General features: G+C 49.6%; 98 protein-coding genes (2 of these 98 running past the window's edge). 50 read left to right on the top strand and 48 right to left on the bottom strand.

The genetic code is table 11. The features are described 5' to 3' along the window. A protein-coding gene (locus ACYQ1O_RS02470) for a hypothetical protein (RefSeq protein ID WP_459990046.1) crosses the window boundary here: on the bottom strand, positions 1–733 show its 5' portion. The gene continues 506 nt to the left of window position 1, outside the view; the window shows 733 of its 1239 coding nt (coding positions 1–733); its start codon is at positions 731–733; its stop codon lies off the left edge, out of view. Between the two features lie 5 nt (positions 734–738). Continuing rightward, positions 739–2238: an exopolyphosphatase gene (ppx, locus tag ACYQ1O_RS02465; protein ID WP_459990045.1), complete on the bottom strand. Its 1500-nt coding sequence runs from the start codon at positions 2236–2238 to the stop codon at positions 739–741. 141 nt (positions 2239–2379) lie between these two features. Between ppx and ACYQ1O_RS02460 the strand changes: the two genes are divergently transcribed. The 4 genes from ACYQ1O_RS02460 to ACYQ1O_RS02445 are packed head-to-tail and all read left to right on the top strand — an operon-like array spanning position 2380 to position 5576. Continuing rightward, positions 2380–3309, top strand: a complete 930-nt coding sequence (locus tag ACYQ1O_RS02460; RefSeq protein WP_459990044.1) for an ABC transporter ATP-binding protein — start codon at positions 2380–2382, stop codon at positions 3307–3309. Beyond that, a complete protein-coding gene (locus tag ACYQ1O_RS02455; protein WP_459990043.1) occupies positions 3306–4070 on the top strand; it encodes an ABC transporter permease in 765 nt (254 codons plus the stop codon). The genes ACYQ1O_RS02460 and ACYQ1O_RS02455 overlap by 4 nt, the downstream gene beginning before the upstream one ends. 47 nt (positions 4071–4117) lie before the next feature. Beyond that, positions 4118–4714 carry a GNAT family N-acetyltransferase gene (locus ACYQ1O_RS02450; protein WP_459990042.1) on the top strand — a complete coding sequence of 199 codons (597 nt, stop codon included), beginning with the start codon at positions 4118–4120 and terminating at the stop codon, positions 4712–4714. Continuing rightward, on the top strand, positions 4704–5576 hold the full coding sequence (locus tag ACYQ1O_RS02445) for a carbon-nitrogen hydrolase family protein (RefSeq protein ID WP_459990041.1): 873 nt from the start codon (positions 4704–4706) through the stop codon (positions 5574–5576). Before ACYQ1O_RS02450 ends, ACYQ1O_RS02445 begins: the two co-directional genes overlap by 11 nt. Here the strand turns inward: ACYQ1O_RS02445 and rpoS are convergent. Then, positions 5569–6537, bottom strand: coding sequence for an RNA polymerase sigma factor RpoS (gene rpoS / locus ACYQ1O_RS02440; RefSeq protein ID WP_459990040.1), 969 nt, complete (start codon positions 6535–6537; stop codon positions 5569–5571). The genes ACYQ1O_RS02445 and rpoS overlap by 8 nt on opposite strands. 290 nt (positions 6538–6827) lie before the next feature. Then, entirely contained in the window at positions 6828–7334 is a 507-nt protein-coding gene (locus ACYQ1O_RS02435; protein ID WP_459990039.1) for a DnaJ domain-containing protein, read from the bottom strand. Between the two features lie 79 nt (positions 7335–7413). Between ACYQ1O_RS02435 and mobB the strand changes: the two genes are divergently transcribed. Together mobB and moeA are read left to right on the top strand one after the other, a co-directional pair. Then, positions 7414–7938, top strand: coding sequence for a molybdopterin-guanine dinucleotide biosynthesis protein B (gene mobB, locus ACYQ1O_RS02430; RefSeq protein ID WP_459990038.1), 525 nt, complete (start codon positions 7414–7416; stop codon positions 7936–7938). After that, complete coding sequence (gene moeA, locus ACYQ1O_RS02425; RefSeq protein ID WP_459990037.1) at positions 7935–9176, top strand: molybdopterin molybdotransferase MoeA; 1242 nt, start codon at positions 7935–7937, stop codon at positions 9174–9176. The genes mobB and moeA overlap by 4 nt, the downstream gene beginning before the upstream one ends. Here the strand turns inward: moeA and yacG are convergent. The 7 genes from yacG to ACYQ1O_RS02390 form a co-directional block, all read right to left on the bottom strand. Beyond that, the gene (gene yacG / locus ACYQ1O_RS02420) at positions 9173–9361 is read right to left on the bottom strand and encodes a DNA gyrase inhibitor YacG (protein WP_459990036.1); all 189 of its coding nucleotides are present in this window, start codon (positions 9359–9361) and stop codon (positions 9173–9175) included. The two genes, moeA and yacG, sit on opposite strands and share 4 nt — an antisense overlap. Next, on the bottom strand, positions 9361–10131 hold the full coding sequence (gene zapD / locus ACYQ1O_RS02415; protein WP_459990035.1) for a cell division protein ZapD: 771 nt from the start codon (positions 10129–10131) through the stop codon (positions 9361–9363). The genes yacG and zapD overlap by 1 nt, the downstream gene beginning before the upstream one ends. 16 nt (positions 10132–10147) lie before the next feature. Next, positions 10148–10741, bottom strand: coding sequence for a dephospho-CoA kinase (gene coaE / locus ACYQ1O_RS02410; RefSeq protein ID WP_459990034.1), 594 nt, complete (start codon positions 10739–10741; stop codon positions 10148–10150). Between the two features lie 4 nt (positions 10742–10745). Then, on the bottom strand, positions 10746–11621 hold the full coding sequence (locus ACYQ1O_RS02405; RefSeq protein ID WP_459990033.1) for a prepilin peptidase: 876 nt from the start codon (positions 11619–11621) through the stop codon (positions 10746–10748). A 19-nt stretch (positions 11622–11640) separates the two neighbouring features. Next, positions 11641–12858, bottom strand: a complete 1218-nt coding sequence (locus ACYQ1O_RS02400; RefSeq protein WP_459990032.1) for a type II secretion system F family protein — start codon at positions 12856–12858, stop codon at positions 11641–11643. A 2-nt stretch (positions 12859–12860) separates the two neighbouring features. Continuing rightward, entirely contained in the window at positions 12861–14576 is a 1716-nt protein-coding gene (pilB, locus tag ACYQ1O_RS02395; protein WP_459990031.1) for a type IV-A pilus assembly ATPase PilB, read from the bottom strand. A 166-nt stretch (positions 14577–14742) separates the two neighbouring features. Next, the gene (locus ACYQ1O_RS02390; protein WP_459990030.1) at positions 14743–17592 is read right to left on the bottom strand and encodes a valine--tRNA ligase; all 2850 of its coding nucleotides are present in this window, start codon (positions 17590–17592) and stop codon (positions 14743–14745) included. A 307-nt stretch (positions 17593–17899) separates the two neighbouring features. Here ACYQ1O_RS02390 and ACYQ1O_RS02385 point away from each other — a divergent pair, with 307 nt between their 5' ends. Next, positions 17900–18157, top strand: coding sequence for a helix-turn-helix domain-containing protein (locus ACYQ1O_RS02385; RefSeq protein ID WP_459990029.1), 258 nt, complete (start codon positions 17900–17902; stop codon positions 18155–18157). Further along, entirely contained in the window at positions 18158–19099 is a 942-nt protein-coding gene (locus tag ACYQ1O_RS02380) for a hypothetical protein (RefSeq protein WP_459990028.1), read from the top strand. On the opposite strand, the gene ACYQ1O_RS02375 is transcribed toward ACYQ1O_RS02380, so the two are convergent. From ACYQ1O_RS02375 to ACYQ1O_RS02360, 4 genes are all read right to left on the bottom strand, one after another. After that, a complete protein-coding gene (locus ACYQ1O_RS02375; RefSeq protein WP_459990027.1) occupies positions 19045–19998 on the bottom strand; it encodes a DNA cytosine methyltransferase in 954 nt (317 codons plus the stop codon). The two genes, ACYQ1O_RS02380 and ACYQ1O_RS02375, sit on opposite strands and share 55 nt — an antisense overlap. 167 nt (positions 19999–20165) lie before the next feature. Beyond that, positions 20166–23414 carry a DEAD/DEAH box helicase gene (locus tag ACYQ1O_RS02370; RefSeq protein WP_459990026.1) on the bottom strand — a complete coding sequence of 1083 codons (3249 nt, stop codon included), beginning with the start codon at positions 23412–23414 and terminating at the stop codon, positions 20166–20168. A gap of 139 nt (positions 23415–23553) precedes the next feature. After that, on the bottom strand, positions 23554–24060 hold the full coding sequence (locus ACYQ1O_RS02365) for a DUF4124 domain-containing protein (protein ID WP_459990025.1): 507 nt from the start codon (positions 24058–24060) through the stop codon (positions 23554–23556). Between the two features lie 29 nt (positions 24061–24089). Further along, the gene (locus tag ACYQ1O_RS02360; RefSeq protein WP_459990024.1) at positions 24090–25193 is read right to left on the bottom strand and encodes a hypothetical protein; all 1104 of its coding nucleotides are present in this window, start codon (positions 25191–25193) and stop codon (positions 24090–24092) included. 222 nt (positions 25194–25415) lie between these two features. On the opposite strand from ACYQ1O_RS02360, the gene fae reads away from it, so the two are divergent. The 5 genes from fae to ACYQ1O_RS02335 all read left to right on the top strand — a co-directional run bounded on the left by fae (position 25416) and on the right by ACYQ1O_RS02335 (position 29586). Continuing rightward, on the top strand, positions 25416–25967 hold the full coding sequence (gene fae, locus ACYQ1O_RS02355) for a formaldehyde-activating enzyme (RefSeq protein ID WP_459990023.1): 552 nt from the start codon (positions 25416–25418) through the stop codon (positions 25965–25967). Between the two features lie 34 nt (positions 25968–26001). Further along, positions 26002–26670 (top strand): response regulator, encoded by a 669-nt coding sequence (locus ACYQ1O_RS02350; RefSeq protein WP_459990022.1) that lies wholly within the window; start codon positions 26002–26004, stop codon positions 26668–26670. Next, positions 26667–28277 (top strand): ATP-binding protein, encoded by a 1611-nt coding sequence (locus ACYQ1O_RS02345; protein ID WP_459990021.1) that lies wholly within the window; start codon positions 26667–26669, stop codon positions 28275–28277. The genes ACYQ1O_RS02350 and ACYQ1O_RS02345 overlap by 4 nt, the downstream gene beginning before the upstream one ends. Before the next feature lie 72 nt (positions 28278–28349). Next, the gene (locus ACYQ1O_RS02340; RefSeq protein ID WP_459990020.1) at positions 28350–28862 is read left to right on the top strand and encodes a DUF2380 domain-containing protein; all 513 of its coding nucleotides are present in this window, start codon (positions 28350–28352) and stop codon (positions 28860–28862) included. A gap of 277 nt (positions 28863–29139) precedes the next feature. Beyond that, positions 29140–29586 (top strand): hypothetical protein, encoded by a 447-nt coding sequence (locus ACYQ1O_RS02335; protein WP_459990019.1) that lies wholly within the window; start codon positions 29140–29142, stop codon positions 29584–29586. 95 nt (positions 29587–29681) lie between these two features. Here the strand turns inward: ACYQ1O_RS02335 and uvrB are convergent, their stop codons facing one another. Then, the gene (uvrB, locus tag ACYQ1O_RS02330) at positions 29682–31697 is read right to left on the bottom strand and encodes an excinuclease ABC subunit UvrB (protein ID WP_459990018.1); all 2016 of its coding nucleotides are present in this window, start codon (positions 31695–31697) and stop codon (positions 29682–29684) included. An 86-nt stretch (positions 31698–31783) separates the two neighbouring features. Between uvrB and ACYQ1O_RS02325 the strand changes: the two genes are divergently transcribed. Beyond that, positions 31784–32968, top strand: a complete 1185-nt coding sequence (locus tag ACYQ1O_RS02325; RefSeq protein ID WP_459990017.1) for a pyridoxal phosphate-dependent aminotransferase — start codon at positions 31784–31786, stop codon at positions 32966–32968. A 138-nt stretch (positions 32969–33106) separates the two neighbouring features. Here ACYQ1O_RS02325 and ACYQ1O_RS02320 read toward each other — a convergent pair whose 3' ends face one another. The 3 genes from ACYQ1O_RS02320 to ACYQ1O_RS02310 all read right to left on the bottom strand — a co-directional run bounded on the left by ACYQ1O_RS02320 (position 33107) and on the right by ACYQ1O_RS02310 (position 35455). Beyond that, positions 33107–33832 carry a hypothetical protein gene (locus tag ACYQ1O_RS02320; RefSeq protein WP_459990016.1) on the bottom strand — a complete coding sequence of 242 codons (726 nt, stop codon included), beginning with the start codon at positions 33830–33832 and terminating at the stop codon, positions 33107–33109. Between the two features lie 2 nt (positions 33833–33834). Continuing rightward, complete coding sequence (locus ACYQ1O_RS02315; protein WP_459990015.1) at positions 33835–34848, bottom strand: tryptophan--tRNA ligase; 1014 nt, start codon at positions 34846–34848, stop codon at positions 33835–33837. A 133-nt stretch (positions 34849–34981) separates the two neighbouring features. Next, a complete protein-coding gene (locus ACYQ1O_RS02310) occupies positions 34982–35455 on the bottom strand; it encodes a hypothetical protein (protein WP_459990014.1) in 474 nt (157 codons plus the stop codon). A 284-nt stretch (positions 35456–35739) separates the two neighbouring features. Between ACYQ1O_RS02310 and ACYQ1O_RS02305 the strand changes: the two genes are divergently transcribed. Genes ACYQ1O_RS02305 through ACYQ1O_RS02295 form a run of 3 tightly spaced genes read left to right on the top strand, consistent with a single transcriptional unit; the run spans position 35740 to position 39978 of the window. After that, positions 35740–36981, top strand: a complete 1242-nt coding sequence (locus ACYQ1O_RS02305) for a hypothetical protein (protein ID WP_459990013.1) — start codon at positions 35740–35742, stop codon at positions 36979–36981. Next, positions 36951–37646 (top strand): methylamine utilization protein, encoded by a 696-nt coding sequence (locus ACYQ1O_RS02300; protein WP_459990012.1) that lies wholly within the window; start codon positions 36951–36953, stop codon positions 37644–37646. Before ACYQ1O_RS02305 ends, ACYQ1O_RS02300 begins: the two co-directional genes overlap by 31 nt. Beyond that, positions 37636–39978, top strand: a complete 2343-nt coding sequence (locus tag ACYQ1O_RS02295) for a putative bifunctional diguanylate cyclase/phosphodiesterase (protein ID WP_459990011.1) — start codon at positions 37636–37638, stop codon at positions 39976–39978. The genes ACYQ1O_RS02300 and ACYQ1O_RS02295 overlap by 11 nt, the downstream gene beginning before the upstream one ends. Positions 39979–40184: 206 nt before the next feature. On the opposite strand, the gene ACYQ1O_RS02290 is transcribed toward ACYQ1O_RS02295, so the two are convergent. The 3 genes from ACYQ1O_RS02290 to ACYQ1O_RS02280 all read right to left on the bottom strand — a co-directional run bounded on the left by ACYQ1O_RS02290 (position 40185) and on the right by ACYQ1O_RS02280 (position 45864). Further along, positions 40185–40727 (bottom strand): hypothetical protein, encoded by a 543-nt coding sequence (locus ACYQ1O_RS02290; protein ID WP_459990010.1) that lies wholly within the window; start codon positions 40725–40727, stop codon positions 40185–40187. Between the two features lie 72 nt (positions 40728–40799). Further along, a complete protein-coding gene (locus tag ACYQ1O_RS02285; RefSeq protein ID WP_459990009.1) occupies positions 40800–44117 on the bottom strand; it encodes an ExeM/NucH family extracellular endonuclease in 3318 nt (1105 codons plus the stop codon). A gap of 571 nt (positions 44118–44688) precedes the next feature. Then, positions 44689–45864, bottom strand: a complete 1176-nt coding sequence (locus tag ACYQ1O_RS02280; protein WP_459990008.1) for a hypothetical protein — start codon at positions 45862–45864, stop codon at positions 44689–44691. A 374-nt stretch (positions 45865–46238) separates the two neighbouring features. Between ACYQ1O_RS02280 and ACYQ1O_RS02275 the strand changes: the two genes are divergently transcribed. Beyond that, positions 46239–47636, top strand: coding sequence for an ammonium transporter (locus tag ACYQ1O_RS02275; RefSeq protein WP_459990007.1), 1398 nt, complete (start codon positions 46239–46241; stop codon positions 47634–47636). A 173-nt stretch (positions 47637–47809) separates the two neighbouring features. Here ACYQ1O_RS02275 and ACYQ1O_RS02270 read toward each other — a convergent pair whose 3' ends face one another. Continuing rightward, entirely contained in the window at positions 47810–48652 is an 843-nt protein-coding gene (locus ACYQ1O_RS02270) for a PA4780 family RIO1-like protein kinase (RefSeq protein ID WP_459990006.1), read from the bottom strand. Further along, positions 48649–49944: a BaiN/RdsA family NAD(P)/FAD-dependent oxidoreductase gene (locus ACYQ1O_RS02265; RefSeq protein ID WP_459990005.1), complete on the bottom strand. Its 1296-nt coding sequence runs from the start codon at positions 49942–49944 to the stop codon at positions 48649–48651. The genes ACYQ1O_RS02270 and ACYQ1O_RS02265 overlap by 4 nt, the downstream gene beginning before the upstream one ends. An 86-nt stretch (positions 49945–50030) precedes the next feature. Here ACYQ1O_RS02265 and ACYQ1O_RS02260 point away from each other — a divergent pair, with 86 nt between their 5' ends. Together ACYQ1O_RS02260 and ACYQ1O_RS02255 are read left to right on the top strand one after the other, a co-directional pair. Beyond that, on the top strand, positions 50031–50603 hold the full coding sequence (locus ACYQ1O_RS02260) for a DNA-3-methyladenine glycosylase I (RefSeq protein ID WP_459990003.1): 573 nt from the start codon (positions 50031–50033) through the stop codon (positions 50601–50603). A 9-nt stretch (positions 50604–50612) separates the two neighbouring features. Then, positions 50613–51038, top strand: coding sequence for an acyl carrier protein (locus ACYQ1O_RS02255; protein ID WP_459990001.1), 426 nt, complete (start codon positions 50613–50615; stop codon positions 51036–51038). Positions 51039–51217: 179 nt separating this feature from the next. On the opposite strand, the gene gpmI is transcribed toward ACYQ1O_RS02255, so the two are convergent. Continuing rightward, a complete protein-coding gene (gpmI, locus tag ACYQ1O_RS02250; protein WP_459990000.1) occupies positions 51218–52870 on the bottom strand; it encodes a 2,3-bisphosphoglycerate-independent phosphoglycerate mutase in 1653 nt (550 codons plus the stop codon). A gap of 194 nt (positions 52871–53064) precedes the next feature. Here gpmI and ACYQ1O_RS02245 point away from each other — a divergent pair, with 194 nt between their 5' ends. The 5 genes from ACYQ1O_RS02245 (at position 53065) to ACYQ1O_RS02225 (ending at position 60226) form a co-directional block, all read left to right on the top strand. After that, positions 53065–53511, top strand: a complete 447-nt coding sequence (locus tag ACYQ1O_RS02245) for a VOC family protein (protein WP_459989998.1) — start codon at positions 53065–53067, stop codon at positions 53509–53511. Positions 53512–53570: 59 nt separating this feature from the next. Next, entirely contained in the window at positions 53571–55766 is a 2196-nt protein-coding gene (locus tag ACYQ1O_RS02240; RefSeq protein ID WP_459989996.1) for a glycoside hydrolase family 3 N-terminal domain-containing protein, read from the top strand. Positions 55767–55877: 111 nt separating this feature from the next. After that, the gene (locus ACYQ1O_RS02235) at positions 55878–56246 is read left to right on the top strand and encodes a hypothetical protein (RefSeq protein ID WP_459989995.1); all 369 of its coding nucleotides are present in this window, start codon (positions 55878–55880) and stop codon (positions 56244–56246) included. Positions 56247–56512: 266 nt separating this feature from the next. Then, the gene (locus ACYQ1O_RS02230; RefSeq protein ID WP_459989993.1) at positions 56513–57568 is read left to right on the top strand and encodes an ATP-binding protein; all 1056 of its coding nucleotides are present in this window, start codon (positions 56513–56515) and stop codon (positions 57566–57568) included. A 132-nt stretch (positions 57569–57700) separates the two neighbouring features. After that, entirely contained in the window at positions 57701–60226 is a 2526-nt protein-coding gene (locus tag ACYQ1O_RS02225; protein ID WP_459989990.1) for an AAA family ATPase, read from the top strand. 178 nt (positions 60227–60404) lie between these two features. Here ACYQ1O_RS02225 and ACYQ1O_RS02220 read toward each other — a convergent pair whose 3' ends face one another. Together ACYQ1O_RS02220 and ACYQ1O_RS02215 are read right to left on the bottom strand one after the other, a co-directional pair. Next, entirely contained in the window at positions 60405–60728 is a 324-nt protein-coding gene (locus ACYQ1O_RS02220) for a hypothetical protein (protein ID WP_459989988.1), read from the bottom strand. A gap of 6 nt (positions 60729–60734) precedes the next feature. Then, positions 60735–61394: a hypothetical protein gene (locus ACYQ1O_RS02215; RefSeq protein WP_459989986.1), complete on the bottom strand. Its 660-nt coding sequence runs from the start codon at positions 61392–61394 to the stop codon at positions 60735–60737. 173 nt (positions 61395–61567) lie between these two features. Between ACYQ1O_RS02215 and fucP the strand changes: the two genes are divergently transcribed. Beyond that, positions 61568–62821 carry an L-fucose:H+ symporter permease gene (gene fucP / locus ACYQ1O_RS02210; protein ID WP_459989985.1) on the top strand — a complete coding sequence of 418 codons (1254 nt, stop codon included), beginning with the start codon at positions 61568–61570 and terminating at the stop codon, positions 62819–62821. Here the strand turns inward: fucP and ACYQ1O_RS02205 are convergent. Beyond that, positions 62810–63385: a YigZ family protein gene (locus ACYQ1O_RS02205; protein WP_459989983.1), complete on the bottom strand. Its 576-nt coding sequence runs from the start codon at positions 63383–63385 to the stop codon at positions 62810–62812. The genes fucP and ACYQ1O_RS02205 overlap by 12 nt on opposite strands. A gap of 170 nt (positions 63386–63555) precedes the next feature. After that, entirely contained in the window at positions 63556–65220 is a 1665-nt protein-coding gene (locus ACYQ1O_RS02200) for a glutamine--tRNA ligase/YqeY domain fusion protein (protein WP_459989981.1), read from the bottom strand. 421 nt (positions 65221–65641) lie between these two features. Between ACYQ1O_RS02200 and ACYQ1O_RS02195 the strand changes: the two genes are divergently transcribed. Further along, positions 65642–67009, top strand: coding sequence for a PKD domain-containing protein (locus ACYQ1O_RS02195; protein WP_459989979.1), 1368 nt, complete (start codon positions 65642–65644; stop codon positions 67007–67009). Positions 67010–67041: 32 nt separating this feature from the next. Here the strand turns inward: ACYQ1O_RS02195 and ACYQ1O_RS02190 are convergent, their stop codons facing one another. Next, on the bottom strand, positions 67042–67278 hold the full coding sequence (locus ACYQ1O_RS02190) for a TIGR02450 family Trp-rich protein (RefSeq protein ID WP_459989977.1): 237 nt from the start codon (positions 67276–67278) through the stop codon (positions 67042–67044). A 4-nt stretch (positions 67279–67282) separates the two neighbouring features. Then, a complete protein-coding gene (locus ACYQ1O_RS02185; protein WP_459989975.1) occupies positions 67283–68182 on the bottom strand; it encodes a TIGR01777 family oxidoreductase in 900 nt (299 codons plus the stop codon). A gap of 378 nt (positions 68183–68560) precedes the next feature. On the opposite strand from ACYQ1O_RS02185, the gene ACYQ1O_RS02180 reads away from it, so the two are divergent. Continuing rightward, positions 68561–69004 (top strand): hypothetical protein, encoded by a 444-nt coding sequence (locus ACYQ1O_RS02180; protein ID WP_459989974.1) that lies wholly within the window; start codon positions 68561–68563, stop codon positions 69002–69004. Further along, on the top strand, positions 68997–69551 hold the full coding sequence (locus tag ACYQ1O_RS02175; RefSeq protein WP_459989972.1) for a lipocalin family protein: 555 nt from the start codon (positions 68997–68999) through the stop codon (positions 69549–69551). Before ACYQ1O_RS02180 ends, ACYQ1O_RS02175 begins: the two co-directional genes overlap by 8 nt. A gap of 67 nt (positions 69552–69618) precedes the next feature. Here ACYQ1O_RS02175 and ACYQ1O_RS02170 read toward each other — a convergent pair whose 3' ends face one another. Beyond that, the gene (locus tag ACYQ1O_RS02170; RefSeq protein ID WP_459989970.1) at positions 69619–69891 is read right to left on the bottom strand and encodes an oxidative damage protection protein; all 273 of its coding nucleotides are present in this window, start codon (positions 69889–69891) and stop codon (positions 69619–69621) included. Further along, a complete protein-coding gene (mutY, locus tag ACYQ1O_RS02165; protein WP_459989967.1) occupies positions 69884–70939 on the bottom strand; it encodes an A/G-specific adenine glycosylase in 1056 nt (351 codons plus the stop codon). The genes ACYQ1O_RS02170 and mutY overlap by 8 nt, the downstream gene beginning before the upstream one ends. 226 nt (positions 70940–71165) lie before the next feature. Here mutY and ACYQ1O_RS02160 point away from each other — a divergent pair, with 226 nt between their 5' ends. The 3 genes from ACYQ1O_RS02160 to ACYQ1O_RS02150 all read left to right on the top strand — a co-directional run bounded on the left by ACYQ1O_RS02160 (position 71166) and on the right by ACYQ1O_RS02150 (position 74647). After that, entirely contained in the window at positions 71166–72185 is a 1020-nt protein-coding gene (locus ACYQ1O_RS02160) for a M14 family zinc carboxypeptidase (protein WP_459989966.1), read from the top strand. Then, entirely contained in the window at positions 72175–72951 is a 777-nt protein-coding gene (locus ACYQ1O_RS02155) for an alpha/beta fold hydrolase (RefSeq protein ID WP_459989964.1), read from the top strand. Before ACYQ1O_RS02160 ends, ACYQ1O_RS02155 begins: the two co-directional genes overlap by 11 nt. A gap of 103 nt (positions 72952–73054) precedes the next feature. After that, the gene (locus ACYQ1O_RS02150) at positions 73055–74647 is read left to right on the top strand and encodes a peptide chain release factor 3 (protein WP_459989962.1); all 1593 of its coding nucleotides are present in this window, start codon (positions 73055–73057) and stop codon (positions 74645–74647) included. A 91-nt stretch (positions 74648–74738) separates the two neighbouring features. On the opposite strand, the gene ACYQ1O_RS02145 is transcribed toward ACYQ1O_RS02150, so the two are convergent. After that, positions 74739–75602 carry a fumarylacetoacetate hydrolase family protein gene (locus tag ACYQ1O_RS02145; RefSeq protein ID WP_459989960.1) on the bottom strand — a complete coding sequence of 288 codons (864 nt, stop codon included), beginning with the start codon at positions 75600–75602 and terminating at the stop codon, positions 74739–74741. A 100-nt stretch (positions 75603–75702) separates the two neighbouring features. Here ACYQ1O_RS02145 and rpe point away from each other — a divergent pair, with 100 nt between their 5' ends. From rpe to ACYQ1O_RS02130, 3 genes are all read left to right on the top strand, one after another. Next, positions 75703–76374 (top strand): ribulose-phosphate 3-epimerase, encoded by a 672-nt coding sequence (gene rpe / locus ACYQ1O_RS02140; RefSeq protein WP_459989959.1) that lies wholly within the window; start codon positions 75703–75705, stop codon positions 76372–76374. A gap of 124 nt (positions 76375–76498) precedes the next feature. Beyond that, complete coding sequence (gene trpE / locus ACYQ1O_RS02135) at positions 76499–77989, top strand: anthranilate synthase component I (protein ID WP_459989958.1); 1491 nt, start codon at positions 76499–76501, stop codon at positions 77987–77989. Next, positions 77982–78566 carry an anthranilate synthase component II gene (locus ACYQ1O_RS02130; protein ID WP_459989957.1) on the top strand — a complete coding sequence of 195 codons (585 nt, stop codon included), beginning with the start codon at positions 77982–77984 and terminating at the stop codon, positions 78564–78566. Before trpE ends, ACYQ1O_RS02130 begins: the two co-directional genes overlap by 8 nt. On the opposite strand, the gene ACYQ1O_RS02125 is transcribed toward ACYQ1O_RS02130, so the two are convergent. Beyond that, entirely contained in the window at positions 78555–83501 is a 4947-nt protein-coding gene (locus ACYQ1O_RS02125; protein ID WP_459989956.1) for an EAL domain-containing protein, read from the bottom strand. The two genes, ACYQ1O_RS02130 and ACYQ1O_RS02125, sit on opposite strands and share 12 nt — an antisense overlap. A gap of 267 nt (positions 83502–83768) precedes the next feature. Between ACYQ1O_RS02125 and ACYQ1O_RS02120 the strand changes: the two genes are divergently transcribed. The 6 genes from ACYQ1O_RS02120 (at position 83769) to ACYQ1O_RS02095 (ending at position 88624) form a co-directional block, all read left to right on the top strand. Beyond that, the gene (locus ACYQ1O_RS02120) at positions 83769–84671 is read left to right on the top strand and encodes a DUF3014 domain-containing protein (RefSeq protein WP_459989955.1); all 903 of its coding nucleotides are present in this window, start codon (positions 83769–83771) and stop codon (positions 84669–84671) included. 189 nt (positions 84672–84860) lie between these two features. Further along, a complete protein-coding gene (locus ACYQ1O_RS02115) occupies positions 84861–85436 on the top strand; it encodes a TerD family protein (RefSeq protein ID WP_459989954.1) in 576 nt (191 codons plus the stop codon). Positions 85437–85509: 73 nt separating this feature from the next. Continuing rightward, a complete protein-coding gene (locus ACYQ1O_RS02110) occupies positions 85510–86085 on the top strand; it encodes a TerD family protein (protein WP_459989953.1) in 576 nt (191 codons plus the stop codon). Positions 86086–86113: 28 nt separating this feature from the next. Continuing rightward, the gene (locus tag ACYQ1O_RS02105; protein WP_459989952.1) at positions 86114–86719 is read left to right on the top strand and encodes a TerD family protein; all 606 of its coding nucleotides are present in this window, start codon (positions 86114–86116) and stop codon (positions 86717–86719) included. Between the two features lie 6 nt (positions 86720–86725). Then, positions 86726–87745: an ATP-grasp domain-containing protein gene (locus ACYQ1O_RS02100; protein WP_459989951.1), complete on the top strand. Its 1020-nt coding sequence runs from the start codon at positions 86726–86728 to the stop codon at positions 87743–87745. 366 nt (positions 87746–88111) lie between these two features. After that, positions 88112–88624, top strand: coding sequence for a general stress protein (locus ACYQ1O_RS02095; RefSeq protein ID WP_459989950.1), 513 nt, complete (start codon positions 88112–88114; stop codon positions 88622–88624). A 69-nt stretch (positions 88625–88693) separates the two neighbouring features. Here the strand turns inward: ACYQ1O_RS02095 and htpG are convergent, their stop codons facing one another. From htpG to ACYQ1O_RS02080, 3 genes are all read right to left on the bottom strand, one after another. Further along, complete coding sequence (gene htpG, locus ACYQ1O_RS02090; protein ID WP_459989949.1) at positions 88694–90655, bottom strand: molecular chaperone HtpG; 1962 nt, start codon at positions 90653–90655, stop codon at positions 88694–88696. Positions 90656–90802: 147 nt separating this feature from the next. Beyond that, positions 90803–91774, bottom strand: a complete 972-nt coding sequence (locus ACYQ1O_RS02085) for an L-threonylcarbamoyladenylate synthase (protein WP_459989948.1) — start codon at positions 91772–91774, stop codon at positions 90803–90805. A 5-nt stretch (positions 91775–91779) separates the two neighbouring features. Then, complete coding sequence (locus ACYQ1O_RS02080) at positions 91780–92130, bottom strand: FUN14 domain-containing protein (protein WP_459989947.1); 351 nt, start codon at positions 92128–92130, stop codon at positions 91780–91782. 256 nt (positions 92131–92386) lie between these two features. Between ACYQ1O_RS02080 and ACYQ1O_RS02075 the strand changes: the two genes are divergently transcribed. From ACYQ1O_RS02075 to ACYQ1O_RS02055, 5 genes are read left to right on the top strand one after another with little or no spacing between them, the layout of a single operon-like run. Next, entirely contained in the window at positions 92387–95224 is a 2838-nt protein-coding gene (locus ACYQ1O_RS02075; protein ID WP_459989945.1) for an SNF2-related protein, read from the top strand. Positions 95225–95229: 5 nt separating this feature from the next. Then, on the top strand, positions 95230–96501 hold the full coding sequence (locus ACYQ1O_RS02070; protein ID WP_459989944.1) for an RNA-binding domain-containing protein: 1272 nt from the start codon (positions 95230–95232) through the stop codon (positions 96499–96501). A gap of 8 nt (positions 96502–96509) precedes the next feature. Further along, positions 96510–97601, top strand: a complete 1092-nt coding sequence (locus ACYQ1O_RS02065) for a PDDEXK nuclease domain-containing protein (RefSeq protein ID WP_459989943.1) — start codon at positions 96510–96512, stop codon at positions 97599–97601. Then, positions 97598–99289: a site-specific DNA-methyltransferase gene (locus ACYQ1O_RS02060; protein WP_459989941.1), complete on the top strand. Its 1692-nt coding sequence runs from the start codon at positions 97598–97600 to the stop codon at positions 99287–99289. The genes ACYQ1O_RS02065 and ACYQ1O_RS02060 overlap by 4 nt, the downstream gene beginning before the upstream one ends. An 18-nt stretch (positions 99290–99307) precedes the next feature. Beyond that, entirely contained in the window at positions 99308–102112 is a 2805-nt protein-coding gene (locus ACYQ1O_RS02055) for a DEAD/DEAH box helicase (RefSeq protein WP_459989940.1), read from the top strand. A gap of 535 nt (positions 102113–102647) precedes the next feature. On the opposite strand, the gene ACYQ1O_RS02050 is transcribed toward ACYQ1O_RS02055, so the two are convergent. From ACYQ1O_RS02050 to ACYQ1O_RS02035, 4 genes are all read right to left on the bottom strand, one after another. Continuing rightward, positions 102648–103010, bottom strand: coding sequence for a hypothetical protein (locus ACYQ1O_RS02050; RefSeq protein WP_459989938.1), 363 nt, complete (start codon positions 103008–103010; stop codon positions 102648–102650). Between the two features lie 29 nt (positions 103011–103039). After that, the gene (locus ACYQ1O_RS02045; protein WP_459989937.1) at positions 103040–103210 is read right to left on the bottom strand and encodes a hypothetical protein; all 171 of its coding nucleotides are present in this window, start codon (positions 103208–103210) and stop codon (positions 103040–103042) included. Positions 103211–103220: 10 nt separating this feature from the next. Then, entirely contained in the window at positions 103221–103454 is a 234-nt protein-coding gene (locus ACYQ1O_RS02040; RefSeq protein WP_459989936.1) for a glutaredoxin family protein, read from the bottom strand. A gap of 103 nt (positions 103455–103557) precedes the next feature. Further along, positions 103558–103701 carry a hypothetical protein gene (locus tag ACYQ1O_RS02035; RefSeq protein ID WP_459989934.1) on the bottom strand — a complete coding sequence of 48 codons (144 nt, stop codon included), beginning with the start codon at positions 103699–103701 and terminating at the stop codon, positions 103558–103560. Positions 103702–103753: 52 nt separating this feature from the next. On the opposite strand from ACYQ1O_RS02035, the gene zwf reads away from it, so the two are divergent. From zwf to gltA, 4 genes are all read left to right on the top strand, one after another. Further along, complete coding sequence (zwf, locus tag ACYQ1O_RS02030) at positions 103754–105226, top strand: glucose-6-phosphate dehydrogenase (RefSeq protein WP_459989933.1); 1473 nt, start codon at positions 103754–103756, stop codon at positions 105224–105226. A 108-nt stretch (positions 105227–105334) separates the two neighbouring features. Next, a complete protein-coding gene (gene edd / locus ACYQ1O_RS02025; protein WP_459989932.1) occupies positions 105335–107155 on the top strand; it encodes a phosphogluconate dehydratase in 1821 nt (606 codons plus the stop codon). 110 nt (positions 107156–107265) lie between these two features. After that, complete coding sequence (locus tag ACYQ1O_RS02020; protein ID WP_459989930.1) at positions 107266–107916, top strand: bifunctional 4-hydroxy-2-oxoglutarate aldolase/2-dehydro-3-deoxy-phosphogluconate aldolase; 651 nt, start codon at positions 107266–107268, stop codon at positions 107914–107916. A 52-nt stretch (positions 107917–107968) separates the two neighbouring features. Then, positions 107969–109273, top strand: coding sequence for a citrate synthase (gene gltA, locus ACYQ1O_RS02015; protein ID WP_459989929.1), 1305 nt, complete (start codon positions 107969–107971; stop codon positions 109271–109273). Positions 109274–109355: 82 nt separating this feature from the next. Here the strand turns inward: gltA and ACYQ1O_RS02010 are convergent, their stop codons facing one another. From ACYQ1O_RS02010 to ACYQ1O_RS01985, 6 genes are all read right to left on the bottom strand, one after another. After that, entirely contained in the window at positions 109356–109886 is a 531-nt protein-coding gene (locus ACYQ1O_RS02010) for an REP-associated tyrosine transposase (protein ID WP_459989928.1), read from the bottom strand. Positions 109887–110133: 247 nt separating this feature from the next. After that, positions 110134–110688: a hypothetical protein gene (locus ACYQ1O_RS02005; protein WP_459989926.1), complete on the bottom strand. Its 555-nt coding sequence runs from the start codon at positions 110686–110688 to the stop codon at positions 110134–110136. Next, positions 110688–111269 (bottom strand): phosphoribosyltransferase, encoded by a 582-nt coding sequence (locus ACYQ1O_RS02000; protein ID WP_459989923.1) that lies wholly within the window; start codon positions 111267–111269, stop codon positions 110688–110690. The genes ACYQ1O_RS02005 and ACYQ1O_RS02000 overlap by 1 nt, the downstream gene beginning before the upstream one ends. A gap of 318 nt (positions 111270–111587) precedes the next feature. Next, the gene (locus ACYQ1O_RS01995; protein ID WP_459989921.1) at positions 111588–112337 is read right to left on the bottom strand and encodes an HAD family hydrolase; all 750 of its coding nucleotides are present in this window, start codon (positions 112335–112337) and stop codon (positions 111588–111590) included. Next, the gene (locus ACYQ1O_RS01990; protein WP_459989919.1) at positions 112309–113505 is read right to left on the bottom strand and encodes a phosphoribosyltransferase domain-containing protein; all 1197 of its coding nucleotides are present in this window, start codon (positions 113503–113505) and stop codon (positions 112309–112311) included. The genes ACYQ1O_RS01995 and ACYQ1O_RS01990 overlap by 29 nt, the downstream gene beginning before the upstream one ends. A 284-nt stretch (positions 113506–113789) precedes the next feature. Then, positions 113790–115343, bottom strand: the 3' portion of a protein-coding gene (locus ACYQ1O_RS01985; RefSeq protein ID WP_459989917.1) for a S8 family peptidase. The gene runs 1026 nt beyond the window's last position; 1554 of the gene's 2580 nt are visible here — the last part of the coding sequence; its start codon lies off the right edge, out of view — the gene reads right to left on this strand; the stop codon is at positions 113790–113792.

Genomic DNA, 115343 nt, shown 5'->3' with positions numbered 1-115343 from the left:
TCGAGCGTTGCAAAGCCAAGGCAAACAAGGGTTGCAGCAGTTCCGCTAAGGACAGACGCCACTTGGGGTCATGCTTGGCGATGGCTTCGGCAAGTTTTTCCCGATAAATGTCGGGCGGCGGGTTTTCGCCGTTGTAAGTCAAAAAGTTGCGTGCTTGGATGAGCGATTCGCGGCTGGAAAAGTAGGTAATGACAATTTTTTCGGCGCTAATGTCCACCGCCTTAATGGGGCGGGTGGCGAGAATAAAGTAGTTGTTCAGTTGCGAATGGCTGATGCCCCAATCAATGGCAAGCGCCGCCAGATAAGATGGCAGCAGCAAGCTGCCGGCCTTAAATTTGGTGATGGTGGGCAATTGGTGTCCTTCCACATTGCCTAGGCGCAAGGTGATGTTCAGGTATTTGCCCAGCTTATTTTTGGGCAAGGTGGTGGTGACAATAAATTTCAGCTTATTTTCTTTAAGTGAAATGTCCACCGCGCTTTTGCTGTAGCGGTTAAGTAAATAATTGGCAGCCAGGATGAGGTCGTCGCCGCTTAGCTCGATAGTGCCGATTTCATCCGGTTTGGTTTTGGAGCCTTCGTGGAGGATTTTCTTGGCGCGGGCTATTTTATCGGGGCTTAGCGTCCAGCCCAATTGCACATCCGGTTCATCGCTAACGGCAAACAGCACGATGCTGGCGCAAAAAAGCGTGAGCGCAATCAGGCTGTAGGCCAAAATGCGTAGCAGTAACTTCATAAGCCTTAAGAGAAGGTCAAGCTATAGCCGGCGGCTTTCAGGTATTCGGATTCCAAGTTCAAATCGGCGAGCGTCAGCGGTGATTGTGCCAACCAGCCTTTAGGGAAAGCCAAAGTCAGTTTGTTTTTTGCCAAAGTAATTTTAACATCTGGCAAATCTTCTTCATGGCGGTTGCGGTGCAGCAAGACGGATAAACGCAACAGCAAGGTCAGCAAGGCGGCATGGCTGTTCCAAGGTGCCGGCAGTTCGCTAAAGCGCGCTGAGGCAAATTTACGCCGATGTGAACGGATGATGGCGGACAGCAGCAGTTGGTCTTGTTTGGAAAAACCCGCTAAGTCGGCGTTTTCAATGATATAAGCGCTGTGTTTGTGGTAGCCGCTGTGGGCAATGTCGCGGCCTATTTCATGCAAATCAGCCGCCCATGCCAAAAATTGCCAAGCGGTTTCGTTGTTGAACGGGTAAGCCTCTTCATCAAATTGCGTCAGGAAGGCTTGCGCCGTGTGCTTGACGCGCAGGGCTTGGGCTTGGTCGATATGGTAACGCTCCGCGACCGTTTGTACGGTGGCGGCACGGATGTCGTGGTCGTAAATACGCCCCAACAAATCTTGGATCAGACCTTCCCGCAACGCGCCGTCGGAGATGGTCATTTGCTCGATGCCCAGCGTTTTGAAGCTGGCGTAGGCGATGGCGACACCGCCTGGGAAAACCGGCAGGCGTTCGGTATCCAGCCCTGGCAAATTCATCTCGCTGACGTGGCTGCAATTGCTGATGTGGTTCACCAGCCGCTCCAAGGCTTCGCGGGTGATGCCGTTGTTGCACCAGCCCGCCGCTGCCAATACGCGCGCGATGGCCCGCAGGCTGCCGGATGCGCCAATGGCCTGTTCCCAGTGTTCGCAGTGGAAGCGCAGTTCGACGGGTTCCAGTTCTTGTTCTGCGAACAACACGGCTTTTTTCATGGCCTCTTTTGAAAGCTTGCCGTCTTTGAAGAACAACTTGCTGACGGTGACACAGCCCATGTGCAGGCTTTCTTTGTCGTGCGGCGTGCTGTCCGAGCCGATAATGTATTCGGTGCTACCGCCGCCAATGTCAATCACTAAGCGCAAGCCGGGGATATTGCCCAAACTGCCCGCCACGCCCATGTAAATCATGCGCGCTTCTTCAATGCCGGAAATGATGTCGATAGGATGGTTTAAGGCTTTTTCGGCGGACTGCAAAAAGCCTTGGATGTTTTTTGCCGTTCTGAGTGTGTTTGTTCCCACCACGCGCACGCTGCCCGGCGGAAAGTTGCGGATACGCTGCCCGAAGCGTTCCAAGCAGGCGAGCGCGCGTTGTTGGGCGGCTTCGTCGAGTAGGTTGTCTTTGTCGAGACCAGAAGCGAGGCGCACCATTTCTTTAAGGCTGTCTAGTGTTTGTAATTGCCCGTTGTGCAGGCTGCAAACAATCATGTGGAAGCTGTTCGAACCTAAGTCTAAGGCGGCAACAATTTCGGGCGGATTCTTGGGCATGTGCGGTCCAGTTTTGTCTACGGAAAGGCGATTTTCTGATAAGATTGCTAGCTTTTAGCCAGCCATGTCCAGCATTTTACAATGGATGGGCAGTCCACTTAACCTTAAATTTGACGGCTGCCGTTAATTGATTGTTTTAGCATGAATGCACTTTCGATAAAAAATCTTAAAAAAACCTACCAAAACGGCTTTGAAGCCTTAAAAGGCATTGATTTGGATGTGCAGGCGGGCGATTTTTTTGCTTTGCTGGGCCCTAATGGTGCTGGCAAATCGACCGCGATTGGCATTATCAGCTCTTTGGTGACCGCCAGCAGCGGCTCGGTCAGCATTTTTGGTCATGATCTACAAAAACAGCGTGACCAAGCCAAAACCTGCATCGGCCTGGTGCCGCAAGAAGTCAATTTTAACCAATTCGACACTGCTAAAAGTATTGTCCTCAACATGGCGGGCTATTACGGCATGCCCCGCAAACTGGCCTTGCAGCGTACTGAGCATTGCCTAAAGCAAATGGATTTGTGGGATAAGCGCGATACTGTGTCGCGGCGTTTGTCAGGCGGTATGAAGCGTCGGGTGATGATTGCCCGCGCCATGGTTCATGCACCTAAGTTGCTGATTTTGGACGAACCCACTGCCGGTGTTGACATTGAAATCCGCCGCTCCATGTGGCAAATGATGGAGCAAGTCAACCAAGAAGGCACGACCATTATCTTAACGACGCACTACCTGGAAGAGGCCGAAAGCCTGTGCCGCAATATTGCCATTATTGACCAAGGCCGCATTGTCGAACATTCCGATATGAAAAGCTTGTTGGCGCGTTTGCATGTTGACCATTTTATTTTGGACTTGGCAAAGCCGTTGGCGGTCGCGCCGGTGATTGACGGCTACTTTATTGAACGGGTTGAAGACCATATCCTCAATGTTTCGGTCCCTAAAGAATTGGGCTTAAACCGCTTGTTTGCCGAGCTTTCCCTGCAAAATATCGAAGTTATCAGCTTAAAAAACAAAAGCAACCGCTTGGAGCAGCTGTTTATGGATTTGGTCGACAGCAAAAGCGCAGGAGTGCAATCATGAATACCGGCATTGCCTTCCGCACCATTGTTTATAAAGAAACCAAACGCTTTATCCGCATTTGGCCGCAAACCTTGTTGCCGCCCGCGATCACGACGGCCTTGTATTTTTTGATCTTCGGCAAACTGATTGGCGGTCGTTTGGGCGACATCCACGGCGTCAGCTATATGGATTACATCGTGCCGGGCATTATTTTGATGTCGGTCATCAGTCATGCTTACTCCAACGTGGTGTCATCGTTTTATTCGACAAAATTCCAGCGCAATATCGAGGAGTTATTGGTGGCGCCTGTGCCGAATTGGGTGATTTTGGCAGGTTATGTCAGCGGCGGCATTGTCCGGGGGGTGTTGGTGGGAGGCGTTGTGGCGTTGATCTCCATGCTCTTTGATCCGCTGGAGTTCCAGCATCCTGCCATCGCCATCAGCATTGCTTTGCTGACGGCAATCTTGTTCTCCTTGGCAGGTTTCATCAACGCCATTTTGGCCGAAAGTTTTGACGACATTTCCATCATCCCTAATTTTGTGCTGACACCGCTCAGCTATTTGGGCGGGGTTTTTTACACGGTGGAAATGCTGTCTGAAACGTGGCAAACCATCTCTATGGGCAACCCGATTTTGTACATGGTCAATGCCTTCCGTTATGGCCTGATTGGCGTGTCCGATGTCGATGTCACGCTGGCATTTGTCATCACCGGCGGTTTTATTACCGTGTTGGTTTTGTTTAGCCTGTTCTTGTTGCACCGCGGTACAGGCATTAAAAATTGATGTGGTTCCGTTAAAATGATCGTTTTGTTTATTTTCCTTTTTCAGCTATGACCCAAATCCGTATTGAACGATGCAGCGGCAAAGCACTGGAACGTTATATCCCAGAATTGGCGCGCCTTAGAATTGAAGTATTCCGCGAGTTTCCGTATTTGTATGACGGTACTTACGAGTATGAAGAAAAATATCTGCAAACCTACTTAAATTGCGAACAAAGCGTCATCGTTTTGGCTTTGGATGGCGACAGCGTCGTGGGCGCATCGACAGCTATTCCCATGCAATTTGAAACGGAAGAAATGCAAAAGCCGTTTCTTGACCACGGTTATGTTTTGGAAGAAGTGTTTTATTGCAGCGAATCGGTATTGAATAAAAATTATCGCGGTCTAGGAATTGGCGTGCGTTTTTTTGAAGAACGCGAAGCCCATGCCGCTGAACTGGGCGGCTTTAGGCATATTACCTTCTGTTGTGTCGAGCGGCCTGTTGACCATCCGCGCCGACCTGCCGATTATGTGCCGCTGGATAAATTCTGGAACAAACGCGGCTATTTTAAGCACGCTGAATTGCACACCAGCTATCTATGGAAAGATTTGGATGACGATGAGGAAACCGCTAAACCCATGACTTTTTGGTTAAAAGATGAACGTTAAAATTGCCGCCGCCCAATATGATGTGGGCTTTTTAGCCAATTGGCACGAATACCGCCGCAAAGTCGAGCGTTGGGTGGTGGATGCCGCCGGACAACAGGCGAAAATTTTGCTGTTCCCCGAATACTTCAGTATGGAGTTGGCATCGCTGTTTGGCGTGGACGTGTATTCGTCGTTAAGCAAACAGCTGGAAGCCTTGCAAACTGTCCACCAAGATTTTTTGGACTTGTTCCAAGGTTTGGCAAGCGAACAGGGTTGCATTATTCAAGCTGGCACCTTCCCCGTGCAGATGGATAGCGGCGCGTACCGCAACCGCGCTTATTTGTTGATGCCGGATGGTCGCATTGAATTTCAAGATAAGCTGATGATGACCCGTTTTGAAAACGAGCATTGGTTTATCCAAGCAGGCGATGAATTAAAAACCTTTGCGACCGAATACGGCACTATCGCGATCAACATTTGTTATGACAGCGAGTTTCCGCTACTGGCGCGGCAACAAGTGGCTGCCGGTGCAAACCTGATTTTAGTGCCAAGTTGTACGGATACTGTGGCGGGTTATCATCGGGTAAAAATCGGTTGCCAGGCGCGGGCGTTGGAAAATCAATGCTATGTGGTGCAATCTCCGCTGGTTGGTTTGGCGCCGTGGTCGGAAGCGGTGGATGTCAATGTGGGGGCTGCGGGCGTTTACACGCCAGTGGATCGTGGTTTTCCTGATAACGGCGTGTTGGCAATGGGCGGGTTCAACCAAACCCAATGGCTATATTCCGAGGTGGATTTGGACAATTGCGCGACGGTGCGCGAACAAGGCCAAGTGTTCAATTACCGCGACTGGCCTTTGCAGGCAGAAAAACATCTGCTCAGTTAAAAATGGATTCAAAAGAATAGCCTTGCGTGTGCAAGATTTCTTTTAGGCGTTTGAGTCCGTCCATTTGGATTTGCCGGATACGTTCACGGGTGACGCCCAGTTCTTGGGCCACTTCTTCAAGGGTTTCTTCGTCGTAGCCGCAAAGGCCGTAACGTCGGCAAATCACTTCCCGTTGTTTTTCAGGCAGTTCAAAAACCCAGCCGGTGATGTTTTTGCGGATGCCGTCTTCTTGCAGGCGTTCGTCATGCGGCAGATCGGCCTCGTTGGTGATGGTTTCTACTAGCGGTTTGTCGATGTCTTTGCTGGTGGGAACGTCAACGGACGTGACGCGCTCGTTCAGCTTGAGCATTTTTTCGACTTTATCGATGGGTTTGTTGAGATGTTTGGCGATGTCTTCGGAGCTAGGCGTGCGATCCAGCTGTTGAGCTAGCTGCCGTTGCGCCTTTAAGTAGACATTCATTTCCTTGACGATGTGGATGGGCAGGCGGATGGTGCGGGTCTGGTTCATGATGGCGCGTTCAATCGCCTGTCGTATCCACCAGGTTGCGTAGGTAGAAAAGCGGAAGCCACGTTCCGGCTCAAACTTTTCGACGGCGCGAATTAAGCCCAGATTGCCTTCGTTAATCATGTCCAGCAATGGCAAGCCCCTGTTTAAGTAACGGCGCGATATTTTCACCACCAAGCGCAAATTACTTTCAATCATAATGCGGCGGGCTTCTTTGTCGCCTTGCTGTATTTTGGTGCCGTAGTATTTTTCTTGATCGGCGGTCAGTAGTTTTGAGCGTCCTAATTCGTTAAGGTAAACACGGGTGGCGTCAAAGTCGCCACTTCTGGTCTTTTCGGCAATGATCTCGGTTTCTGCGCTTTCAGATATTGAAATGTCATCATCTTCATCAAAAGCAAGGTCTTCTTCAAGAATTACAATGTCGTCGTCCGTCGGTTCTAATAATTCTTCATTCATAAATAACTCGCGGGGTTATTATTTGGGTTGCTCTGGTGGTGATAATGCCGTATTGGCGTTTTTTTCGATAGGAATGCCAGTTAGGCAAAAATAATGCCTGCGGGTGTTTGCCGGGATTTAAGTGTTGTTGGAATCACAAATGTTTCACTGAGACAAATCTAAGAATAACTTTAACATTATTCTAGTTTTTATTGAAATAATTGATTTTTCAGCTAGCGGATTTTTGTCTTTGGGTTTTCAATTGAAGTGCGGCACAGTGGTCATAAAAATGAATGGGATGCTCTTCTGCATCAGCTTGAAGCGCTTAATTTTTCAAGTAAAAATGCTTTGGCTTGGTTGACTTTGGTGGCTAAGTAATCGCTGCCTCCTCTATCCGGGTGAATTTTTTGCATGAGCTTTCGGTGTGCGGCGATGACGCTTTCTTTTGACGCGCCTGGCTTTAAGCCCAGTATTTCGTAAGCTTCTTGCTCAGACATGCGAGCGTTGTGTTGGCGGGTTTGGCGACGTTGATCTGAGTGTTGTTGCCCATGTTTTGTCTGGTATTGCATCCACAAACGGTGCAGCTGAGGAGCATGGTGCAGCACGGCAGGCAATACTCTAAGGGTAAATGCCAAGCCAATGCCGATTACCGCAAATAGGCCATTTAAGTGACCTAAAATGGCCAAAACGGTCAGTGTTGCCCCAATGGTAATGATGCCCGCATAACGAAGCTGCTTGTTTGTAATTCGACGGCCTAGGAGGCGAGTTATGAAAAATAAGCCGGCAAGCATTAGCAACACGAACACAATACGGATCAAAATGGCCTCCAGTTAATGAGAGTCCGATCATAATACCTTAGAATACCCTGATGCGATAACACTGGGAGTTTACTTGAACATGCGCCATGCCCGCGTCCCCCTTTTAGGTTTTGCTGCATTTAGCGGAACCGGTAAAACCACTTTGCTCACCCAACTGATCCCTTTGTTAAAGCAACAAGGCCTCAATATTGGCATTATTAAGCATGGGCATCATGATTTTGACATCGATATTCCCGGTAAAGACAGTTTTCGCTTGCGCGAAGCGGGAGCAACACCGGTCATGATTGTCTCCAGTCGCCGACGGGCAATGATTACTGAAATCACCCCCGCGCAAGACCCTTGCCTGGACGATCAATTGGCGTTGTTTGACCAAACCGGTTTGGATCTGTTGCTGGTCGAAGGCTTTAAGTCCGAACCTTTCCCTAAGATTGAATTGCATCGGGCATCGTTGGGCTTGCCGTTGCTTTATCCTGATGATCCCGCGATTGTCGCCATTGCTTGCGACGCCCCTTTACCATCCCCAATGCATTTACCGCAATTGGATTTGAACCAGCCCGCGGACATAGCGGCTTTTATCACTGTTCGTTTTTTGGATAAACCATGATTGATACTTGTAGCCTTGATAGCCAGCCTTTGCTGACACTAGATCAGGCGTTAGAAAAAATTCTTGCCGCTATCGAACCATTAAGGGCGACAGAAACCTTGCCTTTAGCCGATGTTTTGGGCAGGGTGCTGGCTGCCGCCATTTATTCACCCATCAACATGCCGTTTGAGCGCAATGCTGCGATGGATGGCTATGCCTTTGCCCGTGCCGATGCTTGCGCCAGCGGCTTCAGTCTGGAGTTGGTCGGCGTCAGTTGGGCAGGGCGGCCTTTTTTAGGGATGTTAAAAAAAGGTCAATGTGTACGGATTTTTACCGGGGCGGTCGTGCCTGAAGGCGCGGATTCGGTCGTCATGCAAGAACACGTGACGGTTCAGGGGGCGCAAATCCATTTCCCTGAAAATGAGGCTTTGCTGCAAAACGTCCGTTCGCCTGGTGAGGATGTCCGGCAAGGTGCGTGTTTGATGGCTGCCGGTAAAAAATTGGGTGCCTATGATTTGGCTTTGTTGGCTTCAGTTGGTGTGGCGAACGTTGATGTGGTCCGGAGTGTGCGTATCCGCTTTTTCTCTACAGGCGACGAGTTGATGGGCTTGGGGCAAGCGTTAAGTTCTGGCAAAATTTATGATAGCAACCGCTATTTATTGGCGGGATTGCTGGTTGATCCGGCTCATGCCTCTGATGATGGCGGAGTGGTTGCTGATGATGAGGCGGTTTTGGAGCAGATGTTGGTGGATGCGGCTCAATATGCCGACGTTATTATCACAACGGGCGGCGCATCGGTGGGTGATGCTGATTACGTGAATGCGGTGCTGGCGCGTTGTGGGCAGGTCAAATTTTGGAAAATGGCGGTTAAACCTGGTAAACCTGTCGCATTTGGCCGCTTAGGGGGCGCTTATTTTTTCGGTTTGCCAGGCAATCCGGTAGCCGTTGCCGCTACGTTTAGCCAATTATTGCTTCCGGCGTTGGCGAAGCTATCGGGTTCGATGCCCGTGCAGGCGTTAAGGCTGCAAGCCGTTTGTGGGAGTCCGCTTAAAAAAGCTAAGGGCCGCTTGGAGTTTCAGCGCGGCATTTTAAGCCAATCGGAGGCGGGTATCTGGCAGGTGGTGTCGGCAGGCGGGCAAGGCTCTAATATGCTGGGATCATTAAGCCGTAGCAATTGTTTTATTGTTTTGCCTGCCGATTGCGGCGGAGTGGCGGCGGGCGATTGGGTGACGGTGGAGCCGTTTGCCGCTAGGCTTTAGCTTTCTTCAAACGGGATGTCATCAAAGCCGATGGGGTCGCCAGGAATTTTCTTTTCTTCCATGACCCATTCGCCCAAGTCGATCAGCTTGCATTGCTGGCAACAAAAAGGCTTGAAGGTTTGTTCGGCAAGCCAAGGTACAGGCCGTTTGCAAGTGGGGCATTTGACAATAAGCGGATTGCCCATTAGAAGACACAGCAGGTGAGGGCGAAGGGGATGTCGTCAGGTGACTGTGTGGGGCGTTTATCTTCTTCTGAGGGGGTCATAAAACGGATCGAACAGCGGTGTTTGCCGCCGCTGATTTCGGCAAAGCAGGCCAACGAACGGTCAATGTCCACTTTTAGCAGTTGGTATGCTTGGTTGCGGTCCAAAGAAAACTGGAAAAACCCGGCGCAGGCAATTTCTTTGGTGGGGGCGTTGCTGTTGCGGATAAAGTTTAAGATCAGGTCGATAGCAAGCTGGATTTCGTTGAACGGGCTGATCCAGTTGGCTAAATCTTCCTGTCTGGAGGCTTCGTCTTTTTCCAGCCAATAATGGTATTCGGGCAAGTCAAATGAGCAAGTGCCGCCGGGAATCGAGCTGCGCTGGACGATGCTTTGGAACAAATCGCTTTCCATGACATGCAGGCCAATTTTGCCGTTGATGGCGTAGAGTTTTTGGCTGATTTGCGAGAGTTCTTCCAAAATGGCTTCAAGCTTGTCTGCGTCGACACCTTCGTTATCGGCAATTTTATTGAGGGCTTTGGCGTTGCGGTCCAGTTCTTTCAATATTTCCGATTTTAAGTCGTTGCGTCGGATGATGGACATGACATCCAATAAGCTGGCAATGGCCGCGCGTTTGTCGGCAACGGTGGTTCCTTGGGAGAAATGGTTGAATTGGTTGAAAAGCTGTTCAAGCCTTATGAAAACCCGGATGCGTTCGTTGAGTGGAAATTCATAAGTTATGGAGGTGTTCACAGACAAGTTAGCCCTGCTATTTGCTAAGAGAAATATACAAATTGTGCAGTTTTTTAATTTGTTCTGCAAGCTTGTCTTGATTGTCTGAGTTGTCAACAATATCGTCCGCATGGGCAAGCCTAAATTCACGGCTTACCTGGCTGGCAATAATCGCATGGATAAGTCCGTCGCTGAGCGAATCCCGTGCTTTGATGCGGCTGATTTGTTCCTGTTCAGGGCAGTCGATCACAGCGATGCGGTCAATAAAATCGGTAACACCGGTTTCGAACAATAGCGGGATGGCAATGATGCAATAGGGCGCGTTCAAGGCGTCAGCATCACTTCTTAGCCGCTGGTAGACCAATGGGTGCAAAAGGGCTTCCAGTTTGGCTTTTTGTGATTGATCGGAAAAGATTTTTTCCCTAAGGTGGGCTCGGTTTAGCGAGCCATCGGCATTTAAAATGCCTGCGCCAAAGTGTTGGGCGATTTGCTGCAATGCGGGTTGGCCTGTGGCAACCAATTGGTGGGCAATGATGTCGGCATCTAAAATAGGGGTACCCAGCGCGGCGAAAAACTGGGTAGCCGTGCTTTTGCCACAACCGATGCCGCCGGTGAGGCCGACCTTTAGCATGCCCTTATAGACCTGCGTAGTTTAAATACCAGCGGTTGATGTCCGTCCCCCAAAGCATGGCAATCCAGCCTGCCGCCGCCAAGTATGGGCCAAATGGAATCGGGATGTTGTGGTCGCGCTTAACAAAAATCATCATAGAAATACCAATGACCGCGCCAACCAATGATGATAAGAGAATTATCAATGGCAAATACTGCCAACCTAACCAGGCGCCGAACAGCGCCAGCAATTTAAAGTCACCAAAGCCCATGCCTTCTTTGCCGGTGGCAAATTTAAATAGGTGGTAAACCATCCGTAAGCCCATATACCCGGCTACTGCGCCAATAATACTGGTATGAGCATCGGTAAATACGTTAAACAGGCTTAAAATCAGACCCAGCCAAATAAGGGGGAGATTGATCGAGTCCGGCAGCAAATGGTGGTCTATGTCAATGAAGCTGAGTGCAACCAGCGACCAGGTCAACAAAAGGGCAAAGCCACATTGTGCGGAGTAACCAAAATGCCAAGCGACAAAAACGGACAGCAGGGCGGTGAAGGCTTCAATCAACGGATAACGCGATGAAATCGGCTGGCTGCAGGCAGCACACCGGCCTTTTAACAACAGGTAACTGACAACCGGTAGGTTTTGGTAAGGCTTAATGGGGGTTTGGCAATTTGGACAGCGTGATAACGGCACCATAAGATTGAACGGTTCGTCATCGTCGGTTGGATTAGGCTCAAGCTGCAAATATTCAGTGCATTCCTTACGCCAATTCCGCTGCATCATGATCGGCAGCCTGTAGATGACGACGTTAAGAAAGCTGCCGACCATCAGGCCGAATAGACCTGCCAGTGCGGCAACAAGATACGAGTTATAGGCCAGTAATTCTAACAATAGCATGAGGAATCGGTCTGTGGTTTTAAATGGCGGAGCCAAGCTTGAAGATTGGCAAGTACATGGCAACAATCAAGCCGCCAACCAAGATACCTAATACCACCATAATCATCGGTTCCATTAAGCTGCTTAAGTTATCGACCATGTTGTCGACTTCTTCTTCGTAAAAATCTGCCACTTTACCGAGCAGGTCATCAATTGATCCAGATTCTTCGCCGATGGCAACCATTTGTTGAACCATATGCGGCCAAATGCCGGTTTGCTGCATGGCAAATTGCAAGCGTTGACCGGTGGCGACATCTTCGCGCATTTTTAGTACCGCCTCAGCATAGATGATGTTGCCGCAAGCGCCGGATACGGATTGCAATGCATCGACCAAAGGCACGCCGGCTGCGGACATTGTGGATAGTGTCCTTGAAAAACGGGCAATTGCGGATTTGTTGATGATATCCCCGACTATGGGTACGCTCAATAACATCCTATCCAGAAAATGGTTAAATTTTCTGGAGCGTTTTTTAAAGTAATCAAATACATAAAAACCGCCAACAAGAATTAAAATAATAACCCACCACCATTCTTGAATCCATTTGGACATATCAATGACCATACGGGTAAAGGCAGGCAGATCAGCACCAAAGCTTTTGAACAGGTCTTCGAAAATGGGTACAACAAATATCAACAAAATGGCGGTGACGATAACGGCAACCGCAATAACAGCTATCGGGTAGGTCAGAGCCTTCTTGATTTTTTTCTTCATAGATTCTGTTTTTTCCTTGTAAGTGGCGATTTTGTCCAATAAGGTTTCTAAAACCCCTGCTTGCTCGCCTGCTTCTACCAAATTACAAAACAGTTCGTCGAAATAAACCGGTTTTTTATTAAGCGCCTCCGCTAAAGTGTCACCACCTTCAATATCGGCCTTGATGCTCAGCAGCATTTCTTGCATGCTAGGATTTTCATGTCCTCTGCCAACAATATCAAAGGATTGTACTAATGGTACGCCAGCCGCTAACATGGTAGCCAATTGCCTCGAAAAAATAGCAATGTCGCCTGTCGTAATGGCTTTTTTTCTGGCTGCGAACAGTGGTTGGGGCTTTTTTCGTATTTTGGTGACACGGATACCTTGACGGTTCAGCTGGATTTTGGCTGACAATTCATTGGCAGCACTGACTTCGCCTTTGGTTTTTTTTCTGGCTTTATCCAAGCCTTCCCAAACAAAATCTACTAAATCAGTTTTTTGAGCCATTGTTATTCCTTAGTTACCCTGTCGAGTTCTTCCAGACTGGTGATGCCTTGGCGAACTTTGTTTAACCCCGATGCACGCAAATCGTTAATACCTTCAGAAGCAGCTAGCAGCGTTAGCTGTAAGGCATTTCCTCCCTCCAGAATCAATTTCCGCATATTTTCACTGAGCGTCATTACCTGATAAATACCCACACGGCCTTTGTAACCGTTCATACAGCTATCGCAGCCAACCGGACGGAAAATAGTCAGGCCGGCTAGCTCCTCTTTTTTTAAGCCAGCGTCCAGCAAAACCTTTTCAGGAAAATCGGCAGGTGCTTTGCATTTTTCGCACAAACGTCTGGCAAGACGTTGTGCCATGATTAGGTTGACCGCCGAAACAATGTTAAATGGCGCCACGCCCATTTGCATTAACCGGTTTAGCGTTTGCGGTGCGTCGTTAGTGTGTAGTGTCGACAATACCAAATGGCCTGTTTGCGCCGCCTTTACGGCAATATCGGCGGTTTCCAAGTCTCGTATCTCACCGACCATGATAATGTCAGGGTCTTGTCGTAAGAAGGCTCTAAGTGCACTGGCAAATGTCAACCCCGCCTTGGCATTGACGTTAACCTGGTTGATGCCTTCTACGGTGATCTCCACAGGGTCTTCGGCAGTAGAAATGTTGCGGTCAATACTGTTAAGTATATTTAATCCGGTATAGAGCGATACCGTTTTCCCGCTACCCGTAGGTCCTGTTACTAACACTAGGCCATAAGGTTTATGGATGGCGTCTAAAAACAGTTTTTGTTGTTCGGGTTCAAAGCCTAGTTTTTCGATACCCAGTTGTGCGGCTGTTGGATCCAATATCCGTAAAACCACTTTTTCACCAAACAATGTCGGACATGTGTTGACACGAAAGTCGATGGCGCGGGTTTTCGACAAAATCATTTTGATACGGCCGTCTTGCGGTATGCGGCGTTCGGCAATATCCATTTTCGACATGACCTTAACGCGGGAAATGATTCGTGTGGCAATATTGGCGGGCGGGCTGGCGACTTGGTAGAGCATGCCATCGCCCCGAAAACGGATACGGAAGTTTTTTTCGTAAGGCTCCATATGGATGTCGGATGCGCCTTTTTTGATGGCGTCCAACAGGATTTTATTGACGAAGCGGACGATAGGGGCATCATCAATATCGGCATTGGCATCGATAATATTGCCATCATCTTCGCCACCCGTGGAAATGTTTAAGCCATCCAGGTCATCATCAATGAGGTCTTTCATGGAAGTGTCAAGAGCTTCCAGAGCAACTTCTATCGCTGCGGACAGCTTGCTTTCTTCAACCAGAATCGTTTCTGGCTGCATTAAGGTTTGGAATTTGATGTCATCCAATGCTTGCACATTGGTTGGGTCAGACATAGCCAAAAACACCGTTTTGCCGCGCGACATCAAGGGCAAGGTGTGGTATTTGCGGATAAGTTTTTCGCTCACCAATTTTATGGGCAAGCTGCGGATATCAATCGCGTCCAAATCCAGCAAGGGCGTGCCAAATTCAATCGAGGCTTTGGCGGCAATGGATTTGCTGTCGAGAATTTTATTGCTGACCAAATAAGTGATTAAAGAGGTCTTATTTTGCCTGGCCTCTTTTATAAAGGCTCTGGCGTTGCTTTCCGAGATCAAGCCAGACTCGACTAAGCATTTTGAAAGACCAGTAAATTTAATTTCCGATGGTGCAGCGGCCATAGTTGTATTGATTATTTATATTAATAACAAAAATATAGTTTAAATAAGGGCTTTGTCTAGGATGCAGGGTTGATGGAAACAAATCCCCGTTTGAATTGCAAGCTTAGCAGCTATTCAAACCCGTTTTAGTTATCCATCAGCATTAACAGTTTTTATTGGCGCTTTATTATAAAGCGCGAATCTTTTCTTGCTGTTGCAGCAGTTTTTCCAGCATCGATAACATTTCCGCCAATTTGCCTTTTTCTTTCTCAATGACTTCCGCTGGGGCTTTATCCACAAACGCTGGATTGTTCAATTTACCTTCCACGCGCGGCAAATCGTTTTTGATACGTTGGATTTCTTTATCCAAACGCGCTAACTCCGCAGTTTTGTCAATCAAGCCCGCCATTGGGATCAAGATTTGCATCTCGCCGACCATGGCAATGGCAGATTCAGGCGCGGCTTCATCCGCAGCCAACCAAGTTACAGCTTCTAAACGTGCCAGTTTTTGTAGATAAACCAAGTTGTTGCTGACGTAGGTTTTATCTGCTGCTGTACCATTTTGCAATAACACAGGTAAAGGTTTGCCCGGGGCGATGTTCATTTCGCCGCGAATCCTTCTGACGCCTAAGATGACCGCCATCAACCAATCGGTTTCGGCAACAGCGGCGTTGTCGATTTGCGTAGCATCGGCAGTAGGATAAGCTTGCAACATTACCGTTTCACCAGAAATCCCCAGCAAAGGCGCAACCCGTTGCCAGATTTCTTCGGTGATGAAGGGCATAATCGGATGCGCTAAGCGTAAAACCGTTTCCAATACTGTCAGCAAAGTACGGCGTGTACCGCGTTGCGAAGCCTCATCTTCTGATTGCAAGGAAATTTTCGCCAATTCCAAATACCAATCGCAGTATTCGTTCCAAGTGAATTCGTAAATGGCTTGCGCCGCCAAATCGAAACGGTAATGGTCGATGGCGTGGGTGGTGGTTTCGATGGTTTGGTTCAAGCGGGAGATAATCCAGCGGTCAACCGTTTGGAGTGAAAAATCATGATTTTTCACTCCGCAATCGAATTCTTCGGTATTCATTAGCGCATAACGCGCCGCATTCCATAATTTGTTACAGAAGTTACGGTAGCCTTCGGTGCGTTGTAAATCAAAGCGGATGTCGCGGCCTGTTGATGCCAGCGAAGCAAAGGTGAAGCGTAACGCATCTGTACCGTAAGATTGGATGCCATCAGGGAATTCCTTACGGGTGCGGGCTTCAATTTTTGGCGCATCTTGCGGTTGCATTAAGCCCCTAGTACGTTTGGCGACCAAGGCTTCCAAATCAATGCCGTCGATAATGTCGATAGGATCTAAGACATTACCCTTGGACTTGGACATTTTTTGGCCTTCGGCATCGCGCACCAAGCCATGAATGTACACTTCCTTGAACGGCACTTGGCCTTGGAACTTCAAGCCCATCATAATCATCCGTGCGACCCAGAAGAAAATGATGTCAAAACCCGTCACCAACACGCTGGTTGGATAAAATTTCGCCAATTCCGGTGTTTGCTCAGGCCAGCCTAATGTTGAGAAAGGCCATAAAGCGGATGAAAACCAAGTGTCCAAAACGTCTTCGTCTTGCTTCAAGGCATAATCTGCTGCCAAACCATGTTTTTCACGGATGGCTTGTTCAGACTCGCCCACATAAACATTGCCCAAGTCGTCATACCACGCGGGAATCCGGTGTCCCCACCAAATTTGCCGCGAAATGCACCAATCTTGGATATTACGCATCCATTCAAAATAGGTGTTTTTCCAGTTGTCTGGCACGAATTTAATATCGCCATTTTCTACGGCGGCAATCGCAGGCTCTGCCAGCGGCGCAATTTTGACATACCATTGGTCAGTCAACAGCGGTTCGATGACGGCGTTGGTGCGGTCGCCACGTGGCACCATTAATTTATGGTCGGCGATTTTTTCCAATAAACCTTGTGCTTCCAAATCGGCAACGATTTGCTTGCGCGCTGCGAAACGGTCTAAGCCGTGGTATTGCGTGGGAATCAGTTCATCAGCGCGGATGCTGGCATCAACGGTGAGGATGTTGAACAAACCACCGTGTGGTGCGTCCATCAACACCGAGGTGTGGCGGTGGCGTGTCCAGACTTCGTAGTCGTTGAAATCGTGGGCGGGAGTGATTTTTACGCAGCCAGTGCCGAATTCAGGATCAACATAGTCATCGGCGATAATCGGGATGCGGCGGCCTGTCAGCGGCAATTCCAAAAACTCGCCTAGCAAATGCTTGTAGCGTTCGTCTTCTGGATGGATAGCGACAGCGGTATCGCCCAGCAAAGTTTCAGGACGGGTGGTGGCAACAATCAAATGGCCTTTGCCGTTCGATAACGGATAGCGGATATGCCACATCGAGCCGTTTTCTTCTTCGGATAAGACTTCCAAATCCGACACAGCGGTGTGCAAAACCGGATCCCAGTTCACCAAACGTTTGCCGCGATAAATCAAACCTTCTTCGTACAAACGGATGAACACTTCTTGTACGGCATCGGACATGCCTTCGTCCATGGTAAAGCGTTCACGCGACCAATCCAAAGACGCGCCCATGCGCCGCAATTGGCGGGTAATCGTGCCGCCGGATTCTTCTTTCCACTGCCAGACTTTTTTGATGAACTCATCGCGTCCGTAATCGTGGCGGGTCTTGCCTTCGGCGTTGCAGAGGCGCTCAACCACCATTTGCGTGGCGATACCGGCGTGGTCAGTACCCGCTTGCCACAAGGTGCTGTGGCCTTTCATGCGGTGGTAACGGGTCAGTGCGTCCATGATAGTGTCTTGGAAAGCGTGGCCCATGTGCAAACTGCCCGTGACATTGGGCGGCGGGATCATGATGCAATAGGATTCTTCGGCTTCAGCATTAGCCGATGCCGAATCCGCTCCCGGCGGATTTCCGGCATACACACCATCCGTGGCGATAAAATATCCTTGTTCTTCCCAAATTTGATACCAGCGTTGTTCGATTGCGTGCGGGGCGTAAGTTTTGTCCATGTGGTGATGCGTTATTCTTAAAATATAAAATGAATTTATTCTAACAGGGTTAAATCAGGTCGGTGTCTAGTTTTTTGCGGGCGGAATTCTAATACCGGAAAGTTACGGCAACTCTTCTTCCTGATTGGCTCAAACGGGACGGTGAACAGCGTGGCTTTTACGGTGCAATAACGAACAATGACAGGGCTCTTGGAGGAGGTGTGTTGCCCCATTATTCTCTAACCGATTATCAAATTGGTGAAATGGTATTTATATCCCGTGGATTTATATCCATCATAAAAAGTACCATCACAACCCGGTCTAACGCATGGGTTTATTTATGGGCGAGAATGATAAAAACGCACAATTGGTTTTGTTTGGCAGTGGCTTAAGAAATCTGCGTATTAGCATTGGCCTATCACAAGAAGAGCTGGCGGAACGGGCTGGTATTGATAGAAGCTATCTGGGCGGTATAGAGCGTGGCGAACACAATCTAGCCCTTATCAACATGATTAAAATTGCCAAGGCACTGAATGTTTACCCGCATCAGCTGTTGGAAGTGTTTGCCAATTCAGAGGGTAAGTAAATGGCTGTCATCGTCGCTGAATATTTGGGTGTTAGAACGGACAAAGGCCACGCGGTTCAGCCCATTTCCGTTTCCAAAAACTCCGCCAATTTGCAAAAACCTGTTTTGCAATGCCCATTTAAAAACTCCCATTGCGACAAAGCCAAGCGTGGCGACAAGCCTGTTTGTTCTGTTCGTGATTCAGCCACGGGAGAATTGTGGATTGTCTGTTCCCATCGGTTGTGTGCGACCCATAAAGGCAGCGCAAAATCACCTATCGCGCTTAACGAACACCAGAAACTCATGCTGCACAAAGTGGCGAAAGAAATCTTTGAGCCAGAAATTCCCAGAGCAGACGTATTGGTAAAAAGGGAGGTGGCAATTCCTGTCACCCAAGATAGCGACTATTCCGCCGATTATGTGATGTGGCGGCGCAATCCCAAGCTGAAATCAGGTTTTAACCCTGATTGCCCTGTGGTGTTGGAAATGCAAGGCGGTGGCGAAACCACTAGCACGGGCGATTTAACCAAACATATTTCCAATTGGGAAAATGGCGAGGCAGACTTGACCACTCCCGTGGCAAAAACAGCACCATTAGTGACTAACGCGTGGCGGCGTCAGCAAGAACAATTTTTGGTGAAAGGCAACGCCGCCATGTTGACGGGCGGGCGTATCGTGTTTTGCATTGGCGCAATGATTTATAGGTATTTGATGCCAAGACTGACAACAACGACTATTTTTCCTGACTTGAAAAAAGCCAATTGGACGCTGGCTTTACTGACATTTGTAGAAGACACATCCGAAGATGCTGTACTGCCGGATTGTGCGCCTCAGTCAATTCCGTTGAAAATTGATACAGAACAGTCGCTGTTTACCAATTACGGTTTTTTCGTGCAAGCGATTACCAATCAAGGCACTGCTTGCAATTCTATGTTTGAAGGTGAATTTGAAGATTTGCTTTGATCGGTTAGCCATTCAGCATCCACCGCAACAATCCGTTCACCCAGCCATCTCGCCACATGCACACAAACCGCGTTGCCTACGGCGCGGTATCTATTTCCGTCCAACCTTTCGGAAAGCCCTGTAGCGTCTCGCACTCGGAAGGCATCAAGCGTCTTACAGACAGCATCGGCACTGCCTCGACTGTCGAGGGTGTAGCTTTCGCCGTCGTTGCGCCAGCCTTTTGCTTGAGGGCCAGCTGAGGGCTTGCGCCCGATGCCTGCATGTTGGAAAACAAATTGATTTGGGTCTGCAAGGTTTTTTGCAGATTCTCCGGTAAGGGTTTCTGCCGCAATTCCGCCCTGTCCAGCAGTGATTGCAAATGGTTCGGACTCAAAAAGTACTTGAGCGGAGCGGAGGCTTCCAAGACTGCCGACAAGGTAGACTCGACGACGGCGTTGGGGTGTTCCGAAATATTTTGCATCAAATACTCGCCACGAAAGGCCATACCCGAATTCATCCAGCTTTTCGAGAAGAATTCTGAAATCTTCCCCTCGGTGGCTATTAAGCAAGCCTGGTACATTTTCGATGACGATCCATTTGGGCTTGTGATAAGCGACAAGCTCAGCATATCTGTAAAAAAGTCCGCTTCTTTCTCCATCTAAACCTTTCCTTTTTCCTTGATTTGCAAGAGATAAATCCTGACACGGAAAACCACCGCACCAAACTTGTGCTGATTTTGGGATGTTGTCAGGGGATATTTTTTTGATGTCGCCGAATAACTCGACAGTAGGCCAATGTTTTTTTAGGACTTTCTGGCAAAACGGGTTGATTTCGCATTGAAATACAACTTCCATGCCCGCCTGTTCAAAACCAAGATCAAAGCCACCAATGCCAGCAAAAAATGAAGCGACTTTAAGCATTTAAATTCTCTATAAAATAATGGGTATTATATGCCCCAAAAATTGGGCGAGCAATTCATTATGTTCAAAAATAAAGTTTTTAGCTACTGGATAGGGTTTGAAAACTATTGGCTTAATTTTAAGAATCGAAACCGCGGCGCAAGCCGTGCTACCCAAAACAACTTGCCTTACAGCGGCTCAAACAAGGCGGTCAAATCTTCGGCGGTCAGTTTGATTGAGTCTTCGTTGTCGCCGTCTTGGTAGATGCTTTCTGCCAATTCGCGTTTGCGGTCTTGCATGGCGAGGATTTTTTCTTCAACGGTGTTTTCGGTGATGAGTTTGTAGACAAACACGGGTTTGTCTTGACCGATGCGGTGGCTGCGGTCGGTGGCTTGGTTTTCGGTGGCGGGGTTCCACCACGGGTCGTAGATGATGACGGTGTCGGCTTCGGTCAGGTTAAGGCCGACGCCGCCCGCTTTTAGGCTGATTAAAAACACGTCGACCGCGCCGCTTTTGAACAGGTCGATGGCTTCGTCGCGTTTGCGGGTTTGTCCGGTGAGTTTGCTGTAGCCGATGTTGCGGGCGTTCAGTTCGTTTTCGATCAGGCCAATCATGCGCGTGAATTGCGAGAACAATAAGATGCGGCGGCCTTCTTCCAGTTGTTCGGGCAAGATTTCCATCAGCAAATCGAGTTTGGCGGATTCGTTGATTTTTTGCGCTTCTTTTAAAGCTAAGGTGCGCGGGTCGCAACAGGTTTGCCGTAGTTTGAGCAAGGCATCCAAAATGGTGATGTGGCTGCGCGCCAAGCCTTTTTGGGCAATGGCTTGGCGGATTTTTTGTTCCATGGTCAGGCGGATGCTTTCGTACAGCGCCGCTTGGTTGGGGTGTAGCGGTACGGAGCGGATAATTTCGGTTTTCGGCGGCAGCTCGGTGGCAACGTCTTGCTTGCGGCGGCGCAGCATAAACGGGTTGATGCGGCTGGAGAGGCGTTGCCGTTGTTGGGCGTCGCCATGCACTTCAATGGGTGTGCGGTAGCGTTTTTTGAAGTTCGCGCTGTTGCCCAAAAAGCCGGGCATCAAAAAGTCGAACTGCGCCCATAATTCGCCCAAATGGTTTTCCATCGGTGTGCCGGTCAGGCATAAACGGTGTTGGGTTTTGATTTGGCGGACGATTTGCGAGGCTTTGCACAAGGGATTTTTGATGGTTTGTGCTTCATCTAAGATCAGGTAGTAATACTCGTGTTCAAGCAGGATGTCTTCGTCGCGCGGCAACAGCGGGTAGGTGGTCAGCACCAGATGGTAGTCTTTGATTTTGTCGAATTGTTGTTTGCGTTCGCTGCCTTGCAGGATCAGCACTTTGAGGTCGGGGGTGAAGCGGTGCGCTTCGCGTCGCCAATTGCTCATCAGGCTGGTGGGGGCAATAATCAGGCAGGGTGCGGTCAGGCGGCCTTGTTGGTGTTCAAGCAGTAAATGCGCGAGGGTTTGCAGGGTTTTGCCCAAGCCCATGTCGTCGGCAAGCACGCCGCCAAATTGGTATTCGCGCAAAAATTGCAGCCAGTTGAGGCCTTGTTGTTGGTAAAGGCGCAGTTCGGCATGGAGGTTGGCAGGCGGTTCTACGCTGTCGATGCCGTCGAAGTTCTTCAGTTTGCGCCCCAGTTCGCGCAGGGCTTGTCCGCCATTCAGCGAAAACAGGCCGTAGTTGTGCATTTCCAAGTCGGCAAGGCTGACGGCGTTGAAGCGCGATAGGCGCAATGTGCCGCCTTTGAAGTCGGCGTGGCTGTCGAACAGTTCGTAGAGGATGTCCAAAAACGGTTTGAGCTTCAGGCTGGGCAGGTTGACGTATTGGTGGTTGCCAAGGGCGATGTTCAGGCGTTCGGGCAGGTTGTCGGCATCGTAGCGTTCCAGCACCGGCATGATGAGCGGCAGCAGCGGGTAGGCTTTGCCTTCGATGGTGATGTTGAAGCGCATTTCAAACCAGTTGTTGTGGCTTTCGCTGATGTCTGCGTCCCAGTGCTGGACGTTTTGGAAGCTGAGCAAAAAGTTGCTGTCGCGTTCAATCAGCCAGCCATCGGCTTCCAATTCGGGCAGTTGGTCTTGCAGAAAACCGGCCCAATGGTTGATGTCGTCGCTGCCAGGGGTGTCGCCTGGGCTGTACAGCAGCAGGGTGTTGTGTCCGGTGTGTAGGTTGTTCAGTTCGGTAAAGCCCAGTTCTTGCAGGCGGGCAATGCAGCGTTGTTCCATGTCGCTGTCGCGTTGCAGGCGGATCAGGCCGCTGGCAGTTTGCAGCACGCGGTGGCTTTCGGTGGCGGCAACGGGGCAAAGCCAATCGCCATAGCGGAAATGCACGGCAATGTAGTGTTGGTAATGTTTGCCATCGACCATAAAGCCCGACAAATGCAGCGCCGGGGTGGCAGCCAGGTCGGCAATGTCGGTCATGGCGACCGGTTTGGGCGTGGGCAGGTGCAGTTCGGGTGCAGTTAAGGCCAGGCGTTGGCTGAATTCTTCGGCGTATTGCTTGGGAACGGTGGGCGCTGCCAGTAGTTTTTGCAGTTGTTCGGTGCTGATGTTACCGGTGTCCAGCAAGCCGACCAAGCCTTGTTGGCTGTCCAGATAATAAGGTGGTTCGGTGAGCAGCAGTTTGGCGCGCGGTTCGGCGCTGATGTCGAGGTGGTAACCACCTTCCGGCGTTTCTTGCCAAGCAAATTGCAGCTTGCGTTTGCCGCTTGCCCGCAAGGCTTGGCTTTCGCAATCTTTCCAGTATAAGCGTCCGGTTTGCAGCAGTTTGTTGACGGTGATCGCGCCGGTGGTGCCGGAAATGTTGACGTTGCCGGCGTTGTTGTTGAAGGCGGTCAGCAGTTTGGCGATTTCTTCGTCTTGCGGTTGGATGTAGCTGATGTAGGAATAGCTGTAGCGCAAACTGGTCAGGTTGGTTTTACGGCCTTTGCTTAAGCCTCCGGTTTTTTTGGCTTTGGTAATCAGAAAATCGACGGTGAATTCTTGCGGAAAACGCCCGGGCTTAAGGATGTAAGCGATAAATTCCTGATACGCATCAAGCGGTTCGGCTGGTTTGCTGTGCAGGGCTTCCAGCCATTGCATGCATTGCGCGCTTTCGTCGCCCCACGGTTCGCTCAGGCTGGCTTGGTATTTACAGCAGACAGCGGCAATGTGTTTGCAGTTGTAGCTCAATGGGCACGAGCAGCTGCCTTCGATTTCGGCGGAGCTAAAATCGGGTCGCCAAACCACGCGGATGTTTTGTTTGTAGGGGTTGCTGGCGGTGCCTTTGACGGTGGCATTGATTTGCACAAACAACGCGCCTTCGCTTTTGATGGCCATGTTCAGGACAAGGCCTTTGGCGAAGTAACTTTTACCGCGTTCTAAGGCATGGTCGCCGCATTCGTGGCGAATATCGGAATCGTGCAGTTTTTTCGGGTTGGTCATGCGGGCAGGTTTGTTTAGGCTAATCGATTATTGTATATCAATTGTCTGTTATGCGAGTTGTTAACAAAAAGGGTTAAGCCAAGTGCTTGCCAGAATAATCTGGCAAGTTAAGAAGATTAAGGCTTCGTGGGCGAGGTTTTTATCGGGCCGATAACGGTGGGTAATGGCGTTGCGGTGCGGGCGGCGGGTTGTGGGGTACAGGGCGTGGCGGATAGTAAGGCCGATAAGGCCGATAGCCATAGGGCTGATAATTGTGGTTGATGATATTGGGGCGGTTGCCGGCATCTTTGACCGCATCCGCCAGCTCTTGGTTGGCGATGGCGTTGCGGTTAAGGGCTTCAATCCTTTCTAGCCGCTCCACTTCTGCCTGGCGTTCTTGCGCGGCTTTCCGTTCTTCGGCTTCGCGGGTTTCGTAGCCTTTTTTCCATTCGTTAAATTGCCGTTCGCGTTCCGCCTCTTTGGCGGGATCGGGTTTTTCCAGCTCGACAACGGCTTGCTTGACCACGGCTTTGTCGGTGTTTAGCGTGCAAGGCTGTTCCTGATAAACCGTTTTTCCAGATGCCAATTGGCATTTGAACACTTCCGCAGACGCGGTTGGGCTGATGCTGACGACCAACAAAAAAGCGATAAGCGTGGCGGTTTTCATGGTTGACCTCGGCAGCTTGGAAAAACAGTTTATGGGTGCGCGCTTTGGGCGGGCTGTTCCGCAATCAGTGTGCGCGCCATTCTGCGCAAGCCATCGGAAGAAATGGCTAAGCCGAAGGGAGCCAGGCGGTTTTCCACTTCGTAAAGCACGTCGGTTGCGGCGATAAAGCTAAGATACCGCAGGCCGTCAATTTCTGGCAAGTCTTTGGAAACTTTGCTTAATAAGGGCGATAAACGCTCCCAAGACTCGGTAAAAAACACCCGTACCGGATCGTCGCCTTGGCGGTCATGGTCTTGCAGCCCTGCTTGTAAGGCAACGCGGGCGTTTTGCAAGATGTCGGTCAGTGTGGTCTGCAATTCGGGATTTTGTTGGCCCGATGCCGAACGCTGGATGGCGCTGTTCATTGAGGCATCCCATTTCTCCCAAACTTGCTGCCATTGCAATTGCTCGCTGGCGTTGAACGGCGGCTCGGCCTTCAGCGGTGCGCCGGCTTTGGGCGCGGTAAAGTTAACGCCTAAAGCAATGCCGTCGTCATTGGCTTGGGCTTTGCTGAACGCGAGGGTTTTCAGCGCCGATTGCAGTGCGGGGAGGCGTTCTGGCGGCAAATAAGGCGCGATGCTTTTTTCAATGTCGCCGCGCGATTTTTTTAGGTCGATTTTTAATTCCGCCAACCACGGTTGCGCGTGGCGGGTCAGCAATTCTTGCAGTTTGTCGATTTTCAGTTCTTGGCCTTGTTGGTCGTAGGCGGTGGCTTTGGTGACCGGTGCGCTGAGTACCGTACCATCTTTGCTGAGCGTGGGCTGTTGCAAGGTTTCCAGCATGCCGTTCCATTTCATTAAGGTGACGCATTGCCCGCCAAATGCCGTGCCAAATTGGGTGTTAACTTTGTTCAAAAAGCGCAGCTGCCCGTTTTGTCCGCTGATTTGCGGATCGGAAAGCTTTAAAAAACTGCATTGTTGCTTGTCATGCCAAAGGTCGGCGCTGTGGCTTTCGCCGGTATAGAGCTGGCTGAGCAAGGCTTTGGTGATGAGCGGGTAATCCAGTTTGACAGGCAGTTCAACAGCGTGCGCATCGCGGTAAGGGGCCATGCAGAGGCTGAAGGCGGTTATTGCGGTAAGCAGTGTTTTTTTCATCAAAATCTCCGTTGCAATCCAGTGGGCGGGCCTAGGCCGAAGCCTGTTATCGGCGAACACGGCTTAACCCAAAGTGAATGGCGCGCATCTTAGCATAAGCCTTGGGCGACGCCGTTTGCCCAAGACTACGCTGCTGTCCGGGGCTGTTGAAATTGTATTGCCGATTATTCTTTATCCGGCATAGAATGCCAGACTTTTCATAGACAACTTAAGAGGATTGCCATGTCAGACACTATTTGGTTCAGAACCGGCGAAGCGACTGTTTTTTCCAGTGCCGATCAAGGCACCGATGCCATGTTGGAAATTCTTATCGGCAGCGTCAAAGGCCCGGCAGGCAACGCTTTCGCCAATCTGATGGGGCAAACCGAAGGCCATACGCGCATGTTTGCCATGCGTGCCTGTAACCAACAAGTGCGTCCGGCCACGATTATGGTGCCGAAAGTGACCATCAAATCGACCGCCTACGTCAATCTGCTCGGCGGCCCAGTACAATCCGCGATTGCCGATGGCGTGTTGGACAGCGTGATTGCCGGTGTGATTCCCGCCAATCTTGCCAATGATTTGTGCATTATCGTCATGGTTTGGATTGCCCCCGATTGCGCCGCCGACCCCGAAGTGGACCGCAAAGACTTATACCGCACTAATTACGAAGCCATGAAGCTGGCTATCAGCCGCGCCATGAACAATTCCCCCAGCATTGAAGAGTTGACCGCCAACCGCCACAAAATCTTCCACGAAATGTACGATCCTGAGACAGGCGAGTCACAGTGGTAAGCTTTTGTTTCATCAAGTGAACTGTTAAAAGCTTATGCGCTTGTTATTAGTGGAAGACGATGAAATCTTAGGCGACGGCTTGGTTGCGGGCTTAACTATGGAAGGTTATGCCGTCGATTGGCTGACTAACGGGAGGCTTGCCGACGAGGCCTTAAAAGTGAACAGCTACGATTTGATCGTGCTGGACTGGAATCTGCCCGATATGGACGGCATCAGCATTTTAAAAGCCCTGCGTAGCCGCAAAAACGAAACGCCGGTGATGGTGCTGACCGCCCGCGACACCATCCCCGACCGCGTCATGGGTTTGGACAGCGGTGCCGATGATTTTGTCATCAAGCCTTTCGAACTCGATGAAGTGTGCGCCAGGCTGCGGGCTTTGGCGCGCCGCAACGAAGGCCGCAGCGCCCCCACCATTGAACATCGCGGCATTGTCCTGGACCCCGCTGCCCATCAAATTACCTGGCATGGCGAAAAAATCGAGCTTTCGCAAAAGGAGTTTGAAATCCTAAGCTTCTTGATGAGCAACATCGGCAAAGTCGTGTCGCGCGCGCGTTTGGAAGAAACCTTGTATTCGTGGAATTCCGACATCGAAAGCAACACCGTAGAAGTGCATATCCATTACCTGCGCAAAAAGCTCGATGCCGGGCTGATCCGCACCGTGCGTGGCGTGGGCTACATTATTGACGGCGACGACGAAGCATGAATTATTCGTTAAGGCAGTTGTTGCTGGTCAGTTTGCTGTCCGCGTCGATGGTGATTTGGGGCGTGTCGGCTTATGTCAGCTACAAAGGCATACGTGATGAAACCGCCAATTTGTTTGATGCCGAATTGGCGCAATCGGCTAAGGTTTTGTTGTCGTTTGTCGAAAACCTGCTGCACGAAGGCGCGTTTTCCACACACTGGAGTTTGGAACAGGCCGACAAAAACTTGCACACTTACGGCTTAAGCAACCGTTTTAAACGCCAAAGTGCTTTCCAATTATGGAAAGAAGCCGACGGCCTGCTGATGCGTTCGGAAAAATCGCCGCAATTTGCCGTGCACGGTTTCGACAAAGCCAGCATCGGTAACCGCTTGTGGGCGGTGTTTGATGAGCTGTTGCAAGCCAACACATTAGGCCATAAGTACGAGCGCAAAATTGCCTTCCAACTGTGGTCGAAAAAAGACGGCTTGTTGTTGCGCTCGGAAAGCGCACCCAAGTTTGCTTTTTCGGAAACCGACAATGGCTTTAGCAAAACCACACTCGATAACCAAATTTGGCATGTTTTCAGCATTGCCAATTCCAGCGGTGAAATCGTCGTGCATGTCGGGCAAAAAGAGGAAATCCGCGCCGAACTGACCGATGAAATCTCTTCGCAATTGGTCTTCCAATTTTTGATTGGCTTGCCGATTTTGGGCGTGGTGATTTGGGTGATTGTCGGTTTTTCGCTAAAACCGCTGAACCGTTTGGAAAAATCCTTGGCGCGTCGCGAAGCCAGTTACCTTAAGCCTTTGTCATTGCGGCATTTGCCCAATGAAATTGTGCCGATGGTGAACGAGGTCAACAACCTGTTCGCCCAATTGGAAGAAGCGTTTGAACACGAACGCCGTTTCACCGCCGATGCCGCCCACGAGTTGCGCACCCCGTTGGCGGGTTTGTTGACGCAAGCGCAAGTCGCGCTGCGTACCCACGATGATGACACCCGCAAACAAGCCTTAAAGCGTATTGAACAGGCTGTCAACCGCATGACTTATTTGGTGCAGCAATTGCTGACTTTCTCGCGCATTGATTCCAGCACCGAATTTTTAGCCAAAGAAAGCGCTGAACTTGCCCCCGAAGTGGTGCGGGTGATTGCCGAGCTGGAACCCGAAGCGCACAAAAAGCGCATCAACATGGAATTTGTTGAAGAGAAAGTGGGCGCGATTGTCATCAATGCGCCGCTGATTACCATTTTGATTCGTAACATCGTCGATAACGCCATCAAGTACACGCCGGCACGTGGCAATATCCTTATCAGCATTACCGGCAAGCCCAACCATCTGCAATTAAGTGTGGAAGATTCTGGCCCGGGCATCTCGCCCGACCAGTACGAAAACTCGCTGAAACGTTTTCACCGTTGCGTGGAAACCGCCAACAAAGCCCAAGGCACGGGCTTGGGCTTTTCCATTGTTGAGCGCATTGCGTCCATCCATGCCGCCGATTTGGTGTTGGGCGTATCGCAATTTGGCGGTTTGAAAGTGTGCATCTTATTTCCTTTGCCGATTAAGCCCGCCGATCGGGTTTGGCAGAAAAAGTTAAGTTTTTTCAATAACCGGCAAGATATTGGCAATTGACGGTGGTGCGGTTATGCTGCTTCTTTGGTATCAAGCCAATAGCGCCAATTGCCCCATAAAGGAGCCGCCATCATGTTTACGCCGCACCCTGTTATTCGCCCTTTTTTGTTCGGGCTTATCCTGTGTTTTTGCCAAGCCAATGCTTTCGCTGTGCCGCGTATTGCGGTTCTGGATTTTGAACTGCGCGATCTGACGCTGTTGCCGGAAACGCCCGCCGAGTTGGCGCGTACGGCATCAGTCCAACCGTTGTTGGAAGCCGAATTGAAAAAAGCTGGATTTGAGATGGTTGCCGTTGATAAGGCGTTGCAACAGCAATCAACATCGGGTTTTGGCTATTTGCTGGACCACAACGATGCGGCGGCTGAGTTGGGCAAACGCTTAGGTGCCGATTACGTGTTGGTTGGGCGTTTGCACAAGCCCAGTTTTTTGTTTGTGTATTTGATGGCGCATTTGGTGGATGTACATAATGCCCGTTTGGTGGGGGATTATTTGTCAGAAATAAAAGGCGGCGAGAAAAAGCTAACCCAGAAAGGGGTTGAAAGCTTAAGTGTAAAAATAGTCTCCACGCTAAGGCCAGTCCGTTAAGCCCATCTTTTATAAGGCGGTTTAGATCGCCAGCTTTGCGGCTTCTGCTAACCGTAACCGCGTCCGTTATTTGTCTTGATTTGCGGCATTTTTCGCCATTTTTACCTTTGAGCGATGCAAAAATAACCGTGCTTAAGCCAATAGTTTTTCCCTTAACAGTAAGCTTTCTGTAAACTTTGTGGATCTGATGGCTGATTCTTGCGTTTTTTGACGGTGATATAAACGCCCGCATCAGATAAACCGGTTCATATCACATAATAAAATAGAGGGGAAAAGTATGGAGTTTTTAATCTTATTGGTTGTTTTAGTGGCGGCATTGTTCTGGGTGAAAAAACAATTTCCAGAAAGTCAAGTTGCTGTATTAATTAATAATTTGTTAAGCAAGTCATCAGCCCCATCGGCGCCGTCCGCACCTGCCAGCGCTGAGCCTGTTGCCGCCGCTGAACCTGTCACAGAAGAAGCTCCAATCGCCGTTGAAGCATCTGCCGTTGTCGAAGCGCCTGTTGTTGAACCCGTTGTTGAAGTTGAAGTGGCGGCGGTTGCTAGTCCAGTGGCGGAAGTTGTTGTTGAAGCCGTATGCGAACAAATTCCTGAAGATTCCATTCTGAAAAGACATTACTTGGCAAAGTTGGCGGCTGACCGTTTGGCGATCACCAATCCTTACCCAACCGATTCTGTCTTGCGCCGCCATTACGAAAGTTTGCAGGCGTCTTATCTTCAATAACAAGGTCAGTGACAAAAACGGTTCCGTTACCGTTTCTCCTGCGTTATCAGTATGCGACGGCGTAAAAAAGCTATTTTTACGCCGTCGCATACCGGCTAAGCCAAGGCCAATTCCCGCAATTTTTTAATTTCATCACGCAAAAATGCCGCTTGTTCAAACTCCAAGTTTTTGGCGTGTTGGTACATGGCATCTTCCATTTGCTTCAGTTTTTTACCCAGTTGTTTGGGGTTCAAAGCCTGATAATCCGCTGCCGCTTCGGCAATTTTATTGGCGCTTGCCGCCGCTTTGCTAGGTTTGCCGCCCGAACCTGGAATCGACACTTGCAAAATATCGCCCACTGACCGCGATACGCTGGCAGGTTCAATGCCGTGCTTTACGTTGAATTCGCTTTGTTTTTCGCGCCGCCGTTCGGTTTCTTCGATGGCTTGCTGCATGGATTTGGTGATGCGGTCGCCGTATAAAATTGCTTTGCCGTTCAGGTTGCGCGCCGCCCTGCCGATGGTTTGCACCAACGACACCACCGAACGTAAAAAGCCTTCCTTATCGGCATCTAAAATCGCCACTAGCGACACTTCAGGAATATCCAAACCTTCGCGCAGTAAGTTGATGCCGACCAAAACATCGAATTTCCCCAAGCGCAAATCGCGGATGATTTCCACGCGCTCGACGGTGTCGACATCGGAATGCAGATAGCGCACTTTCACATCGTGTTCGTTTAAATATTCGGTCAAGTCTTCCGCCATGCGCTTGGTTAGCGTGGTCACTAACACGCGCTCTTTTACGGCGATGCGTTTGTTGATTTCCGATAACAAATCATCCACTTGCGTCGTTGCGGGGCGCACTTCCACCACCGGGTCGAGCAAACCAGTCGGCCTGACCACCTGTTCGGCAAACACGCCCGACAAGCCGCGTTCATAAGGTCCGGGCGTTGCCGATACGTAAATGCGCTGCGGCGATTTAAGCTCAAACTCTTCAAATTTCAACGGCCGGTTGTCCAAGGCTGACGGCAATCGGAAACCGTATTCCACCAAGGTTTCTTTACGCGAACGGTCGCCTTTGAACATGGCACCAATTTGCGGCACGGTGACATGGCTTTCGTCGATAATCAGCAGGGCATTGGCGGGCAGGTAATCGAACATCGTGGCGGGCGGTTCGCCGGCGGCGGTGCCTGCCAAATGCCGTGAATAATTTTCGATGCCAGAGCAGTAGCCGACTTCCAAAATCATTTCAATATCGAACAGCGTGCGTTGTTCCAGCCGTTGCGCTTCCACCAGTTTGTTGTGCGCATAGAGGTAGTCCAAGCGTTCTTTCAACTCGATTTTAATGGCATCGACGGCGGACAACAGTTGCTCACGTGGTGTCACGTAATGGTTTTTCGGGTAGACGGTGTAGCGGGCAATGCGTTGCAGGATTTCGCCGGTGAGCGGGTCGAACAGCGACAAACGCTCGACTTCGTTATCGAACAGTTCGACGCGCAAGGCTTCGCTGTCCGATTCTGCCGGGAAAATATCGATCACCTCGCCGCGCACCCGATAAGTGGCGCGGCGCAAATCCATGTCGTTGCGGGTGTATTGCATTTCTGCCAAACGGCGCAGAATGGCGCGCTGGTCAATCAAGTCGCCTTGCACCAAATGCAAGACCATTTGGAAGTAGGAAGCCGGTTCGCCCAAGCCATAAATGGCGGAAACTGTTGCTACCACAATGGTGTCGCTGCGTTCGATCAGCGCTTTGGTGGCAGATAGGCGCATTTGCTCGATGTGTTCGTTGAGCGAAGCGTCTTTGTCGATAAACGTATCCGACGCCGGAACATAGGCTTCCGGTTGGTAATAGTCGTAGTAGGAGACGAAATACTCCACGCTGTTGTCAGGAAAAAACTCCTTCATCTCGCCATACAATTGCGCGGCAAGGGTTTTGTTGGGGGCCATAATCATCGCCGGACGCTGCACTTGCTGGATGACATTGGCAATGGTGAAGGTTTTGCCAGAACCGGTCACACCCAATAAGGTCTGGTGGACTTCGCCATCGTCCAGGCCTTCCACGAGGGCTTGGATGGCGGTGGGCTGGTCGCCCGCAGGCTGGAAACGGCTGTGGAGATTAAATTGTTTTTTCACTATTTTTTAATATTTGATTGTTAGCAAGGCCAGACACATAGCGTATAATCGCCACCATTTCAAACTTTGATTTTACACAGCAAAACATGAGCATCCAACTTTCTGAGCGCGTCCAATCCGTAAAGCCATCACCCACCTTAGCCATTACCGCCCGTGCCGCACAAATGCGCGCCGCCGGCAAAGACATCATCGGTCTGGGCGCAGGCGAGCCTGATTTTGATACCCCCGCGCACATCAAAGCGGCTGCCGTTGAAGCATTGGATAAAGGTTTGACCAAATACACCGCCGTGGACGGCACGGCTGGTTTGAAAAAAGCCATTATCGACAAATTTAAACGCGACAACGGCTTGGATTACACCGCTAAGCAAGTTTTGGTTTCGTGTGGAGGCAAACAAAGCTCGTTCAACCTGACCCAAGCGTTGTTGAACAAAGGTGACGAAGTCATCATCCCTGCGCCATTTTGGGTGTCTTATCCAGATATGGTTTTGCTGGCAGACGGCGTGCCGGTGATTATTGAAACCACCCAAGCGCAAAACTTTAAAATCACGCCTGAGCAATTGCGCGCAGCGATCACCGATAAAACCCGCTTGGTCTTCATCAACAGCCCGTCCAATCCATCGGGCGTGGCGTACAACTTCGACGAACTAAAAGCGTTGGGCGATGTGTTGGCGGATTTCCCGAACATCATCATCGCTACCGATGACATGTACGAACACGTGTTGTGGCAAGCCGGCACCTTCGTCAACATCCTCAATGCCCATCCTGAATTTTACGACCGCACGGTGGTGATGAACGGCGTATCCAAAGCCTATTCCATGACTGGCTGGCGCATCGGCTACGCGGCAGGCCCTGCTGATTTGATCGAAGCCATGTGTACCATCCAATCGCAAAGCACGTCCAACCCGACATCCATTTCGCAATACGCCGCCGAAGCGGCATTAAATGGCGACCAAAGCTTCATCGGCGAAATGTGCGTGGAGTTTAAAAAACGCCATGATTATGTGGTTGCCGAATTGAACAGCATCGACGGCGTGGAATGTTTGCCGACTGACGGAACGTTTTATGTGTTCCCAAGCGTTGCCGGTCTGATCGAGAAAATGGACGGCATCAACAATGACTTGGAATTTTCGGATTATTTGATAGAAACAGCCGGTGTGGCTTTGGTGCCGGGTTCGGCGTTTGGCTGCGAAGGCCATGTGCGTATTTCCATTGCCACCAGCATGGCTAATTTGGAAAAGGCTTTGGCAAGGATTAAACAAGCGGTTACTTAAACCGGCTTGGCGAAAGGTACGCATCGGCTTACCTTTCGCAGAATGTCTGATGTCCCCATTCTTTTGCCGCCTTCGCTACAAGCGTGAAGGCGGCAATCCCCCGAATCCAAAGCAGCCGGTTCAATTCCAAATAGAGCTTCAGTCTTTGCGTTTCTTTACTTCAAACAAGCTTTTGTAAGACACATAAATCAGCGTCGATGTCACCATGTAGAGCGCAGGTGTCAAAAGCGGCGTGATTTCCGAACAGAGCAGTGCTTCAACAAACACAAAGCCCATGAGCTTGTAAATGGCACCGGCGTTTTTGGGCATGACTTCGTCATTTTGGGCTTTGGCTTCACTAAAATTTAAGCCTTGGAAGAGCATGAGCGGATGGGTAAACCAGCCGACAAAAGTGCTGACCATCAACAAGGCAAAAATCAGCGCGATATTGGCGTAAGCATACATCCACGCGGCGGTTTCGGTGAAAAAGAAGCTTTGCAGGTGGGCGCTGGTCAGTTCAATGTTAAAGAAGAATTGTAAGATCCGGTAGTATTCGCCTTTTAACAGGTTGGCGATTGCCATAAAAGCAAACCAGCACAACACAATTAAAGCGCCTGCCAGCACTGCCAAGGGCAGGCTTTTCTTGATCGCCCACATCAGGCCGACGGGGTTTTCGTCGTTGCGCTTCATGTCGATGTATTTGGCGATACCCACGCCGACAAACAGGCTGGTCACGGCGCTAAACACGCCTAAGGCCAAAGAAATATGCCCGACAATCAACAGCGCGCCGACCACGGCGCAATAGCCCAGCCAGACGCCCGGGCTGTACTTGACGTAGTTTAAGGCTTGTTTTAAGCAATCACCGAATCTTACTTTTCTGAACATGGCTAAAGGGAAATTTTGGCAATGCCGACGGCTTTACGCAGTTCGGCGAGGAAAGGCACGCTGATTTCCCGCGCTTTTTTCGCCCCCGCCTGCAATTCGGCTTCAATGTGTTCAGGGGCTTGCATCAGCGCGTCATAACGATCGCGTGCGGGGGCAATCTGCTCGTTGATGTGTTCGAACAGGGTTTGTTTCATCTCGCCCCAGCCAATGCCTTCGGCATAACGTTGGCGGATGAGAGCAACTTCGTTAGGTGTCGCGAAGGCTTGGTAAATGCTGAACAGCGTACAGCCGTTCGGGTCTTTCGGCTCGCCTGGTTCCAGTGAGTTGGTTTTGATTTTATTGATGAGCTTGCGCAGTTTTTTCTCTGGCTCAAACAACGGGATGGTGTTGTTGTAGCTTTTGCTCATCTTGCGTCCGTCCAAACCCGATAAGGTCGCGCCGTGTTCATCAACAACCGCTTCCGGCAAGGCAAAATGTTCGCCGTAGATATGGTTGAAACGTCCGGCAATATCGCGTGCCATTTCAATGTGTTGGATTTGGTCTTTGCCGACCGGCACTTTATTGGCGTTGAACATTAAAATATCGGCTGCCATCAAAATCGGGTAGCTGAACAAGCCCATCGTAATGCCTTTGTCGGGATCGTTCTCGCCGCTTTCTTCGTTTTCGGCGACCGAAGCTTTATAAGCATGGGCGCGGTTCATCAAGCCTTTTGAGGTGACGCAGGTCAGCATCCACGCCAATTCCATAATTTCAGGCACATCCGATTGGCGGTAAAAAACGGCATTGGAGGTATCCAAACCTAAGGCTAGCCAAGTGGCGGCGATTTCCAAGCTGGATTGGCGGACTTTTTCAGGTTCGTGGCATTTAATCAGCGCGTGGTAATCCGCCAAAAAGTAAAACGGTGCAAATTGCGGGTCTTTGCTGGCGGCAATCGCAGGGCGGATAGCGCCAACGTAGTTGCCTAAATGCGGGGTGCCGGTGGTGGTGATGCCGGTTAATACAATAGCTTTTGTCATGGTTGCTCGGTGGTTCTGTGGGTATCGAAAGGAGGCCATATTACCTAAACCGCTACGAATAGCCAGTTTTGCGCCTGCACCCGATAGAGAGATTTATATACGCGCCATTTTAAATAAAGCAATGGCGCAACATTTAGATGTCCATAAACATCATGGGGATGCCATAGGTCAAGACGAAATAGCAAAATGCCATCATCAGGCTGACATTCACTTTGTAAGCAAACACTTGCCGCAAAAGATAGGCGATGATGGAGAGATACCAGATGACCAGTACGACAGCCAATGAAATGGAAACATACTCGCGGAATTCGTAATGTATCACCACCATGAACTCGTCCAAGGCTTCGGAAAATATCGCCAATGTCATGATGAAGTTTTCGCAAACGAAAATGGCGGTGAACAATTGGTTGAACAAGCGCCAGCTTTTAATCGACAGCAAAAAGATGCTGATCGATGAAAAAGCCATAATGGTACGCAGCAAAACTTCCAGTGTGCCGTCGGCAAAATCAGCAATCAGGCCTTCGACAATAATGCCGGACACCAAATAAAAAGCCACGGTGTTCCACATGAAGGTTTTTGACGGGGTGTAATCGGTGGGGTTGTTCATAAACCAACACATCGACAGGTATTTTAATAATAAGCGCATGATAATAAAGATAAGGTTGAGATTTTGTCCGCCTTATTATAACGGCTCGCCAGCATGATTTTGACTTTTACGGCAAGCAAATTGCTAAGCCTAGCCGCTGTGCTGGGCATCCCTGCGTATAACAAGACGGCTTGGTGATATTATTCTATAATCTGGGAACTTTTTATGGATGTCGTGCCAAGATGATAAGGTATTGTTTTTTAATTCCTATTTTTTTGCTTTTGGGTTTTTCCACAAAGCGGGTTGTGGCAGATGAAAGCGTTTATCCCGCATTTTCTGCGCACGGCTTGTTGGATTTGCGTTATCAAAATACCGATGCTTCACGCGGCTGGCTGGATAACGGCTTGGGCAAATTCCGTAGCGGCGGCGATACTGACCGTGTCCGAATGAATGAAGCGGCGCTAAGCGTGCAAGGCCAGTGGTGGGATTGGTCGGGAACGGTGACGGCTAAATATGCCGACGAACAAGACAACCCCGTAGACTTGCAAGAAGCTTTTTTGCATTACCGCCCCGTCAGCACCACGCCTTGGCGGTTTGGCGCGCGTTTGGGCATGTTCTTTCCGCCTGTCTCTTTTGAAAACAACGGTGTAGCCTGGAGCAGCCCCTACACGTTGACGTCATCGGCGATCAACTCATGGGTGGGTGAAGAGTTACGCACCTTTGGCGGCGAAGCCAATGCCAGCTACCAATTTGGCTACAGCGTCCGCTTTGGCGTGTTTGGCGCTTTGCTGGCGAATAACGACACTGCCGGAACGCTCTTGGCATGGCGCGGCTGGAATTTGCACGATTATGAAGCCACTTTAAGTGACCGTTTAAATTTGCCGCAAGGCACCGGCATCCAAACGGTATTCCCCAACCAAGCGGCTTATACAAGCCCTTTTGTTGAGTTGGATGGCAGCCCCGGTTATTACGCGGGCATTTCTGGCGAACACCCGGGTATTGGCAAATTCCGCATCCTGCACTATGACAACCAGACCAACCCCGAAGCTTTACGTGGCGGGCAATACGGTTGGCACACACAGTTTTGGAGTTTCGGCTTTAAAAATGAACTGCCGCAACAACTGACGCTGATTGGTCAGGGCATGACGGGCAGCACGCTGATGGGCAATTGGGTAGGTGGTAGGCGAGAGGTGCAGGTTGATTTTTGGGCGACCTCGTTGCTGCTGAGCAAAGCGTTCGATATTCATCGCATCAGCATCCGTTACGACCACTTTGCCACCCGTGGCGCCCATTTGCAGTCCACTAGCCAACGGCTTGTGTTGGACAGTACCGGCAATTATGTTTGGCAGAATAGCTACTTTTGGGGCAATAACAACGAAAATGGCGATGCTTGGACGGTCAACTACAACATCATGTTGGAAAAGCACCAACAAATTAATATCGAAATGACTTATCTGGACAGCTATAACGCCAACCGTTTGGCAATCCGAAAATCACCTAATCAGGAGGAAATCTTATGGCAGCTCGGCTACCGCGTATTTTTTTAAGGGTCGGTGGGGTTGCTCTGGGATTGTGGGTGCTTAATGCCTTCATTACCGCCGCTACTGCCGATACGTTGCAAGGCAGGGTGACGGATGCCGAGGGAAATGCGCTGGCGGATGCGGTCATTACCGCCATGCCCGCTAGTGCTTCCCCCCAAGCCTTGCCAGTTGCCAAAAAAGAACTCGTCAGCCTCGACCAACAAGGGCGCGAATTCGTCCCGCATGTGTTGGTGGTCAATGTGGGAACGGCGGTGACTTTTCCGAATAGCGATGACATCCAGCACCACGTCTACTCATTTTCCGACCCCAAACGTTTTGAAATAAAGCTTTATAAAACCCCGCCGAAAAATCCGATTGTTTTTGACCAACCGGGTATTGTGGCGTTGGGCTGCAATATCCATGATTGGATGCTGGGTTATGTTTACATTACCGACGCGCCTTATTTTACGAAAAGCGATGCCCAAGGCTTTTGGTCGTTAGCGTTGCCCGAAGGTGAATACCGTCTGGGCGTGTGGCATCCCGACGCCAGCCAGGCCAGCGCCTTGCCTAATGAAAAGGTCAGTTTGCCTGCCTCTGCCCCTTTACAGCACCAGATTGCCCTGAAAGGTAGGCGGCAAACCGGCAAACCGCCCAGCAGCCTGCAAGAAGGGGTTTACGGCAATGATTTTTAGCTTTCAGACGCGCATCGTTTTATTTTTTTCGTTGCTGTTTGTCGGCGTACAGGCGGCAACCTTGGTGACGGTTTACAGCTTGTCGCGCCACAACGTCATCAGCCAAGTCGAGCAAAACTTAAGCTATGCCGGGCGCGTCTTTAACCGCTTGTTGACCAGTCGGGGCGAACGCATGGCGGCGGAAGTGAGCATTCTGTCGGCAGACTACGGCTTCCGATCCACTGTCAATAACGGCGATGTCGATACCTTGCGCTCGGCCTTGCAAAACTTGATGCTGAGAATCCACGCCCAGCGCGTGTTTTATATCGATTCGACCAGCAAAATCATTGCCGATAGCGGGCAAAGCCTTGAACAACAAGCCTTCCCGTTTCCTATCGCTCTGAGCCTTGCCGAAAGCAGCGGACGTTCGGTTTGTTTTGCGCTCATCGACGGCTTGCCGCATATCTTGGCGGCGGTGCCGGTCTTGGCACCAATTCCGATTGGCTGGGTTGCCGTTGCCATTCGTGTCGATAACAGCTTTGTCGAGCATTTTAAAAACCTTTCACCTGCCGCCATGCAAATCACTTTGGCAGAGCAAACGCCCACCCATTGGCGCGTACTAGCCAGCACCTTAAGCGAACCGCAGCAACAGCAGTTATCGGCTTTAGACCAGCAAGTGACAGGTAATGCCGAGCAGCCCAGCTTGCTGGCATTTGCCGATAGCCAATGGATCAACCTGCGTTTCCCATTGCCCAGCGGCGATCATGAGCAGAAGATTTTTGCCTTTTTGCAGGTGGAGCTGGATAGCGTATTAAGCACTTACCAACCTTTTTGGTGGTCGGCGGGCGGTTTGTTTGGTTTGGGCTTGTTCGCCACTTTACTGGGCGGCCTGTTTTTGGCGCGGCAAGTCAGCAAGCCGGTGCGGCAATTGTCGCAAGCGGTGCGGCGTGTCGATGCGGGCGACTTTTCGCAACCGGTCAAATTGTACCGGAAGGACGAACTGGGGCGTTTGGCGCAGGCGTTTAACGGCATGATGCAAGGTATTGCCGAACGCGAAACCCGCATTGCCTACCAATTGCGCCATGACTCCCTGACGCACCTGCCCAACCGTCTGTTCTTTGAAGAAAACCTGACAACCGCCTTGATGTTTAGCGACCAATACGCGGTGTTGCTGGTCGGTCTTAACCGCTATGCAGAAATCAACAGCACCTTGGGGCATGAGCTGGGCGATTTGTTGGTGCGCAATGTCTCGGCGGCTTTGCAGGCGCATATGCCCCAGGAAGCCACATGGGCGCATTTGTCGGGTGACGAATTTGCATTGATTATGCCGTCCGGTTGCGGTCAGGCCGATTTGCAGCAACTGGCCCAACAAGTGCTGGGTACGTTTAACCAGCCCTTTAGCTTGGGCGTGGCAGCCGTCGATGTCAGCGTCAATATTGGCATTGTCCATGCCGCCAAAGACGGTTTCGATGCGCAAACTTTGCTGCGTAAAGCCGATGCCGCGTTATTTGTCGCCCGGCAATCACAGCATGTATTCCATATTTACGACGAAGCTAGCGACCCTTGCCAGCCCGAAGCCTTGTCGTTGATGGGCGAACTGCGTGCCGGATTGGATGCCGGTCAGTTCAGTTTGTATGTGCAGCCGCAGCTGGATATAAAGCGCAAGCAAATCACCCATGTTGAATGCCTGATCCGTTGGCGGCATCCCGAACGCGGTTTTATGCCGCCCGATCGTTTTATCCCGCTTGCCGAACAAACCGGGAATATCAGCAAGCTGACGGCTTGGGTCGTACAAGAGGCGTTTAGGTTACGCCAACAATGGCAACAACAAGGGCTGGCGGTGAAATTGGCGATCAACCTGTCCGCACACGATCTTCAAGATCAGCATTTGCCGGTGTTGCTCGACCAGTTGCTGGCTAATGATCCATTAGCCGCCGACGGCTTTGTGCTGGAAATTACCGAAAGCGCCGTCATGCAAGACGCGCAGCAAGCCTTGAATGTGTTAAAAATGCTCAATGCCCGTGGCTTTTTGCTAAGCATTGATGATTTTGGCACTGGCTATTCATCAATGGCTTATTTGCAAAAACTGCCGCTGCACGAATTGAAAATCGACAAAGCTTTTGTGCTGTCACTGGCAACCAGCGCCGAAGATGCGGTGATTGTGCATTCCATTATTGAATTGGCGCACAACTTAGGTCTAAAAGTGGTGGCGGAAGGCTTGGAAAATGCCGAAAGTTTTGCGGTACTGGAACGCCTAGGCTGCGATTTGGCGCAAGGCTACTGGTTAAGCCGACCAATTCCCGCCGATGATTTTGCCGAATGGCTTAAGAAATCGCCTTGGTGGGCGCATTGAGTCCGTTCGTACCCCAGGGCATAAATGCAGCGCTTCCTCAAAACAAAAAAGCCGTCATCAAGACGGCTTTTTATTTTTCAGCTACTTCTTTGGGTGATGCTAAACATTAACGTGATGCCTCTTTTTCAAAGAGGCCATCAAAAAACATGTTTTTTGACTCCTCTTCCATGTCATCACTTAATCTTTTACCTTTTATACAACAGCTCTTAAGCGGCTTTTCTGCGTGCCGACAACAGCAAGCCAGAAAGCGCCGGGGCGAACAGCCAGAGTGCCGCCGGTACAGGAACGGCGTTGACGGTATTGACGGAATCGATGGTAAACGAGCCAAAGCCCGCATCGCCAAAAGCCGGTGCATAAGCCAAGTAAGCGACATCATCCGGCAAGCCCGTGCCCGCGCTGCTGATGAACGCCAAGGCGGGGTCTGTAAAGCTGGAAGTGAAGTTGATGCCTAAAAACAAACCGTCCAAAAATTCGGCACTGGGTTTGAAATCCGCTGCGTTTAAGTCGTAAGTGTTGGCTAAAAAGCTGAAAGAAAAGGCACTTAACTGGCGGCTTTCCAAACCGCTGTTGTTTAAGTTGCCGTCAAAGTAAGAAAAGCTGCCGGTGTAGCTGGTGCCATTAAGTTCACCACTATCCAGTGCGCCGCTGAAGGTGTAGTCAACTCTGGCGGCTTGTGCGCCAGGAGCCAGCAAAATGAGTACGCCACCCAAAAGCAGGGCGGTGTAGAGTTTGTGTAGTGCGTTCAACATAAAATCATCCTTTGTTTTTTTCGCTGCGCACCGCCGCCGCTGGGTGGCGGTGCGCAGACTGTACGGTTGGGTTTAGAATTTAAAATTGCTGGGGTTGTTCAGGCTGGCGACACTGACATTGTTGACGATCAACAAGGCGCGTTGTGCCGTTGCGCCTGCGCCGTCAACATCGATGTAAACCACGCTGTTGCTGCCCGAGGCGGCAAACTTGACGATGCCGTCACCGATAGGGTTGTCGCCTTGATAGCCGATGTTTAACAACAGCGCCGTTAAGTCGATGACATCTTCACCAGGGACAAAATCGGTGACGGTGTCGATGCCGTCGGTGGTTAAGGCATAAACAAACGCGTCAGCACCCGTGCTGCCGGTCAGCTTGTCTGCGCCTGCCAAGCCGCTGATGCGGTCATTGCCGGTGGTGCCGGTCAGCGTGTCTTTGGCAGGGCTGCCGTTGATGGTGTTGATGACCGAAGCCAGTTGCAGGCCGATCATGACGGGGTCATGGTCGGATGTGCGGTAGGCGTTGGCGGCGTACAACGGCGTTGCCGACGGTTTGGCTTCAAAGCTGGCTTCGCCGGTGGTGGCAACGGCGTCGTTGTAATCGAACGCGGGCGGCTCGTCGGCATTGATATGCCAGTCGCCAGCGCCGGTCACTTGCGCCACTAAGCTGCTGCTGGCGAGGGCGTGGTCGAGATAGCCCAATTGACCGTCGAACACATAAGAATAAGCCGATGCGCCGCTGAATTTTTTCACCAGGTTGGTGTAGCCGCCATTTTCAATGGCTTTGACAGGATCTTCTTTGGCGTAGCTGTTCAAGTCGCCGATAATCAGGTTGTCGTTGTCGATAATGCCGGTGGGGTAGGTGGCAAGCCAACTGACCAACACTTCGGCGGCTTTTTTGCGGGTGATGTTGCAATTGCCTTGACCGTCTTGGGCATCCACATCAAAACTGACGTTGCCGTCAAAAGAGATGTCGTTACAGTCCGAGCCTTTGGATTTCAAATGATTGACCGCCACTGTCAAACGCTCGCCGGTCGTCAGTTGCTCAAAACTTTGCGCCAAGCTTGGGCGGTTTTTGGTGTCGATAAAGTTGCTGCTGACACTTGAATTCAATAACGCAAAGCTATTGATAGGCGCAACCGTGGCGGTTTTGTACAACAAGCCGACCTTAATCGCGTCGGTACCGATAACGCCAGTCGGGATGTAGTCATAAGTGCCTGCTCCGCAAACGCTGTTGGCGGCATCCGCCAAATCTTGCAAAGATGCGGAGGCGTTATTTTCAACTTCCATCAGGCCGATAATGTCGGCGTTCAATCCGCACAAGGCCGCACCGGCTTTGGCTTTTTGTTGGCTCAATTCGATTGCCGAATCGGCACCACGGCAATCTTGCAAACCATCGGCACCACAAGGGCCTGAAGATGAGCCAGCCGTGGTGTCGATGGTGGTGAAGTAGTTCAAGACGTTAAAGCTGGCCACTTTTAATGTGCCACCAACACTAGGAGGCGTTGCTTTACGTTTGTTGGCAGCAGTGAAGACGTAATCATACACCTCATCAACTGGGCGGATACGCCACGCATCAGTGCCGGATCGTCCTGCCCATGACCAATGTAAAACACCAGTCAGATTGCTGATGGTGTCACCGCCACGGAAACGGTTGGCGGTGCTTAAACCATCGGTAATGCCGCCTGCGCCATCGGTTGGGTAGAACAAGGCTTGGCTGTTGCTTAAGGCCGCGTTTTCAGTGTCGTTTTTGTCATCCAAAAGAATTTGGCGCTTAGCTACGTTGATTTGATGGTTAACATAGCCGCTTACGCTAGGGTTGCTGGCGTTGGTAAAGGTTTGAATACGACCACCTTGGCCTAATAACAATTGACCGTAACGTTCCAATTCGAAGTATTCAGACACTTTTAAGGTGGTTGGGAAAGACACCAACATGCCTTCAAAGGCTTCGTAATAATTGTTGATGGCTGCCGTTGCTGCGGCTAAATCGCCAGTGGGTACGTTAGGTACGGGCAATGTCAAGCTGGCGGCTGTTGGCAAGGTTTGGTTGCTGGCACAGATTTGCACGTCGGTTAAGGTACCGAGTTGCGTCATGTTGAAGTATTCGGAACGAGTGCCGGTCACGCGCACTTTATCGCCCACTTTTACGCTAGGCTTGCCGTTGATGCCGTCAAAAATAAAGATACCTTCTGAGGTGGCCGCGTTGCCGTCAACATCGGCATTTTCTTCTTGTACAAAGAAACCGCGCAAGGAGGTTGCGCTGACACCTTGGTAATCACCGACTACGATGCCTTCAATCGTTGTACCCGCTACGCCGTTAAGCGCGTGGGCGCTACCGTTGTCGGTGCCTTGTACGGTGGATATTTTGGTGGCCGCGGTTCCGCAGGCATCGTTGTCAACCAACGTAATGTTTTGGCTAGCAGGTGAACCCGATGTTAATCCGCTGGAAACGCCACTGATGCTAATAGCTGCGGTTTCTAGGCTTTCAATGTCATTATCATTAAGGACAGTAAAGCTAACAGAACCGCTTGTTGTTCCCGACAAAATTGTGATGCTAGGGTTGTTTAGCGAGTAATCACCTGCGTTAACATTAGTGCCGCTTACGGTCAGGTTGACTGTTTGATTGCTGGTTACGGCTTCTGATGCGGTTGCTGTTACTGTAATAACCGTTGTATCAGTTTCGGTGCCTTCTTTTGCACTCACTGCAAGACTTACGCTAGGGTTGACACTACCTGTTATGGTTGTGAATGTCTGTCCATTATTAGCAGCACCAAACGTGTTTGGTGCTGGGGTTGTCCAGGTAAAGTCGCTATAAACATTACCGCTACCGGTAAGCTGTAGGGAATGGCCTGCGGGCGATGAACTGGTTTCTGACACGCCTATGTCAGTCGATGTTTTGCCTGAAGCTGCACCAGTACTTGTGGTTGTTACACCTTCGTAACTTAAAAATTGTACGACATTACCGCCGCCATCAACCAAGGCTATGCCGTCGTTACCACCGTTTTGCAAGCCATCAGCAGCGAAAGTTACGGTGACGACGCCCATTGATCCTAGAGTACCCGGTATAGATGCAGGGAGTGCAGAGGTTTGTGCCGATAATGTATAAACCACCGCTGCAGTTGGAACGTTTCCGTTGTAACGGACGAGCTGCCAGCCGGTTAAATCGGTACCCGCTGGGCCAGCAATTTCAACTGCTTCGCCAATATCATTACCTGAATTGTCGTAGTGAATTTCATTAATAAAAACACTAGCGGGGTTAACAGTAAAAGCAGTAGCTTCGCCTGACAAGCCTAATAGCGCTAAGCCGCCCAATAAAACCGGCTGAAGTGGTTGCAAAGTGGCAAACATGGCTAATGCCAATGGATGCCGTTTGAAATGGTTTTTCTCGGTCATAGTTATTCCTAAGTGATGAATATCGTTTTTATAATGAGGGGTAAGGTGCTGGTACACAACTTCAGCAAGGTGCGTTAAGGTTATTCAGAATGGATTGCAATTTAGCGGCACACGCCCTAACAACAAAACAAATACTCAAGCGACATCATGGATGACGGCACTTTAATTCATGTGTTTTTTCAAGGCGTTTGCCAATCTAAAATGTTAATCAATTCACATAATAGGTAAGCAATAGGGCATGATTGTGAGTGTTTAATTAAGTTTTTGTGAATTGTATTACTTTGCTTTCGGGTAAAAATATGCAGGTGACTGCCGGTAAAGGTCTTCCGCTGCAAAAAGGGGGCAAGTGTTTTGGTGGGGTGTTGCTTGGGGGCAATCAATTGCACGGTGGCTTAAATTCCGCAGTGAGTCCAACGTTTGCTTTGGATTCACTGCGGAATTTAATAGGACAGGGTGTTCGCGGGTCGGTCGCTTTTAGAAGCGCTGGGATGCGGGTCCATGCGGAAGAGGCTGATGTGGGGCGGCGGGATTGCCCCGCTAAAAGATTGAAGACAGTCTGGGGCAGCTGCAACTAAGCTATTTGGTCGACCAGACCCATAACGGCACAGGCATTGTGAAAATTAATAACCTGCGCGAGCGGCAAGTTGGTGGTTTGGGCAATGTCTTGCAGGCTGGCGGCTTTTGCAGTCATCAGCGCGGCAAGCTGAAAAATATAACGTTCTTCTTTAATTGACGAGGCATCCTTCAGCAAGGCTTTGTCGGGCCACGCTTTTAAGCGCACGGGTTTGTCGCTCGCATAGCCGGGTAACAGGCGGCCTTGCGAGGCATATAAAGCGGCGCGGAAACGCAGCTCCGAGAGGGGATGGCTAGGTAAATTAGGTAGGCTGGCTTGTTTTTTGCGCCGCACGCGCGTACGACCAATTTGCACGACTTCTTCTTCAGTACTGCTGGTGTCGACAATCGATACCTCCAAGGCGGATAAGCTTGCCGCACACAATTTGCCTAAAGCAGTGGCATCGGCTTCGGTAAGGTATTTGCCTTCGGTAGGAACAATATACAAAGGTTGTTGCCCAGGCAATTTGCAGCAACGGATTTGCAGGTCGGTATTGGCTTGGTCGAGCAAGCCCAATAAGTGATTGGCGGGATTAAAAGCATTGCCGGAATCGGTGACGACGTAACCCAATATGGCGCAAGCGTTATGGAAGTCTATGACTTCTGCCAAAGGCACGCCGCTTAGATTAGCCAGTGCCGGTAACGGCAAGGCGTCTTCCAATAGCATGGCGGCCAGCATGGGTTCATGTTCTTTGTGGAAAAGGCTGGAAAAGTCAGGATAAGTATTTAAACCGACAGCAATATCAATACGTGAGTTAACCAATAAGCGGCCTTTGCTTGCGCATAAGGTAGAGTACCAAACCAGTTCTTCGAGTGGATATTTGATTAGGTTTGTCGCCGAGGGCTTAGGTTTGCGGGTAATGTGCAAGCGCCCCGCTTGAACATCGACTTCTTGGTCTGGCTGCCAATTCGGCAACAGCTCTACGCTGAGATCAAAAGGAGCCGCCAAACATAATGCCTGCAAGGATTCTATGTTGGTTTCTGGGCTGTAAAAAGCATTTTCTGTTGGAACTAAGTAAACCTCCGGACAAGCGGGATGTTTACAGTAGCGGGTAACGCCGTCCGCCATTGCTTTTTGGATTAAGCCAAGGAAATGGAACGCGGGGTTGAATTGGCTCTCTGCTGTTTCGGTCATGATAAGCTTTCTCGCGGCTTTTAAGTAACAACATACATAAGAAATAAGCATTTACTGTGCCATTGTTTTTTTCGGGGCTTGTCGCTGGGAAGGGGGTCATCATCATGATTTGAGTGGCTTAATTTTGTTGAAATACACCAAAGCTTGCGGGTTTTACGAGTGGGTGTGAAACAAAAAAGTGCAATACTTCACATTTGTGGCTTAAATCGGTGCGTGTCATGAAAGAAAAGCGGTTTTCTTTGACCAAATAATACAAGGCATGAATATTGCATTTTCTTTGATGCTATTGGAGTTTTTACCGTAACTATTTGTTCTGCCAATACGGTTTCTAAACCCCTAGATGTGCGAGCCGATTAATCTTAAGGAGAAAAAACATGACAAAACCACTCAGATTGTTGGCAACTTTGCTGCCATTTTTATATTCAGGCGCATTATGGGCGGAAGAGGCCGTCGTCAGCGCCCCCGTACCCAATAAAGGTGACACCGGCTGGATGATTGTTGCGACCGTACTGGTCATTTTGATGACCATTCCAGGTTTGGCGCTGTTTTATGCCGGAATGGTGCGCGCCAAGAATATGTTGTCCATTTTGATGCAAGTCTTTATTACCTTCTGCTTTATTGCCGTGTTGTGGGCGTTGTACGGTTATAGCGTCGCCTTTACCGAAGGCAATGCCTTTTTTGGCGGTTTCGACAAAGCCTTCCTTGCCGGTATCACGCCGGATTCTGTGGTTGCCACTTTTAGCAAAGGCGTGGTGATTCCAGAATACATCTACGTTATGTTCCAGCTGACATTTGCCGCCATTACACCGGCTTTAATTGTGGGTGCTTTTGCCGAAAGGATGAAATTTGGCGCGGTGATGATGTTTATCTTCTTGTGGTTTACCTTCTCTTATTTGCCTATCGCCCACATGGTTTGGTATTGGGCAGGCCCTGATGCGTATACCGACGCAGTGGCGGCTCAAGCAGCTACCGATACGGCGGGCTTCATCTTCAAAAAAGGTGCGTTGGATTTTGCAGGCGGTACGGTTGTGCATATCAACGCCGGTATTGCGGGTTTGATTGGCTGTTTAATGGTTGGCAAGCGTTTAGGCTTTGGTCAGGAAGCGATGGCGCCACACAACGTACCGATGACCATGATGGGTGCAACTTTGTTATGGGTCGGTTGGTTTGGTTTTAACGTAGGTTCCAATTTGGAAGCCAATGGCGCGGCGACTTTGGTCTTTGCCAATACTTTATTGGCGACAGCGGCGGCAACCTTGGCATGGACGTCGGTGGAATGGATTATGCGCGGCACACCTAGCATGTTAGGTGCGGCATCAGGGGCGGTTGCAGGTTTGGTTGCCATTACGCCCGCTTGCGGTTGGTCTGGCCCTATGGGCGCTATTTTCTTAGGCTTGTTTGCTGGCAGTTTGTGCTTCTGGGCGGTTACCGAGATGAAAGCCATGTTTGGCTATGATGACTCCTTAGACGTTTTTGGCGTCCACGGTGTTAGCGGTATCTTGGGATCGCTGGCTACGGCTATCGTGGCAGCGCCTTCGCTGGGTGGTACAGGCGTTTATGATTATGTCGCCAATGGTTTTGGCGAGTACAACATGATGGCGCAATTGCAAAGCCAACTCTGGGGCATATTGTTGACGGTCACTTGGTCGGCACTTGTCGCTTTTGTGTCTTTTAAATTTGTTGATATGACGATTGGCCTGCGCGTTGCCGAAGATGTCGAACGCGAAGGTTTGGATATTTCCGAACACGGCGAGACGGCTTATCAAGATTAAACGTGATTCCTGCCAGTTTTTAAACTCCGTTATTTTTACCATCGTTCCAACATCTTTATACCGGCAGGATTGCCGGAAGCCAGCCAGCAAGGATGCTGGCGAAGCCTCTGTTAAAGTGGGTGTGTCAATCTTATTGGCACACTCACATCAACTGCCAAATCCCCTGCTTTCGCTTAAAGGTCAGGTTCAAACCGCCGCCGCAAGGCTTCTTCGCGGGCATCATCAATTTCACGTAGCACACTGCCAACATCAGCGCGTTTGTCGCTGTCTTTAAATTGTCCGGTCAGCTCAACCATTGGATGCAGATTGCCGGTTTCAAACAATTTCCAGATTTCTTTGCCGTAGCGGGTCGTTAACAGCTCTGGCGCAAAACGTCCAAAATAATCTGCCAGATTGCCCACATCGCGCTCCAGCATACGCGCTGCGTTGTTGTTCGCGGCAGCATCGACGGCTTGCGGCAAATCAATAATGACCGGGCCGGTGCTGTCCACCAAAATATTGTATTCGGACAAGTCGCCATGAATGATACCCGCGCATAGCATTTTCACCACTTCGCGGATTAACAACGCGTGGTATTCCAGCGCCTGTTCGTGGCTGAGTTCCAGATCATTCAAGCGTGGTGCGGCGTTGCCGTCGGCATCGGTCAGCAATTCCATCAACAACACGCCGCTGACAAAATTGTAAGGTTGCGGCACGCGCACACCGGCGGCGGCGAGTTTGTACAAGGCATCGACTTCGGCGTTTTGCCACAACTCTTCTTGCTGTTGGCGACCAAAACGCGAGTTTTTCTGCAGCGCGCGGGCTTGGCGGCTGCTACGGGTTTTACGGCCTTCCTGATATTGCGCTTGGGTGTGAAAGCCGCGTTTGTTAGCTTCTTTGTAGACTTTGGCGCAGCACACCACGCCTTCAGAGACGACGACATACACCGCCGCTTCTTTGCCGCTTTTTAACGGGCGTAAAACTTCGTCGATTAAGCCGTCTTCTACCAGCGGCGCTAAAGGTTTCGGTGTTTTCATGGGTTTCCTAAAGTAGGTTGATCGGTTGCCACCGCGCGCTGCGAATGCAGCCAGTCCAGCGCGCCCAAGCCTGCTGTGCGTCCGGACGCCAGGCACAGGCTGAGCAAATAACCGCCGGTGGGTGCTTCCCAGTCGAGCATTTCACCGGCGCAGAACAGGCCGGGGCGTTGCGGGCTCATCAGCTGTGAATTGAGTGCCACAAAGCGGACGCCACCTGCGCTGCTGATGGCTTCCGCCAAAGGTCTGGCTGCCGTGAGTGTAACGGGCAAGGCTTTAATGGCAACAGCCAGTTTTGGGTGGTCAGCCAATGCGGAGGCATCAAGAACTTCCCTGAGCAAAGCCAGCTTTACGCCATCCAAGCCAATACGTTTGCGTAAATGGTTCGCCAACGACAGCTTGCCGCGCGGGGTCGCCAGTTTTTCGGCTAGCCATGCCGCAGTGCGGTCGGGGGCAAGATCAAGCGTGATGCGTGCGCCGCCTTGTTGGTCGATCAGCTCGCGCAGGGCAGCGGAAGCGGCGTAAATCAGGCTGCCTTCCAAACCGTGAGCCGTCACCATGATTTCGCCCAATTTGGAAAATGCCGCGCCGTGGTGGTCGCGAAAATTTAAGCGCACGTTTTTTAGCGCGTGTCCGGCAAAATGCGCTTGCAGATAATCGCTCCAATGGGCATCAAAACCACAATTGGCGGGTTTGAGCGGCGCAACCTCAATCTGTTGTGCCTGCAACAGCGGCACCCATGCGCCGGTTGACCCCAGCTGAGGCCAGCTGCCGCCGCCTAAGGCCAAGATGACGGCATCGGCGTGTACGCTAATCCCGCCCGTTGGTGTGTTGAATTGCAAAACCTTGTCCGCAGACCACCCAGTCCACTGGTGGCGGACATGAAAACTCACGCCCGCGTCACGCAGCCGGTGCAGCCAACGGCGCAACAGCGGCGCGGCTTTCATATCGGTGGGAAATACCCGCCCTGATGTGCCGACAAAAGTTTCAATACCCAAATCCTGCAACCATGCCCGTAAATCGGTCGGGGTAAAGGCCGCCAACATCGGTTCAACCTGTGCGCGGCGATTGCCATAGCGCGACAAGAAAGTCTCGAAAGGCTCGCTGTGGGTAATGTTCATGCCGCCTTTGCCCGCCATTAAAAATTTACGCCCGACCGAAGGCATGGCCTCGTAGACCGCCACCTTAACGCCCGCTGCGCTTAACACTTCCGCCGCCATCAAACCAGCAGGGCCGCCGCCAATGATGGCAACAGTCGCAGGGTTTCCAGAAAGGTTGGGCGATGGCGCGTTCATACAGGGTATTGGCTCTACAGTTGGGTGGGCTAGTATACAATAGCGCCACCATTGGCGCGGCCTGATAAGCAACCTCGGAGTAACCCATGAACAAATGCCGCTGGGCTTTAGGCAGCCCACTAGAAGAACACTACCACGACCACGAATGGGGCGTGCCCGTCCATGATGACCGCCTGTGGTTTGAGTTTTTGCTGTTGGAAGGCGCACAAGCCGGCTTAAGCTGGGTGACGGTTTTGAAAAAACGCGATCACTACCGGCAAGCCTTTGATGGTTTTGATGCCGAAAAAATCGCCCGCTACGATGCCGACAAAATCACCGAACTGCTGGCGAATCCGGGCATTATCCGCAACCGCCTTAAAGTCAACGCCGCCATTGTCAATGCCCAAGCTTTTCTAAAAGTGCAGCAAGAATTCGGCAGTTTTGACCATTACATCTGGCGGTTTGTCGATGGCAAACCTAAACAAAATAATCGGCAAAGCTTTGCCGATGTACCGGCAACCAGCCCCGAATCGGATGCGCTGAGCAAAGATTTAAAAAAACGCGGCTTTAAATTTGTCGGCAGCACCATTTGCTACGCGTTGATGCAAGCCACCGGCATGGTCAACGACCACACGGCGGATTGTTTTCGGCACAGTGAAATCAAGGATTGCCAACCCTAACGGCTAAACATGAAAATCCTTTTAGGCGTAGCTGCGGTTATTTTGCTTGTTTTGTGGAGCCGTGTTGAATCGAAGCGCAGGGCGGCAAAAATTGACAGCGTTTTTGCCGGCCGCCCCCGCTTAACGCCCGAACAGTTTTATGACCGTTACTTCAAGGCGCAAGGGATACCTTTTGGCATGGTTGACGGTGTCCGGTCGGTTTTGGAAGAACAACTTGGCGCTGACTTGTCACGCCTGCTGGATACCGATGATTTTTCTGAAAACCTAAGCTTTTTCTGGCAATACGATTCCATGGTCGATGTAGAAATCGTCTGTGCGCTTGAGGAAAAATTTGCCATCCAAATTCCTGACGAACAAGCCGCCAATGTCCGCACCTTCAATGATTTGGTTCATTTGGTGCATACACTGACGTTGGCGCGGCCTGAATCAGAGTAAAGTCCCTGTATGAAGTCTTCCCTAGGTTTTCGCGGTCTTTGGGAGTGAAAAAACATGTTTTTTTCACTCCATTTCTCTGAATGATTAATGCAAAGCAGGGTTAACATTTTCTGTAGGTGCGGATTTATCCGCATTGATGCCCTATGGTGGCTGTGCTAATGAATTAGCACCTACTGTACTTAACCGACCTTCACAATGCTCGCTTCATAATCAGCTGGTGGTTCAAAGCCCAATAAGGTGATGCAAGTCGCTGCTAAGTTGGCGATGCCCGCGTTAGCGACTTCCGCCAAATGGGCGTTGGCAATGCCGGATGGGTCGTACACAATGCCGGGTACGGGGTTTAATGAATGCGCGGTTTTCGGTTTGTATTTGCCTTGCTCGTCCAGCACCATGGTGCCGGTCTTTTTGTCCAGTTCGCACATATCGTCGGCGTTGCCGTGGTCGGCTGAACAGATCATGATGCCGTCGGCTTTTTGCAAGGCCGCCATAATTTTGCCCACGCTTTCATCGACGGCTTCAATGGCGGTTTTTACAGCAGTGACTACGCCGGTATGGCCGACCATGTCGCCATTGGGGAAATTCAGGCGGATAAAATCATAGTCGCCGCTTTCGATGGCTTTCACCACCACGTCGGTAATTTCGGCGGCTTTCATGCGGGGCGCGTCTTCAAACGGGCAGACATCGGACGGAATTTCTTGCCAAATTTCGGTGGCGAATTTGCCTGAGTTATTGCCGTTGAAGAAATAGGTCACGTGACCGAATTTTTGGGTTTCGGAAATTGCCAATTGTTTGACGCCCGCATTGGCGAGGTATTCGCTCATGGTGCGGTCAATGGCGGGTGGTGTCACCAAATAGCGTGCCGGTACGCCCAAATCACCGTCGTACTGCATCATGCCGGCGTACAGCACATCGGGTTTACTGCCACGGTCAAATTCTTTCAAGTCTTCGGCTTCAAAGGCTTTGGTGATTTCCAAGGCGCGGTCGCCACGGAAGTTGTACAAAATCACACTATCGCCATCGACAATCGGCCCGACCGCTTGCCCGTCGCGTTCGATCACAAACGCCGGTAAATCTTGGTCCAAAATGCCTGCATTTTCGCTGCGGAAGGTTTCCACGGCGGCACGCATGGATGCAAACGTGCGGCCTTCAGCTTTCACGTGGGTTGCCCAGCCGCGTTTGACCATATCCCAATTGGCATCGTAGCGATCCATGGTGATGTTCATGCGTCCGCCGCCGGATGCGACGCAGTAATCGACCGTGCCATCAGCGTTGATGTCGTTCAAGAACGCATCGAAACGGTCAATGTAGTCAAATGCGGAAGTTGGCGGTACATCACGACCATCAATTAAGGCATGGATGCGGGTTTTTTTTACGCCTTGCGCTTTGGCCTTGGTGAGCATGGCTTCCAAATGGTTGATGTTGGCGTGGACATTGCCATCTGACAGCAAGCCGATAAAGTGCAGGGCAGAGGATTTTGCCTTCACATTGTCGACCAGTTCTTGCCAAACCGAGCCGTCGGCAAAAATCGCCCCGGATGCCAAGGCTTTGCCGATTAACGCCGCGCCTTGTTCAAAAATACGTCCGCAACCAATGGCGTTATGACCGACTTCGGAATTGCCCATGTCGCTGTCATCCGGCAAACCGACCGCCACGCCGTGCGCTTTCAGTTCGGTGTACAGCGCATGTTCGCGCAACCAGTCCAAATTGGGGGTGTTGGCTTGTTTGACGAAATCGCTTTCAGGATTTTTACCAATGCCAACGCCGTCCATAATCACCAATACGACAGGGCCTTTTGGGCCGGCAAAAGCCGGGTTCTTTTTCAACTCAATCATTGCAAACTCCAAATTATGGACAGGTTTAATAAATGTTTTCTGGGAAATACAGGCAGCAGAAGCGCGTCTGCGAAACGGCACTGAAAAACTAAAGTATCGGTTTCATAACGCCGCAAACCCGATATGATATACAAGTATTGCTTAAAATAGGTGTAAAACTTCGGCTACTTTTGCCTAACCACAGGAGAACAAAAATGTCCTTACGCTACTTGCATACCATGATCCGCGTCCGCGATTTGGACGAATCTTTAGACTTTTTCTGCAACAAACTGGGCTTGGAAGAAAGCCATCGCATGGACAGCGAAGCGGGCCGTTTCACATTGGTTTATCTGTGCGCGCCGTATGACCAAGCGCAAGCCATCAGCGAATTCGCACCCTTGCTGGAGCTGACCTACAACTGGGATAGCGAAGACTACACCGGCGGGCGTAATTTTGGGCATTTGGCTTTTGAAGTGGACGACATTTACGCGACTTGCCAAAAGCTGATGGACGGCGGAGTGGTCATTAACCGTCCGCCGCGTGATGGGCGCATGGCGTTTGTGCGCTCGCCCGACCAAATCTCCATCGAGTTTTTGCAAAAAGGTGATGCCTTGAAGCCGCAAGAGCCTTGGTTGTCGATGCCTAATACCGGTGCTTGGTAACGCGTTTGGCTGCTAAACAAATACTTGCCGCTTTCACCTGTTTATTGATGGGGTGTCCGATGAATGATTCAACGATTAAAAACACTGACGGTACTGCTGCACAAGTCAGTCAGTTGTTGGCGCAAATGACTTTGGAAGAAAAAGTCGGGCAAATGGTGCAGGTGGATTTTTCGGTGCTGGGCTTGCCTTATGATCCGCAAAAAACACCGGCGCTAGACCCGCTTAAGCTGGAAGCTGCGCTTAACCAATATCACATCGGTTCGGTTTTGAACACGCCGACCACGCCTAATAATCAGGCGCAATCGCTGCAAACTTGGCGGTCTATAACCCAGACGTTGCAGCAAGCCGCCGCCAAAACCCGCTTAAAAATTCCTGTTTTGTACGGCATTGATGCCATCCACGGCGCGACTTACAGCCAAAACGCCACGCTATTTCCACAAGCCATCAGCATGGCGGCAACTTTTAACCCTAAGCTCAGCGAACAAGAAGGCGAGATTACCGCCCGCGAAATCCGCGTCTCCGGCTTGCCGTGGAATTTCTCGCCAGTAATGGACATAGGCCGCCAACCGCTGTGGCCCCGTTTATGGGAAACCTATGGCGAAGACGTGCATCTTGCCAGCACTTTGGGCTCGGCGTTTATCAAAGGCCATCAAGGCGACGACTTTTCCGCACCCGACAAAGCCGCCACTTGCTTAAAACATTTTGTCGGCTACAGCTTCCCCATCAACGGCAAAGACCGCACACCCGCGTGGATTAGCGAACGCATGTTGCGCGAATACTTTTTGCCCAGCTTTGAAGCAGGCATAAAAGCCGGATCACCGACCATTATGATTAACTCATCAGAAGTGGACGGCATTCCAGGCCACGCCAACCACCATTATCTGACCACCATTTTGCGTGATGAAATGGACTTTAAAGGCTTTACCGTCTCCGATTGGGAAGACATCATTCGCCTGTACACCCGCGATAAAATGGCGGCTTCACCTAGGGAAGCGGTGAAAATCGCCGTGATGGCAGGCGTGGATATGAGTATGGTGCCGCTGGACTTTTCCTTTTACGACTTGCTGCTGGATTTAGCGAAAGCAGGCGAAGTGCCGATGGCGCGGATTGACGAAGCGGTCAGCCGCATCCTGACCGTTAAAGTCCAAACGGGTTTGTTCAAGCCCGACCACCTGCCGCTGCCTGCTGAAAACAACTTCGCCACGCCCGCCGCGCAAGCCATCAACCTGCAAGCCGCGCACGAAGCCATCATCTTGGCAAAAAACGAGCACGCGGTGTTGCCGTTGCAAAAATCCGCCAAGGTCTTGGTCACTGGGCCAACCGCCAATCTGCTCAGCGCCTTGAACGGCGGCTGGACTATCACTTGGCAAGGCGATAACGAAAGTTTGTATCCCAAAGACAAACTCACCGTGCTCGCCGCTTTGCAACAAAAATCCCCCGGCAATATCACTTATGTGCCAGGCAGCGGCTTTGATAGCGAAATCGACATTGCCAACGCCGTCAGCGCCGCCAAAGACCAAGATGTCATCTTGCTGTGTTTGGGCGAAAAACCCTATACCGAAACCATGGGCAATATCGACAACCTCGATTTGCCTGCCGCGCAAACCAAGCTCGCCCAAGCCTTATTGGCGACAGGCAAGCCCGTGGTATTGCTGATGCTCGGCGGTCGCCCGCGCATCATCACCCCCATCGCCGAACAAGCCGCTGGCGTCGTACTAGGCTTTCTACCCGGCATGGAAGGCGGACGCGCCATCGCCGATGTCTTAATGGGCGACTACAACCCCAACGGCAAATTGCCCATCACCTACCCACGCCACCCCAACGGAATCACCTTATACGATTACAAACCGATGGAGTCTTTTGAAGGCAATGCTTACAATCCCTTGTACCCGTTCGGGCATGGCCTAAGCTACACCAGCTTTGCCACCAGCGGCTTGGCAGTGGCGAAAACACAGATAAAAATGGGTGAATCTGTAGATGTCACCGTCAACGTCAAAAACACCGGCAAACTGGCAGGCCAAGAAACCGTGCTGCTGTACCTGCACGACCTCGCCGCCTCCATCACCCGTCCTAACAAACAACTCAAAGCTTTCAAAAAAGTGACATTGGAAGCAGGGCAAAGCCAGCAACTGCATTTCACCTTAACACCGCACGACCTGTCGTTTATCGGCGTGGATTTAAAACGCGTGGTAGAAGCAGGCGAGTTTGAGGTGAAAGTAGGTGATGAAACGGTGAAGTTTGCGGTGGTGGAATAGGTGGTTTGGAGTAAAAAACAAGTCCGTAGTTTGGGGTGACGTTAGGAACCCTAACCGACGGGCTTCCCAAATTTCCGTTAAAAATTCTTTTAATACCTTGGGCGTACAACCATGAAAAAGCGTTTACTATTTATTGTGCCTATCGTTATTGCGAGTGCTTATCTGATAACGGCCTATACCTATCATCAAAATAGCGACGTTGAAAAGTTTGACGGACAACTGGGCAACACCGTGGGCGCTATGGCGTTGCAAGTTTCCGGCTGGGATGCTGGCACGCTTGAAAATATTGCCGACCAATTGCAAAGCACATGTGCCAAAAACAAGTACGAAATGACCGAAGCCGAATGCGTACAGGCTATTAAGGATCATAAAGATACTTGTATACGGGTTATCTCCGAAAGATTTCCGGGGCAACCCGCAGATAGCGCGCGTCGGCAAATGATTGTCGCCAATTATGTGGATTGTCTGTTTCAGCAATAATTTTTGGCAGGTTTCATCTTCAAATCAGCCGTAACATTTGAAAAGTTGCCAATTACCTAAAAGGCAAAAGGCAAAAGGCAAAAGGCAAGTTGAAATATTTAAAAGGCAGCCAATGTGGCGGAATAGGTGGTTTGGAGTAAAAAAACAGTTTTTTACGTCAACCAAACTGCTAATGGGTTTAGGCAACAAAACTGTTGTGCAAAATATTTGTTGCACAACAGTTTTGTTGCTATCATTTGCCCGTCGTCAACTTACGGGCTTTCAACATGTCTTCAGCAGATACCATGCAAATTGTCATTGGCGCACCCGCCACGGGCAACAACTTCTTTCCGCGTAATAAAATCAGCCAACAATTACAACGCGCTTTGCAGGTTGAGCATGTCTTGTTCCTCGCGCCACGACGCACGGGCAAAACCAGTGTGTTGTTGGAGTTACGGCGAAATGAAGGCGTGCCAACGGTGTTTATGAATCTTGAAGAATTCCGTCATCCCGAACAATGGATTGACGCGATGATTATCGGATTAAGCCAAATTCAAGATGAAGCCTGGCTTCAAGCTGCTAAGCGAGTTAGCGATTTTTTGCCGCGATTAAAAAACAAATATCTGGAAATAGCCGCCCCAGATTGGCAAAGCAAAGGCCAGCATTTATTGAAAGATTTGCAACAGCTAGATGAGCCGATTTGGTTTCTGCTCGACGAATTCCCCATTATGATCGACCAAATCGCCAAAAGCCACGGCCTGCCTTTAGCCGAAGCCGCTTTGCATTGGGTTCGCAGTTTGCGCCAACAACCCGACAGTAAAGTACGTTTGTTGCTCACTGGTTCAATAGGCTTGGATAGCATCTTGCGTAAACACGGCATACGCGGTGTCGCCAACGATTTACGCCGCGAAGAACTCGCCCGCGATTACCTGCAACGCTTAGGCGCAGGGCTTTGGCCTTTCTTAATCCAGCTTTTTGTCGCCGAACTGCAAGACCAAGACGCACCGCCCACCAGCCCCGCCGATATAGAACGCATCTTCCACGCCATCGCCCGCAGCAAACGTAACCAATACGCCGCCAATATGTGGGATAGATTGCGCGATATTTTCAACGAAGCCGAACAAACCATTGCCCGTGCTGTGCTGAAATTAATCGCCGCGCAACCAACAGGCATTGCGTTTGAACAACTGCGCGGACAATTGCCGCAGTTTGAAGTTAATGATTTTGACTATGTGCTGGATGTCTTGCAGCACGACGGCTACCTGACCGAAACCGATAACGGCAATATCTGCTTCTTCTCGAATTTGTTGCGGGATTATTGGTTGTATAAAGCGCGGGTTTAAACATCGTTCCCACGCTCCTGCGCACCCTAAAGGGCATAAATGGGAATGCAGCCCCAGACGCTCCAGCGTCGATTTACGCAACGCTGGAGCGTTGCTGGATGAATTCCCACGCGGAGCGTGGGAACTATAAAATTGAAATCACCCAAAATCATGACCTACAAAGACCCAACCCTAAACCTCTACAACCCCGCCGCCCAAGACCCCGAACAACTCTTGGCGGATTTCATTGATCGCAAAAGCCTGCTGGATAAAATCCTCGCTATCGTCCGCGCCAACACGCCGGACAGGCCACAGCAACATCTGGTGTTAATCGGTCCGCGCGGCATGGGTAAAACCACCTTACTGTGCGCCATCAAACATACGATAGAACGCGACGATGCCTTAAACGCCGACTGGTTGCCGTTGCTGTTCCAAGAAGAACAATACGGCATCGGCGATTTGGCGGATTTTTGGCTGGAAGCCTTGCGTCATTTGCAGAAAAGCAACCAAACCGCCGACCGTTTGCTGGCAGAAGATGCCGACAACCTCGCCGAACTTGCCAAACAAGCCTTTCTGGATTTACTGGCAGAAAAAGCCAAACGCGCCATTCTGTTAATCGACAACCTCAACGACATTTTCGCCAACATCGGCGACGACCATGCCCTGCACAGCCTTCGCGCCTTGTGGATGACCGACCCGCGCATTATGGTTATCGGCGCTGCGCCCAGTTATTTTGCCGAAATCACCGAAGTCGACCAGGTCTTCCATGACTTTTTCCGCAGCTTCTCGCTGGAGCGGCTCACGCAAAGCGAATTGGAAGACTTCCTGCGCCGCTACGCCGAAAACCAACACGACGACGCAGTGTTAAACGTTATCGCCAACGCGCCGGAACGCGTCGCCGCCTTACGCATCCTCACTGGCGGTAACCCGCGCTTGGTCAAACTCGGCTACCGCATCTTACGCGACGGTTTAGATGGCGACTTGCGCCACGACTTAGAGCGCATGATTGACGAAACCACGCCGTTTTTTAAACACCGCATCGACAGCCTCGCCAAAGAAGCTCGCCGGACCTTCGATGCCATTGCCCGCCGCTGGGATCCCATCACCGTGGACGACATCCGCCGCGAACTCCGCAAGCCCTCCAACAGCGTCAGCGTGCAAATCAAACGCCTAATCGACGAAGGTTTTATCGAAGAAGCCGCAGGCCACGCCAAGAAAAAAAGCTACCAAGTCAGCGAACGCTTTTACAACATCTACTACCTGATGCGCCATAGCCGCGAAGGCCGCAAACGTCTGCGTTGGCTGGTTGGCTTTATGCAGACTTTTTACACCAAAAAAGATTTTAGGGACTGGGCGAAGCGATTGGAGGGGGATTTGTCTGAGCCACTGTCAGACGGAATGCGGGTGGAGAAATTGGCGTATTTACATGCGCTGAGTGAGGCAGCCGATTATGAAGGAAGGGGTAAGGCTTTTGAAGTGATAGTTCGTGATGCAATTGCACGAAATAACCGAAGAGCGTTAGATGAAGAAATTGCCGATGGTGATCCAATAGAAAAACACGGCTGGCGATATTTGATTGCTGAAGTAATTTGGCTATTAGAACCAGAGAGTCGCAAATCTCTTGCAAAATGGAAATATGGGGATTGGTGGAGAGAATTAGACGAATTTATAATTTCTTCTGGGCTGAACTTATCTGATGCAGAGGCATGTATCGCTGAATTAGGTGGTTGGGGAATGGATTCCGCTAAAAAAGCTTATGCAGCGGGAGTGATCCTTCAAGACTTGTTTCATCGAGAGCAAGAGGCAGAAGCTGCCTTCCGTAAATCAATTTCGTATGACCCAAATTATAGCTGTCCCTGGAATGGCCTCGGTAAATATTTTAATAGGATGAAAAACCATATAGACGCCGAGTATGCCTACCGCAAAGTTATTTTAATTGAGCCGGAATGTAGTCACTATTGGTGTAACTTGAGCATAACGCTTGGGCATCGAAATCGTCTTGATGAAGCCGAAATTGCTTCCAGAAAAGCTATAGAGATTGACTCCAAACACATCCCTGCTTGGGAATACTTGGGGACGATACTTGATAGTCTTGGCCGATATAAAGAAGCAGAGTCCGTTTTTAAAAATGCCATAAAAATCAACTCAATGTACGTTCCTATTTGGCATAATTTGGGAAGTTTGCTTGCGAATCAAAATAGATGTGAAGAAGCTGAAGCATGTTATCTAAAAGCTACAGAATTAGATCGGCAGCATTATTACAGTTGGGGCTGTTTAGCCGTATTATATTTGTTTAATTTGAATAAGAAAGAAGCAGGCATAGCTGCATTAGCCCAAGGCTTGGCCTTAAACCCTAATTACGATCATGGTCGCTATGTATTAAAAAACTTCTGGCAACAAGCCCTACCCACCTTCGCCCAACATATCGCCAGCAACCAAGACGGCGCAGACAACCTCCGCTCCGCCATGACCGACGAGCTACTGGCACAAGCCAGCAGCGGCAACGGTGCGGCAGTGCTAGACGCCCTGCAAGCCTTGGACGAAACCGCCCAGCAACCCTTCGAGCCGTTGCTGCTGGCCTTGCAAGCCCAAACCGACCGCAGCCTCCTCTATCGCATCGCCCGCGAAAAACGCGATTTGGTGCTGGATGTGATGGCGCGGATTGATGGCGAGCATTAATCACCCCATTAGTTTTGCTAAACAGAGACCTTTCAGGTTTTTAAAACCTGAAAGGTCTTATAACAACAAAATCTCAGTTAAACCTGTAGGTTGGGTGACAAAGGAACCCCTACAATTGGTGTTCCTGATGTGTTGGGGTTCGTTCATTTTATGCCCTTGGGTACACCAGCCTACGATACTAATCGAATCCACGATTCAGGCAATGGTGATGGTAAAAATCAACGTGATATTGTTTTTCAAAGATGCCATCAAAAAACATGTTTTTTGACTCCTCTTCCATGCAATCACTTAATTTTTTACCACTACCCAGGCAATCTGGAGTACAAAACATGTTTTGTACTCCCAACCTCTTGCCACGATTAGGATGTCGATTTAATGGTTTTACTATAAGGATTCGCTGAACAACGCCTACGCTAGCTTTCGGCAACCAACCTATCATTAGATTCCATTGGCGGTGTTGCTTTTTTTCAGGCAGAACCCTAAAGGAATCAACTCTTTCCACGTTTGCTTAATAACACTGCCAAAACGCACAATCCGCAAAAACATACATCACGCCGGCATCGCCTAGGTTGGTTTCTATCAGCATTTCGTCGAATTGCCAGAGGAAATGGCCTTGGTGTTCGTCAAATTGCAGCCACAAGGGTTTGCCGCCGGCGTATGAGCTAGTAAAAACGGCGTCATGCAATTTTGCCAAGGGCGTTTCTTCTTCATCAAGCGATTCATCAAAGACCGATTCCGGCACTTGCACGGCGGTGACGCGGTATGCGCTGGCGGCTTTGGTGTTTTCGCGCGGGTTGTGCGCCAGTTCGCCGTTGTCGATGTCGGCTTGCGATAAGGCGACGATGGCGGTTTCTTGGGTGTTGGGTGCGTAGGCTTCATTCATCAGGCGGTCGCTGATGAATAAGGCAATGGCACGGGTGTTGGCAAATGCGCCGGTTTGCAGGTCGGGCATGGCTTGCAGGTCAACGGTTATCAGGTGTTCCATGGGCTTGCCGTTAAATTCGGGCCACGCGTCGGGCGATACACCGATGGGGTTGCCGTCCAGGCGCGCAACGCTGCCAGGCGGAAGTGCTGCGCCGGTGGCTTCCAGCAGGTAAAGGGTGGTGGGTTTGCTGGCTGATGTTGCCAGTATTTCCGATGCAAGTTGTTGGATCAGTTCAATGCTCATGCCAATCTCCGCCAAGGTGTTGTGTGGGTTTAAAACGCGGGCTTAGATTACTGCCAGAAAGGCGCGGCACCAAGCGGATATTTTACTGCCACCAGGAAACTGTTTTTGAAAACGCCACAGCCTTGTAAACTGGCTGCCATTTCATCCATGACTTTCCCTTTTCGCACACGACTATGACCGAACCGAGCAAAAATCCCCATTTAGGCGCATTAAGCATTCTGACTTCGTTGTTTTTCATTTGGGGTTTTCTCACTTGCCTGAATGACATCCTTATCCCGCATTTAAAAGCGGTGTTTACGCTGAATTACGCGCAGGCGATGCTGATCCAATTTTGTTTTTTTGCCGCGTATTTTGTCGTTTCCGTACCCAGTGGCGCGGTGGTGGAAAAGATAGGTTATCAGAACGGCATTGTCACTGGTTTGGCGATTGCCGGTTGCGGCTGTTTGCTGTTTTACCCGTCGGCGGCATTGCGTTCATATCCCTTATTTTTAAGCGCATTTTTTGTGTTGGCGGCGGGCATTACCTTGTTGCAGGTGGCTGCCAATCCGTATGTGACTTTGCTGGGTGCGCCGGAAAGCGCGTCCAGTCGCTTAACCCTAACCCAAGCCTTCAACGCTTTAGGCACAACGGTTGCGCCGTATTTGGGGGCGACTTTTATTTTGGCGACGGCAGTCAAAAGTGCCGATGATTTACGGCTTTTGAACAGCGGGCAATTGGCGGATTACCAAGCCGCCGAAGCGGCAGCGGTGCAAATGCCGTATTTGCTGTTGGCGGCGGTGTTGTTTGCGTTGGCGTTGCTGTTCGCGCTGCTGAAATTGCCCAAGATTGCTGCGCCAACAGCAAATGGCACGGCGAAGGCCGATCAGAACGCTTGGCAATATCGGCATTTGCTGTTGGGCGTGGTGGGCATTTTTGTTTATGTGGGCGCGGAAGTTTCTATCGGTAGTTTTTTGGTGAGTTTTATCAGCCAAACCGCCGCCTTGGCAGAGCAGGACGCCGCCAAATATGTGTCGTTTTATTGGGGCGGGGCGATGGTCGGGCGCTTTGTGGGCGCGTGGGCGATGCAGCAATTTAAGCCCGGCAAGGTGTTGGCGACCCATGCCTGTGTCGCGGCATTGTTGGTGTGCGTGACCATTGTGGGTGAGGGCGCGTGGGTGATGTGGACGATTTTGGCGGTGGGGTTGTGCAATTCGATTATGTTCCCGACCATTTTTTCGTTGGCGTTAAACGGTTTGGGTGAACACACGGGGCAGGGTTCGGGGTTGTTGTGCGCGGCGATTGTCGGCGGTGCCCTTTTGCCGGTGCTGCAAGGTGTGTTGGCGGATCATTTGGGTTTGCAAACGGCCTTTGTATTGCCGGTGTTGTGTTATTTGTATATTGCCTATTACGGCTGGCTGGGTTCGCGGTTTAAGCTTTTAGGTGCGTAATGCGCCGGGAAAACCGCTGAGCAAGGCTTCGGTTTGTGCGGCGGGCAGTTGTATTTGCAGGCGGATTTGTTCGGCAAAATCTTGTTGGATAATCTGCCCGCCGAGTTTTTTGAGTTGGTATTCCAAGGGTTGCAGCTGCGGGTAATCTAGCGTCAAGTGCAGCCTGGCCATTTCAATGTAAGGGTAGATTTCCGCCGCATCCAAGGCCAGTTTGGCCGTGTTGCCGTAAGCGCGGGTCAGGCCGCCTGCGCCCAGCTTAATGCCGCCGTAGTAACGGATAACCACGGCTAAAACGTTAATCAGGTCATTGCCGTCCAAGTGCTGGTAAATGGGTTTGCCCGCTGTGCCGGTGGGTTCGCCGGCATCGTGGAAGCGGTAATGGATGCCTTGTTCGGTTTTTAGCCGGTAGGCGAAGGCAATATGGGTGGCGTTGGCGTGTTCCGCGTGCAGTTGCCGTAATTGCTGCAAGGCTTCGCGCTCGTCGGCGCAAGGTGTGATGATGCCGATAAAGCGTGATTTTTTTATCAGCTCTTCGACGCTTTGGTAAGACTTAACGCAGTTCATTCATCGGGTTTGGCAAGTCTAAAAGCCAGCCCTTTTCCGGCGTGGAAAAGGGAGGTTTTTGGGATGGGGCAACTCAGGTTGGCTGGGCTGGCAGACGATGATACACCCCGTTTTGGGTGCATCATCGTAGGACATTTTTTCAGGCAGGCAAGATAAGGCAATACTTGCCCTCAGTCTTTTTCCCAATTTTCGCGCAAGGTTACTGTGCGGTTAAACACAAACTTTCCATCGACACTGTCGATGCTGTCCAGACAGAAATAGCCGGTGCGTTCAAATTGGTAACGGTACTCGCCGGTTGCTGCCGCCAAGCTGTTTTCAACACGGCAACCATTGAGGATTTCTAAAGAATCGGGGTTGAGCGCATCCAAGAAATTGTCTTCGTTGTCCGGTTGCGGCACGGCAAACAAGCGGCTGTACAAACGCACTTCGGCGGTGTGTGAATGGGCTTCTGAAACCCAGTGGATCACGCCTTTCACTTTGCGGCCTTCAGGGTTTTTACCTAAGGTGTCGGGGTCGTAGGTGCAGCGCAATTCGGTGATGTTGCCGTCGGCATCTTTAATGATGCTGTTGCAGCGGATCACGTAAGAGCCGCGCAAGCGCACCTCGCCACCTTCCACCAAACGTTTGTATTTGGCGGGCGGGTTTTCGGAAAAGTCATCGCGTTCGATCAACACCACTTTGTCGAAAGGCACGGGGCGTTTGCCCAATTCGGGGCGTTGCGGGTGGTTGCTGATGTCCAGCTGCTCAACTTGCCCGTCAGGGTAGTTGTCGATCACTACGCGGATAGGGTCTAGCACCGCCATGGCGCGCAAAGCGTTTTCGTTAAGGTCTTCACGGATGCAGTATTCCAACACCCCCATTTCAATCCAAGAGTTTTGCTTGGTCAGGCCGATGCGTTCGCAAAAGTCGCGGATGGCTTTGGGCGTGACTCCGGCGCGGCGCAAGCCTGCCAAGGTGGGCATGCGCGGGTCATCCCAGCCATTGACGTGTTTTTCGGTGACCAGTTGGTTGAGTTTGCGTTTGCTGACGATGGTGTATTCCAGCTGTAAGCGGGCAAATTCAATTTGTTGCGGGTGGCAAGGCGTGTTGAGTTCGTCCAGCACCCAGTCGTAGAGCGGGCGGTGGTCTTCGAATTCCAGTGTACATAAGGAGTGGGTGATGCCTTCCAGCGCGTCGGAAATGCAGTGCGTGTAGTCGTACATCGGGTAGATGCACCAAGCGTCGCCGGTGCGGTGGTGGTGGACGCGGCGGATGCGGTAGATGGTCGGGTCGCGCATGTTGATGTTGGGCGAGGCCATGTCAATTTTGGCGCGCAGCACATACTGCCCGTCGGCAAATTCACCGGCGCGCATGCGTTGGAACAGGTCGAGGTTTTCGGCAATCGGGCGGTCGCGGTCTGGGCTGGCTTTGCCGGGTTCGGTCAAGGTGCCGCGATTGGCGCGGATTTGCTCAGGGCTAGAGCTGTCCACATAGGCCAAGCCTTTTTCAATCAACTGTACGGCGTAGTCGAAAAGCTGTTCAAAGTAATCCGATGCGTGGTAAAGCCCGGACCATTCAAAACCCAGCCATTGCACATCGCGGGCAATGGATTCCATGTATTCGACGCTTTCTTTTTCGGGGTTGGTGTCGTCAAAACGCAAATTGCAAGTGCCCTGGTTTTCGAGGGCGATGCCAAAGTTAAGGCAGATGGATTTGGCGTGACCGATATGCAAATAGCCGTTCGGTTCGGGCGGAAAACGGGTGGCGACTTTGCCATTGTGTTTGTTTTCCTTAAGGTCGGTGGCGACGATTTGCCGGATAAAGTTTGCGGGGAGCTGGTTTTCGGTAGTGGACATGGGGTGATCTTGTAATGGGTTCGCGGAAGGGATGGCGCGGTGTTGCGAGGCGCTAAACATAAAAAAAACAGTCTGCGGCAATACTACTGTAATTGCCAAAGCCAGTAAAGCTTGGCGCGGTCAGCCAAGTGTTGTCCTGCTGGAGGGGCGCTCACTACTGACAAATGCCTGCTTGGTGAGGCCATCCGATTGCAATTGCAATACTAAAAAACGTGATGGACGTCACTGTTTTGAAAATAATAAAATTTGCGCATAGATAAATTACCAATACTCACTATGCTTTGATGAAAATTGTAAGGCTTTGTGTAAAAAGGAATTTGCTGTTTTTTTGAAAGTGCATTTTCATAAAAACGCCGTAATTGTAGGAGGCTGGTCAAGCTAGACCAACTGTTCCGTTGTTTTCATTTTAGTTTAGGTATCTATGAAAAATTTAATTAACGCCATCGGGGCGGCTGCGCAAAAGCCCTTGCCAGTCGTGGTTTATAAAAATCCCTCAGTTTGCTTATTTCTTATACTGCCTTTGTTGATGTTGGCGGGCAGTGCCTCGGCGGCGTGGGTTAAGCCTAATTCGTTGCCAGTTGCCAAAATTGTTACAACGACGACTTTGGGTGCAGTGCCTTTTACAACGTCTTTCGATGCGACAACAAGCCGCGACCCTGATGGTGTTATTACGTCATATCGTTGGGCATTTGGCGATGGCGGTACAGCAACCGGTTCAAAAACAGGCCATTTATACGCTGTGCCAGGCACCTATAACGTAGCTTTGACGGTGACGGACGACAAAGGCGCAGTATCCACAACCTCGGTTGCGGTAACAGTTATTACCGCGCCTGCGCCAACGCCAATAGGGACGCGTCCGGTCGGCATTTATTCGTTGGATAAGGTATTGGATTTGCCTTATGTTTCCGGTGTTACCCTGCGCCCTAAATGGTCAGATATTGAGCCTATTGAAGGGGTGTATGATTTTTCTAAGATTGAACCGGTTATACGTCAAGCCGTGTTAATCGGGCAATCCATTACCATTGCAACGCGGGTCAATTTTGAACCCACTTGGTTGCTCAACAAAACACCGGCGGACAATAAATATTCGGCACCCCAAGGTATTGAAATTGTGCCTTGGGATGAATACATGTTGCAGGCAATGGCGAAATTGGCGATTGCCCAAAGCAACTTTATGGTGGATGGCGTAGCTCTTAAAGACTTGCCTAATGTTAAGCAAATTGATGCGCCCGTGGGTACGGCGAATGCTATCCGGCTTGTTTCCTTGCCAAAAAACTATACGGCCAACCTTTATAAGGCATCGGTCAAGCGTTCCATTCGTATTTGGGCGAATGCTTATCCGGATAAATTGATTTATACCGCCATCTTCGGCATTAAAGATGGTACGCGTACAACCACTACCAGCTTGTCTACTGGCGATAGCTTAAGGGATGAGTTGCTGGCGGAGTTTAATGGCGTTGATAAGCAAAGGATCAACTTCTTTGCCGAGTACTGGACGGGGTTAAGTCCGGTGGTCGCCAACAGCACGACATTGAACGCTGTTAAGGATGAGACATCCATCATGATGCAGGCTTGTGGTTCTTGGACAGGACAAACGGCGCTGGTTTGGGCGCAATGTAACTGGTTCAAACCCGTAGATAGCCCAGAACTGGGTTTTAATAATGCCATCACCAATTTTAATAGCACTTATTTCGAGCTGTATCAGGATGATTTGCTAAACCCAAACTACACCAGCCAATTTGAAGCGGCTGATAGTTGGATTAAAGATTTGTACAGCGTCTTAAATTAAAAGCTAAAAAGGAGGGTGAAAGCCCTCCTTTTTTATTGCCATCCTTGTTGCCAATGCGCACTTTCTTGCAGTTCTCGCCAATCTATTTGGTACTCGTTTTTATTAATGACGGCCTCCAACAGGCAGGCAATAATTTGCCCGTTGTCATCATCCCTTATCAGCTTCGTCACTAAAAAATGCTTTTCTTTATTGCGCGGGGTTACTGCTGTCCACTTGCTTAACAATAGCTTTTCGGGATTGATGCGGGTTTTGGCAAGAGGGCTAGGCACTTTTTTACTTTTTTAAGCAGCTGATGAGTGCCGATTCTAGTGTCAGGTAGGCAAATTGGAAGCCGTCTTTCAATAAGCGGTCTGGCAAAACTTTTTGGCTGCCTAAAATGAGTCCTGCCATTTCCCCTAATCCAATTTTTAACAGCCAGCTGGGCAAGGGCAGTAGGGCAGGCCGTTTAACGATACTTGCCAAGGTTTGGGTAAATTCGGCATTCGTGACAGGGTTGGGGGCGACAGCGTTATATGCGCCTCGCATTTCAGGGTTATTTATCATGAATTCGATAATAGTAGCCCAATCATCCCGGTGTATCCATGACATCCATTGTTTGCCGTTGCCTGTTTGTCCGCCTAAACCCATCAAGAAGGGGATGAGCATTTTTTCTAGTAGCCCACCGTTTTTACCCAAAACAAGACCTGTCCTGATAAGGCAAACTCTTACACCAAATTTTTCAGTCTGCCTGGCGGCCATTTCCCAATCTACGCACAACTGCTGGGAAAAGTCGGTGCGTACGGGCGATTGTTCGGTAATGGTCGCGTCGCCTTGGTCGCCATAAAAGCCAATGGCTGAGCCGCTGATGAGCAGTTGCGGCTTGCTTCGCATGCGTGCAATAGCCCTAACCAGTTGCTCGGTCAGCTCGATACGGCTGTTTCTTATCCGTTTTTTTTGTTCAGCGCTCCAGCGTCTGCCAAAGATGGGTTCGCCCGCCAAGTTGATAAGGACGTCGAAGCTGTCTTCAGGGTGGATTTCTTCTAAATCTCGGATGGTAGCGATGGCGCTGCCACATTTTTCTTTTGCGGCATCCTCGTTGCGGGTGACAACAGTGATGGTATGGCTTTGTCCAAGCAGGCGTTGACAAAGGGTGCTGCCTAAGAATCCGCTGCCGCCTGTAATCAGTATTTTCATGGCTGAATCCTCAAAAGACTTGGAGGGAATAAGAGTTTTTAAGTGATTAATATGCTTTAACTATAACAGAATTAGTTTTATAAAAAACTGTTTCGAAGGTGTTTCATGGTGAATGATGACGTTACTAAAAAAGAATTTTCAATATTTGTACAAGTTTTGTTCATGTATATATTGACAGGGTGGGGTGCTGCGGGTAAGTTAATCGACAAGCCACTTGAGCGTATTTTTCAAATGGTTTCAGACTCTCTCTAGTGTTGTATGAGTTTCTTAGTCACACGGACGGATTAAGAAAGCACCGTCCTCCTCTATAAGTCCCTCTCACGCTTTACTAGGGGAGGGATTTTTTTTTACCTAGATATAAAACTTAGAGCTGTTTTTATGAAAGAATTTACTGCAAAAAGTCTGCTTGGTATTAAATTTCTGGTGTTGGCTAATTTTTATACTGCCGTGATCGTGTTGGTTGGCGGAAGCTTGCTGTCGGTCAGCAGCGACTTTTCAATCTTCGAATTCAATTCCGACTTATACGGCGCGCTTGATAACAACCTGCAAATGATGATGGTTTATTTGGCAGTCACCGAAGCAGTGATTGTCGGTTATAGCCTGTTCACCAAAAGCCACCAATTAATGATTGCCGTGGGCTTTTTCCTGATTTTAATGATTGGTTCGATAGAGTTTTACGGTGAAATCAACACCATTGCCATCGACAGCAATTTTTATTTGTTTTTCTTGTACACAGGGGTTTCGCACATGTTGTTTGGTGTGATGGCAACGCTTGGCAAACCCGTCGAATTTAAAAACCATTCCGATAATGTCCATGAATAAGCTACGTTCTTCAATGGCTAAGCCGTCCATTAAAAAAGTACTGGGCGCATTATTTTTGGCCTTTGTGTCTTCCTGTTCCACTGAGGTGCCTGAAGGCGTTAGTGTGGTGGATGGCTTCGATGCCAAACGTTATACCGGCACATGGTATGAAATTGCCCGCTTGGATCATCGCTTTGAGCGCGGTCTTGAGAAAATATCGGCAACTTATACATTGCGTGATGATGGCGATATTGATGTGCTGAACCAAGGCTGGACGCCTGAATCGGGCGAGTGGAAAAAAGCCGAAGGTCTAGCCAGTTTTGTGGGGGCAAGCGATAAAGGCAGTTTGAAAGTGTCGTTTTTTGGGCCGTTTTATGGCGGTTACCATATCATCGCTTTGGACAAGCAAAATTACAGCTACTCAATGGTCACAGGCCCTGACAAGTCGTATTTTTGGATATTGTCGAGAATCAAAACCCTGCCAAAAGCCACGTTGGACGGGTTGCTGGCACAAGCCAAACAGCAAGGTTTCGCCACCGACCAACTGATTTTTGTCAAACAGGAATAGCTTTTTTTCCACTGTAAGTAAGGAGTGAAAAGCTGTTTTTCACTCCGACAGCCTATGCGAAATACATTCAGTCTTTCGGCGGCACATAGCCTTCCGGCATTTCATTATTACCTTCAAACAAAAACTTACGGCGTTCATCCGCTAAAAAAGACCGTGCTTTAGGGTCAAAACTGGCTAATTTATATTCGTTAATTAGCATGGTTTGTTTGCCCAACCAATCTTTCCACGCTTGTTTGGAAACGTTTTCGAAAATCTCCATGCCTTTGTCGCCAGGAAACGGCGGTTCATCCAAGCCTTCTGTGGCTACGCCTAATTTGACGCAATTCACTATTCTAGTCATTGTCTTCCTCGTTATGCAGTTGTTGTAATAATTGCGTGATGGGCGCAGCCAAAGCCACGCCGTTGCCAAGGCCGATGTTATACCAGAGCGTCTGTTTGGCTTCCATCACATTGTCAGTAAGGTTTTCTATCTCAACCAACAGCGGCGTAAAGTCTAGGTGGAAGTGCGAAAACGTGTGCCGTTTGGTCGCTAAAAGCCGGTGTTTTCCAATGCGGATTTGCTGGCTATGGCACCAAGCCAATGCCGCTTCGGTGTCTTCAAATTCCGGCAAGCTCCACAAGCTGCCCCAAATGCCGACGGGCGGCCTTTTTTCCAACAAAACCTCATTGAAAGAATTGCGTAACATTAAAAAGATAAGCTGTTTAACTGGCTGGCTTTTGGCGGGTTTGGGGGACGGGTAGGCTTGGACATTCCCTAAAAGCAGTGCTTGGCAGCTGTTTTGCAGCGGGCAACTTGGGCATTTGGGCTTGCTGCGCGTACAAACCGTTGCGCCCAAATCCATAATGGCCTGCGTGTAGTCGGCGACGCGCTCAATAGGCGTTAGTTGGCTGCTAAGCGCCCATAGCTGTTTGCTGGTTTGGCTGCTGCCAGGCCAGCCGGAAATGGCTTGATAGCGGCTGAGGACGCGTTTGACGTTGCCGTCTAAGATAGGCTGGCTGTTGTTGAAGGCAATACTTAAGATCGCTCCCGCTGTGGACAGGCCAATGCCCGGTAAGGCCGTCAAGCCTGCTATGGAATCAGGAAAACCACCTTGGGCTGCCATGATCTGTGCCGCTTTGTGGAGATTGCGCGCCCGCGCGTAATAGCCAAGCCCCGCCCAAAATTGCAAAACTTCGTCGGTTGATGCTTGCGCAAGGCTAGCCAGATCGGGGAAGCGTTCGACAAAAGCGTTGAAGTAAGGGATAACAGTGGTCACTTGCGTTTGCTGCAGCATGGTTTCTGACAGCCATACCCGGTAAGGCGTAATGGGGTTTTGCCAGGGCAGGGTTTTTCTGCCGTGCTGGTCAAACCAAGCCAGCAACTGGTGTTGGAATTCGGAGGGATTCATGGTGGGTGGTTAAAAATGATAGCGACCGCGCATTCTAGCCGTTTTATCACGCGAAGCCTAAATCTTGCCTCCCAAAGGATTTTGTGGGGAGAGATAAGTAGGTGCAGAGACAGATCATCGGATTATGTCCATTATCCCGACTTTCGATTAAGAGCTAAATTTTTCACATGACTATAAAGAATATCTTGTTATTGGTTACTCAGCGCCCGTCATTTAAGGCTTATCTATGAAGAGCCTGCGATTTAAAGAGCTGGAGCAGCTCGAAGCGGTTATCGAACAATTCGGCCATCACGCACAGACTGAGATTATTGAACACGTCCACCACAAAGGCCGTGCCTTTCCTATCCATTGCATCACGCTGGGCTCAAATGCTCCGGATGTGCCGGTGTTGTTGTTTATTGGTGGCGTACACGGCTTGGAAAAGATCGGTTCGGAAGTCATCATTGCTTATCTGCAAACTTTGGCGCAATTGCTGGATTGGGATGAAGAGTTTGCCGCCCGCCTAGAAAAATCACGCCTGGTGTTTGTGCCGATACTGAATCCGGTGGGCGTCTACATGGGAACGCGCTGCAACGGCAACGGCGTTGATTTGATGCGCAACTCGCCGGTTGAAGGTGTGGGTGCGACCAAACTCTATAGCGGGCAGCGCATCAGCCCGCATTTGCCGTGGTATCGGGGCAACCATCAGGAAATGGAAAAAGAAGCCCAAGCCTTATGCCGCGTGGTGGAAGCGCATGTTTTTAATGCGCCGCTGTCGATTGCCTTGGATTTGCATTCCGGTTTTGGTATCCGCGATCGCCTGTGGTTTCCCTACGCCTCGCGCAAAACACCGTGCGCTTATATTGCCGAAGCCCTGGCATTGAAGAAACGCTTGGACCGTAGCTACCGTTACCATGTCTACCGCATTGAGCCGATGTGCCAGGAATATGTCATCAATGGCGATTTGTGGGATTATTTGCTGGATGATTTTGTGCAACGCCACGGCAATGACCGGGTGTTCCTGCCGCTGACTTTGGAAATGGGATCATGGCTCTGGTTGCGCAAAAATCCGACCCATTTGTTCTCGCGCTACGGGCTGTTTCATCCGCTCTTGCCGCATCGGCAAAACCGCGTGTTCCGTCGGCATTTTATGCTGTTCGATTTTTTGCACCGCAGCTTGCTGTATCCTAAAGATTGGGCCAATTTGCAACAGCACGAGAAAGCCGAACATCAACAACAAGCGATGGGGTTATGGTATGGACAATAAACCAGCTGGTCAAAACTGGCTATTGCTGCGCGGTTTGGCGCGGGAACCTGCGCACTGGGGCGATTTTATCGGCGTTTTGCAGGCGGCTTTCCCGGATGCCGCCATCAACACTGTGGCTTTGCCCGGCACAGGTGAGTTTTATCAGCAAGACAGCCCCGACAACATCGGCGGCATCAGCGAATTTGTCCGCCAACAAGCCTTGGCGCGCGGACTGTTGGAGAAGCCGGTGACGATTTTAGCGTTGTCACTCGGCGCAATGGTCACTTGGGAGTGGCTGCGCCGCTATCCCGATGATTGCGCCGCTGCCGCCCTTATCAGCACCAGTTTTGCAGGCTTAAGCCCGTTTTATCAACGCTTGCGCTGGCAGGGTTATGGGCAGCTTGTCAGCGTGTTGCGCGAGCGGGATGTTTTCCAAAAAGAATTGAAAACCTTGCAGCTGGTCAACAACAGCCGCGAACGCGATGCGGCGCTTGCCCAACAATGGGCGCAAATCCACCAACAACGACCAATCAGCGCAAAAACGGCCTACCGGCAAATACGGGCGGCTTCGGCTTATCGCCCGCAAGCAGAAAGGCCGGACACGCCGATATTGCTGATAAATTCCCAAGGCGACCATTTGGTGTCGCCCAAATGCTCGGAAGCCATCGCCAAAAAATGGCAATTGGAACTGCGCACACACCCGTGGGCGGGGCATGATTTGACTGTGGACGATGGCGCTTGGGTTGCCGCGCAGCTGCAAGATTGGCTGGCTGGCAGGGCAAAATAAAACGGTGCGGATAGCAAAAGGTCGTGTGGGTTTATAGATTTCAAGCCCATACCTTAAGCCAATCAGTTATAATTTTTCGTTTTTAGCTTAGCCGCCCATCCGCATGTCAGAACCTGTTTCAGAACTCATCACCGAACTCCGCCGTCGCCGCACCTTCGCCATCATCTCCCATCCTGATGCGGGTAAAACCACCATCACCGAAAAACTGCTGCTGTTTGGCGGTGCTATCCAGCTGGCGGGGTCGGTCAAAGGCCGCAAAGCGGCGCGCCATGCGACATCGGACTGGATGGAAATGGAGAAGGAGCGCGGCATTTCGGTGACGACTTCGGTCATGCAGTTTGACCACAACGGCTGCATCATCAATCTGCTCGACACACCAGGCCACGAAGACTTTTCCGAAGATACTTACCGCACTTTGACGGCGGTTGACTCGGCCTTGATGGTGATCGACGTGGCGAAAGGCGTTGAGGAGCGTACCATCAACCTGATGGAAGTCTGTCGTTTGCGCGACACGCCGATTTTGACTTTCATCAACAAGCTCGATCGCGAAGGCCGCGAGCCGATTGAGTTGATGGACGAAGTGGAAGACGTGCTGAAAATCAAATGTGCGCCGATGACCTGGCCCATCGGCATGGGCAAACGGTTTAAAGGTGTTTATCACCTTTATAAAGACGAAATCCATTTGTTCAGCGCGCAACACGGCGGCAAAATTGCCGAAGCTACAATAATCCGTGGATTGGATAGCCAACAGCTGGACGAATTGCTGGGCGATCAGGCGCAGGAATTGCGTGATGAGATTGACTTGGTCAAAGGTGCCAGCCATGAATTTGACCTGAAAGACTACTTGGCGGGCAAGCTCACGCCAGTGTTCTTCGGTTCAGCCATCAACAACTTTGGTATTTTGGAATTGCTCGACGCGTTTGCCGAATACGCGCCGTCGCCGTCACCACGCCAAGCAGAACAGCGTCAAGTGTCGCCTGATGAAGACAAGTTCAGCGGTTTTGTCTTTAAAGTGCAGGCCAATATGGATCCTGCGCACCGCGACCGCGTGGCGTTTTTGCGCGTTTGTTCCGGCAAGTTCGACAAAGGCATGAAAATCTACCATGCCCGTTTAGGCAAGAATGTAGTGGTTGCCAACGCCATCACTTTTCAGGCCGATACCCGCAACAGCGTCGAAGAAGCCTATCCCGGCGATATTATAGGCTTGCACAACCACGGCACTATCCAAGTGGGCGATACCTTCACACAGGGTGAAACCCTCAAGTACGGCGGTATCCCTTATTTTGCGCCGGAATTGTTCCGCCGCGTGGTGTTAAAAGACCCGCTGCGCGCCAAAGCCTTGCAAAAAGGTTTGGTGCAATTGACTGAAGAAGGCGCGACCCAGTTGTTTAGGCCATTGAAAAACAACGATCTGATTTTGGGCGCTGTAGGTGTGTTGCAGTTTGACGTCACCGCGTTCCGCCTAAAAGGCGAGTACAACGTGGAATGTGTTTACGATGCCATTGGCATTTCCACCGTGCGCTGGGTCAGTTCGGACAAGCCTGCCAAATTGGAAGAGTTTAAAAAGAAAGCTTTCGAGAATTTGGCGGAAGACGGCGGCGGTTATTTGGTGTATTTGGCAACCAGCCGCGTCAACCTGCAACTGACCGAAGAACGTTGGCCCGATATTAAATTTAGCGCCACACGCGAGTTGTAAGCACTTTTCTGACCAACGCCTTCTGCCAGTCTTTGATAGGAACCGTTAAAGTTATGCTACTGGGCGTTGTGGCATATCTCCGGTTTTGCCGTTAAAAGGCGGCAGATTCGCTAATCACCGTGTTTGACAACACACCAATTTTGGCAATCTCCACCCGCACTGTCTGGCCTACCCGCAAATAACCGCGCGGTGACATTTTTACACCCACGCCGCTGGGTGTGCCGGTGCTAATCACATCGCCAGGTTCTAAGGTCATCGCTTGCGATAAGTAGGCAACCATTTCATAGCAGTTGAACAGCATGTGCTGGGTGTTGGAGTTTTGCCGCAGTTCGTCATCGACCCACGTTTTAATGTCCAAATCATGCGGGTCGCCGATTTCATCAGCGGTCACCAACCACGGGCCTAGGGGGCCGCAGGTGTCGAACGATTTGCCGATCATCATGGTGGGCGAGCGGATTTGCCAGTCGCGTACCGACACGTCATTGGCAATCGTAAAACCGGCAATCACCTCATGGGCTTTTTCAAGTGGTACGTGCCGACAACGCTGACCAATCACAAACGCCAATTCGCCTTCATAATCCAATTTATCAGACACCAGCGGTTTGTGGATAGCGTCGCCATGCCCAATCACGCAGGTGCTTTGTTTGGTAAAAAAACTCGGATATTCAGGGCGTTCTTTGCCGGTTTCGGCGATATGGTCAGGGTAGTTGAGGCTGATCGCCAAATATTTGCCCGGTCTTGGCACGGGCGCGTGCAATTGCACGCCACTTAGGGCCAATCGATATTTGCCGCTGTCTATCAAGGTTTGTAACGCGGTTGACGCGGCTTGGCCTGCGTTAAGAAAGGTGATCATGTCTGTCGGTAGTTGCGGGTCGCCCAAGCCGTCAACAACGTGGTCGCCGACCAATGCGCCGATGCGGGTTTGCTGGTGTTGGGTAAAAGTTACCAGTTTCATCTTTTTAGCTTTCCGGTATGATGTGAAATTGAATGATTGATAGGCAAAAAGCCAACAAAAAGAAGATATAATAACTAAATTTAACTACGAGGATTAGACCATGAACGAAAACTGGATTGCCCCTTCCATTTTGTCCGCCAATTTTGCCAAATTGGGCGAAGAAGTTGATAACGTTTTGGCGGCGGGTGCTGATGTTGTCCACTTTGATGTAATGGACAACCATTTTGTACCTAACTTGACCATTGGGCCATTGGTCTGTGAAGCGTTGAGAAAACACGGTGTGACTGCGCCTATCGACGTGCATTTGATGGTTGAACCCGTTGACCGCATTATTCCTGACTTTGCCAAAGCCGGTGCCAGCATCATCACTTTCCATCCAGAAGGTTCTGTGCATATCGACCGTACTTTGCAATTGATTAAAGACTGCGGTTGTAAAGCCGGTTTGGTCTTTAACCCAGGCACACCTTTGCACCATTTGGACTACGTCATGGACAAATTGGACATGATCTTATTGATGTCGGTCAACCCAGGTTTTGGTGGTCAATCGTTTATCCCTTCGGCGTTGGACAAATTGCGCGAAGTCAGAAAACGTATCGACGACAGCGGCTTTAACATCCGTTTGGAAATCGACGGCGGTGTTAAAACCGACAACATCCGCGCGATTAAAGCAGCGGGTGCTGATACTTTTGTAGCGGGTTCCGCCATTTTCGGCAAACCAGACTACAAACAAATCATTGACGAAATGCGCGCAGAATTGGCATTAGCGGTTTAATCGCCCGTATCATTGCTATCCGCAGGAGTGAAAAACGTGTTTTTTCACTCCGCGTCAGTAAAGCACTGCCAGTTTTTCGGAAAATAACAAAAACATCATCGCGTTCACATACCCCACAAGCAGCATGACTGAACAACAATTCCTCCACTATGCCCAGCAGGGCTACAACCGTATCCCGGTTTGCCGCGAAGTGCTGGCGGATTTGGACACGCCCTTAAGCGCGTATCTCAAATTGGCCGATGGCGCGTATTCGTATTTATTTGAATCCGTGCAAGGTGGGGAACAATGGGGCCGTTATTCGATCATCGGCCTGCCTTGCCAAACCGTGGTGAAAATCACCGGCACACAGATTTCCGTTGAATGTGCGGGCGACGTGTTGGAAAGCCTCAGTCATGATAATCCGTTAGTTTGGATAGAAAATTTTAAGGCGCGCTATAAAGTCCCCGATATTGCCGAGCTGCCGCGTTTTAATGGTGGTTTGGTCGGTTATTTTGGTTATGAAACCATTGCCTATATCGAGCCGCGTCTCGCTAAACACAATAAACCCGATGCCATTGGCGCACCGGATATTTTGCTGATGGTTTCCGAAGAAATTTTGGTCTTCGATAACCTGTCCGGCAAAATGCTGTTGTTGACCCACGGCAATCCCGAAGAAGCCGATGCCTATGCCCGTGCGCAAGTCCGGCTGAAAGATTTGGCGGTTAAGCTGCGTGATGTCCAGGTTAAGGCGCGTCAGCACAGCCAGCCCAAACAGGTGAAGGAAGAAGATTTTATTTCTGGCTTTACCCAACAAGGTTACGAAGCGGCGGTGCTGAAAGCCAAAGACTACATTAATGATGGCGACATCATGCAAGTGGTGTTGTCGCAACGGATGAGCATCCCGTTTACCGCCGAGCCGCTCAATCTATACCGTTCCTTACGTTGCTTAAATCCGTCGCCGTACATGTTCTTCCTGAATCTGGGTGATTTCCATATTGTTGGTTCGTCGCCAGAAATTTTGGTGCGCTTGGAAGACGATACCGTCACCGTTCGCCCCATCGCCGGTACGCGCCGGCGCGGCTTGACACCCGAACAGGATTTGGCTTTAGAGCAAGATTTGCTGGCTGATCCGAAAGAAATTGCTGAGCATTTGATGTTGATCGATTTAGGCCGCAACGACACCGGTCGCGTCGCCGAAATCGGCTCGGTACAGTTGACCGACAAAATGATTGTCGAGCGTTATTCACATGTGATGCACATTGTATCCAACGTGACCGGCACGCTAAAAAAAGGTAACAATGCGTTTGATGTCCTATCGGCAACCTTTCCTGCGGGAACGGTTAGCGGTGCGCCGAAAATCCGCGCCATGGAAATCATTAATGAGTTGGAACCCGTCAAGCGTGGTATTTATTCCGGCGCAGTGGGTTATATCGCGTGGTCGGGCAATTTGGACACAGCGATTGCGATCAGGACAGCCGTCATCAAAGACGGGGTATTACATATCCAAGCCGGTGCGGGCATTGTTTACGATTCCGTACCCAGAAGCGAATGGGATGAAACCATGAACAAAGGACGCGCGATTTTCCGCGCCGTGGCAATGGCAGAAGCCGGATTGGCAGGAGAACAAAATGACTAAAGTCGTCATGGTTGATAATTATGATTCGTTCACTTACAACTTGGTGCAGTATTTTGGCGAGTTGGGTGCGGATGTCACGGTCGTGCGGAATGACCAAGTGTCCGTTGAGGATATTGCCGCTTTAGCACCTGATAAAATTGTCATTTCACCAGGCCCTTGTACACCAAAAGAAGCCGGCGTGTCGGTGGACTGTATTTTAAAATTTGCCGGAAAAATTCCGTTGTTGGGCGTGTGCTTAGGGCATCAAAGCATTGGTTATGCGTTTGGCGGCAATATTATCCATGCCAAAAGCATCATGCATGGCAAAACCTCGGCGGTTTACCATAACGATGTCGGCGTGTTTGCCGGATTGGGCAACCCGTTTACCGCAACCCGCTACCATTCTTTGGTTATCGAGCAGTCCAGTTTGCCGGATTGTTTGGAGGTGACGGCTTGGACGCAAGACGTGTCTGGGAATCTGGATGAAATTATGGGCGTGCGCCATAAAACCTTGGATATTGAAGGTGTGCAATTCCACCCGGAATCTATCTTGACCGAACACGGTCATGACTTGCTAAGAAATTTTTTACAGCGCTAAGGTTTCTGGCTGATAGGGCAGGTTGGCAAAGTCGATGCTGCCTTGTTTCAGTAAGCCAGGTACATTTTCGCTGGGAATGGCAGGGCTAAAGAAGAAGCCCTGCATCACATCACAGCCCAATGTTTTAATCGCATAGGCTTGTTCAACCGATTCAACACCTTCTGCAATCATGCTGTAGCCTAAGCTTCTTGCCAAGCCAATAATGGTTTCCAATAGCAAAGATGAATGCGGGTTGAGCAAAACATCATCAATAAAGACCTTATCGATTTTTAGGCAATCTAACGGTAGTTTCTGTAACGAGGCCAAACAGGAAAAGCCTGTGCCAAAATCGTCTATGGCGATGGATACGCCTAATGCCCGCAGTTGTTTTAGGGTTTCGATATTGCTTTTGGTTTGCATGGTCGACTCCGTCACTTCCAAGCCTAAATATTGTGCAGGGATATGGTTGACGGCGAGTAGCTTTTTAACGGTGCTGACGAGGTGGGCATCTTGAAAATGTGAAGGCGATAAATTAACCGAGACCCTTGTTAGCGGTATGCCTTGCTTTTGCCATTGGGCGAGTTGTTCACAAACGGTTTTTAATGCCCAATTGCCTAATTCCACAATCAGCCCAAGTTGTTCTGCCAGGCCAATAAAATGCCCCGGCAAGACCATCTCCACTTCCGTGCGTTGCCAGCGCACCAAAGCTTCCAGCCCGACCAGTTTGCCGGTAGACATGGAAAGCTGCGGTTGGTAATGGATAACGAACTTGCCTTCCTTCATCGCCATGCGTAAGCGCTGTTTCGACTCGCGGCGTTGGCTGGCCTGATAGGCCATATCGTAAGAATAAAACACATAGCAATGTTTGCCTGCCTGTTTGGCGGCGTACATCGCCATATCTGCGGCTTTGATAAGTTCGCTTTCGCTTTCCCCGTCGCGCGGATAAATGGCAATGCCGATGCTGACATTGGGGTTGAGCATGATTTCGTTGATGGGCAAAGGTTCGCACACTTTACGTAAGCAACGGTCGGCAACTTCGGCGGCGTCGGTATCGTTATGGATATTGGTGACGAGAATGCAAAACTCATCACCGCCTAAACGGGCGACAAAATCAACTTCCCGCGCAACAAAAGCCAGCCGGTTGGCAACACCTCTTAGGAAGGCGTCGCCAATATTATGCCCATAAACATCATTCACCTCTTTAAAACCATCCAAATCCAAAAACAAAAAGGCAAATTGGTCTGAGTGGCGTTCAGCGGCTTTGATAATGCCTTCGATGCGTTCATGGTAGTAGGTGCGGCTGGCTAAGCCAGTTAAATTATCGTAATAAGCCAAACGGTGGATTTGTGTTTCCGCTTCTTTTTGGCGGCTAATATCTTGCACCGTGCCAGTTACGATAGTTTCATTTTTATCGATGATGACTTCAATTTCTTGGTGGACAGGCAGAATATCGCCGTTAGCGGATTGCAGCCGGTATTCGATGCCTTCGGGTGGATTGCCGCTCACGGTCGCCTCAATGATCTCTTTGACCTTTTCAAGGTCTTCCGGCACCACACATTTTAAGTAGCCATCTAACGTGTCTTCGAATTGCTCAAGGCTAATGCCGCAAAGTTCCGCCAAATGTACGGAGATATGGAAGACATTTTTCTCGGTATACCAAATCCAATAGCCTAAACGGGCAATGCGTTGCGCGGAGGTCAGGGCTGCCAGCGTGGTCAATTGCAAGCGGCTGTTGCGCAGTTCGGCGGCGTTTTGGCTGGAGCGGAGAATGAAATACAGGCGGTTGACCAAAATAGGGTAGGTGATGGGCTTGATGATAAAGTCGGTTGCGCCCGCTTCAAAAGCCAAGTTGACAGAGTGGGTGTCGCCTAAGCGCGTCAACATGACGACCGGTACATCTTGCATGTCCTCTTCGGCTTTGAACAATTGGCAGGTTTCAAAGCCGTCCAAGCCTTCCATTATCGCGTCGAGCAAAACAATGTCGGGCGTGTGCTGTTTGGCGAACTCTATCGCTTGCGCGCCATTTTCCGCTTCGATAACAAAGAAAGCCGATGCGCGTAAAGCTTCAGCGGTGATTAAGCGGAAGCCCGTGTCATCGTCCACCAATAGTACGCGGATTGCCCGTCCGTGGATTTGCGGCAAGGCGGTTTGCGTGGTGAAGCCAGGGTCAATTTCTTTACGCAAGGCATCGAACAATTTGGGTAAGTCCGCTTGCATGGAATTCAGTAATGTTTCTGCGCCCTGCAATTGACCTTGAAAGCCCAATATTTCCAATGAGGCGGCATAATTGGCCATTAAATCCGCACCCAGATTGGCGCAAGATGATTTAAAGCTGTGGGCTTTTTGTGCCAACGTCAAGGCATCCTGGATGAGAAATGCCTCTTGCATGTCGGCAATTTCTTTTTCGGCTTTGCCTAAGAATATTTCGATGGCTTTGTTGAGCAAGCTGCTGCCGGTTGATGTGCTGAGCTGGCGAAGGTTTTCCAGGGCGCCAGGGTTCAGTCTGATGCCGGCTGACTGCCCATAAAGGTTGTTAAGTCGGGGTGCTTCATTGGTTTCGGGGTGGTTGCTTGGCAACCATTTTTGCAAGACATCGCGTAACTGCTGGCTGCTGAAGGGTTTGCTGAGATAGCCGTCCATGCCTGCCGACAAGCATTTTTCGACAATGCCTTTTTGCACGTCGGCGGTCAGGGCAATAATGGGTACGCGGGAATGGACGGGCAAGGTTTCTTCATGTTGACGGATGAGTTTTGCGGCTTCAAAGCCGTCAATTTCCGGCATATGGCAATCCATTAACACCACATCGAAGCGGTGTTCCATCACTGCCGCTACCGCATCTTTACCTGTACCCACCACTTCGCTTTGGCAACCTAATGCACGCAGAATGCCCATTTCAACTTCTTGGTTGATGGTATTGTCTTCGGCAAGCAGGATTTTTCCGGTCAGTTTGCCTTTGTTGTGTTCCAATGCGCCGAGATCGCCCCGCTGCTTGCCCAACATCTCTAGTAAGCAATTTAGTAGCTTATGCTGTGTAACCGGTTTGTTGAGGAAATAGTTAATGCCGAGCTGTTCGTTATTGTTGTCCGACAAGCCGATGGCGTCGGAGCTTAGGATGGCAATGGACAAGGTTGGAATTGCCGTGTCGGAATGGATGGCTTTCAATAATGAATAGCCGCTCATCACCGGCATACGCCAGTCAATTAAGGCAATGCTGAACGGTTTGTTTTGCTGTGCCGCTTGCGACAAATGCTTAAGGGCTTGCGCACCGTTCGTCGCACATAAACAGTTGATGCCCCAGCGGGTGAGCTGGTCGCGTAGGATGGCTTGATTGATGATGTTGTCGTCCACCACCAGCACCGACAAGCCTTGTAAGGCCGATACTTCTGCTTTCGGAATGCTGGCTTGGGCAATTTGTTTCAATGTTAACGTGAAATAAAAGCGCGATCCTTTGCCCACTTCGCTTTGCAATTGCAAGTCACCACCCATCATTTCGACCAGTTGCTTGGAGATGGCCAAACCTAAGCCTGTGCCGCCAAAGCGGCGGGTTGTTGAACCGTCCGCTTGGGTAAAGCTTTCAAAAATAAGGTTTTGTTCGGCTTCGGCAATGCCAATGCCCGAATCGATAATTTCAAAACGTAAGTTTAGGTTTTGGTCGGAATCGTTTGGCTTCAAGCTGGTAACAATCAACTGCACTTCGCCATTTTCGGTAAACTTGATGGCGTTACCAAGCAGGTTGACCAAGACTTGACGCAGCCGTTCGGCATCGCCGCGCACTACGCAGTTGAGTTCGTGCGGTAAATCCAAAATGAGTTCCAGCCCTTTTTGGTGGGCTTGGGTGGACATCATCTCGGCGGTTTCCTCCAATAAATGGCGCAAATCAAACTCGTTGACCAACAGCTGGAATTTGCCTGCTTCAATTTTGGAAAAGTCCAAAATATTGTTGATGATGCCCAATAACGATTCTGCAGAGCGGTAAGCGGTTTGTGCCAAGCGTTTTTGGTGCAGGTTAAGTTCGGTGTTGAGTAACAGTTCGGTCATGCCCAACACACCATTCATGGGGGTGCGGATTTCATGGCTCATGGTGGCTAAAAATTCGCTTTTGGAGCGGTTGGCTGCTTCGGCTTTTTCGGCAAACAAATAGGCTTGGTCCATTTGCTGTTGCAAATCGCGGGTGCGGTCTGAGACCAGTTCTTCCAGGGTGGTCAAGTAAGATGACATGGCGGTTTGGTAACGCGCCAAATCTTTGGACATGGTGTTGAAGGCAATGGCAAGTTCACCAATTTCATCATCCGAGGCAATATTCAACTCGCGCCCAAAATCGCCTTTGGCAATCACTTGGGTAGCCAGCACCAGTTTTTTGATAGGTCGGGTAATACGCCGTGACTGCCAAACGGTCAGAAAAAAACTTAATAAAATAACGATGGGCGCAATCAAAAGTGCTTTCAGCATGAATAGCTGGGCATCTTGATAAAGCCGCTCTTGGCTAATGCCCAGTTGGATATAGCCAATGACTTGCGGGGTTTGCTGGTCAGAAGCGGCAAAATAGATGGGGCTGGCAAAGTCGGAAAAAACTTTTCCGGTTTTTTCATCGCTATACTTTTTGGACTGGCTGCTGGCAGCCGCTTCGGCCATGGATAGCTTGGGTATGGATTCAAGCGACTGGTAATTGTGCTGGCTTAGCAGGCGTCCATTTTTGTTAAAGATATTCAGGTAAGCAAGATCAGGATTGCCGTCGTCTATGTCTTGAATGGCATGGTTTATCATGCCAAGGTTTTCAGTGTGGACAGCATTTTCGATAGATTTTGCCAGCATGGCGGTAATTTGTGTGCCTTGTTGGGCAAAATGCTTGGAAGCATCAACAAATTGTTGCCAAGATACAAAGCCGCCGGTTAATAAGGCGGTAAGCATAATCAGAAAAATAGTCAGTAAATTAAACTTTGTCCCTATTGATTTCATGATTGGCGCAAGCTAAATAAGTGGTGAGGATGGCAATTGATCGCCCCTGAATATTTAAGATTATTGTAATCTTCTTACTACAGAACGAAAGGAAGATTTTCCCCTAATGGGCCTATTTTTCTTGATGTATACAAATGCTTGATTGATGCCATGAAAAACCCGACAAAATTGCCTTAAAATGGCTAATAATCAAGTAATATAAGCTTGATTTGTTAAAAACCAAACAAACAGGCAGTAGGCCTGAAATTATCAACGGAGACTTTACAAATGGGGCGTTACGATCAATCCCGCAGCAAACAACCCGTTCGGCAAACAACGCCAAGGGAACGTAAACGTTCGGGTGTCCACATACTGACAGTGCTGGTATTGATGATGTTATCCGCCGCAGGCGGTTTCTATTTTGCTAAGTTTTCTGAACATTACGAGCTAGCGCCTGAAGCGCGCAATTGGTTGTCTTTTTTGCAAAATCCAGCCGCTTCCCAAACGGAAGAATCCGAAGGGGAAACAGCGACAACAGCATTGCCCGTCGGCGATGGCGAACAGCTGGAAAAAATCACCCCGCCGGAAGAGGATGTGATATTGCCAGTATTGGAAAAAAGCGATATTTGGTTGCGTCAAGCCTTGCTCGGCTTATCGCCCGGATTGGCGCAGTGGTTGGATAAAGACCAATTGTTAATGGCTTACCTGACTATCGCAAATGACACTTCACAAGGTTTGCGTACGGACAAGCATGTGCGCTTCCTAAAACCCGACCAAGCCTTTGCGGTGGCGGAAGATGGACAAGGCCCGTTTATCGCGGGCGAAAGCTATCACCGCTACGATACTTGGGTGGCGGCCATTAATGCTCTGGATATTCAAGCCACCTTGAAGCTATATAAAAAAGTACGGCCTTTGCTGCAACAGGGCTTTGCTGAGTTTGGTTATCCAGAAGGGACAAAATTGGAGGCGATATTCAATAAGGCAGCTGCAGAGATTTTGGCGGCACCCGTCATCGAAAGACGCGTCTCCGTTATCAAAAAAAATGGCTATTACCGTTATGCCGACCCCAATCTTGAGGCCGCTAATCCCTTGCATAAACAAATGCTACGTATGGGACCAGAAAATACCCGTATTATTAAAAACAAGCTCAGGCAACTTGCCGATGGGTTGATTGTCATCAACCTAGAATGAATAGCGTGGCTGTTTGGCAATCACTAGGCAAAATCAGGATTAAACGGTTATGATACCGGTTTAACCGTTGCTGGGTATTCATGGCCTACCATCGGTAAATGCTTAATTATTATGCTTGTCTTCCTCTATTTTTTACTAACGGGCAGGTTCGGGCCGCTCGCGCAGAACGTTACTGACGGAGATTGATTTATGGGTATTTCACTAAACAAAGGCGGCAACATCAGCCTGTCAAAAACCGACCCTAATTTAAAAAACATTATCGTTGGCTTAGGTTGGGATACGCGCGCCACCGATGGTGCCGACTTTGACTTGGATGCCAGTGCTTTCATGGTTAAAGAAGACGGTAAAGTACGGTCAGATAGTGATTTTATCTTCTACAACCAAATGCGTTCCACTTGCGGTTCGGTGGAACACACCGGCGACAACCGCACCGGCGTGGGCGATGGTGACGACGAAGCCATTATTGTGCAATTAGATAGAGTACCGGCAGACATCCAAAAAATTGCTTTTACGGTCACTATCCACGACGCTGATGTCCGTAAGCAAAACTTCGGGCAAGTCGCCAGCGCTTATGTGCGCGTTGTTAATAAAGATAGTCAGGTTGAAGTGGCTCGCTACGATTTAAGCGAAGACGCCTCGATTGAAACAGCTATGATCTTCGGCGAAATTTACCGCCACAGTGGCGAATGGAAATTCCGTGCCGTCGGTCAAGGGTATGCGGGTGGCTTAAGTGCGTTGGCGCGCCAATATGGTATTAATGTTTAAGCAATGGCTTTAGCCACACAAGCAGTCAAAAATAAACCAAAAATCAAATTTATAAATAATTAAGGAGACCGACATGGCAATATCACTCGTTAAAGGCGGCAACGTCAACTTAAGCAAAGAAGCCCCTGGCTTAAACAAAATTATCGTCGGCTTAGGCTGGGATGCCCGCGCCACTGACGGCTCCGCATTCGACCTTGATGCCAGCGCTTTTTTAGTGAAACTGGATGGAAAAGTCCGCTCTGATGCCGATTTTTGCTTCTTTAACAACAAAGTGGTTGCCGATGGTGCGGTGCAGCATTTGGGTGATAACACCACCGGTGTTGGCGATGGCGATGACGAAGTGGTTAAAGTTGAATTGGCAAAAATACCGGCTGATCTCGACAAAGTGGTTTTCACTGTAACCATCTACGATGCCGAAACGCGCCGTCAAAACTTCGGTCAAGTCAGCCATGCCTACATCCGCATTGTGAACGAAGAAGGCGGTCAAGAAATCGCTCGCTACGACTTAAGCGAAGATGCTTCCATCGAAACAGCGATGATCTTCGGCGAAATTTACCGCGTTGGCGCAGAATGGAAATTTAAAGCTGTTGGTCAAGGCTTTGCCGGTGGCTTAGGGCCTTTGGCGCAGTCATTTGGTGTTAACGTTTAATCACTCAGGCAATCCTTAGGAAGCACTTATGGGCATCAACTTACAAAAAGGCCAAAAAATTTCGCTCGTCAAAGAATCCGGCGGCAGCTTAAGCAAAGTGGTCATGGGTTTGGGCTGGGATGCCAAAGCCAGCGGCGATAAAAAAGGTGGTATGCTGGGTGGCTTGTTTGGCGGCAGCAGTGGCGGTGCTTCGATAGATTTGGACGCCTCTTGCGTCATGTTTGACGACAACAAAAAAGTGGTCGATACCGTGTATTTTGGCCATCTGAAAAGCAAAGACGGTAGCGTCACCCACACCGGCGACAACCGCACGGGCGATGGCGATGGCGACGATGAGCAAATCTTGGTTGATCTCGACAAAGTGCCTGCTAACGTGAAATCTTTGGTGTTTACCGTCAATTCCTTTACCGGACAAACCTTCGATTCGGTTGAAAACGCCTATTGCCGTATCCTTGATGTGAGCAGCAAAGCTGAAGTGGCACGTTATACGCTCAGTTCACAAGGCTCGCACACCGCGCAAATCATGGCGAAAGTCTACCGCCACAACGGCGAGTGGAAAATGCACGCCATCGGCGAAAACGGCACGGGCCGTACTATTGAAAACCTGTTGCCGCAAATTATTGTGCATTTGTAAGCCTGCATGAGAATTTGGTTCAACAAAACGTTTTCCACTATTAGTGCAGTGTTTAACAATCTTCGCCTGAACGCCAAGTCAGGCGAAGTGACTATCATATGCACCCACAATCACAGCAACGCCGCCGCTTTTATTGCAGCTGATGAAAGCTATCTGGAGCCGCATTTAACGGGCGAAGCTTATCTGGATTGGTGCGTAGAGTTTTGCCAAAGCCAGCGTATCGGTTTGTTCTGGCCTGGCAAAGAAGCTGCGCTTATCAGCCAGCATCATGACCGTTTCCACGCCATAGGCACACAAGTTATGTCCGTTGCCGACGCTGAAACCTTAAGCTTGCTGGATAACAAAGCCGAGTTTTACGCAGCATTGCCACCTGAAGTTGCCCAAACGATGGAGTTTATCGCCGTCAATAATCTGGGTGATTTCAATCAGGCAGTGCAGCAATTGTCCAAACGCCATGGCAGTTTGTGCATTAAGCCTGCTGTTTCTGTATTTGGCCTAGGTTTCCGCATTCTTGATACGGAACGGGACAGCATCACCCATTTGCTTAAAGGCGTGGAATACCAAATTCCGCTGGCGGAACTCCGCCAAGGCATGGTCAATACCCGTTGTTTTGGCACACTTTTGGTCATGGAACATCTTGCCGGCCCTGAATGGAGTGTCGATTGCGCCGGACGGCACGGCGAACTGCTCTGTGCTGTGCAACGCAAGAAATCTCCGCTTGCTGGTCATGGTCAAGAAATCGACAACAATCCTGAAATACAAGGCATGGTCGAACGCTTGGCGGCGCATTACCGTTTGAATGGTTTGTTCAACATTCAGTTTAAAGAGGGCAAAAATGGACCGCGCTTGTTGGAAATCAATCCGCGTTCATCGGGTGGTTTTGGTATGGCGTGTCTGGCGGGTGTTAATCTGGCTAGGGTGGCTTTGCAGGCATTTAACGGTGAAAAAGTTGTTGTGCCTCGCATTGACTATGGCTTGCGTGTTACTGAAGTGGGAACCCCTGTCGTGTTGCGGAGTGTGGGTTAGCGGTTTGGCGGCTGGCATATTGGAAAAAGACGGATATGTCAGCCCGCGTTTTGATGGATTCTGCAACGGCGTAGCCAAGCGTTTTAAAGTATTGAGGCCATAACCCGTGTTTGTTTGTGGCGGTTTTTTCTTAAAATCATAACAAAATTATTTTGTTGTCTTGCGTTTGGCCTGACCCTAAAAAGGGTTGGGTGAAACATTTCCTATCGGCTTGAACATCCGTATCTAATTGATAGTCGCATAACTGTCAGCTGATCCATCTCTAGGCATATGCCTAACATCAACCGCCGCGCAAACCCTGTCTGTACGAAACGGTGGGCTGCGCGAAAACGGTTACCATCCACCCAAGACGACAAGGATACAAAAATGACGACTGCAACCGAGAACAGCATCATCTCCATTTACGACACCCACGCCGAAGCCGAAGAAGCCATTAAGGCGCTCAACCAGCTGGGTTTTGATATGCAAAAACTGTCGATTATCGGCAAAGGCTACCAAACCGAAGAACACCCAGTCGGCTTTTATACCCACGGTGACCGCATCAAATCATGGAGCGGTATGGGCGCGCTCTGGGGTGGTTTCTGGGGCATGCTGTTTGGCCCGGCGGTGTTTTTTATACCCGGCATCGGCTTGGTTGCCCTTGCGGGCCCGATAGTCACTGTGTTGGTGGCGGGCTTGGAAAGTGCCGCTGTCGTTGGCGGTTTGTCGGCACTGGGGGCGGCACTCTACAACACCGGCGTCGCTGAAGAAGATGTCATTAAATACGAAACGGCACTGATCGCCGACAAATTCGTAGTGATCCTACATGGCTCGGCAGAAGAAACCGAAAAAGCCCGCGAATTGTTGGACTCACTAAAAGCCGATAATAACAACAGATAAAAACGGTTTTTTACAAACAAAAAAGGCCGGAAAATCCGGCCTTTTTCGCTAAATCAACAAGCGTTTCGTTTAGTGCAACAAACCTTGCAGCAAGCCGTTCAACTTGTGGACAAACGCCGCAGGATCATCCAAATGCCCGCCTTCTGCCAAGATAGCTTGGTCGAACAGGATGTGGGTCAGATCACCAAAACGGGCATCGTCTTGCTCGTTTTTCAGTTTTGCTACCAACGCGTGGGTTGGGTTCAGCTCAAAAATTGGCTTTCTGCCGAAATTCATCGACTGTCCGGCTTCTTTCATGATGCGTTCCATGTTCAAGCTCATGCCGTACACGTCAGATACCAAACACGCTGGCGATTCAGTCAAACGGTGGCTTAAGCGCACTTCACTGACTTTATCCGCCAACACGTCTTTAATTTGCTTCAACACGCTTTCGAAATCTTGGGTTACTTCTTCTTGGGCTTTTTTATCTTCTTCGGTTTCGCCCAATTCGCTTAAATCCAACTCGCCTTTAGCGACCGATTGCAAATGTTTGCCGTCGAATTCGCTTAATGAAGAAATCAGCCATTCGTCGATGCGGTCAGACAGCAACAACACTTCAATGCCTTTTTTGCGGAAGATTTCCAAGTGCGGGCTGTTTTTAGCAGCGGCAAAACTGTCAGCAGTGACGTAATAGATTTTTTCTTGGCCTTCTTGCATACGGCTCACGTAAGCCTCAAAGCTCACTTCTTGGCTGTCGGAATCGGTATGCGTAGAGTTAAAGCGCAACAATTTGGCAACGCGGTCTTTGTTACTGTGGTCTTCCACCGGGCCTTCTTTGATGACATTGCCGAATTCTTTCCAGAAAGTCGCGTATTTTTCTGGCTCGTTTTGCGCCAAACCTTCCAACATGCCCAGCACTTTTTTCACTGCGCCGGATTTGATGTTGCTGATTTGTTTGCTTTGTTGCAGGATTTCGCGCGACACGTTCAGTGGCAGTGAGTTGGCATCAATCACACCTTTGATGAAACGCAAATAACGCGGCATCAATTGTTCGGCATCATCAGTGATGAAGACTTTTTTGATGTACAGTTTTACGCCGTGTTTGCTATCACGATCCCACATGTCGAACGGCGCACGCGCAGGTACATACAATAATAAGGTGTACTCGTTGCTACCTTCCACTTTGCTATGCACATGCACCAACGGGTCTTGGTAGTCGTGCGAAACGTGTTTGTAGAATTCGTTGTAATCGCTATCAGAAATTTCTTGGCGAGATTTTGTCCACAAAGCCGAAGCGCTGTTGATAGTTTCTTCAACAATTTCTGGTTCAGCTTTGACTTTTTCCGCTTTTTCTTCGCCTTCTACCGCCTCATCTTCGTCATCAAAATCCATTTCTGGCGTGACGTCTTTGTCCATCACAATCGGCAAAGAGATATGGTCAGAGAATTTTCTTACTACTGAACGGATGCGGTAACCGTCCAAAAACTCGTCTTCGCCTTCGCGCAAATGCAAGATGATTTCCGTACCGCGTGTGGCTTTATCCACTGATTCAATGGTGTAATCGCCTTCGCCTGCCGATTCCCAACGCACGCCTTCGCTGCTGTCTGCGCCGGCTTTGCGGGTGATTAACGTGACTTTATCGGCAACGATAAACGCTGAGTAGAAACCCACACCAAACTGACCGATCAGCTCGCTGTCTTTGGCTTGGTCGCCCGTTAAGGCATCAAAAAATTGTTTGGTGCCGGATTTGGCAATCGTGCCGATATGTTCCTGCACTTCTTCGCGGGTCATGCCGATACCGTTGTCGATAATGCTGATGGTGCGTTGTTCTTTATTGAATTCCAAGCGGATTTTTAGATCGCTGTTGCCTTCGTACAAGCTGTCGTTAGACAAAGCCAAAAAGCGCAATTTGTCAGACGCGTCAGAGGCGTTGGAAATCAGCTCGCGCAAGAAAATCTCCTTGTTGCTGTACAAGGAGTGGATCATCAAATGCAGCAGATGTTTTACTTCGGTTTGAAAGCCTAGGGTTTCTTTTTGTGCTTCAACAGTCATGGTTTTTTCCTGAACTAAAAAGAGTGTTTGGGTTTCAGGCGATGTGGGGGCGAGGTGGATTTTTTTCAAGGAGGGATGGGTTGATGGCGGAAAATTGCCAGCGATGCGGAGTGAAAAACCTGTTTTTCACTCCAAAAAACGGAGCGACTAAGACAATCGAACCGTCGCTTTCCCCAGACGATCGTTAACGGCGCGCCAAGCCTCATCGACCGGCGGTTGTTCAACCAAAATCACATCCAATTGCAGACTATCGAGCTTTCTTAGCGAAGCGTACAGCGCTTGTGCATAAACATCTGCCGCCAGCGGCATCAGAATTTGTGTGTTGGCTGGCGAGGTTTGCGCTTGCCAAACCATCAGGCCGACTTTTTTGCCTTGCGCGGTCAACTGCCGGTAAGCGTCTGCCAAGTCGTCAGTTGCGCACAACACCGCCCGCGTCGCCGGCGCGTAATGCACGTCCATCATGCCCGACGTGCGGACTTGGCTGGCGGCAGCGACAAGCACGCTTTCCCCCAAGACCGATTCAATGGCGGCGCGGCTGATTTGCCCAGGCCGCAGCAAGTTGGGTTGTGCGCCACTTAAATCGACAATCGTCGATTCCACGCCCACTTGGCAAGCCCCGCCGTCTAAAATCAAATCCACCGCATCGCCCAATTCTTCGGCGACATGGCTTGCAAGTGTGGGGCTAATTCGGCAATAACGGTTGGCTGACGGCGCGGCAATGCCGCCGCCGAACGCCTGCAACAACTGCAAGGCCACCGGATGGCTGGGCATCCGCAGGCCAACCGTCTGTTGACCGCCCGTCACCTCCAACGGCACCTGCGCTTGTTTAGGTAAAATGATCGCCAAAGGCCCCGGCCAAAATTGTTCGGCAAGTTGATAAGCGGCATCGGGAATGTGTTGCGCCCACGTATTCAAACCGCTCAGATCGCCAATATGGACAATCAACGGATGGTCGGCAGGCCTGCCTTTGGCGGCAAAAATGCGCCGCACCGCCTCGGGGTTGGCGGCATCGGCACCTAAGCCGTAGACCGTTTCGGTCGGGAAAGCCACCAAGCGGCCTTGTTGCAGCAACTGGACGGCGGCAGCCAGCGCATCAGCATCTGCCAAGCGAATTTGCATGACCATCAACCGATTTTAAAACCCATAAAAAATCCCGCCGCCCCGCTCACGCCTTTGCTGGTGATGCTTGACAAACGGTGGATTAAAAAATCGCCCGACGATTTAGCAACATCGGTTGCTGCGCTGGCGGCACTTTGCAATTGCGCGTCGCTGATTGAGACAATACCGTAATATTCGCTAGCAAACAGCATTACCACCGCCGCGCCGCCAATAAACAACGCAAAACGCAGCATTTTTTTGGCGAAATAACCGACCGCCAGGCCGATGATAAACGGCGCACCGACATTGCCGAGCAAAAAGGCGGAAGAGAAAATATCGGGGGAGGGTGAAGTGGTAATAAATGTTGTTGGAGTCATAGGCTTAACAGAAGGATTGGCGAAAACAGCGGGTTTATGTGTTAGATTACAAATAAATCGACATTATATAAAAGCCTTGATAGTTACAAACAATTAAAGTGCACTGTGGTATCCGGCTTAAAGGCAATGTTCAATGATGTTTGGGAGAATACTGACTGTATTTCACATAGAGCCAAACTCTGGGTGCTGATAAATTTGTTATGCTGTATATAAACATTTAGCCCATGAATTCTCTATTATTTAAGATGGAATACTGATGTATACCGCTCACCAAAAAGCTTATTTTGCTTACTGGCTAACACTGGAAGGTAAAGCCGAAGAATCGCTGACCCAAATTATTGCCAGCGCAAAAGTTGATATGAACCCCCATCAAGTTGAGGCTGCTTTGTTTGCGTTAGCTTCTCCACTTTCAAATGGCGCTATCCTCGCTGATGAAGTAGGTCTTGGTAAAACCATTGAGGCTAGTTTGGTTTTGGCTCAAAAATGGGCGGAACGTAAACGTAAGCTTTTATTGATTGTACCTGCCACCTTACGCAAGCAGTGGAGTCAAGAACTAGAAGAAAAATTTTGCCTGCCTTCACGGATTCTCGAAGCCAAAAATTTTAACGCCTTATTAAAATCAGGGGTAAACAATCCCTTTATTGGCGAAGAATGTGTGGTGATTTGTTCTTATGAATTTGCAGCCCGTAAAGACTCTGAATTAAGAAGTGTCCCTTGGGATATGGTGGTGATGGATGAAGCCCACAAATTGCGTAATATCTATAAGACCGACGGTGCAAAGACGGCTAAAAAGCTAGATAGCGCTTTAAAAGGTCGGCCTAAGATCATGCTATCTGCCACTCCCTTACAAAATAACCTACAGGAACTTTACGGCCTTACCTCCATTATCGATCCGCATTTTTTCGGTGACCTTGACTCATTTAAAGCCCGTTACTGCCGTCCAAAACTGGATGAGGCTGAATTTGCCCTGTTACGTTCAAGGTTAAAAAAAATATGCAGGCGCACCTTACGCAGACAAGTTCAAGAAGAAGGCGGAATTAAGTTTACCCGCCGTTATTCAATGACTGAAGATTTTCGGCCTGGAGAAGAAGAATTACAGCTTTACAGCCAAGTATCGGGCTATTTGCAACAAGATGATTTGCTGGCAATTAAACCAGGTGCCCGCCATTTGGTAACCTTGGTTATCCGTAAAATCCTGGCTTCTTCCGCCTATGCCATCGCAGGCACGCTGACAACCATGATTGATCGGTTGGAAAAAAAACTGCCGTTGCTTGATGCGTTACAAGATTACGACGCGATGGATGATCTAGCAGACGAAAATGATGTAGAAGATGCTGATTCAATAGACCCGCAAGCCTTACAGGCAGAAATTGATAAACTTAAAGATTTTAAACAACTCGCCAGCAATATTACCCAAAACTCCAAATTTGATGCCTTGTTAAGGGTATTAGGCAAAGCATTTGATTTTACAGAGCGGTTAGGTGGTGCGCGTAAAGCGGTTATTTTTACCGAATCTGTCCGTACCCAAACATGGCTCCGCGAGCATTTAAATATGCAAGGCTACCTTGGCCAGTTAGTGTTGCTGAATGGTAGCAACAACGATTTGGATTCAAAGCATATTTACCAAAATTGGTTGAAAAAACACCAAGGCTCGTCGCGTATATCCGGTTCAAAAAGTGCTGATATGAAAGCCGCGCTGGTTGATAAATTTCGTGAAGATGCCTGTATTATGATTTGTACCGAAGCTGGAGCCGAAGGTATTAACTTACAGTTCTGCTCATTAATCATCAATTACGACCTGCCTTGGAATCCACAACGGGTCGAACAGCGGATCGGTCGTGTACATCGATACGGACAAAAACACGATGTTGTCGTGGTGAATTTCATCAATAAAGGTAATCGTGCTGATGAACGTGTCTTTGAGCTGCTAAACCTGAAGTTTCAATTATTTGAAGGCGTATTTGGTGCCTCCGATGAAATTCTTGGTTCCATAGAATCGGGTGTTGATATTGAGCGGCGTATCCATGACATTTACCAAAAATGCCGCAATGACGAACAAATTGAAGAAGAATTTAATCGCTTGCAAGCCGAATTTTTAAATGTCTTGGAAGCGCGTTCACAGGATACCCGCCGATCATTGCTGGAAAACTTCGATGTTGATGTCGTCAAACGGTTAAATTTGCGCCGCGAGGCAACTGAACAACACCTCAACGATTATCAACAACGCTTATTGCATCTGGCTCGTATGTCTTTACCGGACATGCCATTTAATGAACATGGCTTTTTTTATACCCCGCCTGGCTCAACTGAAGGTCATTGGTATGACGTTGATTGGCAACGAGCCGATGAATTGGATGCCAAATTTTTTCGCCCCAATGAAGGTTTGGGTAAAGACTTAATCGAACAGGCAAAAGCTGAATTAGATCATGCGTGCCGGACTGCAACCCCGGTAGAGCTGGTGTTTGAATACAATCCCCAGGGCAATGGACAATATTCGGATTTAAGGGAACTGTTCGGCCAATCCGGTGAGCTGGTACTGGAAAAGCTGACTATAGAAACCAGCAAACAAACCATTGAACATCTGTTGTTGACGGCTTGCTCAGAAGCAGGTGAAGAACTCCCCGCCAAAACTATTGACCGGCTGCTAGAATTGCCCGTTCAAGAAATCAAACCGGATGCGAAACTCAATAAAAAGGCACTATTGGATAATCAGCTCAAGGAGCTTGCGGCGGAAAAGCTAGCCGCCGCCGAAAAAGACAACGAACGTTATTACGACGAAGAAACCGAAAAGCTGGATCGCTGGGCGGATGACCGGCTTATTGCCTTGAATATCCATATCAAACAACTGGATCAGGAGATCAAGGACGCCCGTAAAGCCTCCAGGCAACTGCCGACACTGAAAGAAAAAATGGAAGCAAAAAAATTCCTCAAACAGCGGGAACGGGAACGAGACCAGCTGATGCTAAATTATCATGAAGAAAAGAAGAAAATCGAAGCTGAAGAAGACCGATTATTGACAGACATTGAGGCAGCCCTTGAAATGCAGCAGCACCGTGAACACCTGTTTACCATCCGTTGGCAATTAGTAGGGTAATCGATATGATAAAAACCATCGAACTGGTTCGGGAACTGGTCTACCAAATCCGATTGGGGGAAGATACAGGCTATGAATTCAAAGCCTTAGTGATTGAAGGCGGGAAAGTCAAAAGCCCCCAGCGTGACAGCATTGCCGATGAAGTGGCGGCTTTTGCCAACGGCAGCGGCGGCATTTTAGTGTTGGGCATTAATGACAAAACCCGTGCTGTTGAAGGCATTGCCCAGGAACACCTTGATACAGTCGAACAATGGCTGACCAACTTAGCCCAAGCCATCAAGCCGCCAGTGCTGATTGAAACCCGTCTCGTCGAAATCCCCGACCTTCAAGGCAATCTCAAACCCGTGATCTGGGTAAAAATTCCCAGAAGCCTTTTTGTGCATTTAAGCCCCAACGGTTATTTCCATCGTTCAGGGTCAACCAAACGAGAAATGTCGCCCGAATTATTGGCGCGATTGTTCCAGCAGCGCAGCATGGTGCGCTTCATTCGCTTTGACGAACAAGCCGTGCCGAATGCCCACCTTGAGGTTATCGACCCTGCCTTGAAAGCCCGTTTTCTGCGTGGTGATTTGCCCGAACGGATGCAGCTAAAAAAGCTTTATTTGATGTCGGAAAATGAAGAACAACAACCCTGTTTGACCGTCACTGGCGTATTGCTTTTGACGGCTCGCCCCGCTGATTTTTTGTCATCAGCTTATGTGCAATGTGTCGCCTACAATGGCACTGAGCGCAACGCAGAATATCAGCTCGATGCCCAGGATTGCGAAGGATCGGTCGATAGCCAGATTCAACACGCTTTCAACTTTGTTAAGCGCAACATGAAGACCGAAGCGGTCAAACGCCCAGGCCGTATCGACATCCCGCAATATGATCTTGGCGCGGTGTACGAAGCCATCGTAAACGCAGTGGCGCACCGGGATTACGCCCTCTACGGCAGCCGTATCCGCTTGCATTTATTCAGCGATAGGCTGGAACTGAGCACACCCGGCGGCCTGCCAAATACCCTAACAGTAGACAGCATGGACGCCAACAGCATCACCCGCAATGAAACACTGGTCAACCTGCTGAGCCGCTACTTTCCCGCTGATCCGGTCAGCAAACGTCAGAACATGATTGAGCGGCGCGGTGAAGGCGTACCTACCATCCTAAACGCCAGCGAGCGGCTATCAACCCGCAGCCCACTTTACGAACAAACTGAAAATACCGAACTGAAACTGACCATTTACGCAGCAAGCCGGGCAGTGAATGGACTGATAGCACAGTTCAACGACGAATAAGGCGCAATATGGATAGCTTAACCAACGCCGAACTCATCAACCGTATCCGTGAGATTTGGGATAACGCTCGGCAGCAGGCCGTGCGCTCCGTCAATTCCGCGCATGTCTGTGCCAACTGGCTAATTGGCAAACAAATTGTGGAAGCGGAACAAGGCGGTGAACAGCGGGCCGAATATGGCAAAACCCTGATAAATTCATTGTCAAAACAGCTTACTGATGAATATGGCAGTGGTTTTTCGGTTTCATCACTTAAATACATGCGTGCATTTTTTCTTAGTTATCCGGCGTTGTTAACAAAAAGCCACGCACTGCGTGACCAATTGGCCGATCAAGATCAAAACGCTTGGCAACCCGGTCTGCTGCATTCCGGTTTATCATGGACGCATTATCGTACCTTGCTGAAAGTTGAACGCCAAGAAGCGCGGGATTTCTATGAAATTGAAGCCATCCGTAGCGGCTGGTCGGCCCGGCAACTGGAACGGCAGATTACCTCCTTGCTGTTTGACCGTTTGCTCAAAAGCCGGGATAAAGACGGTGTATTGGCGTTGGCAAGCCAAGGCTTGCAAGCAACGCAAGCTATTGAAATCATCAAAGACCCTTATGTGCTGGAGTTTCTCAATCTACCTGAAGCTACCCAATGGCATGAAAGCCAATTGGAACAGGCGCTACTGCAACAATTACAGGATTTTCTGCTGGAGCTAGGTAGCGGCTTCGCCTTTGTGGGGCGGCAAATGCGGCTGACTTTAGAGGGCGACCATTTCTACCCTGACTTAGTGTTTTATCACATCAAATTAAAATGTTATGTCGTGATTGATCTCAAAATCGGCAAGCTTGACCATGCTGATCTGGGGCAAATGCAACTGTATGTCAATTATTATGATCGTGAAATAGCCAGTAGCGACGACAACCCGACCCTTGGCCTGATTTTATGCAGCGAAAAAAATGATGCCGTTGTGCGTTATGTTTTGGGTGAGCGTAACACCCAAATTTTTGCCAGCCGTTACCAGCTTTACTTGCCGACCGAAGCCCAGTTGCAGGCGGAACTACGGCGCGAGCTGGATCAACTGGCATTATCCATCCCCACACTAAAAAACTCATGAGCAAAAAACAAAAACTGGAACTGACTTGGATTGGCAAAGACAAACGCCCGCGTTTGGAGCCGCGTATCCTGTTGGAAGACAAAACCCTGTCTTACCGTGCCGATGCGCTAATCGGTTCTGCACAGGCGGAAATTCCGTTCACCGACCAAGACAGCCCGCCGCAGAATTCCTACGATAATCTGCTGATTCAAGGCGATAACTTGCTGGCGCTTAAAGCCCTTGAACAGCAATACGCCGGAAAAGTGAAATGCGTGTTTATCGACCCGCCGTACAACACTGGCAGTGCGTTCACCCATTATGACGATGGCCTGGAGCATTCGCTGTGGTTGTCGCTGATGCGCGACCGCTTGGAAGCGATTCGGACGCTGCTGGCTGAGGATGGTTCGCTATGGATTACCATTGATGATAATGAAGCGCATTATTTGAAGGTGTTGTGTGATGAGGTGTTTGGGCGGGGGAATTTTGTGGCAAATGTGGTTTGGCAGAAAAAATCGTCACCGTCTAATGATGCCAAATGGATTTCAGATAATCATGATCATATTATTGTTTTTGCAAAAAATAAAAGCATCTGGCGACCTATCAAGCTAGAGAGATCAGACGCTCAAAACGCAATTTATAAAAACTCTGATGAACATGATGGAGTAGATTCAAATGGAAAAACTTATGGTCGTGGCACTTGGTTTGCTGGGGATATGACAGTAAAAACTATAAGTGAAAATGCTTTGTATGAAATTACGACACCATCTGGTCGAAAAGTAAAACCAGCTGATGGTCGGGCTTGGGTCTATTCAAAACAAAAATTTGAAGAATTGTGTGCTGACAATAGAATTACTTTTGGTAAAGATGGCAACAACAAGCCTTGCATCAAAAGATTTCTGACTGAAGTAGAAGAATCGAAAATTGTGCCAAAATCAGTCTGGCTTTATGAAGAAGTTGGTGAAAACAGAAATGCTCGCCAAGAAGTTAAGAAATTTAATTCTAAAGAGCCGTTTTCAACGCCTAAGCCAGAGCGATTAATTGAACGTATTTTACACATTGCCACTACTCCAAGCGACCTAGTCCTAGATTCCTTCGCAGGCTCCGGCACCACGGGCGCAGTTGCCCATAAAATGGGTCGCCGCTGGATCATGGTGGAGCTGGGCGAGCATTGCCACACCCACATCGTGCCGCGCCTGAAAAAAGTCATCGACGGCGAAGACCAAGGTGGCATCAGCAAAGCCGTCAACTGGCAAGGTGGCGGTGGTTTCCGGTATTTCCGCCTCGCGCCTTCCCTGCTGAAAAAAGATAGCTGGGGCAATTGGGTTATCAATAAAGCCTACAATGCCGAAATGCTCAGCGAAGCGATGTGTAAACATATGGGCTTTCACTATGCGCCCAGCCGGACGCATTTCTGGCTGCACGGGCACAGCACCGAAACCGATTTTATCTACGTCACCACGGGTAGCCTGAGCCATGACCAGCTTAAGGTCATCAGCGATGAGGTCGGCGACAGCCGCACCTTGCTGATCTGTTGTAAGGCGTTTATGGCAGATACCAACGCCTTTACCAATCTGACCTTAAAAAAGATTCCGCAAGCCATTTTAAACAAGTGCGAGTGGGATCATGACGATTACAGTTTCAGTCTGAATGTGCTGCCGGATGATGAGGTTTTGGCTGACGCGCAGATTTCAGATAACGAAGATGCCTAACTCAGGAAAAGGACAGCCATGAACCCACCAATCAATGGGCAAAAAATCGCCAATCAACTCGCCGCCCGCCTGTCGTTACGCACGCCGCAGAGCGAATCACTGGATATTCTGGTTGATCTGCTGGAACAACTAAACTTAAGCCAAGACCCGGATTTACAACATTGGTTGGCGGTAATTGGGCAGCAATACCCTACCGTGAAAGATTTTGAACGCACTTTTCCGTCGCTGTGTTTTGCGTTGGCAACCGGCGTGGGCAAAACTCGGCTGATGGGTGCGATGATTGCTTGGCTGTATCTGACCGGACGCAGCCGCCATTTTCTGGTGTTAGCGCCTAACCTGACGATTTATGAAAAACTGAAACAAGATTTCACTTTGGGGCATCCCAAATATGTGTTTGCGGGCATCCCCGAAATCGCGCAAACGCCCCCCGTTATCATTACGGGTGAAGATTACGATAGCGGACGCGGCGTACGGCTGGATTATGCCGTGCCACAAACCTTAACCGCCGATTTGTTCGCTTATGAAAGCGCGCCGCATATCAATATTTTTAATATTGCCAAAATCAATGCCCGCGACAGCAAAAAAGGTGCGGCAAAGTCATCCGTTGCTAAAGTGCGGCGTTTGCAGGAGTACATTGGTGAATCGTATTTTGATTACTTGGCAGGATTGCCGGATTTAGTGGTGTTAATGGACGAGGCACACCGCTATTACGCCAGCGCTGGCGCGAAAGCCATTAATGATCTGAAACCGGTATTGGGCTTAGAACTGACCGCGACACCGAAAACCACGGGCAGCAAACCACGTGATTTTGCCAACATTATTTATCACTACCCCTTAGCCAGTGCGTTGAATGACGGCTTTGTCAAAATTCCGGCAGTGGCAACGCGTAGGGATTTCCGTGCCGACCAATACAGCATTGCCGAGCTGGAAAAAATCAAGTTGGAAGATGGCATCCATCATCATGAATTTGTGAAAGTGGAATTACAGACTTATGCCAGCAGCCATCAAGCCAAACCCGTAAAACCGTTTATGCTGGTGGTGGCGCAAGATACTAGCCACGCCGGAGCGATCAAAAACCTGATTGAGTCCGCCGATTTTTTTGACGGGCGTTATCAGGGCAAAGTCATCGAGGTACATTCCAACCAGTCCGGCGAAGAATCCGACGAAGCCATGCAGCGCTTGCTGGCGGTTGAGCATGATGAACACACTGAGATTGTGATTCATGTCAACAAGCTGAAAGAAGGTTGGGATGTGACCAATCTGTATACGATTGTGCCGCTTCGGGCTTCGGCTTCAGAGATTCTGACTGAACAAACTATAGGCCGTGGTTTACGTTTACCTTATGGCAAGCGCACTGGCGTGGAGGCGGTAGATAGGCTGACGATTATCGCCCATGAGCGTTTTCAGGAAATTATCGACCGCGCTAATGATGCGGAATCCATTATCCGCAAGGTGCTTTTTATCGGCGGTGACGATGCCGATATACCGGATAAAAAACCGCAAGTGATTGTTTCGCCGTCTTATGCCGATATGCTGACGACCGGAAAATCGGCGACACAAGATGATAATGTCATTTCTGATGTGAGTGGTAAATCCTACGAGGTCATTAAGCAATCTGAGCAACGCAATAAAGTGGCTGAAATTGTCTTAAAAGTGGTTGAAGAGCAATCCGCTAGGTTGGCATCAAGCAAGGAGTTGAGTAAGGAAGACGTGCAAGCATCCGTCGTGCGTCGGGTGCAACAAATTGTCCGCGACAATCCGCCTTTGCAACGGCTACTTCCAGAACTGGAACAAGCAACTTTACTGAGTGATGCTGAAGTTGCAGATATTGTTCACGCGGTGACTGAAAAACTGGTGGAACTGACGCTGGATGTACCTAAAATCGTGGTATTACCGACCCGTGAAGTCAATTACGGTTTCCAAGATTTTGATCTCCAACGCTTGGAAAAGATAAACGTTCAACCCGTTAGCCAAGAAATCTTATTACATCATTTGGACAACAACCAAAAAGCCAGCATTCATTGGGCGGGGCAAGATGCCCATGAAGAACGCTTGGAAAATTATCTGGTGCGTAATCTCATGGACAAGGATGAAATTGATTACGACGATCACGCCGAATTGCTGTACAAACTGTCCGGGCAAATGTTGTCGTATTTACGGTCATATTTGCATGATGAAGACAAGGTGGAAAATGTTTTAATCTACGCCCAAAAGCAGCTCAGTGATTTTATTTGGGCGCAACTGCGCGAACACCAATGGACAACGCCAACGGGTTACATCGGCAAAGTTACCCAAGGGTTTGAGGTGCTAAAACCTGCGACCTTCACCTTGCTTTCTGGTGAAAGTCCGCGTGATTTTCGCGCCCCGATTGCCGACAAACGGGCAATACGCCAGATGGTATTCAAAGGATTTAACAAATGTTGTTATCCGTACCAAAAATTTGATTCAGCAGAAGGTGAATGGCGATTAGCACAACTGCTGGAAGACGATAAAGAGGTACTGAAATGGATGAAACCCGCAAGCGGGCAATTTCGTATCGAATATCAGAACGGTCAAAATTATGAGCCGGATTTCGTGGTGGAATGTACCGATTATTATTTGCTAGTTGAACCCAAGCGGGCAGATCAAATGAATACCGATGAAGTACAACTCAAAGCCCGTGCAGCTAGCCGCTGGTGTCGCTATGCGAATGAACATGCCCAAAATAATGGCAATAAGTTATGGTTTTACTTGCTTGTTCCGCATGATGGGATTTATTTGGGTAGATCGTTAAATAATCTTAAAGCTGAATATTCATGGGATGTTGATGGCGCGGATATTTAACGCTATGGCTTTTGGCAATTTAAAATGGGTTTAGGGTTTAGGATTTGCGACTGAAAACAGCTTGCAAACTATATAAGGTTTTATGCTGGCTTAATTTCACATAAATGACAGTAATTTATGGCATATATTTTTGGGAATGGTAAAGAGCAACGTGATGTTACTTTTCAAAGATGGCACCAAAAAACATGTTTTTTGATGCCTCTCTCGTGTAAGCAATTAATTTTTACTACGCTATTTTTTGTAAAAACAACATCAGGATCATGCAGTTGCTGTTGTTTATCGGTATTAAGTTGCCGTCTTCCACTCGGATCAGCCCGAATAGTGCCAGTTGCCCCAATTGCTGGCGGGGATGCTACGCAATTACAAAAGTTTGCCGCCATGTTTGTAAAGGTAGGGTCATCAGTTCATTGTTGCCATTTAAAAGCATCTGCTAATTTTTTTAACATTTTTTTCTTAGCCAACAAATTAAAGAGCGCGAACATTTTGTAGCCAGTTGCGGGCAAGATGCCCGCGCGCCCATCTTTTACCACCTTTCTCAACTTCTCCCCGGCAACATCCCCACCGAACCTGGTTTGATGCGCTTGCACGTCACCACCACATCTTCCAAATGGCATTGTTTGTTGCCGTTGTTGGCGGTGCCGCAATCGTTGCAGACGGGTTTGCCTTCGTCTTTGACAGCGTCAACATGCCAGCCGTAGCCCTGCGATTGGCAGAATTTCTTGCTGTAGTTTTTTACGTTGTAGGGTTTTGTGGCACTGGCTATGGCTTGTTGTTCGGCAACACAACCGGGATTGGGCAGGGTGTTCGCCATTAAATCCCGATAGATGTATTCGGTTGCCGACGTGGTGCCGATGTTGAATGCCAAGATTGCCAGCAAAGCGGTTTTATTTATCTTCATGGTCTTTCCTCCAAAAAGGTCGCGGCTGTTTAGCCGATGACGCGTATGTTCATTAAGGCGTTTTCCTGTTCAAGCTGTTGTTTGATGGGCGCGTATTTTTCGTTCTCGCTTTGTTTGACCATGACAATGCCGGCAATGATGACAAAGACGGTAAAGCCGACATAAAGCCAAAATTTGTCTTGAGATTGTGGGTTGTCCATAGCAGCTTCCTTACTTTAAGGCATCTAACGATGCGCCAAAATTGATGTGGAAAACCTGCCCATCCAGCACCAAAGCCGGAACCGATTTGACGCCAGCCGCTTCCGCTTCGGCAAGCTGTTCGGGCTGCTCGCCCAGATGCACGATAGTTAATGGGTATTTGTTGCTGTCGAGCGCATGGGCAAGCATGTGTTCTGCGCTGATGCAGACGGGGCAGCCTGCGTGATAAAAAATGGCCTGGTTCATTGTTTGTCTCCCGATTATAGTTTCGAGTCGAAACTATAATCGGGATCAACAACCGCTGTCAACAGTTGTCCAAATTTTTGCCCTATTTTGATGCAAGCATTTTTTACTTTTGGGCGTGTTCACCAAAAATGGTGCGTCCGTTACGCTCAAACTTGCCCGTGCCATCTAGGCAATCGAGTAAGACCATTGAATCAATAAAGCATATACCCACATTTTCTGCGATAATATGGGTCTGCATTATCGGCATATTTATTGCTTTTCCTACTCATCTGCCTGTCCATTTAGTTGGCAAAACCATCATGAAAGACAAAAAAACCTTTAAACCCTGTGATTTGGTTATCTTTGGCGCGTTAGGCGATTTATCGCGCCGCAAACTGTTTATTTCCTTGTTTCGTTTAGAAATGGCGGGCTTAATTGAACCGGAAACGCGCATTACCGGTGTCGATAGGCATGCCATGGAAAACGACGAATTCGTCCAGCTGATCCACAAAAGCTTGCAGGAGTTTTCTAGTGAAGTGCTTGATGAAGAGGTGTTGGCGCGTTTCGCCGCCCGTTTCGCTTATTTGCAAATTGACCTGACCCAGCTTGACCAATACCAAAAGCTCAATAGTGTGATTGATCCTGAAACACGGGTGATGGTCAATTACTTCGCCGTGTCGCCGTTTTTGTTCAAAAGCATTTGCCAAGGTTTGGCGGCATCGGGTGCGCTGAACGATGAATCGCGCATGGTTATGGAAAAACCGATTGGTCATGACTTGAAGTCGTCGCAAGAAATCAACGATGTGGTCGCCAGCGTTTTTAAAGAAAGCCAAGTCTTCCGCATTGACCATTATCTGGGCAAAGAAACGGTGCTTAACTTGTTGGCTTTGCGCTTCGCCAATTCCATTTTTACCACCAACTGGAACCACAATACCATCGACCACATTCAGATTACCGTGGCGGAAGAAGTGGGCATTGAAGGGCGTTGGGAATATTTCGACAAAACCGGTCAGTTGCGTGACATGCTGCAAAACCATTTGCTGCAAATTTTGACCTTTATCGCCATGGAACCGCCTGCCAATTTGGAAGCCGCTAGTATCCATAGCGAAAAAATCAAAGTGTTGAAGGCTTTGCGCCCCATTACCAAGCGCAATGTCGAAGAAAAAACCGTGCGTGGGCAATATTCCTCAGGTTACTTAAAAGGTGTGCCTGTACCTGGCTATTTGGAAGAAGAAGGTGCGAACACCGCCAGCACTACCGAAAGCTTTGTCGCCATGCGCGTGGACATCGACAACTGGCGTTGGGCAGGTGTGCCGTTTTACCTGCGCACCGGCAAACGCATGCAAAGTAAATGCACGGAAATTGTCGTTTATTTCAAACAATTACCGCACAATATCTTCGATGACAGCTTCCGTTCGTTACCGCCGAACAAGCTGATTATCCACTTGCAGCCCAACGAAGGTGTGGAGATTGAAATGCTCAATAAAATCCCCGGCATTGAAGACCCGCACATTAAATTGCAAAAAACCAAGCTCGACTTAAGTTTTTCAGACGATTTTAAAAACAACCGAATTTTTGGCGGCTATGAGAAACTGATCTTAGAAGCCTTGCGCGGCAACCCAACACTGTTTTTAAGTCGCGAAGAAATCGAACAAGCTTGGACATGGGTAGACTCCATCCAAAATGCTTGGAAGCACATGAACGCCAAACCGAAACCCTATGCCGCCGGCACCTGGGGTCCGATTGCCTCGGTAGCCTTAATTGCTAGGGACAGCCGCGCTTGGGAAGAATAAATCTTGTTTGGGAGTTTTTCCCAGGCAATTTTCAAAATGATTATCGGGTTATTGGTAGCTTGCCCTGGCAAACAAACAATAACCCAAACCACATAATAGGTTTTTGACATGCACCCCATAATCGAGAAAGTTACCCAAGAGATCATCGAACGCAGTCATCCGACGCGTTCTGCGTATTTGCAATACATCGACAAAGTCGCCAGAAACGCACCTACCCGTGTGGGTAAGGGCTGCGGTAACTTGGCGCATGGTTTTGCCGCTTGTAGTGCCGCTGAAAAAGCCGATTTAAAGGCCGACTACAAACCCAATATCGCCATCATCACGGCTTACAACGACATGTTGTCTGCCCACCAACCTTATAAAGACGCGCCGGATTTGATTAAACAAGCGGTGAGCGAAGCGGGCGGTGTTGCACAAGTGGCGGGCGGCGTGCCAGCCATGTGCGACGGTATCACCCAAGGCGAAGCGGGCATGGAATTGTCGTTGTTCAGCCGCGATTTGATCGCCATGGCGACCGCTATCGGTATGAGCCACAACATGTTCGACGGCGCTTTATATTTAGGCGTGTGTGACAAAATCGTCCCAGGCCTGCTGATTGGCGCATTGAGTTTCGGGCATTTGCCTGCGGCGTTCGTGCCAGCCGGCCCCATGCCCAGCGGCATGACCAACAAAGAAAAAGCCCGCGCCCGCCAAGCCTATGCAGTCGGCAAAATTGGCCGTAAAGAATTGCTGGAAGCGGAAATGGCGTCTTACCACAGCCCCGGCACCTGTACTTTCTACGGCACCGCCAACAGCAACCAGATGATGATGGAAATCATGGGTTTGCATTTGCCCGGTAGCTCATTCATCAACCCTTACACTCCATTGCGTGACGAGCTGACCAAAGAAGCAGCGCGCCAAGTATTGAAATTCACCTCGATGGGTGACGACTGGCGGCCTATCGCACACATGGTTTGCGAGAAAGCCATCGTCAACGCCGTCATCGGCTTGCTGGCGACAGGAGGATCAACCAATCACACCATGCACTTGATCGCCATCGCCCGTGCCTCCGGTATTGTCTTGAACTGGGATGACTTCGACAAATTGTCCAAAGCCGTACCGTTAATCGCCAAAATCTACCCAAACGGCTCTGCCGACGTGAACCATTTCCAAGCCGCTGGCGGCATGGGTGTGTTGATTGCCGAGCTGTTGCGTAATGGCCTGTTGCACGAAGACATCCTCACCATTGCCGATAAAAAAGGCATGAACAGCTACTGCCAAGAGCCAAAATTGATCGACGAAAAATTGGCGTGGGAACCTGTGCCTGAACAATCTTTAGACCATGAAGTGCTCAGCACCGTCGCGCAACCATTCGCTACTGGCGGCGGTTTGCATGTGATGAAAGGCAATTTAGGGCGCGGCGTATCGAAATTATCGGCGGTTTCGGCTGACCATCAAATTGTCGAAGCCCCTGCCATCGTTTTTGATGACCAAGAAGACATGTTGGCGGCCTTCAAACGCGGCGAATTGGAGAAAGATTTTGTTGCCGTGATCCGCTTCCAAGGCCCGCGCGCCAACGGTATGCCGGAATTGCACAAACTCACGCCACCGCTGGGCGTATTGCAAGACAAAGGTTTTAAAGTCGCCTTGGTTACTGACGGGCGTATGTCCGGTGCATCCGGCAAAGTGCCATCCGCCATCCACATGTGTCCAGAATGCGAAGTCGGCGGACCGCTGGCAAAAGTCCACAACGGCGATATTATTTCCATGAACTTGCAAACGGGTGATGTTAACGTTTTGGTTGACGAAGCCGAATTCAACGCCCGCGTGCCTGTGCCGAATACTGCGAAAAACCACCATTACGGTATGGGACGGGAAATGTTCGGACGCTTCCGCTTAAATGCGTCATCAGCGGAAACTGGCGCGTCCAATTTGTTTGTTTGTGATTAATTAATGTAGGTTGGGGTGACGCAGGAACCCCAACAAACCCATGCCAACAAGCTTGTTGGGGTTCGCACACTCACCCCAACCTACTGAAATAACTTAAAGCGAATTAAAAAATGACTCAAAAAAACTGGAAAATCGACCCGACAGACGTCTTAAACGCAGGCCCGGTAATGCCGGTCATGGTCATCCAAAATTTGGACGATGCCGTACCGCTCGCACAAGCGTTGGTCGATGGCGGCATTAAAGTATTGGAAATCACCTTGCGTACGCCGATTGCCTTAGAAGCCATCAAACTGATTAGCGAAAACGTCAAAGACGCCATTGTCGGCGCAGGCACAATCCTTAACCCAGAACAACTCAAAGCTGCTGAAGACGCGGGCGCAGTGTTCGCCATCAGCCCAGGCTTAACACCAACCTTATTGGAAGCGGCGGTTAACGGTAATATCGCCCTGATCCCCGGCGTTGCCAGCTTGTCTGAATTAATGTTGGGCATGGAATACGGTTTGGATCATTTCAAATTCTTCCCTGCCGAAGCCGCTGGCGGCATCCCGATGTTAAAAGCCATCGCCGGCCCAGTACCGCAAGTGACTTTCTGCCCAACAGGCGGTATTTCACCAGAAAATTATTTAGCGTATTTAGCCTTGCCTAATGTGGCTTGCGTAGGTGGTTCTTGGTTAGCCCCAGGCGATGCCGTCAAAGCAAAAAATTGGGCAAAAGTCACCGAATTGGCACAACAAGCCATTATTAACAGCCAAGCCAAGTAAACAAAAAAACAGACCCGTCACGAATTAACGTTTTGAAACAGAGGGAAAAGCAATGACCGACACACACAAAATCAGCTTAAGTGACAACGGCAAGTCACTATGTGAATTACCTGTTTTAACTGGAAGCACCGGACCTGAAGTTGTCGACGTGCAGACTTTGTACAAACAGACGGGCATGTTTACTTACGACCCTGGCTTCAACTCCACAGCCAGCTGTCGCTCGACCATAACTTTCATCGACGGCGACGAAGGCGTGTTGTTGTATCGTGGCTACCCTATTGAACAGCTCGCCAAGGAATGCACGTTTTTGGAAGTCTGTTATTTGTTGCTTAAAGGCGAACTACCCGAACCGGAAGAGCTGAAAGAATTCCAATACCACGTCACCATGCACACCATGGTGCACGACCAATTGACCAACTTCTTCAAAGGCTTCCGTCGTGACGCGCATCCTATGGCGATCATGGTGGGGGTAGTGGGCGCATTATCGGCCTTCTACCACGACACGCTCGACATCCGCACCAAGAAAGACCGTGAAATCAGCGCCATCCGCTTGATTGCCAAAGTGCCGACCATTGTCGCCATGTGCCATAAATACAGTATTGGGATGCCGTTCATGCACCCCAAAAACAAACTCAACTACGTGGAAAATTTCATGCGTATGATGTTGGGTACGCCTTGTGACGATTACGAACCCAATCCAGTTTTGGTGCGTGCCTTAGACCGCATCCTTATTTTGCACGCCGATCACGAACAAAACGCCTCAACCTCCACCGTGCGCTTGGCGGGTTCCAGTGGTGCCAATCCGTTCGCTTGCGTCACTGCCGGTATCGCCTGTTTGTGGGGCGCAGCCCATGGCGGTGCCAACGAAGCGGTGCTAAACATGTTGGAAAAAATCGGCACGGTTGCACGCATTCCTGAATTTATCGCCAAAGCCAAAGACAAAAACGACCCGTTCCGCTTAATGGGCTTTGGTCATCGGGTCTACAAAAACTACGACCCGCGCGCCACCTTAATGCGCGAAACTTGCCACGAAGTCTTGAAAGAGCTGAACTTGCATGACATGGAGCTGTTCAAGCTGGCGGTTGAACTGGAACGCATTGCACTGGAAGACGATTATTTCATCGAGAAAAAATTGTATCCGAATGTGGACTTCTACTCCGGCATCGTCTTACATGCCTTAGGCATCCCAACTAATATGTTCACCGCGATGTTTGCAATGGGCCGTACCGTCGGCTGGATTGCCCATTGGGATGAAATGATTGCCGACCCTGAACAAAAAATCGGTCGTCCAAGACAGCTTTACACCGGTGCACCGCGCCGCGACATCCCAGCTAGCCACATCAGGACTGTTCTGTAAAAATAAGCTGGATATTGGTCTGTAGCAGGCCAATATCCAAACGGCTAGACGGCTACAACGTTCCCACGCTCCAGCGTCGCCATCACCAAGCAGCAACCTCAAGCACACCCGCCATCCCCGCATAATGCCCGGCACTGGAATAGCGCCAATGCTCAGGCAGATTAACATAGCCGCGTTTTACCGGATTGTAGTGGATGTAGTCCAACTTCTCCCGCATCATCGCCTCGTTAAACACCCACTCAGCATGGACACCTTCCTCCCAAAACTGAAATTCACGGTCGGTTTTATGCGCTCGTTTAGCAAAGCGCAGCCTATCCAATAACCGCGTGGCTTGCTGAGCTTGCAGATAATCAATCAGTTGCCGCGCCGTATAGGATTTAAAACTGTCCACACAATGGCGTAAATCGGGTGCTTGGGCAATAAAATGCAGATGGTTTTCTAGGATGATGTAACCGTAAAGCTTTAAGCCAGCATGTTGCTGTTGGTAACGCCAGCAATCGACGATGATGTTGAAGGTTTCCGGACGGGTAAAAACAGGCAACCACTCCAGCACCGTGCAGGTCATAAAATGCGGCTTGTCCGGTTCGGTGATGAGGTAACGGCTTCTGCCCATAATTGTGGCGGAGGTTAGAGTAAAGTGAATAGGTTGTAGAAACGCCCATCATTCCCACGCTCTGCGTACCCTCAAGGGCATAAATGGGAATGCCGCCCGTGACGCTCCAGCGTCGCCTTACGCAACGCCGGAGCGTTGCAGGATGCGTTCCCACGCAGAGCGTGGGAACGATAAAAAGGGAGGGGCATTTGACAGGCTTTTTGGGTTTAGTAACAAATTAAAAGCTCAATGCCTCATTTGGAGTTTCTCAGAAAATATTGATTTGCTCATTCTTAAAGGATTCTATTTTATCCTTAAGATTCAATTTTTTATCAGCTTTTTTGAAAGCTGATTCGCTCATGTATGAAACAAGTTTCTCTATGTCGGATGCTTCCTTTACTTTTAAAAACTTTTTAGCTTTATTTATATACACAAGAGATATTTTTTTTCTTTTTAAAAGTTCTAAGGCATTATTGAGCGTACCCGTACTTTCTGTATCCCAAACCATCAAGCCATAATCACAGTCTTCTGCCATCCTAATATCTTTGGCAGTGAAAAAGGCTCTACTGCCAGGAGCGACATTTGTCTGTATTTTTTCAGTGAACCAGTGTCCAATATTGTTACGAGGTTTTTCACCAGAGCAATAAACAACAACTGATGTAGTTTGCTTTGATTCTAAGTATTTCTGAATTGAACTATCCACACCATCTGCATCGCCCACAATCACTTGGTAGTTGGATTTAACTATGTTATTGATCCTGTTAAGAACATTTTCATCTAAGACCTTTATTTTTATAGAGCCAGATATGAATACTTTGTGCATTACCGCTTCCTCGTTACTGTGGCAACGTAAACATTTTGAATTTTACTATAGCCTTTGAGCATATTGGTAGCTGCCTCGAGAGACGAACCAGAATCAAATAAGTCATCGACTATTAATACATCATACAAACCAGAAGGGAGTAAGTCATTGACGGTAAATGCCCCCATTAGAGCTGATACTTTTTCTTCCCGAGTTGGAATATCCTTTATAGCAGGAGTGACGCCTGTTTTTACCAATAAATTTTCATAGCATGGAATACCCATTAATAGTGCAAGCTCTTTGGCAATTTCGGTGACCGGCTGGCGACTTCTAGCTCTTGAAGCAGGCATGGGGATTATTAAGTTACTAGATGAAAAAAACTTGCCAAGAGATTTATTCATTTGCTGTGCAATTAATGAAGCTTGAGAGAAATCTGAGCGATACTTAAGTTGAAAAAGCGCTTCTCCGGCTTCTGGTCTTACGGTATCAAACTGCATGTGTCTAAATTCGTTATAGCCAATTGGAGTGCTGCTTGTAGTGTGTTTGTCAAGCGAATAACCTAAAGTCCAAACCCCGTCAATTCGTTTAATATTTACATCCATATACTATTCCTTCAAGGTTCATAATAATGTCCAACGTTAATTAAACACCGTTTCAGGCGTCATTAAAAATTCAAAAAACAGTGTATATATTTAACCTGCAATTTTTTGAATCAAGAACATAACAGATTGATTATCTGTAAACAACTTATACTGCCGATAATGCTATACACTCCAAAAGACAAGCGATATAGGATTGTTAGGGTTATGTGTGTAAAGTGGATTCACTCCAGCAAACCACCATTTTGATGCCTCGGCATTATTCAGGCGTAGTGGTTTACTGGCGCAAAACCACCCTACAAAAATCCCATCAGCCCATTACTACCTAACCAACCGCCCATACAACTGCGTCCCCCTAGGCACAATCGCATAATCACACAAGGCCATAAACGGCGCGTCGGTGTAGCTGTCGCCGGCGGCGAAGGTGAGCAATTCAGCATGTTGCTGGCGATAGCGATCCAGTAAGAAATTAACGGCGTGTTCTTTGCGGATGATGTCGGGCAGTACGGCGAGGTTGTTGCCGTTTAGATGCCAATACAGGCTGCCGTCTTGCAGGTGCGGGTGGTTGATGATGACGGCATCCAGCATCCGCCGCAGCGCGTCTTCTTTGCCTTCGCTGTGTTTGATGACGCCGTACCAAGTGACATCAAACTCGTTGACTAAGCGTGGTTTGTAGCCAGCGTGTTGGGCGGCGAAGTTTTCCACGTCCTGCCAGACTGCCTGTAGTTTTTGATAATAATCCGGCAAGTGGGTTTGCATGTGCGCCATCCATGCGGCATCGACTTGGCCTTGGTTGTCCAGAATGACCGCACCGTGGATGATGACGGCTTCTTCGCTAAACGGCAATTGCACACGGGCAAATTCGCCTGCATCGCGTCCGGTGACGGGGACGATTTTGAAGCCTTGTGCAAACCAATCCCATAACCATTGCTGCTTGGCGGTGGCGTAGGAATTGGCGGTGCCGTCGGACAACAACGCCCGCACTTGCAGGCGCGGGTCGTCGGCATCGGGGCATTTTCTTAAGGTTTGGAACAGGGTGTCGTCAAGGTCTAAAAAAATGTAGCGTTGCATGGTGGGCTTCGTCGGTGAGTTCAAATCGGGCGCTGATGGCTTGCCAGTCGTGAAGGCGTTCCAGCAACGGCGGGCACAGCGGGGTTTCGTGGCAGAGGATAATCTGGCGGTAATCGTTGGTGTTTAGGTTGTAGATAAAATTGGCGATGCCATCTTGGTAATTGTCTTCAAACTGGCAGACGGAGGCGATGTCGTTGCCGACATGGATGGGCGAGCGCGTGGTGCTTTGCACTTTTACCTGGCAGCCGTGGCTTTCCAGCAATCTGCCGAGCATAAACGCGGGCGGGTTGCATTCGCCTGTACCCAACACCAACAGCGGGCGTGGGTCGTCGCTGTGCAAGTCAATGCCCATCTGGCTGAGTTTGGCGATAACGTCGTTGGCAAATTGGATGGGCGCGGCTAAACCCAAACGCCCAGGCCAAGCCAGCAAGTGCTTTTTGCAGGCGCTATTGCCTGAAACGTTAACGCTGATGCTATCCAGCTCGGTATTTTCGGCATCGTCAAAGTGCATCGTACCTTCGCGCAGGCACACCCAATGCACCGCCACACCCGCGCCAGATTCAACGCGCTGGCGGTCGTCGGCATGGGCAAAGTTGATAAGGCTAACGATAAATACATTCTGCAATTGCGGATTGACGGCTTGGTAGGCGTTAATCAAACGTAAAAAGGTGCGGCCTGTGCTGATTTCATCATCAATCAACACCAGCGTTTGCGCGTTGAAAAACCGCCGTTGGTCGTCGCTGCGTTCTGGGTAATACAGGAAAAAATCCGTCGCGTGGCTGTGTGCTTCGTCAAAACCCAAGCGCGGCAAGCCGTCCAGATGATAGCGCGTGGTTTGCATAAACAAACTGTGCTGCAAACCTTCAGCAACCGCCGCCGCAAACACGCCATAACCCAAGCCCGTCGCAGTTTCCGCCATGCCTATCCACACCGATTCGCCAGCAATATCGTGTTGCAACGTCTGCCGCGCCAACGCCCGATACGACCACGCCATCATCCGTGGCGACACCGGATAATGCTTACCTAAAACTTTGCTGACCAATAAAAATTTGCGCTTGCTGCTGACACGGGCGGCGAAGCCTAAGAGGCGTTTGAGTGGTATTTTGCCTGGGGTTAAATGGAGCGTGAGCTTGCCAGTGGCGAGATTGATGGTTTGTGTTTGGGGCATATTCAATGTGGTTAAGGGTTCAGTTTTAACGATAGTTTAGATGGATTTGCCTTTTCTCGGCGGGTTAAAAATAGGTTTGGGGGGGGGCGGGGAATATTGCGGGCATTTTTAAGGGGAGGTTTTTTGGGGCGAGGGCATTATATTAATGTGGACGACAGTTTTGCCTGCATTTTTGAAAACTGAGAGCCTGGACTACAAAACTATTTGTAGTCCAGCATAGTTGACACATTGATAGCTAGTCGTTGTTTACAATTTCTTTAATTACCACAATCCAAATCAACTGTTTATTGTTTGATTTTTACTTGTGCGTGAATATGTGCACTTATTTCTTGATAAATCTGAATGTTAACACCTTCTTTCACCTCCAGAGTCACAGCCAATCCATAAGGAATTTTTTCATCTAACTTATCCACTGCATCGGCATTACATTGAATGGGAATCACCAATTCGTCACCTTGCTGATAGTCAGATACTTTTTCGCTTTCCAAAATTTCGTGCTGAACTGTGCCTCTGCGTACTTGATGGCGATCCGATTCTTGGCTTTTCAAATTTAGAGCATCAGTTTGTTTCGGAGGCTCAAAAAATAGTTTGGCTTGCCGTAAATAGCGATGGTTGGGATTGATTGGCGTAAACCAAGCAAGGGTAATGGTTAGCCGTCGCCAGTCTTTGGTATTTGCCAGTCCTTGTGGCAATGGAAAACGATATTCATGGACTTGTTTTTCCCGAATCTCTCCGCACCCAATAACCGTTGCCCTTTGTTCCGTACAAGCCAATACCCTATCAACATTAACAAGCCCATAGCCAATAAATTTGCTGGCATATTGCTTAAATTGGCGGGAGTTATTTGCTGTTTTAAGATGTTGCTCCAGGATGGTGTCACTATCTGCTCTTGACGCACCATGAACCAATAATGCCTTTATGAGAACTGCAACTTGATCGTCCTTAACAGACTCAGGCTGCTCTGCCCTGATGGTGTTAATCACTTCGTAGATTTTTGCAGCAGCACGAGTGGCTAATGCTGTTGCGTTGCTTGTGCCGCGTGTATATGTTGATGCTGACTGTTCTGCTTCTAGGCGTTCAGTAGCAACCCGTTGCCCCGGCGGTAAAATGCTTTGGTTTAATTTGAAGGGCATTCCCGATCTCAGTGCTGGATCATAAAACTGCCTACCGCCCGGCAACAATATTTCCGGCTTAATTGATCGCCGGAATCCATACCCCAAACGACTAATTGGGCTAAGTAAATTAGGGCTTGGCAAAATATCAATCCGTCGCGCCATTGTTGTAATAATTGAGCTATCCTGATGGCTGGCTCCAACTGTAATGGCATTAAGGGATTCTGCGGGTGACAATAATTTTCTGTCATTAATGGTGCTGGACATTGCCTGTAGTGTCATTTTGATTTTTTCATCATCACTACTTTTTTCAAAATCGTTTTCTGAAATATGTAGATCGAAATTAGCAGAGAAATTACCTGTACTTACGCAAAATAACACCTTGTATTTCCAAGCCAACCAATCGAGTAATTTAGCGCACGGGCTTGGAGTGTGGATAAATTGACGCGAAGGGTCACCAAAAGATAGATTGATAATTTTTATCGTAGGAGCTTGGGCTAGTACATCTCCATCCCCATCAAACATACGGCGGACTGCTCGCTCTATACGGTCTTCATAAAATATCTCATCTGGTACATATTCATCTCGATTTCTACTTAAAGGGTCGGGTTGCATGATAGGCCGAAAATACACAGGCCTTGGCAAAGGTAGTTCGTTGGCATCCAATTCACCATGAATTACCAACGAAGCCATTGCTGTGCCGTGTTTTCTATCACCACGCTGATA

Source organism: Methylosoma difficile (genome assembly GCF_054657615.1).
This window is presented reverse-complemented; position numbering and strand designations above follow the sequence as displayed.

Excerpts from the sequence above, each read along its gene's own strand:
- ppx (WP_459990045.1), bottom strand. The coding sequence starts at position 2,238 with ATGCCCAAGAATCCGCCCGAAATTGTTGCCGCCTTAGACTTAGGTTCG.
- ACYQ1O_RS02460 (WP_459990044.1), top strand. The coding sequence starts at position 2,380 with ATGAATGCACTTTCGATAAAAAATCTTAAAAAAACCTACCAAAACGGC.
- ACYQ1O_RS02455 (WP_459990043.1), top strand. The coding sequence starts at position 3,306 with ATGAATACCGGCATTGCCTTCCGCACCATTGTTTATAAAGAAACCAAA.
- ACYQ1O_RS02450 (WP_459990042.1), top strand. The coding sequence starts at position 4,118 with ATGACCCAAATCCGTATTGAACGATGCAGCGGCAAAGCACTGGAACGT.
- ACYQ1O_RS02445 (WP_459990041.1), top strand. The coding sequence starts at position 4,704 with ATGAACGTTAAAATTGCCGCCGCCCAATATGATGTGGGCTTTTTAGCC.
- rpoS (WP_459990040.1), bottom strand. The coding sequence starts at position 6,537 with ATGAATGAAGAATTATTAGAACCGACGGACGACGACATTGTAATTCTT.
- mobB (WP_459990038.1), top strand. The coding sequence starts at position 7,414 with ATGCGCCATGCCCGCGTCCCCCTTTTAGGTTTTGCTGCATTTAGCGGA.
- moeA (WP_459990037.1), top strand. The coding sequence starts at position 7,935 with ATGATTGATACTTGTAGCCTTGATAGCCAGCCTTTGCTGACACTAGAT.
- yacG (WP_459990036.1), bottom strand. The coding sequence starts at position 9,361 with ATGGGCAATCCGCTTATTGTCAAATGCCCCACTTGCAAACGGCCTGTA.
- coaE (WP_459990034.1), bottom strand. The coding sequence starts at position 10,741 with ATGCTAAAGGTCGGCCTCACCGGCGGCATCGGTTGTGGCAAAAGCACG.
- ACYQ1O_RS02405 (WP_459990033.1), bottom strand. The coding sequence starts at position 11,621 with ATGCTATTGTTAGAATTACTGGCCTATAACTCGTATCTTGTTGCCGCA.
- ACYQ1O_RS02400 (WP_459990032.1), bottom strand. The coding sequence starts at position 12,858 with ATGGCTCAAAAAACTGATTTAGTAGATTTTGTTTGGGAAGGCTTGGAT.
- pilB (WP_459990031.1), bottom strand. The coding sequence starts at position 14,576 with ATGGCCGCTGCACCATCGGAAATTAAATTTACTGGTCTTTCAAAATGC.
- ACYQ1O_RS02390 (WP_459990030.1), bottom strand. The coding sequence starts at position 17,592 with ATGGACAAAACTTACGCCCCGCACGCAATCGAACAACGCTGGTATCAA.
- ACYQ1O_RS02385 (WP_459990029.1), top strand. The coding sequence starts at position 17,900 with ATGGGTTTATTTATGGGCGAGAATGATAAAAACGCACAATTGGTTTTG.
- ACYQ1O_RS02380 (WP_459990028.1), top strand. The coding sequence starts at position 18,158 with ATGGCTGTCATCGTCGCTGAATATTTGGGTGTTAGAACGGACAAAGGC.
- ACYQ1O_RS02375 (WP_459990027.1), bottom strand. The coding sequence starts at position 19,998 with ATGCTTAAAGTCGCTTCATTTTTTGCTGGCATTGGTGGCTTTGATCTT.
- ACYQ1O_RS02370 (WP_459990026.1), bottom strand. The coding sequence starts at position 23,414 with ATGACCAACCCGAAAAAACTGCACGATTCCGATATTCGCCACGAATGC.
- ACYQ1O_RS02365 (WP_459990025.1), bottom strand. The coding sequence starts at position 24,060 with ATGAAAACCGCCACGCTTATCGCTTTTTTGTTGGTCGTCAGCATCAGC.
- ACYQ1O_RS02360 (WP_459990024.1), bottom strand. The coding sequence starts at position 25,193 with ATGAAAAAAACACTGCTTACCGCAATAACCGCCTTCAGCCTCTGCATG.
- fae (WP_459990023.1), top strand. The coding sequence starts at position 25,416 with ATGTCAGACACTATTTGGTTCAGAACCGGCGAAGCGACTGTTTTTTCC.
- ACYQ1O_RS02350 (WP_459990022.1), top strand. The coding sequence starts at position 26,002 with ATGCGCTTGTTATTAGTGGAAGACGATGAAATCTTAGGCGACGGCTTG.
- ACYQ1O_RS02345 (WP_459990021.1), top strand. The coding sequence starts at position 26,667 with ATGAATTATTCGTTAAGGCAGTTGTTGCTGGTCAGTTTGCTGTCCGCG.
- ACYQ1O_RS02340 (WP_459990020.1), top strand. The coding sequence starts at position 28,350 with ATGTTTACGCCGCACCCTGTTATTCGCCCTTTTTTGTTCGGGCTTATC.
- ACYQ1O_RS02335 (WP_459990019.1), top strand. The coding sequence starts at position 29,140 with ATGGAGTTTTTAATCTTATTGGTTGTTTTAGTGGCGGCATTGTTCTGG.
- ACYQ1O_RS02325 (WP_459990017.1), top strand. The coding sequence starts at position 31,784 with ATGAGCATCCAACTTTCTGAGCGCGTCCAATCCGTAAAGCCATCACCC.
- ACYQ1O_RS02320 (WP_459990016.1), bottom strand. The coding sequence starts at position 33,832 with ATGTTCAGAAAAGTAAGATTCGGTGATTGCTTAAAACAAGCCTTAAAC.
- ACYQ1O_RS02315 (WP_459990015.1), bottom strand. The coding sequence starts at position 34,848 with ATGACAAAAGCTATTGTATTAACCGGCATCACCACCACCGGCACCCCG.
- ACYQ1O_RS02310 (WP_459990014.1), bottom strand. The coding sequence starts at position 35,455 with ATGAACAACCCCACCGATTACACCCCGTCAAAAACCTTCATGTGGAAC.
- ACYQ1O_RS02300 (WP_459990012.1), top strand. The coding sequence starts at position 36,951 with ATGGCAGCTCGGCTACCGCGTATTTTTTTAAGGGTCGGTGGGGTTGCT.
- ACYQ1O_RS02295 (WP_459990011.1), top strand. The coding sequence starts at position 37,636 with ATGATTTTTAGCTTTCAGACGCGCATCGTTTTATTTTTTTCGTTGCTG.
- ACYQ1O_RS02290 (WP_459990010.1), bottom strand. The coding sequence starts at position 40,727 with ATGTTGAACGCACTACACAAACTCTACACCGCCCTGCTTTTGGGTGGC.
- ACYQ1O_RS02285 (WP_459990009.1), bottom strand. The coding sequence starts at position 44,117 with ATGACCGAGAAAAACCATTTCAAACGGCATCCATTGGCATTAGCCATG.
- ACYQ1O_RS02280 (WP_459990008.1), bottom strand. The coding sequence starts at position 45,864 with ATGACCGAAACAGCAGAGAGCCAATTCAACCCCGCGTTCCATTTCCTT.
- ACYQ1O_RS02275 (WP_459990007.1), top strand. The coding sequence starts at position 46,239 with ATGACAAAACCACTCAGATTGTTGGCAACTTTGCTGCCATTTTTATAT.
- ACYQ1O_RS02270 (WP_459990006.1), bottom strand. The coding sequence starts at position 48,652 with ATGAAAACACCGAAACCTTTAGCGCCGCTGGTAGAAGACGGCTTAATC.
- ACYQ1O_RS02265 (WP_459990005.1), bottom strand. The coding sequence starts at position 49,944 with ATGAACGCGCCATCGCCCAACCTTTCTGGAAACCCTGCGACTGTTGCC.
- ACYQ1O_RS02260 (WP_459990003.1), top strand. The coding sequence starts at position 50,031 with ATGAACAAATGCCGCTGGGCTTTAGGCAGCCCACTAGAAGAACACTAC.
- ACYQ1O_RS02255 (WP_459990001.1), top strand. The coding sequence starts at position 50,613 with ATGAAAATCCTTTTAGGCGTAGCTGCGGTTATTTTGCTTGTTTTGTGG.
- gpmI (WP_459990000.1), bottom strand. The coding sequence starts at position 52,870 with ATGATTGAGTTGAAAAAGAACCCGGCTTTTGCCGGCCCAAAAGGCCCT.
- ACYQ1O_RS02245 (WP_459989998.1), top strand. The coding sequence starts at position 53,065 with ATGTCCTTACGCTACTTGCATACCATGATCCGCGTCCGCGATTTGGAC.
- ACYQ1O_RS02240 (WP_459989996.1), top strand. The coding sequence starts at position 53,571 with ATGAATGATTCAACGATTAAAAACACTGACGGTACTGCTGCACAAGTC.
- ACYQ1O_RS02235 (WP_459989995.1), top strand. The coding sequence starts at position 55,878 with ATGAAAAAGCGTTTACTATTTATTGTGCCTATCGTTATTGCGAGTGCT.
- ACYQ1O_RS02230 (WP_459989993.1), top strand. The coding sequence starts at position 56,513 with ATGTCTTCAGCAGATACCATGCAAATTGTCATTGGCGCACCCGCCACG.
- ACYQ1O_RS02215 (WP_459989986.1), bottom strand. The coding sequence starts at position 61,394 with ATGAGCATTGAACTGATCCAACAACTTGCATCGGAAATACTGGCAACA.
- fucP (WP_459989985.1), top strand. The coding sequence starts at position 61,568 with ATGACCGAACCGAGCAAAAATCCCCATTTAGGCGCATTAAGCATTCTG.
- ACYQ1O_RS02205 (WP_459989983.1), bottom strand. The coding sequence starts at position 63,385 with ATGAACTGCGTTAAGTCTTACCAAAGCGTCGAAGAGCTGATAAAAAAA.
- ACYQ1O_RS02200 (WP_459989981.1), bottom strand. The coding sequence starts at position 65,220 with ATGTCCACTACCGAAAACCAGCTCCCCGCAAACTTTATCCGGCAAATC.
- ACYQ1O_RS02195 (WP_459989979.1), top strand. The coding sequence starts at position 65,642 with ATGAAAAATTTAATTAACGCCATCGGGGCGGCTGCGCAAAAGCCCTTG.
- ACYQ1O_RS02185 (WP_459989975.1), bottom strand. The coding sequence starts at position 68,182 with ATGAAAATACTGATTACAGGCGGCAGCGGATTCTTAGGCAGCACCCTT.
- ACYQ1O_RS02180 (WP_459989974.1), top strand. The coding sequence starts at position 68,561 with ATGAAAGAATTTACTGCAAAAAGTCTGCTTGGTATTAAATTTCTGGTG.
- ACYQ1O_RS02175 (WP_459989972.1), top strand. The coding sequence starts at position 68,997 with ATGAATAAGCTACGTTCTTCAATGGCTAAGCCGTCCATTAAAAAAGTA.
- ACYQ1O_RS02170 (WP_459989970.1), bottom strand. The coding sequence starts at position 69,891 with ATGACTAGAATAGTGAATTGCGTCAAATTAGGCGTAGCCACAGAAGGC.
- mutY (WP_459989967.1), bottom strand. The coding sequence starts at position 70,939 with ATGAATCCCTCCGAATTCCAACACCAGTTGCTGGCTTGGTTTGACCAG.
- ACYQ1O_RS02160 (WP_459989966.1), top strand. The coding sequence starts at position 71,166 with ATGAAGAGCCTGCGATTTAAAGAGCTGGAGCAGCTCGAAGCGGTTATC.
- ACYQ1O_RS02155 (WP_459989964.1), top strand. The coding sequence starts at position 72,175 with ATGGACAATAAACCAGCTGGTCAAAACTGGCTATTGCTGCGCGGTTTG.
- ACYQ1O_RS02150 (WP_459989962.1), top strand. The coding sequence starts at position 73,055 with ATGTCAGAACCTGTTTCAGAACTCATCACCGAACTCCGCCGTCGCCGC.
- ACYQ1O_RS02145 (WP_459989960.1), bottom strand. The coding sequence starts at position 75,602 with ATGAAACTGGTAACTTTTACCCAACACCAGCAAACCCGCATCGGCGCA.
- rpe (WP_459989959.1), top strand. The coding sequence starts at position 75,703 with ATGAACGAAAACTGGATTGCCCCTTCCATTTTGTCCGCCAATTTTGCC.
- trpE (WP_459989958.1), top strand. The coding sequence starts at position 76,499 with ATGACTGAACAACAATTCCTCCACTATGCCCAGCAGGGCTACAACCGT.
- ACYQ1O_RS02130 (WP_459989957.1), top strand. The coding sequence starts at position 77,982 with ATGACTAAAGTCGTCATGGTTGATAATTATGATTCGTTCACTTACAAC.
- ACYQ1O_RS02125 (WP_459989956.1), bottom strand. The coding sequence starts at position 83,501 with ATGAAATCAATAGGGACAAAGTTTAATTTACTGACTATTTTTCTGATT.
- ACYQ1O_RS02120 (WP_459989955.1), top strand. The coding sequence starts at position 83,769 with ATGGGGCGTTACGATCAATCCCGCAGCAAACAACCCGTTCGGCAAACA.
- ACYQ1O_RS02115 (WP_459989954.1), top strand. The coding sequence starts at position 84,861 with ATGGGTATTTCACTAAACAAAGGCGGCAACATCAGCCTGTCAAAAACC.
- ACYQ1O_RS02110 (WP_459989953.1), top strand. The coding sequence starts at position 85,510 with ATGGCAATATCACTCGTTAAAGGCGGCAACGTCAACTTAAGCAAAGAA.
- ACYQ1O_RS02105 (WP_459989952.1), top strand. The coding sequence starts at position 86,114 with ATGGGCATCAACTTACAAAAAGGCCAAAAAATTTCGCTCGTCAAAGAA.
- ACYQ1O_RS02100 (WP_459989951.1), top strand. The coding sequence starts at position 86,726 with ATGAGAATTTGGTTCAACAAAACGTTTTCCACTATTAGTGCAGTGTTT.
- ACYQ1O_RS02095 (WP_459989950.1), top strand. The coding sequence starts at position 88,112 with ATGACGACTGCAACCGAGAACAGCATCATCTCCATTTACGACACCCAC.
- htpG (WP_459989949.1), bottom strand. The coding sequence starts at position 90,655 with ATGACTGTTGAAGCACAAAAAGAAACCCTAGGCTTTCAAACCGAAGTA.
- ACYQ1O_RS02085 (WP_459989948.1), bottom strand. The coding sequence starts at position 91,774 with ATGCAAATTCGCTTGGCAGATGCTGATGCGCTGGCTGCCGCCGTCCAG.
- ACYQ1O_RS02080 (WP_459989947.1), bottom strand. The coding sequence starts at position 92,130 with ATGACTCCAACAACATTTATTACCACTTCACCCTCCCCCGATATTTTC.
- ACYQ1O_RS02075 (WP_459989945.1), top strand. The coding sequence starts at position 92,387 with ATGTATACCGCTCACCAAAAAGCTTATTTTGCTTACTGGCTAACACTG.
- ACYQ1O_RS02070 (WP_459989944.1), top strand. The coding sequence starts at position 95,230 with ATGATAAAAACCATCGAACTGGTTCGGGAACTGGTCTACCAAATCCGA.
- ACYQ1O_RS02065 (WP_459989943.1), top strand. The coding sequence starts at position 96,510 with ATGGATAGCTTAACCAACGCCGAACTCATCAACCGTATCCGTGAGATT.
- ACYQ1O_RS02060 (WP_459989941.1), top strand. The coding sequence starts at position 97,598 with ATGAGCAAAAAACAAAAACTGGAACTGACTTGGATTGGCAAAGACAAA.
- ACYQ1O_RS02055 (WP_459989940.1), top strand. The coding sequence starts at position 99,308 with ATGAACCCACCAATCAATGGGCAAAAAATCGCCAATCAACTCGCCGCC.
- ACYQ1O_RS02050 (WP_459989938.1), bottom strand. The coding sequence starts at position 103,010 with ATGAAGATAAATAAAACCGCTTTGCTGGCAATCTTGGCATTCAACATC.
- ACYQ1O_RS02045 (WP_459989937.1), bottom strand. The coding sequence starts at position 103,210 with ATGGACAACCCACAATCTCAAGACAAATTTTGGCTTTATGTCGGCTTT.
- ACYQ1O_RS02040 (WP_459989936.1), bottom strand. The coding sequence starts at position 103,454 with ATGAACCAGGCCATTTTTTATCACGCAGGCTGCCCCGTCTGCATCAGC.
- ACYQ1O_RS02035 (WP_459989934.1), bottom strand. The coding sequence starts at position 103,701 with ATGCCGATAATGCAGACCCATATTATCGCAGAAAATGTGGGTATATGC.
- zwf (WP_459989933.1), top strand. The coding sequence starts at position 103,754 with ATGAAAGACAAAAAAACCTTTAAACCCTGTGATTTGGTTATCTTTGGC.
- edd (WP_459989932.1), top strand. The coding sequence starts at position 105,335 with ATGCACCCCATAATCGAGAAAGTTACCCAAGAGATCATCGAACGCAGT.
- ACYQ1O_RS02020 (WP_459989930.1), top strand. The coding sequence starts at position 107,266 with ATGACTCAAAAAAACTGGAAAATCGACCCGACAGACGTCTTAAACGCA.
- gltA (WP_459989929.1), top strand. The coding sequence starts at position 107,969 with ATGACCGACACACACAAAATCAGCTTAAGTGACAACGGCAAGTCACTA.
- ACYQ1O_RS02010 (WP_459989928.1), bottom strand. The coding sequence starts at position 109,886 with ATGGGCAGAAGCCGTTACCTCATCACCGAACCGGACAAGCCGCATTTT.
- ACYQ1O_RS02005 (WP_459989926.1), bottom strand. The coding sequence starts at position 110,688 with ATGCACAAAGTATTCATATCTGGCTCTATAAAAATAAAGGTCTTAGAT.
- ACYQ1O_RS02000 (WP_459989923.1), bottom strand. The coding sequence starts at position 111,269 with ATGGATGTAAATATTAAACGAATTGACGGGGTTTGGACTTTAGGTTAT.
- ACYQ1O_RS01995 (WP_459989921.1), bottom strand. The coding sequence starts at position 112,337 with ATGCAACGCTACATTTTTTTAGACCTTGACGACACCCTGTTCCAAACC.
- ACYQ1O_RS01990 (WP_459989919.1), bottom strand. The coding sequence starts at position 113,505 with ATGCCCCAAACACAAACCATCAATCTCGCCACTGGCAAGCTCACGCTC.